Source organism: Flavobacterium artemisiae (assembly GCF_042678225.1).
GTDB classification, from domain to species: Bacteria; Bacteroidota; Bacteroidia; order Flavobacteriales; family Flavobacteriaceae; genus Flavobacterium; species Flavobacterium artemisiae.
Map to the genome: position 1 here is coordinate 1 of NZ_JBHUDZ010000016.1, position 115,343 is coordinate 115,343.

A 115,343-nucleotide genomic window follows, 5' to 3' on the forward strand; every position below is an offset into this window, starting at 1 on the left:
CTGCGGGTGCAAAAGTAGAACCTTTATTTACATTTTCAAGCCTTTTTTTTATATTTTTCTCATCTTTTTTCCATCTTTTTCTTAACTCGCTGGTAACAGCTCCTTTACAAAGCAATGTTTTTTCTTGTTTTGTAGGTTTTTTCTTGTTCCGTGTGTTGTTTTGACATTTTATACTTGTGTTCCATCGCAATTTTTATGGAGTTTTTAGTTTTCTATCCCTCTTTTTGCTCTTTTTATCCTTAAAACTCTTTTGAAAACTGCCTGCCATAGCCCTGATGGGAGGGAAAATCCTTTGGGGCCGGGGTTCGGCCCCAAAGATTGGAAGGAACAGCAGGAAACAGCTCCTTATTATTATTGAAATTTCACTTTTTTAAATTCCAATTTAGTATTGGGCAATACTTAGCGCTGCTTTATTTGGATGTTGATCTACACCTAACAGGTTTTGGAAACCTGTTAGGTGACTAAACAACTATACTTATATATTATGTACAAAAAAACAAACCCGACAGGTTTTGAAACTTGTTAAACTATACTTATATATATGTATAACATTTAAGTCTTCCCGACGAAATATCGTTGCTTCTCAAATTTGAATATTTTTAAACTAATTTAATCTTATTATCAATACCTTCGTGTAGTCATTTAATGATGGAAGAATGTATTTAATCCAAAAACAGATTCTTTTATCGCTTTTACTTTTGTCAAATCTTAGCCCTTCAATCTAGTGATGAAAGTGAAACAAGCGGTATGATTAAAAAAATCTTAATCAGAGTAAAAGCCATTTTAGATTTAAGTACACGTTATCTTATACATTATAATAGATACTGATTTATCATACTCAAAATTTATAAATGAAACCATCTTTACTCATAAGGTATTTTATCCTTGTACTGCTTATTATTGGCGATTCTGCTATAATGACTGGTAATGAACAAGTTTATACGGAGTTACAGGTAAAAAAGGCTGAAAAATCGTTAAATGGTTTACATGCAGACATCAATAAAATCAATACATTACTTAATCTAAGTGATTGGTATCAAAAATCTTATGAAAATCCAACAACATTAGAGAAAGCTTTTATTTATGCTAAAGATGCTCTTCTTTTAAGTGAATCTTTGCATTCTGATATTTATGCTGGTAAGTGCTATCTGCAATTGTCAATGCTTCATCAATTGAGGAATAACAATTCTATGATAGAAGTCTGCGCCAGAAAAGCAATCGATTTTTTAAACAAAACAAATCAAATAGATGATTTGGGAGAGGCATGGGTAATGGTCTGGTCTGCCAAAATGCGTACAAATGCACCAATATCTGAGCGAATGACACCAATTTACAAAGCGGCTTCGATATTCAAACGTTCAAAAAACAATAAAAGAATTGGTGATTGTTATAAAGAAATTAGTGAGTTATATTTTGCACGTTCCGACTTTTTCAATTCTATGAATGCACTAAAAAGAGCGGTATATTATTATAGAGCTGCACATCTTAATGAAAAAGATATCTACCCCATTTCTTTAAGATTAAGTATTCTTCTTGAAGCAGATAGGAAAAACAAGGATATTATTAAACTTAAAAATGAGACATTTGCTCAACAGAACAAGCTTAAAAGTGAAGCTTTTTTGCGTAATTCAATGATAATTTCTCTAGTTCTTTTACTCATAATCTTAGGATTACTCTACAAAAGTTTTGTGTTTAAGAAGAAAACAAATTTGGTACTGGAAACACAGCAAAATGAAATTCATCAAAAAAACAATACTTTACAAAATCTGGTAATTGAAAAAGAATGGCTACTTCGGGAAATTCATCATCGGGTAAAAAATAACTTGCATATGGTTGTTGGCCTTCTTGCAAGCCAAGCCGAGTTTTTAAAGAATGAAGAAGCTATCAAAGCCATAAACGAAAGTCAGAATAGAATACAGAGTATGTCTTTGATTCATCAAAAATTATATCAGTCAGAAAATCTTTCGATGCTGCATATGCCTTCTTATATTTTTGAGCTGACTGAATATTTAAAGGATTCTTTTGATACAGGCCAATCTATACGTTTTATACTTGATATTGATAACTTTGATCTTCCTCTTTCGCATTCCATTCCAATTGGCTTAATCTTTAACGAAGCCATTACTAATTCTATAAAATATGCTTTTCCGAATGGTAAAACGAAAGAAATTAAAATTTCTTTGAAAAGTGATAGTGATAAAAGAATTGTTCTAACGATTCATGATAACGGAATTGGTCTTCCGAAGGATTTTGATCCTTATAACAATCCTTCGCTTGGAATACAACTAATGCACGGACTTTCTGAAGATATAAAAGGCTTATTTACAATCGAAAACGACAACGGTACCAAAATGATATTGGTATTTTCTATGAACGAACAATTGATTAATACATAAATTACGCTGTTATGGCAAAGTCACTAAAAATTCTAATTGTCGAAGATCAATTTATTGAGGCGAATCATTTGCGGATTATGCTTAAAAAAGCAGGACATTCTATTATCGGGATGGCTAGATCTGTAGCCGATGCTAAATATTATATTGCGCAGGAAAGACCTGAATTGGTTTTGCTTGATATTTTTCTATCAGGAAAAGAAACCGGTATTGATCTTGCCGAAATACTTAAGGAAGACAACATTCCTTTTATTTATTTGTCTGCTAATTCTAATGAAGAGGTTCTTAATAAAGCAAAACTAACACATCCGTACGGTTTTTTGGTCAAACCTTTTAGAGAGAAAGATCTTTTGGTAACCATAGAAATTGCAAAATATCATCAGGAACATGGAATTGAGTCTTCGATTAGAAAGGAACTTTTATTTCAGAAGAAATTAAAAACGATAATCACAAAAAGTGGTTCTTGGGATGAAAGGGTCCTTAATATTATAACTTCTTTACAATCATTAATTTCTTTTGATCTTGTTATGGCCGTTTTTTATTTGGATAATAAATTGTCAAATAAGGTTTTAGGTTATGCCAGAACGGGTTTGCATGAATATCAAAAGATTGGAATTGAGGAATTACAAAACATTACGGCTTTAAAAGAGTCTGAGATAAATGAACTTCGAAGCAAAAGCAAAGTCGAGACAAAAGCTACTTTCTATAACGATCAGGATTTTATAAAAATATGTGAAAAAACACCAATTAAAAAAATGATTGCCGACGCAATGAATATGCGGTCTAATCTCATGCTCCCTGTTCCGTTGACTTTTAATGAAAATGGCGGATTATATCTCTCTTTTTTCAGCAGACAGGACAACAATTACAATAAAAATATCTTAAATCTTTGCGAGAGACTTCAGGAGCCTTTAATTTTTGCGATTGAAAACTTAGTTGGTCATGATAAAAAGCTCAATAAAAAGAATAATTCAGCTGCACATCAAAGCAATAATAAAAATTTAAAAATATCTGGTTTTGAATCGATTGTAGGGAAAAGTGCTATTTTACTTAAATTATTCGACCATATAATACAAGTTGCGCCAGCAGAAACAACTGTTTTAATTACAGGCGAAAGCGGTACAGGTAAAGAAAGTATTGCACAAAGTATCCAACAATTGTCGAATCGTAATAATCAGCCTTTTATAAAAATAAATTGTTCGGCCTTACCTCCAAGTTTAATTGAATCCGAATTATTTGGTCATGAAAAAGGTTCTTTTACAGGAGCCACAGAAAAACGAATTGGTAAATTTGAACAAGCTCACAACGGCACTTTATTTTTGGATGAAATTGGCGAAATGCCTCTCGAAATGCAGGCAAAACTACTTCGCGCTTTACAGGAGAAAGAAATCGAACGCGTTGGCGGCAATGCTCCTATAAAAGTGAATGTTCGAATAATCGCGGCCACAAACTGTAATTTAGAGAAAGAGGTAGCCGAAGGACGTTTTAGATTAGATTTATATTATAGACTCAATGTTTTCCCGATTCAACTTCCTCCTTTACGTGAACGAAAAGAAGATATCGGACTTCTAGCACGCCATTTTATCGCAGTTTACAGTGCCAAAAATGGCAAAAATGTAAGCGAAATATCCGAAACGGCTTTAAAAAGTTTACTCTCTTATCATTGGCCAGGTAATATCAGAGAACTAGAAAATCTGATTGAAAGAAGTATTCTTTTGGCTAAAACTGATATAATAGAACATATTCCGCTTCCTGCTCATGAGGAAATTAAAGTTCATAACAGCTCAAATGAATGGTATTTTAAAACCATCCAAGAAAATGAAAGAGAGCATATTATAAATGTTCTCGAAAAATGTAACGGAAGAATAAGGGGCACTGGCGGTGCTTCCGAAATATTAGGCCTTCCTCCTACTACACTGGCTTCGCGAATGCAAAAACTTGGAATTAAGCGAAGTCATTTTTAGAATTATGATTTTTTATTTAATACAATTCATTTGTAATTTCATTCATTGATAATCATTTATCATTCTCGATGCGTTTACAATGCGTCCCCATGGTTGAAACCATGGGATATTTTTGATAAAGATTATACAAAAAACAATTTTCTATACGAAAAAATTCCACAATGAATAAATATAGCCCACGGTTTCAACCTCGGGAACGCAATCCATACGTTACACATTCAAACTATAATTCCTAATTAAATCTCAATTCACATAAATACACAACATTAAACATAAACCTCCCTATTCAAAATCATAAATTATAAATGATTAAAATAAAAAGAAACGATATAAAGTCGTTTCTTTTTCGTTTTACAACGAAATATAGTTGGCTGTAAATCAGTAAAAACAACATAAACCACTGTTTTTCAATTAACTAAACAAAAAGGTCTGGTTTTAGCATACAGTTTGGCATAACACTAAAATAGGTTATTATGCTAAGCGAAACCCCGAACACAATTCTTTTTATTACAGGTGCATTTGTGAGCAATAAATGCTGGGACGAATGGAAGACCTTTTTCGAAAATAAAGGATTTAAAACACTTGCACCACCGTGGCCATACAAAGATGCGCCTGTAGAAGTACTTCGTGAGCGACACCCCGATCCGCAAATTGCTGGTTTACGATTATCAGAATTGATTTTATATTTTGAAAACATCGTTAAAAAATTACCTCAAAAACCAATTGTTATTGGTCATTCAATAGGCGGACTTATTGCTCAAATTCTTTTGCAGCGAAATCTTGTAACATCAGCAGTTGCAATACATTCTGTTCCGCCACAAGGAATTATGACTTTTAAATTTTCATTCTTAAAAGCTGGCTGGGGTCCGTTAGGATTTTTTACTTCGACTAAAAAAACATTTATGATGAGCTTTAGTCAATGGCAATATGCTTTTACGAACGGAATGCCCGAAGAATGGCAGGAAACGTCTTATTGTACTTATGCAATTCCAGAATCTAAATTGATTGTTCGAGATACTATAACCTCTGCAGCAAAAGTAGATTTTAATGCGCCTCATAATCCGTTATTGATGATCGCGGGTTCAATAGATCATACTATTCCTGAATCGCTTAACTTATCTAATTACAAAAAATATACAGACAAAAATTCCATTACCGATTACAAAGTTTTTATTGGACGAAATCATTTTGTTTTGGGACAGCCGGGCTGGCAGGAAATTGCTGTTTATATACAAGAATGGCTGGCACAATTGCCTTCAAAGAGTATTTAATAACCAATTATATTTTTTTAATCATTAACTAAAATTTTAAATTATGAAAACTATTTTATTTCAATTAAACCCCAATTTCACTATTAGAATAAAGCACTTTTTTGCCTTTGCTCTTTTGTTACTAACTATGATTTCCTGCAATAAAAAAACAGAAGAAACTCCTGTTACTGAAACAAAAACGGCTGAAACAGAAGCTGCTCAAACTAAACCAGCTGATCCGCCAGCCAATTTTAAACACGAAACGGCAACCGTAAACGGAATCAAAATTCATTACGTAATTGGCGGTAAAGGCGATCCTTTGGTGTTAGTTCACGGTTTTGGTCAGAACTGGTATATGTGGAACCGACTTTTGCCAGAACTTTCTAAACACTTTACTGTAATTGCTCCTGATTTAAGAGGTGTTGGCGAGTCTGATAAACCAGAAAGCGGTTACGATAAAAAAACAATGGCGTCAGACATTCACGAATTAGTGAATCAGCTTGGGTATAAAAAAATCAATTTGGCAGGACACGATATTGGTCTGATGGTAGCTTATGCTTATGCGGCGCAATATGGAGACAGCGTAAATAAAATAGCTCTTATGGATGCGCTTTTACCTGGAATTGAGCCAGTTTGGTCTAATGTAAAAGGATCTGCTTGGTGGTTTGGTTTCTTTGCATGGCCGGCTTCTGGAGATATTGTAAAAGGAAAAGAAAAAGAGTTCTTAACTAATTTCTGGCCTGTGGTTGGACACGCAAAAGATCCGTTTACTGCCGAAGAACAAGCTGAATTTATTAGAGCTTATGCAACTGAAGGGGGAACAACAGCGGCATTTAAATGGTTTGGCGCATTTGATCAGGACGGAAAAGACAATGTTATTTTTATGAAGAAAAAACTAAAAATGCCATTATTAGCAATGGGCGGCGAATATTTTGCGGCAGCTTTCCTAAAAGATCACTCCAAATTAGTGGCTGAGAATGTGACTGAATCTAAAATCGCAGGTGCAGGACACTGGCTGGTTCAGGAAAATACGGCTCAGGTTCAAAAAGACTTACTGGCATTTTTCTTAGCTAAATAATCTGAAATAAGTAAACTGTTGAATTTTATTTAAACACATAGAAATATAGATTTTTTTACTGTTGAGAAAGAGCATGGAAAGAAACTAGTTTCTAACACATAGTTACAGAAGTCAAAGCTATGTGTATTGATGCAAGTGAAACGCCTTTCAACATAAAGTAAACTATGTTTCTATGTGTTTAAATAAAATTCAACAGATTACTTTAAAATATTTTTATCATGAAAAATATACTCATACTATTTTTTATTTTGACTGGCTTTTTTGCAAAAGCACAGCAAAAAGCGGATCTGATTATTTATAATGGAAAAGTGGCAACGATGCAAAAACAAGGCGAATTTGCAGAAGCTATTGCCATGAAAGACGGGATTATTCTAGATACTGGAACAGCAAAAAATATTCTGGCTTCTTATAAATCATCAACAACAAAAACAATTGATGCAAAAGGAAAAACAGTTATTCCAGGACTGAATGACAGTCATATGCATGTTATTCGTGAAGGACTAAATTATAATACTGAACTCCGTTGGGATGGTGTAAAAACCTTAAAGCGTGCAATGGAAATGCTGAAAGAACAAGCGGCAAGAACTCCAGAAGGTGTTTGGATTAAAGTTATTGGCGGCTGGAACGAATTTCAGTTTGAAGAAAAAAGACAGCCAACTATTGACGAAATCAATGCTGCGGTTCCTGACAAACCTGTTTTTATTACCTATTTGTACGGAAAAGCTTTTCTAAACAAAAAAGGAATTGAAGTTTTGGGTTATACAAAAGACACTAAATACGAAGGAAGTGTTTTAGAGCAAGATTCAAAAGGCAATTTAACGGGGTTAATGTACGCAAAGGAAACTCCAAAAGCGATTTATATGACGATGGGATTAACCACAAAACTAACTCCCGAGGAACGTATAAACAGCTCGATACAGTTTAATCGAGAACTAAATCGTTTCGGATTAACAAGTGTAATTGACGCTGCGGGAGGAAGTCAAAACTTTCCTGCGGATTATGTTACTTCGCTGGATTTGGCTAAACAAAATAAACTAAGTCTTCGTATTTCGTATTATTTGTTTGCACAGCAAAAAGGAAGAGAATTACAGGATTATGAAAAATGGGTTGCCGAAACGCAGATCAATAAAAATGATAATTTGATAGTTGCAAATGGTTATGTAGAAGAAGGCGCTGGAGAAAATATCGTGGCTTCGGCAGCTGATTTTGAAAATTTTCTCGAACCGAGAATTGTTTTGTCTGATGAAATGGAAAAAGATCTGGAACCAATTATTCGATTATTAGCCAAAAACAAATGGCCGTTTCGTCTGCACGCAACTTATGGCGAATCTATTGACAGAATGTTGAATGTTTTTGAGAAAGTCAATACAGAAATTCCGTTTAACGGTTTACGTTGGTTTTTTGACCACGCTGAAACCATTACACCTTCTGAGTTGGAAAGAGTTAAGAAATTAGGCGGCGGAATTGCTGTTCAATTCAGAATGTATTATCAAGGCGAATTGTACAACAAATTGTATGGCGCTCCAAAAACACAGCTTCCTCCTATCAAGAAAATGCTTGAATTAGGAATTCCGGTTGGAGCGGGAACTGATGCAACACGTATTTCAACTTTTAATCCTTGGATGTCTTTACATTGGCTGATTACCGGAAAAACAATTGGCGGCATGCAGTTTTGGCCGAAAGATCAAATCTTAGATAAATATACTGCACTGCAATTGTATACCAACGGAAGCGCTTGGTTTTCTGGAGAGGAAAAAGAAAAAGGAAAACTTATAAAAGGAATGTATGCCGATATGGCGATTTTATCTGACGATTATTTTTCGGTTAAAGCGGACGATATTCGAAAAATAGAATCGGTAATGACGATTGTAAACGGAAAAATTGTTTACGCTTCCGCGGAATATAAAGCGTTGAGTCCAGAAATTCCAGCGGTAATTCCGGATTGGTCGCCAGTGAAATATTTTGGCGGTTATCAGAAACAATGACAATGGAAAAATTCAATGGCAATGACAAATTCGATATCAGTATCAAATTTATAGCGTGGTAATTAACACAGAATTATTTGTCATTCGCATCCCATTGCCATTGAATTTGCCATTGTCATTGAAATTTGTCATTGCTATTGATATTGAAAGAATGAAACCAAGAGAGCAAAATGTTTCTCTTTAGCCCTGATCGCAGTGATATCCTTTGCTTTTTTTCTTTAAAAAAGGAAAGATATAACGGAGAGCAGGAACCATGTTTCCTGAAAAAGCCAAATCTTCTGCTTCTAAAAATATAAAAATATAAAAAATCAATTATGAAAAATTATAAAAATATACTAGCTGTATTGCTGTTTGTAATTTCATTATTTACAGCACAAAATACGTACGCACAGATGCCAATGCCACCCGAAGTTCCGATTTGGGATGCTAATAAAGTTACGCTTCAATTACATAAAATCTCGAACAATGTTTATGCGGTTTCGCCTTCGACAACTGAAACGGAAACCACAAAAGGGATTCCGCAGGCGACTTCGGCGGGATTTATTGTGGGTGATAAAGGTGTTTTGCTGATCGAAACGATGTTAAGTAAAAGACTTTACGACCAATTGTATAAACTGATTCGTTCGGTAACGCCAAAACCAATTGTTTACGCTGTGAACACCAGTGATCACGGCGATCATTGCTTCGGAAATTATTTGCTTCCAAAAGAAACAATTATCATTCAGAACGAATTCTGCAAAGAGAATCTGGCGAAAAATTACGATAATATCAAAAACTTTATGATTATGCTTTTTGGTAAAGATCGCGGCATCGAACAAAGTGTTTATCGTCCTGCTGACATTACGATTGCTGTAAACCAAAGCATGAAATTAGATTTGGGAGGCGGAAAAATTGTTCAGATCATCAATACAGGAACGGCGCAGTCTCCGGCAGATTTATTTGTTTATTTGAAAGATACAGACAAAAATGTTTTGTGGGCTGGAAATCCGTTTATTGCTGAAAGTCCCGCTATTCCTTGGCTTTTTGATGGTTATTTTTTGGAACCAGTTAAAAATCTTCAGAAAATTTATGACATGATTGGTGATAACGATGTTGTGGTTCCTGGACACGGAAGAATTACTGATAAAAAAGGCATCAAATATACGATTGATTATGTCAATGCTTTAAAACAAAATGTTGAAACAGCTGTAAAAAAAGGAGAAACTCTGGAACAGGTTAAAACTTCGGTTACTATGAAAGAGTTTGATAAAGGTTATGTACTTTTTAATTGGCTGCATTACAACTTTAACATTCCGAACGCTTACAACGATATTAAGAAAAACAATTTAGGCAAATAGCCATGAAAAAATTTATTCTATTATTTTTCAGTTGTTTTGGATTATATTCTCAATCTTATCCAGAATTTAAACCGATGCGTTTTGACGAAAGCTATGCTGTTTTACAAAATGATACGGTGAAAAAAAACTGGTACAAAACAATGAAATATATACCGATTTCTGCTTCAGGAGAAACGTATTTAAGTTTTGGCGGCGAAGTTCGCTATCAATATTTTTATGCTAAAAACGAAAAATGGGGAGACGATCCTGTAGATAATGACGGCTACATCTTAAACCGTTTTTTGCTTCATGCTGATTTTCATGCGGGAAAACATTTTAGGGCTTTTGTTCAATTGCAAAGTAGTAATGCGAGCGGACAAATTGATCCGAGTCCAGTTGATAGTGATCCGCTAGAAGTGCATCAGGGATTTATTGATATTTCTTTACTATCAGAAAAAGACAAACAACTGCTTTTTAGAGCGGGAAGACAGGAATTGAGTTACGGTTCACAGCGTTTGGTTGCAGTGCGGGACGGCCCGAATAATCGTCAGTCTTTTGACGCTGTAAAAGCGATTGCGGGTTTTGGAAATTATCGTGGTGATTTCTTTTATAGTCATTATGTGGTAGCACAAGACGGAATTTTTGATGATTATTCGAATAAAAAAAGACAGTTTTGGGGAAGTTATTTTGTCATCAATAAAATTCCGGCTTTAAAGAATATCGATCTCTATTATTTAGGTTACAAAAGAGCCAATGCCAATTTTGATGACGCAAGCGGATTGGAGCAAAGACACTCGGTTGGAACTAGAATTTGGGGAAAATATGAAAACTGGCGTTACGATGCTGAAGCTGTTTACCAGTTTGGAAGTATTGATTTAAAAGATATTGAAGCCTGGACGGTTTCTCTGAATACGGGTTATCGATTTTCTTCTGTAGTTCTGAAACCTGAACTTGGCTTTAAAGTCGAATTAATCAGCGGTGATAAAACTTCGGGCGATGATAAAATAGGAACTTTTAATCCGTTGTTTCCACGAGGTGCTTATTTCGGACTTGCTTCGGTAATTGGACCTTCGAATTTGGTTGATTTTCATCCGTCGTTAAGTTTTGAATTGTATAAAAATCTTGAATGGGTTTTGGATTATGATATGTTTTGGCGTTACAGCGCAACTGACGGAATTTACGGCCCAAACACCATGATGATTTATCCCGGAAATACCACAGATGCGAAAAAAATTGGTAATCAATTGGAAAGCGAAATCATTTATCAGCCAAATCAGTATTTATATTTTCGTTTGGAAGCGACTTGGTTTAGAGCCGGTGACTATTTAAAGGCTTCGGGAGCGGGTAAAAATATGGTTTTTACTGGAGTAACTATGCAGCTTAAGTTTTAATGTGTAACCTCAGTTTGTCATCTCGACGAAGGAGAGATCTTCGCAAGCAGCTCCACAAAGATTGGCGAATTACTGTGCGGAGCTGCTTGCGAAGATTCTTCGTTCCTCAGAATGACAAAACTAGAAGAAGAATATGGTAATTTCTAAATATCAAAAAAATGACAACACGAAGAGATTTTATACAAATGGCTGGTTTAACAGGCGCTGCATTATTAGCAAATCCTGTTGATGCCTTTTCAAATCATAAAAAAGAAGAAAAAATGGAGGCATCTATAAAAAATAAATGGCTGGACGGTTCACGATTAGTAGTTTCGATCTCTATGCAGTTTGAAGCCGGCGGACAGCCAGAAAATGCAGAAAGTCCTTTTCCACAAAATATGCAGAAAGGATTTATAGATCTTCCGGCTTTGACTTGGTACCAATATGGTTATAAAGAAGGGATTCCGCGAATGTTGGACAATTGGGACAAACATGGCATAAAAGTTACGTCGCATATGGTGGGTTCTGCAGTTTTGCAAAATCCTGCTTTGGCGAAAGAAATTGTACAGCGCGGTCATGAGGCTGCGGCACACGGAATGAATTGGAGTTCACAATACGCAATGTCTTATGAAGAAGAAAAGAAATTTATAAAAGCCGGCGTTGACGCTGTAAAAAATGTTACCGGATTTACTTCTGTAGGATATAATGCCAATTGGCTTAGACGTGGCGCAAACACCATTAAAATTCTTCAGGAATTGGGTTTTACTTATCATATTGATGACTTAAGTCGAGATGAACCTTTCATAATTCAAGCCAATCAAAAGGATTTTGTTGTGGTTCCGTACACGATTCGCTGTAATGATATAGTTCTTGTTGAAGGAAAAAACTTTTCTGCCGATCAATTTTTTAATCAGGTAAAAGCAGAATTTGATCAGCTTTATGCGGAGAGCGAATTCAAACGCAGACAAATGTCTATAAGTTTTCACGACAGAATTGGAGGCACGCCGCAAATGGTAAAAGTTACTTCTGATTTAATTGATTATATGAAAAAACATAAAGGAGTCAGTTTTAAACGAAAAGATGAAATTGCAAAAATGACGCTTGAGGACAAAACGTCAATTCGAGAATAATAAAAAATGGAGAACATCGTAATTCTCCATTTTTTGTTTTATTTATTTGAAAATCCTACCAATGATTTTTCCAATTTCAGCAAAATCATCCAGATTACTTACAGCTCTTTTTTCAGAAGCATTTTTGTATGTTTTAGAGAAAGGATAAATCAACAGATAATTGTTATCTAGTTTTTTATTCAGTAATTCAGGTACTTCGCGCATTTGTGGAAAATAAGAATACATTCCTCTATCGGCCATCATAACAATAAGTCCTTCGTCTTCTTTTAGACTATAGGCTTTTTGTACCGCCTCAGACCATGAAGAAATAGTATTAAATTCGGCTTCAAGATTGGCATTTTTTGCAATTCTCCTCAAAATTTCGAGTGTTTTATCATTTCCAAAAAAACTCATTTTCGCTCCAGAATTACGTCCGATATTCCAAATTCGAAGCATGGAATGAAAAAATCCAGCATCTTTTTCTGCATTTGAAGGAATTAAAACCACATATCTTTTGATTGTTGATAATGGCTGTACACCGTGATAAACCAAAACATTGATATTTTTATTGTGCAGATAACCATTATACAAATTGTATATAAAACTAGGCGAAAAACCTTTTTGCCCTTCTAGTCCAATAATAAGATCGGTTATTCCCTGTTCTTTTATCACATTGCTGATACCGTTTACAACATCATTATCGTGTCTTGTTATTGCTTTTAATTTTACATCTGCCCCAGCTGCCATTTGATTTGCAGCGCCTAATATTTTTTCTGCATTTTTTTCAGACGATTCATTCGCTTCATCATTGATTATATTAATAGCAAAGAGATTTGGGTTTGTATTCGTTTTTACCACTAAACCCAGATTAACCATTTTTTCTACAGTTGCTTCATGATTTACGGCAAGCAGGATTTTTTCATCGTCTTCGTTTTTTCCAGAAACGGTGTCGTCTTTATCAGCTTCGGCAATGCGCTGTGCACTTGCCATAGAGACAAAAGATGATATTGTACACGAAATCAAGATCAAAAGAATACTTCCATTTAGAACATGTTCATTTAAAAGCCTTATTGGTTCGCCTGTTTCAGTTTCAGAAATAATGATATTATATCCTACCATAACCGAAGCTAAAGTTGCGGCTGCAGATGCTGAACTCAAACCAAAAATAAGCTGTCCTTCATCATTCGTTAGACGAAAAGTTTTTTTGGTCATCATCGCTGCAATGTATTTACCACCAATGGAAGCAATTAACATTATCGAAGCAACACCCAAAGTTTCCCAGCTTTTGAAAAAGGCTTTAAAATCAATCAGCATACCGACACTAATTAGGAAGAAAGGAATAAAAATGGCGTTACCCACAAACTCTACTCGATTCATAAGTGAGGAAGTATGCGGAATCAATCTGTTGAGTGCTAATCCGGCAAAAAAGGCACCGATAATGGCTTCTATTCCTGCTAGTTCTGCCAGCAGCGCCGCAAGATAAATCATTACAATTACAAAAATATATTGCGATATTTTGTCTTCGACATTTTTAAAAAACCATCTTGCGATTATCGGAAACAGTAATAAAACGATCGCAGTAAACAAAACCATTGAAACCGATAATTTGATCCAAAAAGCGGCCCCGACTTCTCCTTGCGACATTCCCACGACAACTGCCAATACCAAAAGCGAAAGTACATCTGTAATCATAGTACCGCCGACTGTAATATTAACCGAGAGATTTTTAGCAATTCCCATTCCGCTTATCATTGGATAAACAATTAAGGTATGTGACGAAAAAAGACTTGCGAAAAGAATAGATGTGAGAACCGAAAAATGTAATATATAATAACCTCCTAGAAATCCTAATACAAAGGGAACTGCAAAAGTGTAAATAGAAAATGTGATGCTTTTCCATTTATTCTTTTTAAAATCTCCCATATCAATTTCTAGTCCCGCCAGAAACATGATGTATAAAAGGCCAGTTGTTCCAGTAACCACGACACTGCTGTCTCTAGAAAGGACATTAAATCCGTTTGGACCAATTACGGCACCTGCAATAATAAGACCTAATAAATGCGGTACTTTTATTTTGTTGAGCAAAAGCGGAATACATAAAATAATGATCAGTTCTATTAGGAATTTTAAAAGCGGATCGTCTATAGGAAGTGTAATATGTTGTATACTTAAAAACATGTGTTATTTTTTTGAAGAAGGTGTAAGTTCGACAGAGAATTTTGCGGTACAATTATCCTGTCCGATAATGGTTTGTGTGCCCTTTATAACACTTTCTTTAACATCATCAAGTACTATATTTATTTTTAATTTGTTTTTGGCGGTATTGTCTTCTGTAAAATCAAGCGTAATTTTTTCTGCATCATACAATCCTGAATAAACACGGATCAGTTTATTGTTATTAATGACATTTGTATAATTTCCTGTAGAATCTGATACAAACTGCCAGACTTCATTTCGCTGGTCTCCAATAACATAATTACTGCAATTAGATTCTCTACATACAATTTTACTGTTCCAGGACATTGCAATATTTTTTGGCCAGTTTTTAATTTTAGGAACAGAATCTTCTACGGTTTTAAGATCATTCAAACTGTCTCTCATATCCAGCAGTTTTTGGTATTCAGCTTCCTTGTCGGCAAACTGTTGTTCTCGTTTTAAAAGTTCATTTTCTCTCGTTGTCAATTCCTGTTCTTTTTTGTGACTGCAGGAAAGTAAAATAGAGAAAAAAAATAGTAAAAGTAGTTTCTTAAAAAGCATAAATAGTGTGTTTGGTCTTTACAATTTAAGGATTTTATTTTTTAAAATCGTTTAAAAAACAAATAAACAGTCTTGCATCCATCAGAAATAATAGGATTCATTCATTCAAAAACAAAATGACAGTCTTCTTTCAAAACAATAAAAATAACTTCAACAGCTATTTTCAGACGTTTTTTTACCTAAGACAAAGTGCACTAAAAAACATTTACAACTCACTATAAATCAATATTTTAATTAATCAAAAAAAGGGGAAAATTCCCCTTTTTTGGTACCTATACGTTTTTCTATCTTCGACAACTCTATAAGCCTCAGTCTTTTACAAGCTCAAAGCACCGCTAAAAATCTTTTTTATTTAAAATTGATTAGCGCTTTTCTGCTGTATTCTTCCACACGCTTTTAAAAACTCGAATTGTAAAATTAAAATAGTATTCAAAATGGTTTTTGAAGTTATTCAAATAATTACAGAACAAGTAAACAACTATCTCGACGAAATCGGGCTTGAAAAAACTGTTGTGGCAGAAAATATTGCTTTTTTAGAATCTCAAAACGATACCGTAGCAGACAATTTGGAAGATAAAGTAGCACTGACATTAATAAATTTGGATGAAGAATCAACTTTAAAAAATTTTCCAAATCATAAAATTGAAAATACGAAAACCATTTACAGAAACAGTGTTATCAATTTAAATCTGTATTTGCTTTTCAGCGCCAACCGATCGGCTTATGTCAATTCCTTAAATGATATTTCAAAAATTATAGCCTTTTTTCAGGGTAAAAGACTTTTTACACAAGCCAATACCATTTATAACAGAAATAATGTGGCAATGGCGAATATCGATAACTTCAAATTTTCGGTCGAACTCTACACTCCCACTTTTGAAGAACTTAATTATATCTGGGGCACTTTAGGAGGAAAACAGCTTCCGTCTGCTTTATATAAAGTGAGCATGATACAAATCGAACGCAATTTACCGCAAGGTTCTGGACAATTAATCAGCAAAATCAGAGGTACAGCCAAAACAAAAGAACAGTCATGAGTTTTAATCTTACATACAGCCTTTTGTTTGAAGTAACTATTTTTCATAATTACTTTCTTGATAATGGAGAAGAAACTTTTGCCAGTATGTCTGCTTCCGCAAAAGAAAAAATGCTCCAAAGTTTTACAATCGATTCGTTTACAGTCATTAAACCAACATACGAAACCAATTTGCTGCTTAAAAATTATAAAATGGTTTTTAAAATCACCAAAACAGGTTTTAGAGTCTATGTCAAAGTAAAAGAAACAGATGAAGCAGATCCGTTTATAAAAATTCCATCCGATTTAAACTTAAAATTTATTGTTTCACTTACTGATTATCAGTTTGAAAATTACACCAATTTGGATTTTCCTTTAAATCGAGTTTTTCTGTTCAGCAATGTAAAGCCAGCAACAGAGCCGGTTTCTTTTCAATACATTCCAAAAACAAATGAAAATAAATTAATTTCTAATGATTTTTTGGTGTCCGAAGAAACTACAGTTGCTCTTACTTCAACTTTACAATCAATAGAAAAACAAGCTGTTTTTGGAATAATTTCTCTAAATCTTAAAGGTGATAATGTTTCTGGAAATATCATCACTAATGCAGGCAAAATTGTTAGTCCTCATTTTAAAATTCATTTCGACAACCGAAAAACATTTTGGAAATTCATCAATAGCAAAACTGCGACAACTATTGAAACCAACGATGCTAAACCGCTTACTCATTCCGGTTTTGTAGAACTTGATCCTCTCATAGACTTTACGCCGCCACAAGCTGCAGATAGTCATTATCCTAATCCATCTGTAAAATCAATATTAAAAATCGACGACGATTTTTATTCAGAAATATTTATTTAATAATTAAAACAATTTAATCATGGCAACAACTTACAAAACACCTGGGGTATATGTTGAGGAAATCGTAAAGTTCCCTCCTTCTGTTGCTCAGGTAGAAACAGCGATTCCTGCTTTTATCGGCTATACTGAAAAAGCTGCTAAAAAAGTCGAGAACGACTTAGACAGGGTTCCTACCCGAATTACCTCTCTACTGGATTATGAAACTTATTTTGGATTTGCTTATCCAGAAAATACCATCTCAGTAGATGTAACAGATGTGGTAACAGACAACGTGGTAATCGAAAGGAATATTGTGGTAAATCAGCCAAGTTCTCCAAAACCATTTTTAATGTATTATTCGCTTCAAATGTATTTTGCAAATGGCGGCGGACCATGTTATATTGTTTCGGTTAGAAATTATGAAGATGTCAATAATAACGAAAATCCTGTTCTATTTGCTGATTTAACTGCCGGATTAAATTTATTAAAAGCAGAAGACGAACCAACTTTAATTCTTTTTCCAGATGCAAAAGCGCTGAGCGAAGATGATTTTTATTCTTTATATTCTAATGCGTTAATCCAATCTCACGATTTACAAGATCGATTTACGATTATCGATACTTATACTTCAACCGATATCGGAATTGATTCTAAAGCGCTTCGAGATAAAATTTCTCTTGAAAAAGATTATTTAAAATACGCTGCGGCATATTACCCGTATCTGGAAACTATTTTAGATTACAGATATAATGAAGAAGATATTTTAATTAACCATGTTACCAATGTTCCCGACGCGATAGCAACTGCTTTTGGAGAAGTCGTTAATGCATTAGCCACTTTGTCACTTACCAGAGCAAGCTTAGTTTCTGTAACCGATGACAGCGGGAATGCTGTAAACGATTTAATATCGGGAACTGTTGCCGATGCACTTACTTATATTGATAGTCCTGCAGGGTATAATAATGCCGCAGCTGGATCTGAAGATTTTAGTGTTGCCAAAACAACTGCTTTTATTCCAATTTTAAAAACTTTAACCGATGATCTGAATACTTTGATTTCGGATAAAGATAAAATACAAAATGCGGCAGAATCTGCTATAGCTTCTGTAGAAGAAGTGGCTGGCGCTGCAGATGCGCTTCAGGCGGCACTTGATGTTTTTACTGGTTTATTTGAAGGAAATAATAAAATCGAAAAAGTAAGAGACAATCTTATCGATTTGACCGCCAAATTAAAAGCGGCCAACACGAATTTAAAAGTAGCTCAAAATGTTAAAACCAATACCACTAACGTAATTGGAGAAATTGGAAAACTATTAAGTTTTACTGTGCCAACAGCGCCAAACAATTCTATCACGCAGTTACCAAATGATAATTTAACGATTTCTGTAGATGTTTTCAACCAATCTACTTTAACAGAAAATTTGACTTCGCTTGTTGAAACTATTCGAGACGAAATCAATAATGTCACCACTACCGATGTAAATAATGGAGCCATGAACGGACGCTATTTAGGTGATATCGAAGGTTTGGACAACAAATCGTACAACGCTATAAAAGCTGAAATCGCTGCTTTACCGCTTACACTGCCTCCAAGCAGTGCCGTGGCCGGAATTTATGCTCGTGTAGATTCTAATAGAGGTGTTTGGAAAGCGCCTGCCAATGTGGGAATTAATTATGTAATAAGACCAGCTATAAAAATTACAAATGTCGATCAGGACAATTTAAACGTCGATACAGTTGCTGGTAAATCCATTAATGCAATTAGAAGTTTTACTGGAAAAGGAACCTTGATTTGGGGGTCAAGAACTCTGGCTGGTAATGATAATGAATGGCGCTATGTTCCTGTTCGACGTTTTTTTAATATGGCTGAAGAATCCATCAAAAAAGCTACAGAACAATTTGTATTTGAACCAAACGATGCCAACACATGGATAAGAGTCCGCGCGATGATCGAGAATTTCTTAATTCTGCAATGGAGAGCTGGAGCATTGGCTGGAGCAAAACCAGAACAAGCTTTTTATGTTAGAATTGGTCTCGGACAAACCATGTCTGCATTGGATATTCTCGAAGGAAGAATGGTTGTCGAAATCGGAATGGCTGTAGTGCGTCCGGCAGAATTTATTATTCTGCGTTTCTCTCACAAAATGCAGGAATCTTAATTTAATACTAACATTTAAAAATATAAATCATGAGTTATCCGCTACCAAAGTTCCATTTCTCAGTTGACTGGGGTGGAACAAAAATAGGGTTTACAGAAGTTTCTGGTTTAGACCTAGAAACTGAGGTTATCGAATACCGTCACGGAGCAAGTCCAGAATACAGCAAAACCAAAATGCCAGGCATGCAGAAATTCTCTAACATTACCTTAAAAAGAGGAACTTTTGCAAGCGATAATGAGTATTACAATTGGTGGAATACCGTAAAACTCAACACGATTGAAAGAAGAGATATTACCATTAAACTTCTAAATGAAGAACACGAACCTGTGATTACTTGGAAAGTAAAAAATGCGTGGCCTACCAAAGTACAGTCTACAGATTTGAAAGCAGATGGTAACGAAGTAGCGATAGAATCTATGGAATTGGTTCATGAAGGATTGTCTATTCAAAATGATTAATCATGGCGAACTATTATCCACCTGTCGGTTTTCACTTTTTAGTTGAATTTGAAGGTCTTGGTTCGCAAGAAAAAGACCATCAGTTTCAATCGGTTTCTGGATTGTCTGTAGATATCGAAACCGAAGAAATTGCCGAAGGTGGAGAAAATAGATTCAAACACAAACTTCCAGTAAAGACAAAATATCCGAACCTGACTCTAAAAAGAGGAATTCTGATTGATTCTAAAGTAATCGACTGGTGCAGAGATGCTATTGAAAATTTTTCTTTTAAACCTGTAAATCTAACAGTCAAACTGCTTAACGAAGAGCATCAGCCTTTGGTTTCTTGGAATATAGTTCACGCGTATCCTGTAAAATGGACGGTTGAAGATTTTAATGCTGAGGAAAGTAAGCTTGTAGTAGAAAACGTTGAGCTGACTTACAATTATTTCACCTTAATAAAAAGTTAGCTATGCCGATAGAAATAAAAGAGCTTCACATTAAAATAAACGTGAACGAAGGATCAAAAAAAAGTACTCCAAGTGCTCCAAAAAGCAAAGATCAGGATGCTGTAGCCGAATGTGTAGAACAGGTAATGAAAATCATTGAACGTAAAAAAGAACGTTAGTCATGGCTGGAGAATTAGAAAAACTAAAGGTTGTAGCTTATAGTGACCCCGAATTTAACAACAAAATTTCGGATGGTGAATTTTCTACGTTAATGAATCCCGAAAAATACACCTATCATTATAAGATTGAGACAGACGATACACAGGCTTCAGGGACAAGCACCGTTTCGCCCAGATTCAATAAAAAGTTACCCGAAAACCTCGAACTCGATTTTGTTTTTGACAGATCTGGTGTAATCAATGGTTATGCCAGTACTCCAGACGGTATAATAGATGATATCGAGAAATTCAAAAAAGTGATTTTGGATTATAATGGTGACGAACACAAACCTAATTATCTCATTATTTCTTGGGGAACATTACTTTTTAAAGGTGCTTTGACCGAAATGGATGTAGAGTTTAAACTCTTTAAACCCGACGGAACTCCGATAAGAGCAATTGCAAAAGCGAAATTTCAAGGTTTTGTAGAAGACAATTTAAGAGTAGCCAAAGAGAATAATAAGTCGCCAGACTTAACCCATTACAGAATTGTAAAAGAAGGCGACACACTGCCTTTAATGTCTTACTATATCTACGGCGATTCTAAGTATTATCTGGAAGTTGCCAAGGTTAATAATATTGTGAATTTCAGAAAATTAAAAACCGGACAAAAGTTATTTTTTCCACCATTGCAAAAACAATCCTGATGAACAACAGCGGAGTCATACAAACCAGTAAAAGTGCCGATTTGGTAACACATAAAATTTTAGTTGAAGGCGAAGAATTATCCAAAACCTATCAAGTAAAAAGCATTGTGGTACAAAATGAAATCAATCGGATTCCGATGGCGCAAATTGTTTTGGTTGACGGAGAAGCTTCAGAAAGGGATTTTAAGGTGAGTAATGAAGATTTATTAATTCCAGGAAAAAAAATTGAAATCAACGCTGGTTATCACAATGACGAAGAAACCATTTACAAAGGCATTATCATTAAACATGCAATAAAAATAAAAGACAGCACTTCTTTATTAATTATTGAATGCAAAGACGAAGCTGTAAAACTGACTATTGGCAGAAAGAGCAAATACTTTTATGATGTAAAAGACAGTGATGTTTTTGGAGAAATTATAGACGCGTATGGTTTGGATAAAGATGTTGAAGGGACCAATTTTAGTCATAAAGAATTGGTGCAGTACAATACCTCAGACTGGGATTTTATAGTTTCGAGAGCACAGGCAAACGGAAAACTTTGTTTTGTTGAAAATGGAAAAATCACCATTAGCAAACCAGATGTCAGTTCATCCCCTGTCGAAACGGTTACGTTTGGCTCTTCTTTATTGGATTTTGATGCTGAGATGGATGCCCGAAATCAGTTTGCAAAAGTGTCTTCGTACAGCTGGGATTATACCAATCAGGAATTAGTAGAAATTGAGGCTAATGATCCTGCTGTAAGTCTCAACGGAAATCTCTCTGCTTCTGATTTGTCTGGAATTATCGATCACGAAAATCTCGAATTACGTCACGGCGGTACTATAACCGAAACCGAACTTCAGGATTGGGCCGATGCTAAACTGCTGTTTCAACAATTATCAAAAATTAGAGGAAGAGCCAAATTTCAAGGAATTCCGTCAGTAAAGCCAAATACCATCATTACACTCGAAGGTGTTGGCGACCGATTTAACGGAAATGCCTATATCACGGGCGTTTTTCACGAATTAACCGAAGGAAATTGGACAATTGACGCACAATTTGGCCTCAACCCGGAATGGTTTTCTGAAACTTTTGACATTCATACACCAACTGGTTCTGGAATTATTCCAGCAATAAAAGGACTTCATGTGGGAATTGTAACGCAACTAGAAAGTGACCCAAATGGTGAAGACCGCATTTTGGTTAAAATTCCAATTATTAATAATGATGAACAGGGAATTTGGTGCCGTGTTGCTTCTGCCGATGCCGGAGACAAAAGAGGTATTTTTTTTAGACCCGAAATTGAAGATGAAGTGATCGTGGGCTTTATCAACGAAGATCCGAATAATGCAATTGTTTTGGGAATGCTTCACAGTAGTGGAAAACCAGCTCCCATTACGGCTTCTGACGATAATCATGAAAAAGGAATTGTAACCCGAAGCGAAATGAAAGTCTTGTTTAATGATGAGAAAAAATCAATTGCAATTGAAACGCCAGCTGGTAAAAAAATAACGCTCGATGAAGACAAAGGCGTCATTAAAATTGAAGATGAAAATTCGAATGTAATTACTGTAGACAGCGCCGGAATAAAGATGGAAAGTCTTGGGAATATCGAATTAAAAGCTACCGGAGATGTAAAAATTGAAGGAATGAATGTCACCGTAAGTGCTACAGCACAATTTAAAGGTGCAGGAAATGCAGGAGCAGAATTATCTTCTGCCGGAGTAGCAATTGTAAAAGGAAGTCAAGTAATGATAAACTAAACAAATTATGGGATTACCAGCTGCAAGAATAACAGATATGCATGTTTGTCCAATGGTTACCGGAACAGTGCCACACGTTGGCGGTCCAGTGCTGCCTCCAGGTACGCCAACAGTATTAATCGGCGGTATGCCTGCCGCTTGTCTAGGTGATATGATGGTTTGTACAGGTCCGCCCGACACCATTCTCGGCGGTTCTGCAACAGTCTTAATTGGCGGTAAACCTGCTGCCAGAATGGGAGATTCTACTGCACATGGCGGTACAATTGTCGCCGGATGTCCAACTGTTTTAATTGGTTAGTGATGGAAACTGAACAAGATTTTTTAGGTATTGGATGGAGTTTTCCGCCTGAATTTAAAGAAAATACCAAAGCGGTGCATATGCTGGCTGGTGAAACTGATATTAAAAGCAGTCTAGAAATTCTGCTTTCGACCAAAATTGGCGAGCGTATTATGCAGCCCAAATACGGCTGTAATATGGATGAATTAATATTCAATCCGTTAAACCGGACTTTAAAAACGTTTGTTTCAGAACTGATTCGAACAGCCATTTTATATCACGAACCCAGAATTGATGTTGAAAAAATTGACATTACAAAAGGAGATGATCTAAGCGGCGAATTGTTGGTTTTGATTGACTTTAAAATTCGTGCGACCAATTCTAGAATAAATATGGTTTATCCATTATACAAACAAGAAGGAACCGATTTATAAATTGTTGAAAAATGAGTAATTGTAATACAATAGTGAGCGTTTTGACTTCTAATGGCAGCGACCAAAAGCAGCGCTATATCAACGCATTGCATCCCGAAAATATTCAGCTTAATAATTTTGAATTAACAGACTGGATCTTATTTGCTTACAATTTCTCAGAATTTGTAAATTATTTTGACACTTCTAATCCCGAATCTTCCTCTAAAAATTGGAAAGCTTTTTTTGATTTCTTCCAACTAAATGATAAAAAACCATCTGTAGAAAATCAATTAAAACTGGATCGCATAAAAAAAGAACTTCTTGATTTAATCGAAACCTCTAAACAAGAATTTTCAGTTACGCCTCATCTTACTTTATTTCTAACTTTTTTGATGCTGTTAGAAAACAGTAAAAAAAGATATAATAACCTGACCAAAAGACATCTTGATTTTTATTACAACCAAATTTTAAAAATCGAAAAACTTCCTGCCGATCCCGATAAAGTGTATTTAATTTTTGAATTGGCTAAAAATGCCATTCAGGAAAAAATTGAAAACAAAACTGCCTTTGACGGCGGTAAAGATGCTACAGGAAAAACGAGAACTTATTTTTCTACTAATGAATTAATCGCCAGTAAAACGATAGTTTCCTCTTTAAAAAATGTTTACAATGACGTAAATTCAAAAAAAATAATTGCGTGGCCAATCGCCAATTCTTATGACGGTTTTGGAAAAGCATTTCCAGATAAAAACAATACACAATGGTGGCCTTTTGGTTCTGTTGATGACGATACCATCTCAAACGCTGTGCTGGGTTTTGCCGTGGCTTCTCCTATTCTTTTACTAGCAGAAGGCAAACGAACTGTACAATTTTCTTTTACTTTTCAAAATAATATTAATATAACTCCAGCATCTATAATAGAATGTTTGAGACTGCAGTTAACAACAGCAAAAAAATGGTTTGATGTTCCTGCAATCTCTTCATCATTACCTATCAAATCAGGTGCTGCATACACCACTTCTGTCAGCGGAAAAATCATGAAAATTGCTTTTCTGTTAGACGAAAATGTAGATGCAATCACAGGATATGATGCCAAAGTATACGGCGAAGAATTTGCAACACATCTTCCTGTCGCAAAATTTTATTTGGATTTAACCAAAGCCAACGGTTATGACCTGTACAAATCACTGGCTCAAAACAGATTAGATAGTTTCACTATCAATATCGATGTTCAAAATATTCACAATACAGTTTTAGAAAATGATAATGGTCTTATCAATTCTTCAAAACCATTTTATCCTTTTTCTACACAGCCGGTTATTGGTTCTAATTTTCATATTAAGTACGACGAAACTTTATCTAAAAACTGGAATAGTCTAAGTGTTGATCTGCTTTGGAAAAATACGCCTGCGAATTTTGTCGAACATTACAAAGCGTATAAAAGCACCGCGGTAAATACCATCAGCATCAATAATTTTAGAAGTTATTTATTAAACGGAATTAATTTTCAGCCTGCAAATGCTATTGTGACTTCTAATGATTATTTTAAATATAATCTGGCCATTTTATCCAACAATATATGGCAGAATTATAACGCTGGAATTTCTCTTTTTACAACAACAAGTCCGTTTAAGACCACTTTTAATATCAACAACAATAGTTACAACACCAAAAAAAATGGTGAGTTAAAACTAACATTAGCAACTTCATTTTTACATCATTTATATGCCAAATCGTATGCATTGGCGCTTTCTACGGAAGATAAAAATGTTGCTGTTCCAAACGAACCTTACACGCCTTTAGCAGAAAATCTAGTTTTAAATTACACTGCATCTGAAACAACTGATTTTATAAAAACGGGCTCGCAGACTTTTGAAACAGTTTATACAAAAAATGCGGCAAAGTTATTCCACCTTCATCCTTTCGGCTATTCTGAAGAACACAGTTATTTAAAATCACTTTTAAGCTTTGTAGAAAATCAGAATTCTTATTTGATGCCAACTTATTGCAAAGGCGGCGAATTGTTTATTGGTTTAGAAAATGTACAGGAATTAGAACAGATTACGCTGTTATTTCAGGTTTTGGAAGGAAGTGAAAATCCGTTGACGCCTTCTTTTACAGGAAAACAAAAAATAGAATGGTCCGTTTTAGGAAATAATGAATGGCGCATTCTTAATTATTCCGATATCCTGCTGAATGAAACCGACAATTTATTACAATCTGGAATTTTGAAATTCAGTCTTCCAAAAGAGGCAACTCAAAACAATACGAAGCTTCCAAAAAATTATATCTGGCTTAAAGCCAAAATGCACAAAAAATTTGATGTAGTCTGCAAAGTAATCGGAATACATTCTCAAGCTGTTTTAGCCGTTTTTGAAGACAATCAAAATGATCTATCGCATCTTAAAACAGGTTTGCAAGCCGAAACTATTTCAAAATTAGTCCAGCGTTTAAGCAACGTAAAAGCGGTTACACAGCCTTACAATAGTTTTGATTATAAACCCGAAGAATCGGATCCGGAATACTACAGAAGAATCAGCGAGCGTCTTCGTCATAAAAACCGAGCGGTTACAATGTGGGATTACGAACATATTGTATTGCAGAAATTTCCCGAATTATATAAGGTAAAATGCCTTAACCATACCAGCGAAAAATCGTATCAGTCGCCCGGAAATATTACGTTGGTTGTGATTCCTGATACGGTAAACAAAAATGTATTTGATATTTATCAGCCTCGTGTAAGTACCGCTTTGCTTAATAAAGTCAAAAATTATATCGATCAGTTGAACTCACTTCATGTAACTACTTACGTCATCAATCCAAATTACGAAGAAGTTAAAGTGGATTTGAAAGTCAAATTTAAACCAGGTTACGATGAAAATTTCTATCTGCAGGAGCTAAACTCTGATATTATCAAATTTTTATCGCCTTGGGCGCTCGACAAAAATATTCCGATCACATTTGGAGTCAGTATTCACTCTAGTTCGCTGATCAATTATTTAGAAAAATTAGGATACGTCGATTATCTACAAGATGTAAAACTGCTAAAAAACGGAGCTTTATCCGATAAAATGGTTGTTCCGTCCAATCCGAAATCAATTTTGGTTGCAGCAAAAAACCATTTATTAAGTACCGATGTCAAACAATGTAGTGTCAAAATCATAGAACCAAAAGAAGAATGTCAACTGTAAACCAACATATCAGCATCCCGAAAAACGTCAACTCTAATGACGATATGAGTTTTGAATTTCTTCGAAAAAAAGGAATCGAATACATTGAATCATTAGGAAGCAAATTCTGGACAGATTACAACACGCACGATCCTGGAATCACGATCTTAGAAGTACTGTGTTATGCGATCACCGATTTGGGCATGAGAATTAATCTGCCTATCGAAAATTTATTAAGCAATAATTCTAAACCAATTGAAGAACAGTTTTTTACTGCTTCTGAGATTTTGCCAACAAAAGCTGTAACAGCTTTAGATTATCGAAAAATAGTGATCGACATTGATCCAGAAAAAATCAAAAACTGCTGGCTTCAAAGAGCAACTAAAAAATTATATATCAATTGTAAAGAAGGAAAAATTTCGCTTAAAAAAGAAGATTTTGCGGGTACATTAGAGACATTTATCAAAGAGTCAGAAATTAGGGGTTATTATACTATTTTAGTTGATTTTGCCTCAATTGAGCCTTCAGAAAAAAAATCGCTCAAAAATAAAATAATCGAAAAATTTCATGAAAACAGAAACCTTTGCGAAGATATTCTTGAAGTAAAAGAAATTGAAATTCACCCGATTGCCGTTTGTGCTTTAATAGAACTGGAGCCAGAAGCCAACGAAGAATACATTCATGCTTTAATTACTTTAGAATTAGAAAAATACCTTTCTCCTTCTATCAAACGCTATTCTTTGGCTGAAATGTTTGAAAAAGGGTATGCAAGCGATGAAATTTACGAAGGTCCTTTTCTGGATAACGGTTTCATTGATACTGCTGAACTCGAAAATTCGGCGCTAAAAACCGAAGTACGTCTTTCTGATATCATGCAGATTATTATGGGAATTGAAGGTGTGAAAGTCATTAAAGATATTTCGCTGAACAATTGCGAAGCCATAGACTCAGAAGGAAGTGTCTGGAATATCTGCATTCCCGCCAATAAAAAGCCAAGTCTTTGTTACAAAAGTACTTTGAATTTCAGCAAAGGATATCTTCCCGTTACAGTTAATAAAGTTAAAGCCAAAAATTATCTGGAAGAACTAAGAGAAGATCTTGCGTATTCACAGCAATATGCGTCTGAAAACAGAGAAATAAAAATTCCAAGAGGTCAAATTGTAGAATCTGATTTTTATACAAGTGTTGCCAATAACTTTCCTGAAAACTATGGTATTGGCGAAATCGGACTTTCTGAATCGGCAAGCCCGGAACGAAAAGCTAAAGCCAAACAACTCAAAGGTTATCTTTTGTTTTTTGATCAAATTCTGGCGAGTTATTTCAAACATTTGAGCAACATCAAAGAATTGCTTTCTATTAATAACAATCTAACGAATACCTATTTTACTCAGGCAATTTCTGACATGACGGGTTTTAGTGAAATTGTAAGTGAAGCTTATCTTTCTTCTACAGAAAAAAAACTAGACGAATCTTTGTTTGGTCATTTAGACGATGCTGTAAAAAGACAAAATCAGATAAAAGATCATCTTATTGCGCGATTCGCTGAACGTTTTGCCGAATATGCTTTTTTGATGAAATCGCTTTACGGCGCTGCATCTGATGAAATTGTACTTCAAAATAAATCTGATTTTTTAATTAATTACGATACCATAAGTTCACAACGCGGCAGTGCTTTCAATTATTTTAAACAACCTGCTTCCAATCTCTGGAATACGTTTAACGTAACAGGTTTAGAAAATCGTATTGCTGGTTTATTAGGAATCAAAGGCGACAGAAGTCCAGTTACAGGAAAAAGAGGAATCAAGAGAAAAAATATATCCAATTTATTTGTACAGTTTTACGATCCAAATCCAGGATCACTGCCAAAGACTTTTAAATGGAGAATTAAAAACAGCGCCAATAAAATCATTCTATCAGCAACAGAAGATTATGATAATCAATCGAGTGCAATTAAGGAAATGTATTTTGCAATCTTGAAGATTTATGAAACCACCGAAAAAGAAATCGAACATGAATTTGAAAAATTAATTCGAAACAGAAACAACGGAATCGCTTTTAAAAATACCATAATCAACACTTTTGAAGTAATAGAATCCGATACTGATAAGTTTTCGTTTCATATCATCAATCCAGAATTAGCTGACAATGAAAGTAATCCAGACAGGATAATCGCGCGTCAGTACAAATTGCATAATACTTTAGAAGAAGTAAAAACGGCGATGCTCGATCTGCTTACTTTTTTTAAAGAAGAATTCAGTGACGAAGGAATCTTTCTCGTTGAACATATTCTCTTGGTTCCAGACCAAAATCAAGTTATCGACGAAAGCTACTATATGCCAATATGTGTAGAAGATTGTGCAGAAGACTGTTGTATCCCGAATCCTTATTCGTTTAAAATCAGTGTGGTTTTACCGGGATATACTTTTCGATTTGCCGATGTCGATTTTAGAAATTTTGCCGAAAATGTAATTCGGCAGGAAATTCCATCTCATATTTTGGGCAAAATCTGCTGGATTGGTTACAGAAAAGATCACATTACCGCGAAAGACAATGATTTAATGGATTTTGAAAAAGGTTTTAAAAATTTTCTACTAGATAAAACCAAAGGCAAACAAGATGCTTTACCTCCATTCATCAAATCATTATCAAAATTAAACTCTATTTATCCAACCGGCACATTGTACAATTGTGTTGATGAAGAAGAAACAATTTCAGGAAAAATAGTATTAGGAAGAACAAATTTAGGAACATTATAAAAATACAAGGTCATGGCAGCAAAACTTTCCACCATTACAGGGCATTATCATAGTTATGTAGAGGATCAAGTGTTAACGCACTATCAGCTCAACGAGACTATTGATTATTTTGATGACCAAAACAGATTAAACAGATTATATCTTACCGGTACAGGGATTTTCTGTGGGTTTCAGGTTTCGACCAATGCGGGCTACAATACCGTAACGATAACACAAGGAACCGGAATCACGACAGATGGCGATTTAATCAAATTAAAAAAAGAAACCGATAAAGCTCAAGCCGAAAAAATCAAACAAAAGTTGTTTGAAGTAAATTTTCCGTCGATTAATTATAAATCCTATCGCTTGTTTGATAATGATAAAGGAAAATATACGCCATTTATAAAAACAGGCAATGAAATGTTGCCAATGTGGGAATTACTGCCTGAAAAAATTCCTGCTGCGCCATTAGACAGCGGCGAATTACCTTTAACTAGTTTTCCAAATTTAAAAGATCATGTTGTAGTCTTATATCTTGAAAATTATACTAAAGATGCATCGCTGTGCGACGATATTGACTGTTCTAATAAAGGCGGCGAAGAAATCTTTACTATCAGGGTTTTACTTGTTACCAAAGCAAGTGCAGACAGTATTATTGGTAAAAATGGTTTTCCAGAAAAAGACAGTTTATTTAATAAATATGATCTTTTCGAAAAATACAGCACACTCGAGGAAATGGGTGTAAAAAAAGTAATTCCGACTTTTAACAGTACGTCAACAACCAATCAGATCAAACAGCTTTTCAGCACAGTAGTAAACGATGCGGTTTTTCGAGTAGAATTAATTACCAATTTGGCGACTATTCTTTCGCAATTCGGGTATGCATCTCAAATAACAGCCATTACAAATCGTATCAATGCGTTGTTTATTGTTGACACGAATAATATTCCAACAGATATTCATTACAGATATGATTTGCTTAAAGATGTTGTGGCAACTTATAAAGAATTAAAAGATCTTTTTATACAGCTCAAAACAGAGTGCAATCCTCCAATTGGCTCTTTTTCTAAACATTTGCTTTTGGGAATTGTAGAAGATAATAATCGTTACAAAAACTATAGACATCAATTTTATAAATCTTCTGTTTTAGACCAAAACAAAACAGTGAACAATTTTGATTCTTTGGTCAGAAGACTTAAAAGTATGCTGGATAATTATCAGGTAACGGCAAATACTATCAAAATTACGCCTTCTAGAACAACTGGTAAATTAGGAACAAAATCGGTTCCGTATTACTATAATGTTGATGATAATTTACTGCACGCGTGGGATTTCGAAAAAAGCAGTCTTTATAATCATCAAGCCAATTTTAGCTATCATACCAACAATTTAGTTAACAACGATTACATCAGAACGCCTTTGAGCTTTTGCAGCAGCGATTTTGATTTTTATCGTATCGAAGGTTATTTAAATGACAGTGTTGAAGATGTTCTAACATTTTTAACTTCAAAGAGAATAGAATTCGGATTGGACTTTGATTTTTATATCCTGGATATTTCCGAAAACGCAGCCGATTTAAAAGTGCTTTTCAACACCAATTATTCTTTTGAACATAAAGGCGGCGTAAAAAAAGGCGGCACTTTATTATTACTAAAATCGGGACCAACGTTTATAACCGATTTTGCTATTGACGGAAAAATAAATCCAGACAGCGGACTCGGATGCTGTACCATTGTACAATGCATGTATCCTTGGATCAGTTCATTAAAATATATTAATAATCTATCAAGAAGTATTAAAGGCACACAAAGCCGAGTAAAAGGAATGCCGACACATTATGCGTTGAGTATTCGAAAATACAGTATTAATGGTGTAAATCTTATTACAAAACCAGTAATAATCAGGATTCCATTAACTGATATATTAACACGCCGACTTCATGTTGTAATGGAAACGCTTAATAAACAATTTCCAACAGGACTTTTGTTTGATTTTATTGAAGAAGAAAAGAAACTCAAAATCATGAAACTTGATAAAGATAAATTTGAGTTTGAGGTTCAGGATATTTCACAGAAAACAGTAAATCCGGTTTATTTGTTTACCGAAAACGGCATTTTAAGAGGCGGCAAAGTTTATCGTACAACAGGAATTACTTGTTCGATTATCAATGCACACAATCAAAATATTTACAAAAAAATTCATAGTCTTTACGATCCAATTGATAAAGATGATGATTACGGTAAATTTAATGAAGACTGGAGAAAATGGGAAAGATTGAGAAGACGTCTGATAAAACATGAAGTTACTTCTAAATTCCAAAGATTTATAGAAACTTTTCAGCAGTTTGAAAACATTCCAAGCGCTACACAAGATAAAACTGTGGCGCAGGAATTACGAGATATTGTGGGTCATATTCGTCAAATTAATCCAAAACTTACGGATATCTATATTGGCGGCGATTGGACAAACGGCAATTGGGTAAACAGCACCATGTACAATTATTATACAGCCAATTCAAAAAACACTAATGATGATTTGGTTTTGTTTATCAATCTGAGAAGAAAATTACACAATGAAGATCGCGTAAGTAAATACATGATTCATATCAATCCTACTGTTGCTGTAAGCGTAAGTCAATTTGCTAGTGTGATGAGTATGTATGCTGGAAAAGCGGAGTTTTATTTACAGAAACCAACAGAAGGAATCTTTGTTAAGATTAGCTGATAAAAACAGAAAAGCTTCAGACCAAATAAAGCTAGCGGGTCTGAAGCTTATAAGGGGTGCTTAAAACTATCGAGAACAAATGAACAGAAACGAGAAAAGAAGTATTGACTACCACTACACGAACTAAACACCAGCAAACAACAGAACCATGACCCAGTATTCCCTAATGGAAGTACCAAAGATAGAAATATTTTTTTTAATACCAAATAAAATGAAAGAAAATTTGCATAGTATTCAAAAAGTTTTTTTAGAAATAGATACAACCTCAATAAAGACGGCTGATTCTATCAAAAATAATCTTGCTGTGTTTCTTCAAAATGAAGTATTTCCTATACTGGAAAAGCATTTTAGTTCTGTTAAAAATATTGATAACCAAATAGTTCAAATAGAAAAATTAAATTTTACTATCGATTCTCAAAACCCAAAAAATGACTTTTCGCTCTTTAATATTGAAACGAAAAATGATATAAAAACCCAAATCGAAAAAGAAGTTCGAAAAACATTTTCAGAATTTGAAAATAAGATCCAAAATAAAACTGCCAATGTAAATTCTGAAATGCTTGTGGTTTCTCCAAAAGATAAACAAATCAAAACGCTGCTTCATTTTATAGAAAACGGAAACATGCCTTGGTGGATTACACAAATGGAAGAGATTTCATTTTTTGAAAATATTTCTTTTGATGAAATTCAAAATCAAAATTTTAAAAATTCATATCAACAACTCATAATGAAGAAAAAAGTTCAGGATAGAATCGTAAATCAGTTTTCTAATTATCAGATTGCTCTTTTGGGCAGTGTTTTTTCTAGTGCAGCTTCAAATACAAATCAGGAAAAACTTGCTGCAAATAAGATCTTAAAAATAATAGAAAACCAATCACATCATTTTAAAGCTTCTTTCTGGAAGATGATTTTTGAAGTTTGGAATAAGCAGCAAAAGTCTGCTCCTATCTCCTATTATTATGAAAACAAATCTTTTTTTTCTGCAAAGAAAATTTCTTTTGAGCTGTTTATTAAAAGCATAAAAGAATTCTCCAATCCAGAATTAAAAGAAGAAGATTTAAAGAAAATCAAAATCAAATATAATGATGTTTCAATCGAAAAAAGCACGGAAACGTCAACAAAACAAGAACAAATTACTTCAAAAGAAAATCCAAAAGTAGGAATTAAAAGTGATCTGAAATCAGAAAATATATTAAATAATGAACTGAAAATTAACGCAGATTTTGATGTTGATGAAGGTTTTAATTCAAAATCCTGCTATGTCCAAAATGCTGGTTTAATTATACTGCATCCTTTTATAAAAGATTTGTTTAAAAACTGTGATTTAATTGATGATAACAATTCGATCGTAAACAAAGAACTCGCTGCACATTTATTGCATTATGCCGCCACAAAAAAAGAAAATGATTATGAACATACAATGCTTTTTGAAAAATTTTTATGCGGAATTCCGCTAAGCGAATCCATCAAAAGAGAAATAAAAATTGATGATGAACACAAAAAGCACATAGAAGAAATGCTGAACGCTGTCGTTGAACACTGGTCCGCCTTAAAAAATACTTCTACGGCAGTTTTGAGAAGCGAATTTCTACAAAGAGAAGGAAAATTAGATTGGAGCGAATCGAGTCCGAAACTAACAATTGAACGAAAAACGCAGGATCTTTTATTAGAAAAAATTCCGTGGAATATCAGCATTGTCAAAATTCCGTGGATCGACAAATTAATTTATACCCAATGGTAATAAATATAAAATTATGAGAGCTTTTGAAAATAGAAAAACAGAAAAACATTCCTCTTCTACTTTTTTCGGACCAAAAATTCAGAAAAAAATAAAAACAGGAACGGCAGGCGATCAATTTGAAGTTGAAGCAGACCGCGTTGCAGATAAAGTTGTAAACAACAATTCGTCTCGTGGCGGGCTTTTGCAGAGTAAAGAAGAAGTCCAGCAAAAACCGATTTCGGAAACTATTACTTCTGTTCAGAATAAAGACATTAAAGAAGAAAAAGGGCCTGTACAAAAGAAATCTGATAAAAAAGAAGAGGAAAAACCAGTTCAGAAAAAAGGTAAGGAAGACGAGAAAGAACCTGTACAAAAGAAATCCGATAAAAAAGAAGAAGAAAAGCCGGTTCAGAAAAAAGGCAAGGAAGAAGAGAAAGAACCTGTGCAGAAAAAAGAGAACGAAGAAGAAAAACCGGTTCAGAAGAAAGAGGAAAAAGAAGAACAGGTTCAAAAATGTGCTGAATGCGAAAAAGAAGAACAGGTACAGAAAAAAGAACAAAATGGCGAAAGTGAAATCCAAGACAATGAACTAGAAGGAAAATTAAACAATTCTAAAGGCGGCGGAAGCGGTTTGGACAAAAAGACAAAACAAGAAATGGAAACTGGTTTTGGAAACGATTTTAGTAATGTAAAAATCCATACCGATTCTAATGCAGTACAAATGAGCGAAGAATTGGGAGCTCAAGCTTTTACCAACGGAAATGACGTTTATTTTAATAAAAACAAATACAATCCTGATTCTAAAGAAGGTAAACATTTACTGGCGCATGAACTTACGCATACGATTCAGCAGACTGGTGCCGTTCAAAAATCTGTTGATCCAAACGGAGCTGTCACTTCCGAGGATTTAGAATCTCCTCGCTTCAAAGGTGATTTTAAATTAGAACAGGCTCATGACGACTTAGGTTACCTTACTACAGGATCAAAAGGAGAATCTGTAAAAAAAGTTCAGTCTGGTTTAATGGATTTGGGCTATAAACTCCCAAAATTTGGCGCTGATGGCGATTTTGGAAGTGAAACAAGAGCCGCTGTTATAAATTTTCAATCCGATAATGACTTGGCCAATGATGGCGTAGTTGGTGTGCAAACCATTGGACGATTAGATGATATTTATGTTGGCAGAGGAAAAGGGAAAGGAAAAGGAAAAGACAAGGATAAAAAGAAAAAACCACCAAAGAAAAAAAATTGCGGTCCTCTGGAAACTTTCACTTTTTCATCTGAACCGGTTGCTATCCAAACATTAGAAGCAGACGCTGATTGCAAAACTTTTTCAATTGTACTGGCAACCACCAAAAATGGAACCGAAAATTACTGTCCGACTTATAATGTTGAAATTACTGATTCTTCTGGAAAAAGTTTTCAAAAAGGAGCGCTTTCGGTTGGCAAAAGTGTCACTTTGGTATTTATAGCGCCAAAGCCGGGTATTTACCATTTAATAATTTCAACATCACCAAAATGTGGAGCGGATGCTTTTTCAGGAATTGGAACAAAACAAAGAAAAAAGTAATATTTCAAATAACAATTTATGTCAGCCTTCAACCAAAAATCAAAATCAAATCCTTCTAGTCCGTCTGCTTTTAATTCCAGACAGGGAGAGGATTTTTTTGGCGTTCAAGCAAAACTAAACGTTGGCAAACCGAATGATAAATATGAAGTTGAAGCTGATAGAACGGCTGATAAAATAGTATCGAATACTAAAAACAATTCGAACGAATCGTTTTTTAGTCCGTCTCCGACAGTTCAAAAAAAATCAAATAAACCTGAAAAAAAGGAAGAAAAAGAAAATGCCATTCAAGAAAAACCTTTGTCTGAATCTATTACTCCTGTTATCAGATTAAAAACAGAAAAGGATGAAACCGTTCAAAACAAAACCGAAAACGCCGTTCCAGAAAATACTAAAACTGCCGAAAAAACTGTTGCTGCAAAACCTGTAGTACAATTAAAAAAAGTCGACGAGGAAATTCAGGCAAAAGAAGAAGAGGAAATTCAATCTAAAGAAGACGAGAAAGAACTGCAAATGAGCGCGGCTACTGATGCTAACCCCGTTAACAATTCTAATTTTGAGAGTAATTTGAACCGAAGCAAAGGCAGCGGATCTGCAGTTGCAGAACCCGTAAAAAACGAAATGGAATCGGGTTTTGGTGCTGATTTTAGCAGCGTAAAAATTCACAACGATTCGAATGCTGTTCAAATGAACAAAGAATTAGGCTCTCAGGCATTTGCGAGCGGTAATGATATTTATTTTAATGAAGGAAAATACAATCCTAATTCTACAGATGGAAAACATCTTTTGGCGCATGAATTGACACATACCGTTCAACAAGGTGCTAGTGCAGTACAAACCAAAATGATTCAGAAAACAGAAACTGCAACTCCAACAGTTTCAGCGCCCGCTCCTACCAGCGAATATGTAGATCCAAACGGAAAAGGAACGATAAATACGACGGCAAAAACATTTACTGTACCCAATCTAAAAGTTCCCGGTTTTAAAGCTACATTTGGTCCCTCTGCCCGATTCACAATTCCAAAAGGAGGATTTCCTAGAAATGACAATCATATTCCTGAATGGGAAAATGCTGCAATGTCTGGCACAGGTTTTACTACGCAATTTAACACTTATGCCGCCTCACAAAATGCACCAAATCTGCAATTTAATGGTGAACAAATTTTCTACCTTACCTTAAAAGGAGGCGGCACCAGAAGAGCTGCAAGCGGCGGAGCTTCGGGAGTTATTTTTGGAAGTATAGACACCATTAAGAGAAGAGCTTCAAGACCTTTCTGGAAAGCAAATGGTGAATTTAAACCTCATGATGTAGATCATAAACGAGAAATACAGCTTGGAGGAGGCGAAACCGACACTAATAATATGTGGATGCTCGAATCTTCTGCCAATAGGTCTTCTGGATCAAATATTAATGTCAAAAAAAATCAAACCATTGAGCAGCTTTTAACTCTTGGGCGAAGCAGTTTGATTGATCCTCCGGCAGATGTAGACGCCGTAAAAGACAATTACGATATTGTAGTAGAAAATGGTGTTGTGGCCGATAGTTCTATCGATATAAATGGAGAACCTAACGTAAACTGGGACTTACCGCAAATACAAGCTGGAGCACATTTGGCAGGCTTAAAATTTTTAACTGAAGCTGAAGTAGATGCAGCTGGGCTAAGAGGAAGTCCTGATGAATTGATCTTTTATACTGGTTTGACAGGAGGTCTTCCTATAAAAATTCCATGGGATGAGCAGTCTAAAACTGCAGGCCGTAAAGATGGTTTAAACCTTCGTTTAGGTAAAAGAGGCGGTGCTGGTTTATTTGTTAATACCATTATTTACAACTCAACATCTGGAGAAGGAAATTTTGGAGGAACGGGATCTGTTATCTGTACCGCTTTTCCAGGATCTACGGGAATGATTAGAGAAAAAACCAATCTTGCCTTTACTATACGACCTATGGCAGGAGTTTCATATGGCGGTTATATTGAGCCAAGTTCCGTTTTGCAAGCCTGTCTGCACGCACTCGAATTCAAGCACATGAGTCCAATTACGCTTAATCAGGCTACGCTTGATGATGATATTGGATTAAGCGCTACGGGTTCGATTGCGCCTTCAGTTCCATTAATCAGGAATGCCAATATCGAAGTTGTAATTGATGAAACTGGCGCCAGAATTCGTAAACTATTCAAAAAAAGTGACTTCAGCTTCCCTGCTCCTTTTGAAGTTACCAATACTTCATTGGAAGTTTTTGCTGGTACAGCCGGATTTGGATTAACAGGAGAAATGAACTTTAAAATCCAAAATGTCGGCGACGGTTTTTTACGCGGAAGCGTTACCACAGAAAGCGGTTTTGCATTAGCAGGCGGTTTTAATTTTGATTCTTCATTATTTGATCCAGCCTCAATTGAAGTAACGTATGCCAATGATATTTTTACGATTGGCGGTACAATAGGTATTCCGGAAGGAAAAGTAAGAGGTGTAAAAAGAGCCACTATTAACGCTACTTACAGCGAAAACACCTTTACAGCCACAGGAGATGCAGAACTTGATATTCCGGGAATTCAACGCGGGAATATGCAGGCGACATACAACAATGACGGTTTTTCAATTGGCGGTGAATTTCAATTGCGAAATGATATTCCAGGTATCAGAGGCGGAAGTGTTTCAGCAACCATTTCAAAACAAAATGGAGACGAAGGCTATAATGTTCGTGTTTCTGGTACTGCACAACCCAATATTCCGGGAATAAATTCATCATTGACTGTAACTTACGATAATGGCGCATTAACATTAGCAGGATCGGCAGATTATTCAAGAGGAATGTTAAGCGGTTCGGTTACCGTAGGTGCTACAAACAGAACGATCGGAGAAGACGGTCAGCCTTCGGGAGAACCAGACGATACAATGAGGGTTTATGGCGGCGGTACACTTACGTTGCAGCTTACTCCTTGGCTGGCAGCAACGGCAGGCGTTAAATTTTTACCAAATGGTGAAATGGAGGTTACTGCCCGACTTGCTACAGATACTTACGATGTTTTCCCTAGAAAACAGATTGACCGCAATTTATTTACGGTGCCGACAATTGAAATTCCACTGTTTGCCATTCCACTTGGGCCAAGAAGTTTAGGATTAGTGGCTCAGATAGGCGGCGGTTTGGATTTTACGGCAGGATTTGGACCTGGACAATTAAGAAACTTGTCTGCCGAAATCACCTATAACCCAGAACACGAAGAAGAAACGACAATAAACGGTCACGGAGAATTTGCTATTCCTGCCGATGCTGGATTAACATTACACGGCGATTTAGGTTTGGGCTTAAGTGTAGGTATTGCAAGTCTTTCCGGCGGCATCGAACTGGCGGGAACTTTAGGACTTGAAGGAGAAGCAGGCGCTTCTGTAGACGTGAACTGGAGTCCGCAAACTGGATTGGCGTTAGATGCTGAAGGTCATATCACAGTAAATCCAAAATTTGTTTTTGATATTAATGCCTTCGCCCGCGCCAGTCTAGGAATTGGATGGTTCTCAATATCCGAAACCTGGAGATACAATCTGGCTTCTTTCAGCTGGGGACCAGATATTCAATTCGGTCTTGTCTTCCCTATTCATTATCAAGAAGGCGAACCATTTGATATTTCATTTGATGATTTAGAGGTGATCTATCCAGAAATCGATGTGATAGATACCGCCAAAAGTTTAGCCTCAGATATTAAAGACGATCTTTTTGATTAATTAAAAAAATAAAATTATGACTGCAGATACTAAAGAAATCAATAACAAAGGAGTAAAACATTTTTTAAATAATGATTTTGAAAAAGCAAAAAACAGTTATTTTGAAGTACTTACAATAGACTCCAACAATGCGGTAACGCTTAATAATTTAGGACTTTTATATCTTCAGGAAGAAAAATTCAAGGAAGCTGAAAATTCTTTTTTACAAGCGTACAACCAATCTCAAAATCCAACTTATGCCTTAAATCTTGGCCACAGCTTAGTGTATCAAAATAGATATGACGAGGCCGAGAACTATTATAAAATCAGTCTCAGAAAAGACGACATCATGGCGTGGAAAAGTCTGATTGCTTTGTATGAATTTACTAATCAGATTGATAAAGCAATAGAAACCCTTTCTAAAGTAATTGTGCAGATTAGTATTGATGTATCGTTCAAAATTCAGCTGGCAAAAAATTACATCCGAAAAGAGTTTTATCAGGAAGCTCTGGATATACTACAATTGGCAAGCCTTCAGGAAGACTTAGAACACGAAGTTTGGTATTATACCGCTTACATTCATTTTAAAAACAAAAATTTTAATCTGGCTCAAAAAGCAATAGAAACCAGTTTAGAGTTCCACAATAGTTGGGAAAACGCATTGGAACTTGCCGGAACAATAAGCATGACCTTGAACAATCTGGAACAAGCAATAGCATATTGGAATGAAGCATTACAGCAAAATCCAAAAAATAATGCTGTGAGAGTCAACAAAGCGGTTGTTTTATTAGGAAGTAAAAGAGAAAAAGAGGCAGTTTCTGACTTTAAGTTTGTTTTAAAAAATGACAGCAGCAATCTAAAAGCAATTTATTACTTGGGCGGTATTTATATTTCTAAATACGAAACCAAGCAAAAAGGAATTGAACTTTTAGAACGATTAATCAAAACAGAAAATCCTTATACCGCTAAGGCGAAAGAACTATTAATTCAAATCTAAAAAAAATGGCTGACAACGAATTATTCAATGAAATTATCAAAACTAATGATATTTTCTTTAGAGGAATTAAAATTGGAGATACTATAAATGATGTTCGCCAAAAAGAAGGCACACCGACTGAGGAAAATTTATATAATAATCCTTTTTTGAGTTATTTCTATGAAGTTGGTGAAATGGAAGAAATTACTGTTTATTACAACTTTATCGAAAGTACCAGTAAAGTAACACAGATAAGTCTTTATTTTATAAGCTATCCCGATTTTTATTGGAAAAAAGAAGGAAGCGAAAATTATCAGGAATTCAGCGATATGCTGGTAAATAATAAAATTCAAAAATACTCCAAAGTTTTTCTCCATACACTAGATAAAATTGTGGCTCATTTTACAGCTTTGTTTAATGAAGCACCGTCTTTAGAAAAAAACAGCGATCCTTTTAATCAGCCTTATCAAAATTATAAATCCTATTCTTGGACTTATAAAAATGAATATCGGCTTTCTGTAATTTCTTATATCGATGATAGTATCGATATGAATGTCAAAAATACACTCATAATATATTTAAAAACGCTTTAGAAATAGAAACCTCCTTACCTCTCTTCTACGCCTGTCAAATTTTAAGTTCTAAAAAATATTCCAAGCTAATTTTTATAACATTTAAAAACTTTAGTCATGCAAAAAACATTTTACCAAAAAGAATTGATTATTAAAAATACACAGCAACGAAATGGAGCAAATAACAAAAAGGATGTCGAAAAAATTCAGTCCTGGTTAAATTTATTCGCGATGCAAAATCCGAATACAGGAACGGCAACGGGCATCGACGGTGATTTTGGTCCTGCAACTGAAAAAGCGGTCATTAATTTTCAAAAATTTCATAATATTTCTCAAAACGGAATTGTCGATCAAAAGCTGTTTAGTACACTTTCTTCTCCGCTTAAAAAAGCATTTGAAAGTCCCGTTTCTGGAAATAATTTAAGAGAATTAATTGTAAATACGGCTCAAAACCATCTTAAAAATCATCCCTACGAACTAGTCATTCACAATCAAAGCAACACCGGCCCTTGGGTTCGCAGTTATATGGACGGACACGAGGGAACCGATTGGTTTTGGTGCATGGGATTTGTACAGGCAATTATAGATCAGGCCGCTTCTATACAGGGAAAAAATTTTAAAACTTTAATGCCTCTCACCTACAGTTGTGATACTGTTGGCGTGACTGGACTTCAGAAAAAATTATTAACTCGTTATCAGACAGCAAGAACCAATCCTTCAATAATCAAACCTGGCGATATCTTTCTGATTCAAAAAACGACCAACGATTGGTTTCATACGGGAATTGTAACGGCGGTTAACGGCGACATTATCGAAACAATAGAAGGAAATACAAATGCCGATGGTTCTCATAACGGAAATGCCGTAATGAACAGAATGAGAAACTATAAGCAATCTAAAATCGACTTCTTTTCAATAGCACCTTTACTTTAAATAAAATGGAAAATGTCTTCACTTATCTTAAAAACCAATTCGTGTATCAGCTTGATATTCTTTTTCAAGCTGATAATCCGATAGAAAAACCTGTTTTGGATCAAGTTGATGCAAATGGTTTTATGAACGAATTTATTATAGAAAATAATCTAAGCGAAATTGATCTTTTACTTTTAGCACTAGCTTTTGCACCACATATAAAGCCTGATTTTTTGAGTTCGATTATTGCTGAATATCTTCCGAATGGCGGTGAATTACCAGAATTTGGAGGCATCAAAACCAAAAATCATCGTGGCATTTTGCCCACTGGCGAAACGGCTCAGTTTTTAATTGGAGGCAGTGATCTTGATAAAAGAGTTTTATTTTATAATTTTCTTCATAATGATTCTTTTTTATATCAAAAGGGAATTATTAAAATAGAATCTGTTCCAAACGGCGAACCAAAACTAAGCGGTCTCCTGATTCTGGAAGACGAATACATCGAAAAATTCATTACAGGAAAAATTTTAAAACCACAACTCAGCAGTATTTTCCCAGCTCAATTAATTGAAACGCAATTAGATTGGGAAGATTTGGTTCTCAATACTTCCACTTTAAATCAGATAAAAGAAATAGAAACGTGGCTCAAGTTTAATGATATTCTGCTTCATGAATGGAATATGAAATCTAAGATAAAACCCGGTTTTAGAGTGATGTTTTATGGAGCACCGGGAACGGGGAAAACACTTACAGCTTCTTTATTAGGAAAGTATACTAAAAGAGATGTTTATAGAATTGATTTGTCCATGGTGATTTCGAAATACATTGGAGAAACCGAAAAGAATCTCTCTTCCTTATTTGACAAAGCCACGGACAAAGACTGGATTTTGTTTTTTGATGAAGCCGATGCCGTTTTCGGAAAAAGAACCAACGTAAGAGATGCGCACGACAAATATGCCAATCAAGAAGTTTCGTATTTACTGCAGCGTATTGAAAATCATCCTGGATTGGTTATTTTGGCTTCCAATTTTAAAACTAATATCGATACGGCTTTTACCAGAAGATTTCAATCGATTATTGAATTTGAAGTTCCCTCATACGGCGAACGCCTGCAATTGTGGAAAAATAATCTTCCAAAAGGAATCCAAATTGCAGAAGATGTCAACTTAAATGAACTCTCAAAAAAATACGATATAACAGGCGCCAATATTGTAAATATTATACAATACGCTTGTTTGCGAACTCTTGAAGACGAAAACGAAAGTATAAAACTGGATCATCTTATTCAAGGCATTAAAAAAGAATATGCCAAAGAAGGAAAAATGATGTAATGCTTTAAAATCAAAATAATATAAACCAAAAAGCGTCTCTACTTAGAGACGCTTTTAATTTATTTTTTTTCTTCGTTATTCAATTTATCATCAAAGTCGGGTTCTTTTCCTTTAAACTTTTTAGTATCAACATCATAGTTTTCATCATTTGTTAAGACTTCATCATGATCTTGATATTGATGTTTTCTGGTATCTGTACGATGGTCCGCACCCTTATTTGTATTTCTCGGAGTTTGATTATTTGTGTTCATAATAGTAAGTTTTAAATGTTTATTTAAAATTAGCAAACTAAGAACGATTAGAATTATATGATCAATCTTTAAAAATTATAAAAATATCACTATTAAGAAATATAACGAACTGGCAATTAAACAACTATTGATTATAATTATATAAATGTTTTAATGTAGTGTCTTTCTAATTTTGGATTCAATGAAAGAGAGAATTGTGCGGCAATGCTCAAAAATAAAAAAGATATAAAACTTTAAAACATTATAGCCATGAGAATTTACAACGAAAACCACACAGGGCAAGTACGCATTTCTGAAGATTCACCATTGTACATGGAAAATTACGAGCGCAAACATGTTGAACGTTATTATCAATCAACAAGCGAAGAACTGCTTTGCTGGGGCGAAGAGCCTAAATATATTGACAGTGAATTTTCTAACACTTTTGAAAGAAAAGATCAAGGTAACAGATTGAGTTTATAGTTAACTGTAAATCTACTCCAAAAAAAATGCGCAAGTTCGAACAGACCTTTGCGCATTTTTTTGTTTGGATTGAATTCGTATTTTAATAATACACGTACATCATAATTTTAGAATTCGAACTCTCTATAATTTTTTCAAGTCTTTTAAAGAATATTTCATTAACCATAGGACATCCGTGGCTGTTTGCAATGTAATAATCTTGTTCATCATAAGGAACAGCCGAATAGTGATGTAGTACAATTGCTCTTGAAAGCGCATTGCTATTCGTTTCATCTAGACCGCTTAATCGAAATGCTTTTCCAAATATTCCTTTGTATGGTTTTTCTATAGAATATTTACCTAATGAAGTACAGTTTGAATTTGGAGTATTGCTAAATTTTAAATCTCCCCTAACACCAGTTTCAGAACCACTGCCATTTGCAACAAGACCTTGGTCAAGAATTTTATCATTTTGCAGGTCGTAGACAAAAAAACGATTCTTTCCTGATTTGATTTTCATATCTACAAAAAAGGCAATTTTATTACTGTATTTACCTGTACGGCAAACAGATTTGACCTCGTTAACGTGATCAGTAAGTCTTAGTAAATCAGATTCATTTAAAATTTCATCTCTGTCTGTTGTACGGAAGTTTGTAAACGAACTTAATGAAATTAGCAAGGCAACTAAAAGTATTCTCATTCGCAAATAAAAATTAAAGTTTAATAAAAGTAGATTGGGACATCATTATTTATTATGTTATAATTATATAACTTTTATGCTGCAAAAATATATAGAAATTTTACATAATTCCCATGTTGGAGTGTTAAAGTTTGCATAAAGACCTAAAAATAAATGTTTTACAACAACACTACAGAGATAAAAAATAAAATTTTAAATAGTATTATGACATAATAAGCCATTATAAAAAAAACATATTTAAAGTAGAAACGTTTGCAAAACTCTACAATCTCTATTTGAAGTTAATTCTTCTGTATCAGCTTTAAAACCATATGCTTTTGAAATAAATTCAAAATCAATTGCGATTACTTCTCTTGCAGCTGTTTCTATTTCACTACCGTTTCGATAGAACTCATCTTGCAGATTATTAATTTTTCCAGTAGCGTCATGAGACAATTCATATAATTGCTCAAGACTTTTAGGTTTGCTTTTTTCAATATTAAAACAAAACTCTAATAACACGGCTTTTACCTTATCAACTGATTGTCTGGGAAAATAAGAATCTTTATACATTCCTTCCAAAATTCTATAATTTCTAATCGTTTTATTTTTCAGATCTTGTTGTTTAATGGCTGCAACTGTTTGATCAGAAGAGTGATTTTTTGTCACACAACTTGTAAAAATCAAAGTCGCTAATATAAATATGAGGTGTTTCATTTCTCGCATATATGGATTGTTTTGTTCTTGTTCACTACCAGCAATCATTAAAAAACGAATATGTATTTCTTAAATTTTCAGCAATTTTCCCTTCTTCATCGTAATAGTAATATTCTTTTTTATTCTTTTTATAAATCCAACTTTTCAGTGTATTATCGCTGTACAAAGTATCAACAGATTTTTTGTTTCTTACAATAAAAGCATAATTTAATTCATTGAATTTATCAAAACTATTATTTTTTAAATCTTTTACGTCATTAATAAAACCGTTATTTCTAATTTTTAGATATACATGCTCATCGGTAAAAGCCCAAAAAGACTTTTCTATCACGGCATATGGCTGAGTTGTAATTGTTCCCATAAATTTAATGGCCAGAACTTCTTTATAATAAATTTTTCCATTATCGTTAAATGTTTTATTGTTTGTGCTGCACGAGCATATAATCAACATTAAAAAAATCAATGTTTTTATTCTCATAATAAAGTCTTTTGTTTAAACAAATGTTGAGATCAAATCTAACCTTTTACAAAATTTAAATATATATAATCTAATTTAATCACCATAAATTTGTTCACACAGATACTTCTATCATTTCTAAAGTACCAAAACTCAAAGATTCTTTTAAAATTCATCAACACACAAGATAATAAGTGTATTTTTTATACTTAAAAAAGTATCACAAAATACCCCAAAAGTGGACGATTTTACCCTTAATTTTTCATCATTTTTCTCTAACTTAGCGGAGTCAATCTTAAAAAGTAAGATTAAAACAAACTTGTTTTCCTGCAAAGAACTGAATGAAAAAGAATTACTGATTTTTTTCTTACTTTTTTCTGGAAAACATTCTTCTAATAATTTAGTTAATTGAAAACTATGAGCAAATTTGATTTTGGAATTGTAGGACTTGGCGTAATGGGCCGAAACTTACTTTTAAATATTGCAAGCCATAACTTCGCGGCTGCAGGTTTAGACTTAGATACCGAAAAAGTTAACTCTCTACAGCAGGAAGCTGATTCTGAACATACTATTGAAGCTACGACAGATGTAAAACATTTTGCATCTCTTTTACAAACTCCGAGAGCAATTATGCTGCTGGTTCCTGCGGGAAAACCTGTAGACAGCGCAATAGCAAGTTTACTTCCTCATTTAGAAAAAGGAGATATTATAATCGACGGTGGTAATACATTTTTTACCGATACAGACAGAAGATTTTTGGAACTTTCTGAGAAAGGAATTCACTTTTTCGGAATGGGAATTTCTGGCGGCGAAAAAGGCGCTAGACGCGGTCCAGCCATGATGCCTGGAGGTGATCAAAAAGCATACGAAAGACTTCGCCCTATTTTTGAAGCTATTGCTGCAAAAGTTGACGGAGAACCTTGTGTGGAATATCTTGGAAATGGTTCTGCTGGTAACTATGTAAAAATGGTGCACAACGGAATTGAGTACGGAATTATGCAGTTGATTTCTGAGGTTTACGATCTTATGAAAAGAGGTTACAATCTGGATGACACGACAATTCAGAAAACTTTTGAAGAATGGAACCAAACCGATGATTTGAGATCTTATTTGATTGAAATTACAGGAAATATTCTAAAACAAAAAGACGAAGACGGAAGTTTATTAATTAATAAAATTTCGGATTGGGCAAAATCTAAAGGAACAGGAAAATGGACTTCGCAAAATGCTATGGACTTACAAGTTCCGATTCCAACTATCGATGCAGCCGTTTTTATGCGCGATATGTCTAAGACAAAACCGGAAAGAATTGAAGCTGCCAAAGAGCTTGTTTGGGAAGCTTCTACAACAGATACAAATACGACCGAAGCAATTGCAGCAATAAAATCGGCTTTATACTTCTCTATTGTTGTAACTTATGCTCAAGGATTAGCACAGCTTTACACGGCTTCTAAAGAATACAATTACGGATTAAATCTAGAAACTGTTGCTAAAATTTGGCGAGGCGGCTGTATTATTCGTGCTACAATATTAGAAGATTTCAGAAAAGCATTTGTAAACAGAGCAGATTTACCAAACTTACTTTTGGATGCTGGAATCGCTTCAAAACTTACAGATAACCAAAACGGAATGAGAAATGTAGTTCAATTTGCTGTTCAAAAAGGATTGCCTGCTGCAGGACTTATGAACTCATTAGCGTATTTTGATGCTTACCGATCTGCAAGCCTTCCAACAAATTTAATTCAGGCACAGCGCGATTATTTTGGTGCACACACTTACGAGCGTACTGACAAAGAAGGTGTTTTCCACACGCAATGGTCTGAATAACTTAAAGCAACACAACTACATACAATGACTAAAAATAAACTTAAAAACCCAACAATCATTGTTATTTTTGGAGGAACAGGAGATTTGGCAAAGAGAAAACTCTTTCCCGCATTTCAAAATCTTTACCTTGACGGACGTATGTCTGAAAAGTTTCAGATTATTGCCCTTGGAAGAGCAGAAAAAAGTGATGAAGATTTTCGCAGTTATGTTTTAGAAAATCTAAACGAATTTTCAAGAAAAAAAGGACTTTCGGATGCTGAAACTGAAAAATTTCTAACACATATTAGTTATCACAGCCTTGATATCGATAAGGAAGAATCGTATTTGAGTTTAAATGAAAAGATTGACAGCCTTGACCAAAGTTATGGCGAACGTGCTAATCGTCTTTTCTACCTTTCTATTACGCCTTCTTTTATTTCAACTATTTCAAGTAATATAAAAAAAATAGGTCTTGCGGCCAATCCAAAACAAGACCGAATTATAATCGAAAAACCTTTTGGATACGATAAAACTTCAGCAATTGAATTGAATGCAATGCTTTCGCAGACTTTCAAAGAAGAGCAGATTTACAGAATCGATCATTATTTAGGTAAAGAAACCGTTCAGAACATTTTAGCTTTCCGTTTTGGAAACTCTATGTTTGAACCTTTATGGAGCCGTAATTTTATTGATTTCGTTCAAATTACAGTTGCCGAAGAAGTAGGTGTTGAAGAACGCGGCGGTTTTTACGAAGGTGTTGGCGCTTTAAAAGATATGATTCAGAATCACCTGCTTCAAATCTTGTGTATGACAGCAATGGAGGCTCCAGCATCATTACAAGCAGACGATATTAGAAACCGAAAAGCAGATGTTTTAAAATCGATTCGTCGTATTAAACCAGAGGAAGTAGATCATTATATTGTAAGAGGTCAATACGATGTCGGAACCATCAAAGGAAAACCAGTTCCTGGATATCGCCAAGATAAAGGCATTGCACCAGATTCTAATACGGAAACTTACGTTGCAATGAAGATTTATTTGGATAACTGGAGATGGCAGGGAATTCCATTTTACCTTCGTACAGGAAAAAGAATGGAAGAAAAACAATCTTCAATTATTATTCAGTTTAAACCAGTACCGCATTCTTCATTTTCGTATGGAAAAGAAGGAATGACACCAAACAGATTGATTATTAATATTCAGCCTGCTATGGATATTAAGCTTCAGTTTATGACCAAAAAGCCAGGACTCTCGCTTTCATTAAGACCTGCGGAAATGATCTTTGATTATTTTGCCTGCTCTACAATGTCGCCAGAAGCTTATGAAACCCTTATAGCAGACGCTCTTTTAGGAGATCCTACCCTATTTATGCGTTGGGATCAGGTAGAAGAAGCTTGGGATGCAATTGATACCATTCAACAAGTATGGAAAACTACTGCTCCAACTAATTTCCCTAATTACAAAGCAGGAAGCTGGGGACCAGAAGAAGCCGATGAATTATTGGCGCGACAAGGACACAAATGGATTCCGAATACACAAACAAAAGAAGAACTTTTAGATGATACAGATTCACAATAATACAGAAGAAATTAATACTGTTGCAGCTGATCTTTTTATAAATGAAGCACAAAAAGCAATTACTGCAAAAGGTAAATTTACAGCTGTTCTTACTGGAGGTTCTTCTCCGGCAGGAATTTATAAATTGCTGGCTTCAGACGATTATAAAAACAAAATAGATTGGAGCAAAGTTTATATCTTTTGGGGAGACGAACGCTGGGTGCCGCTAAACGACGATCTTAGTAATGCAAAAATGTCTTATTCGACTTTATTAAGCCATGTTGCGATTCCTAAAGAAAATATATTCGAAATGTATAAAGACGGCGTTACACCAGAAGATTATGCTGTAACATACGAAGCGTCAATAAAAAAAGTATTAGGTGAAGAAGGTAAATTTGACCTTATCTTATTAGGAATGGGCGACGACGGACACACCGCTTCTCTATTTCCTGGACAAGCCGTATTACACGAACAAACCAAGTGGGTTGACGCTTATTACCTTGAACCACAAAAAATGCACCGCATTACACTTACTGCACCGCTTATAAACAAAGCAGAAAAAATTGTGGTTATTGCATTTGGCGAGAAAAAAGCGCATGCACTAAACGAAGTTTTAAATGGAGAATACAATCCAGAAATTTATCCGATGCAATTAATTAAGCCTGTTTCTGGTGAATTATTGTTTTTGGTTGATAAAAATGCAGCAGGTACAAATTAGAACTTGTTTTCAAACTTATAAATGAAAAGAGTTTATACTTACGGGTATAAACTCTTTTTTTTCAAATTATCATATTTAAAACTAACTTAAGCTTTCAAAAATTTAAGACTTATTGACTTTAGAATGAATTTCTATGACGGAAGAAAAGTTACAACCATATTTGTAACAAAAATCAAAGCACTAGAATCTCTTTCACATCAATAAAAATTGATTTATGTGTTTACAGTTTGTATTTTTGCCGTTATGAATGATAACTTTATAAACGAATATTTTGGAATAGGCATACAAAATGGTAAAACGCCCGAAAACTTAGGTGTTTTATGGCGTTCAGCTCAAAATTTAGGTGCCACTTTTATCTTTACGATTGGCAATCGATACGCCAAACAAGCCTGTGATACCCATGATGCGGTAAAAGCAATTCCTTATTTTCACTACGACACTTTTGAAGCTTTTTTTGAAAATCTTCCTAAAGGAGCAAGATTAGTTGGTGTTGAACTAAATGATAAAGCTGCTGACTTAGAAACCTTCGAACATCCAAGACGATGTGTTTATATTCTTGGTGCAGAAGATCATGGATTATCTAAAAAAGTGATGGAAAAGTGTCATCATTTAGTAAAATTCAAATCCGAAAAAAGTTTAAATGTTGCCGTAGCAGGAACTATTATTATGTACGATCGAAATTTGTCTAAGCCGCGATCATAAAAGATTTCTTTTAAAACACAAGATTACATCAAATATTTCCTATAAAAAAAATCTACAGAAACTTTCTAATTATTAACGCATCCTTTGCTATAGAATAGTATTCTGAGATACTCAGAAGCAAAGATTCGATTAGAATTGAAGCTCTATAATTCAACATTGGTATAAAATTTTCTTTATACAAATGTTAAATATGAGTAAATACCATACAAACTATAACCTTTTTATCTATTTTTGTAAAAAGCACTTAGGAAAACTGACTTGATATTTTTTTTAACTTTTGTTATAATAAATTCCCACAGTCTTTCGTTATGATCAAAAACAGCTGTTTTGAATAACGTTTACTTTCGAAAATGCATAATGTATAATACCAAATAGCCCCAAGTCTATGAAAAAAATTACTCTAATGATCTGCTTATTGCTGACAGCTGCCGGCGTAAATGCACAACAAGAAAAAGGAATTATCGGCTACACTAACTGGCTGGATAACTGGACTGAATTCAAACCTCACAAAGCTGAGGCGAGAGATGCTAATCAAATTTTAGCTGGTAACATTACTGAAAACACTAAACTGCTAAAAAGGAATGTATATATCCTGCAGGGAAATGTGTATGTAACTAATAATGCTGTTCTGACTATTGAACCTGGTACAGTAATTATTGGAGATGCCGAAACAAAAGGAACACTTGTAATTACAAAAGGCGCACAAATCATGGCGCAAGGACAAGAAACAGACCCTATTGTATTTACTTCAAACCGAAGCTTGAAAAAAGCTGGCGACTGGGGTGGTCTAGTAATTCTTGGAAATGCTCCTATCAACAGATTTGGAAGTGTTGGTTCTTACAACATGGATCTTGATCCTGCTCTTACTGTATACGGCGGTGATAATGCAGCTGGAAACTCAGGAATATTAAAGTTTGTGAGAATTGAATTTGCTGGTAAAAAAGTAAAAGGAGCTGAAACTTTTAACGGTTTAACTGTTGCAGGTGTAGGTAACAAAACCATTTTAGAAAACATCATGGTAAGTTATTCTGGAGGTGATTCATTTGCTTTTTATGGCGGAGATGTTAATGCTTCTCAATTGGTTTCATACAAATCAATTAATGATGATTTTAAATTTACTCAAGGTATTCAATGTCGTTTATATAACTCTTTAGCAGTAAGATCTTCTTATTTATCAAGTAATAAAGATGGCTCTAGATGTATTGAGGTAAAAGCATATGAAAAGAAAAGCGAAACTGATTTTACTAAAAAATCAACTTTGGTTTCAGCTACAAACATTACTATGCTTAACGACAGCGAAAACATTAAAGCTGATATTGAAAAAGGCTTGATTAAAGAAGCTGTTTATGTTGCAGATAATACTTCATTAGAATTAAAAAGAAGCGTAGTTTCTGGATTTAATCCTGCTGTGTTGTTAGACAGTCAAACTGAAATCAACGGCGCAAATCTTAAAAAGATTAAATTCGAAGAAATGTTCTTTAACCAATGCAGCGGTAACATATTTACAGAAAACAAAAGTGATAATTCTGACTTAGAAAACTGGTACGGCAATAATATTTTTGCTAATGTTTATTCGCATGGAGAAAATAAAGAAACTTTTGTAGACATTTTCAATGCTAGAAGACCTGATTTCAGACTTCAAATAGGAAAAATAACTGCTTCAAGCGGAAGATAAAATAGATAGAGAACATCTCTCTTTCTCTTATAAAAAAACTACTCTGTTACTTACAGAGTAGTTTTTTTTTATGCTTATAATATAGAATCTTCTTCTTGATACACAAATAAGCTCTTCTTATTTTATAATGTTTTAATCAAAATATATTTATTTATATAAATAAGAGCCTTACTGCTTTTTCTTTTTCTTTCTACCCAGCCATATAATCAATCCGGTTATTGGGAGCGTTAAAGCAAAAAGCGTGACAAGAAAAGCAATTATTTTAGTTGGATATCCAAAAACACTTCCTGTGTGAATAGGATAAACAAGACGTTTTACTTTATCCCCTCTGCTAAAAGATGCATAAGGTCTTATTTCAATATTCTCACCCGTATACTTGTCAAAATATACTGCACTGGACTGATCTGGAATTCTGATGTCTAAATGTTCTTTTAAAACCTGTATACTGTTAATAGTATCAGATGGAATCCTGATTTGAATATTTCCTTTATAAGAAAAGATACTGTCTGTTTTATTGTAGATAGTCTGATAAAAATTATTGTGATCCAGCTCTGGATCAATCTTGGTGGGATTTTCTACCTTTAATGACACCTTTTTTACAGCTCCATCCGCCATAAAATACAATGTTTTTTCAAACCAGTCAAAAGACCATACTAAACCAGTCAGTGAAATAATTAATAAGAATGTAAGACTGTAGAAACCAAAAGTGGAATGAAAATCCCAATTGATTCTTCGAAAAGAAGCGCTCCATTTAACGCTCAATCGCTGCTTAAGATTTTTTATTTTTTTAGGCCACCATAAAATAAGACCTGAAAACAATAAGAAAACGAAAATTAAACAGGAAACTCCTGTAATTATTTTCCCTATGTCCCCCAATAATAATTCTCTGTGCAGCGACAATACAATTGAAAAAAATCTATCCCTATATAAAATGGTGCCCAGAACTTTTCCTGTATACGGATCCATCGAGAAAATTTGAGATTCTTTATCTTTATTTTTTCCAGTTATAACAATCGTACGGCTTGGATCATTCCAGGTGCTTATCCTGCTTATTTTCTTTATTGAATATTCTTTTTCCAGAACATTTATACAATAATCTAAACTTTTTTTGGAAGTTCCAATTGATGTTACGTTGTAGAATTCGGGATTTATAAATTGGTCAATTTCTTTTTCAAAAACCATCAGACTTCCCGTTAAAGCCACTATAAAAACAACAAGACCAGAACTTAGACCCAGCCAAAGATGGAGCCATCCAATTTTTTCTTTTAATTTTTTATTCATTTTTTCTAAAGAGCACTTAATTTTAATGATTAAAACAGGTATTTAAGAAGTTTGAATTTAATTACTTCCATAACTATATTATTCAAATTTATCCTTTTATTTAGATTAATTATAAAAAGAAATAAAAAAAAACTTTTTCAACCTAATCACAAAGCCCGCTTTTAAAAAAATGAAGTATTCTAAAAAGAAAATAAGTTTACATAAATAAAAAAGAGACATCAAATACAGTTTGACATCTCTCTTTAATATATTGCTCATGAATTAATCCTGATCGAAAACTTTTCCCAAATGTTCTTCCATAACAAAATACGGATCATCGGTGTGCGTCATTGATCTTATATGAATTAAACTCGTTTTACTCATCATTCTCAGCATCTGACGTCTTTCGCATGGAACAATCTTTCCATTTTCCTCCCTCTGCCCTGCTGTAAAAGCACTTCTTCCGTGTGCACATAAATGATTGTTGACAAATATAACATCTCCTGAATCCGGGATATAATCACTGTTTATTAACTCTTTTGCCTCGTTCCAGAATTCCGTTAAATTGTAAAGAGCTTCTGGAGTCTGTCCGGCATTTTCATTAAATATCTGCTCTGCGGCATCAAATCTAATAAAAGGCAGTTTTTTATTTCCATATAAAACCGAAGCCAGCGGACCTTCATTAATTTCTTCCTGATAATTGGCATCCTTAGGACATTGATAAATAGGATCAAAAAGTTTTTCCATTATCTTATTAACCTTGCCGTGTGAACGTACAGAGTAAAGCGTAGAAGGCACTCGCTCTTCATTTCGCAGATAAAGAAAACTTAAAAAATCAGCCTGATGCAGCAAAAACGCATCTTCAGTATGAACATATAAATTTGTCTTTGACCCTGATCCCGTCTGCGTTACGGCCATTTTTTCATCCGGAATAACCGCATGAAGAATGCCGCCACCTTTTCGCTGCGCATAATACTGGACAGGTTTAGAAGGAACTGCACCATGCAGCAACGAACAAATAAAGCCGTATTTATTGAGTTTTGAATAATCAGCACTCTGCCAATTAGCTGGAGTCGGTCCAAGATGATCCTGATCTACTTCCAGAAGACCTCTGAAAATAATAGCTCCGTACTGTTCTGCCGAAAAATCTGTTCCAAAACGGCTTAAGATTCTCGCAATTCTTTCGGGAAGAAGCTGAAAAGAATGGAGATGCAGAGCTGCTATATAATCTGGGTTTTCATAACTTTTGAATGCCTGCTCCAACAGCGTGCCTACGTGCGACAAAATGTTTCTTTCCTGAGGCGTAATGTCCACTATCAGCGGGCTTGTAGGAATTTTTGAGGCATAGTTTTCTTTTACCAGTGTTTCATCTTCAATTAACGATTCTGATTTCATTTTTTTTAGTTTATTTAATAGTTAACAAAAATTGGGACAAACAAAAAACACAAACTACTAAGAATAACCTATATACAAATAAAACATCATTCCATAACATTTTAATAATGTAGAGAATTTCGTATAATTTTTTTTCTGTTTTATTTTTTTTATAAAGATTAATCTCTACATTTGCTCCTACTGTTTTTATTCATTCTAAATAAAATCTACTTACAAATGTATCGATTTTTAAAGTTTAAAAAAGAATTTTCTTAAAAAATTTATTAAAAAAATATGAATATTAGCACTAAACCCAGTAAAATCAAGGCATCCGATTTTACAGATAGACAAAATATTTCAAAAATCATTCGGACGAGGCGGAGTGTTTATGCTGATGAATTTATAAAGCTAAACATATCGGATGATTTATTAAATGAAATTTTGATCAACGCGATTTATGCACCTACGCATAAAATGACTGAGCCATGGCGGTTTATTGTTTTTAAAGATCATTATTTAGAGAAGCTGGGATCTTATCTGGCGGATTATTACAAAGACTTTTATTTTGAAAAGTTTTCTCCCGAAGAAGCTTTTGAAAAGTACAATCTGCTAAAAGAATATCCACTTAATTCGGCCTGTGTTATTGGCGTTGTAATGGTTCGCAATACCAAAATTAACCTGCCCGAATGGGAAGAAGTTGCTGCCGTTTCATCTGCCGTTCAAAACATGGCACTCACCTGCACTGCTCATAATATTGGCAGTTATTGGAGTACATCTGCTGGTGCCGTTGATTACGTAAAGCAATTTGGTCTGGCCGAAAACGAACAATCTCTCGGTTTAATTTATGTTGGCTATTATCCTGAAGATCTTGAGCCGTCAAGAAAAAAGAGAACCCCGATTTCTAACAAAGTAACTTATTTTAAATAACCTCAATTCTAAAACTAATCAATATGCAAAACCTATTAGACAATGAGCAGGAAGTCCTTGTGAAAAGCGTTACCGACGATTTTTATCAGGATATTTTTCATGAAAACTCCGAAGCGGAATATACAAACGCAATAGCCTTGGTACAAAAACGTGTATCTGGTTTTCTTGAAAACACTAAAATCCCGTTCAGCGGTATTAAACCTGAGGAAATTAAAAGTAAAGTAGAAGCTGTTAACCTAGATCAGCCACTTACGGATTATGAAAGTCTTTGGGATGAGATAGATGAAATTTATGTAAATCATGCCACTGCCTATCATTTACCAGAATATATAGCCCATTTAAACTGCCCTGTTGTAATTCCCGCTTTGGCAGCCGATGTCTTGATAAGTGCAATTAATTCGTCTCAGGATACGTATGATCAAAGTGCCGGAGGAACATTTATAGAAAGAAAACTGATTGCCTGGACAGGTGAACAGATTGGATATAACGTCGATTGCGATGGTATTTTTACTGGCGGCGGTTCACAGAGTAACTTAATGGGATTGCTATTAGCAAGAGATTATTTTGCGTTGACATACCTGAACTGGAATATCAAATTAAATGGCTGTCCTCCAGAAGCAAGCAAGTTCCGAATTTTTGTTTCAGAGAAATCACATTTCAGTAATCAAAAAAATGCTTCTATTTTGGGGCTTGGCGAGCAGTCTATTATTCAGGTTGTTACAGACAGCCGTTACCGAATGGATGCTGAAAAACTGAAACAGGCTATTATTGAAGAAAAGGAAAAAGGAAACATTCCGATTGCTATTGTGGCTACAGCTGGTACAACCGATTTCGGTAATATCGATCCATTATCTGAAATTGCAGTTCTGGCAAAAGAACATGAATTATGGATGCATGTTGACGCTGCTTACGGCTGTGGATTATTGTTGACAGATAAATACAAACATCTGCTAAACGGCATCGAACAAGCTGATTCTGTCACAATTGATTATCATAAATCATTTTTTCAGCCTATTTGCAGCAGTGCCTTTATGGTGAGAAACAAACAACATCTTCACATTATAAAACACCATGCCGATTATTTAAATCCTAAAGAACAGGATTATGATGAATTACCGGCGCAGATTAACAAATCTCTGGTACAAAGTACACGCCGTTTTGACGCTTTAAAGCTATGGTGTACACTACGTTATATGGGCAGAACTAAATTAGGTCAGTACACCGATACCATTATTGAAACTACCCAACAAACCGCTGCAATATTAGAAAACGACAAAGATTTTGAACTCTTAACTGATTCTGATTTAAGTGTTTTGGTTTTTAGATATAAACTTGACGGCTGGCCGGGAGATACTTGCAAAATGAACTTACACATCAAAAAGAAAATGTTTTTTAATGGTGAAGTCCTAGTGGCAAGCACAAAAGTAAATGGCATTTTTTACCTAAAGTTCACCATTTTGAACCCATTGACCACTATCGCGCACATTAATAACATGCTTTCAATTATAAAAAAACACGGAAATGAATACATCTTCTCCTAAAGAGATTGCTCAGGAAGCAGTCGATATTACGTTTACAATTTTACTTAACTGCTGTGTGCGTGAACTAGGCATCAGCAGTTTTTATGAAGGGGTTCCAAAATATGATCCTGTGTTAAAATCTTATATGTCAAAGTACAATCATAAACTTCATTTAAAACTGGATTTTCCAGTTGATAAAGTGGAAGTCTATGCGCCGATTCGCTACAGATCTGAAACCTTTAGACATCTGTATGATTTTCCGGTAATGGAACGTGATCTAACAACTGAAACTATCAAAGAAATTGATGCAGAACGTCTTTTAGAATTGATTACCAATCAGGTAAGACAACAGTATCCGCTGGCAGATTCTAAAAACGTAAAAAAGAGAATGCAGCTGAGTACCGAAAAAATAGCGCAGTTTTTAGAGCATTTTCAAACTTCGGGTCAGCAATTTAATAAACCGGAAATGACGTTTATTGAAGCGGAACAATTATTTCCTGCAGGACATTTACTTCATCCGCTTACCAAAGGACGTGAAGGTTTTACAGAAGCAGAAGTTTTAAAATATGCTCCTGAAACCGGCGGACAATTTCAATTGTATTATTTTTTAGTACATCCTGATTTGGTTACCGAAAAATCTGTAGACGATATACTGCCTTCTGATTTTGCAAAAAAAACAATATTAGAAGCGAGTCACGGAGATAAAAAAACAGCTGATTTACTGGAAAAATATTCGGAATGGAAAGTAATTCCGGTTCATCCGTGGGAAGCTTCTCATTTTAAATCTCAAACCACATTTGATACGCTGGTAAAAGAAAATCTGCTTATCGATTTAGGTGAATTTGGAAAAGAATTTACTGCAACTTCATCGGTAAGAACAGTATATAATAAAGAAAGTGATTATATGTATAAGTTTTCACTTCATGTAAAAATTACCGGAGCAGAACGCATTAATCATTATCATGAACTTTATAGAGGTTATGAAGTATCGCGCTTAATGCAGACTGCCTGGGGAGATAAGGTAAGGAAATCGTATCCAGAAATTAAATTGATCGTTGATCCGGGTTTTATATCTGTATCTTATAATGGAAATGTACTGGATAGTTTTTCTACCAGTGTACGTTACAATCCGTTTAAAGTTGCTGCAGACGAAAAACAAAATAATGTTTGTTTATTGGCTTCTTTATGTCAGGACAGTATTTTGGGAGATCCTTCGAGAATGCACAACATCATTCAAAAAGCTGCTGAACAAACGGGATTATCTCTGGAAAAAACCAGTGAGATTTGGTTCAAAAAATACATCAATATTATTGTTGACGGCGTAGTAAAAATGTTTAATGAGCAGGGAATGTTCTGCGAGTGGCATCAGCAAAATACGCTAGTACAATTGGGCGCTGCATTCCTGCCTGAAAAACTGTTTTTCCGCGATAATCAAAGTTTTTTATTTAGAAAATCTTTTGAAGAGCAGCTAAATGAGATTGTACCAGGTTTAGCTGAAAATGGAAAAATGTTTATTCCAGACGATCGTTTGTATAATTTATTACTTCACTATTTCTGGGTAGGAAATATTTTGGCAGTAGTAAATACTTTTGGTACCAGCGGACTTGCAGAGGAAAAAAATCTCTTAAATATTCTGTATGACAAACTAGAGGATTTACAAAAAGAAGACGAAAGCGGTCTGGTAACATTTATTCTCGAAAGCAGACATTGGAAAGTGAAAGGCAATTTACTTACGGCACTTAATGATATTGACTGTGGCGGTAATCCGGCCGGCGTTACACGTATCAATTTTCCGAATGTTTTACACAAACGCTTTTTTTCAGAACAATTAATAAATCCAAAAGGAAAAGAACTGGTTTACAACCGTTATTTCCCTAAAGAAAACGTAACGATTAGTCTGCGTCCGCTTGATTTGGAAAATGACTTAGAAATGCTGCATGAATGGTTTCATCGCGATCACGCCAAAGCCAACTGGAAAATGGACTGGCCGCTTCGTGAACTAGAAACGTATTACAGAACGCTGCTTCCAAGTGACGGTTTGTACAGCTACATTGGAATGGCCAACGGAGAACCGACTTTTAATATTGAAGTTTATTGGCCAACTCGTGATGTACTGGGAGACTATTATGATGTTTTGCCAACGGATTATGGAACGCATCAATTTATTGCGCCGACAGACCCTAAACAGAAATTTGTCTCACCATCAACACAATGTATGATTGATTATGTATTTGCTCAATCTGAAGTGGGCAGAATGGTTGGCGAAGGTTCTGTTGATTCCAGAGCTTCGATGATGAACAAGGCTTTTCATGGTTTTAAAATCGATAAGGTCATCGAAATGCCACACAAAACATCCAATCTTAATTTCTGCTACCGCGAATGGTATTGGGAGAAATTCCCTCAGAATAAAGACATTAACATAAACTCAGAAGCAGAACATAATCTTATAAACCAATAATATGGAAGATCGTAAAGTATATTCATTAATAGGCATTGGTATCGGACCTTTCAATTTAGGTTTGGCCGCTTTGTTAGAACCAGTCGATGACGTTTCATCACTTTTCTTTGATCAAAGAGAGCAATTCAACTGGCATCCGGGTCTGCTTTTTGACCATGTTACGCTGCAGACTCCATTTTTATGTGATTGTGTTTCTATGGCTGATCCTACAAGCAAATTTAGTTTTTTAAATTTCCTTAAAAAGACAGATCGTTTGTATAAATTCTTTATCCGCGAAAATTTCTTTGTACTGCGTAAAGAGTACAATTTATACTGTCAATGGGTTATTAAACAGCTTCAAAACTGCCGTTTTTCATCCAGCGTAAGAGAAATTTATTATAAAGACGGACTTTATGAATTGCATGTTTTTCATAAAGATCAGGATCTGACTAAAATTTACTATTGCGAAAAATTAGTATTAGGAACGGGTACTGTGCCTATTCTTCCTGATTTTGTCGATTTAAAAGAGATGGAAAAAGTTTGTCATACGTCAAGCTATCTTTTTAGAAAAGAAGAAATATTAGAGCAGGATACCGTAACTGTAATTGGTTCTGGACAAAGTGCTGCCGAAGTCTTTTTCGATCTGCTTCAAAACAGACCTAAAAACTTAAAACTGAATTGGTATTCACGTCCCGATCGCTTTTTTGCGATGGAATATTCAAAACTAATTTTAGAACATACATCACCAGATTACATCGATTATTTTCATCAAATGTCGTCTTCAGATCGAAAAGTTATGCTGGATCGTCAGAAATCACAATTCAAAGGAGTCAACTTTGATTTACTGAATGAAATTTATGATCATCTGTATGCACTCAGCGTAGACAATGACAACATTGGTGTAAAAATCAGACCCAATATTCAATTGGATGATATAACTTCTGGAATTCACAACAATTACGAATTGCATCTGGAACAGGTCGAACAGCACAAAAAGTTTACTGAGAAAGCCGACTATGTGATTTTAGGGACCGGATATCACTATCAGGAACCTCAATTTCTTAAAGATATTCAGCATCGCATCAGCAGAACTTCTACAGGCAGTTATGATGTAAAAAGAAACTACACAATCGATAATAATGGCAGTGAAATTTTTGTGCAAAACGCAGAAATTCATACACACAGCTACATTTCATCTGATTTGGGAATGGGTGCTTACCGCAATTCTTATATCATTAATGAAGTAGCGAAACGTGAAGTATATAAATTAGAAAAGAGAATTGCTTTTCAGGATTTTGACCTTTCGGGCATTACTGCGGAAAAAGCGGAGGAAATTAGTATTTAATACACATTTAAAATGAATATAGAAACAATACCACACTTACAAGTTTTTACCGCTCCCGTTTGGGAAAAGGTAAATCTTAATTTGCTGGCCAAAAGTTTAGCCGAATTAATGCATGAAGATGTGGCCAAACCTACGATTATAAGCAGCACAAAAGACGGTCTTACGCATTTTAAACTGACAACCGATCTGGCAGACGTTTATTATACTTTTTCGGCTTACCCAAGACTTTTGGAATATTGGCATATCGAAAAAGAAAGTATTCAGAGATGGGAAAACGGTGCAGCAGCTTCCGCTAAAGATGTTCTTTGTTTTTTTATGGAATTACAAAAAACCTTTGGCATAGATTCTTTTACATTGGCAAAATATACCGAAGAACTTCTCAATACATTATATGCTGATGCCCATTTGCACAACCGTGAAAAGTTGAGTGCTGCTGCTTTAACACAAGCCGATTATCAGACTATCGAACATCAAATGGAAGGTCATCCGTGGGTAATTGCGAATAAAGGACGTGTTGGTTTCAACAACAGCGAGTATCACAATTATGCTCCCGAAGCCAATAAGAATACGGATTTGTACTGGCTTGCTGCACATAAAAAAAGAGCCTCATTTAACGCTTTGGAAACTATTAATTTTAGTGATTTTTATGCGGAAGAATTAGGTCTTGAAGTCTATAAAAGGTTTCAGGAAAAGCTTCGTAATATGAAACTTGTCGTTGAAGATTACGTTTTTATTCCCGTACATCCGTGGCAGTTGAACAATAAAATTTTATTGCAGTTTCATCAGGATTTGGCGAATCAATATTTAGTGATTTTAGGCAAAAGCGACGATGTATATTCGCCTCAGCAAAGCATTAGAACTTTCTTCAATCTAAGTCATCCTTCCAAACATTATGTAAAAACGGCAATCTCTATTTTGAGTACAGGAAACATCCGCGGACTCTCTCCAAAACAAATGGATATTGCGCCAAGAGTTACAAAATGGGTAAAAGAGATGCTTGATAAAGATCCTTATTTTGAGGAAAAAGAAGTGGTTCTATTAGGTGAAGTTGCTACGGTTTCTTATCGTCATCCGCAGTACAATGCAATAGCTGACAGTCCGTATCATTATCGCGAAATGCTGGGTGCACTATGGAGAGAAAGTGCAGAGAAATATCGCAAACCTGAAGAAAACCTAATGACGATGGCCTCTTTATTATATATCGATGACAACGACCGTCCGTTTCTGCAGGAACTTATAAATGTCTCTGGGCTAAGCATCCAAAACTGGCTTGAGCAATATTTAGAAACTTATTTAAAACCTTTGCTTCATATTTATTATCAGCATTCCTTGTGTGTAACTCCTCATGGCGAGAACATTATTTTGGTCATGAAAAATGGAATACCGCAGCGTATTATCATAAAAGATTTCGTTGATGATATTGTTTTGACAGAAGAAGCCAAATCAAAATTACCAGCTGATCTTAAAGACGGTCTTATTCAGTCATCCAATAAAGAGAATACTCCTTTATTTATTTTGATAGGTGTTTTTGATGCTTTTTTCAGGTATCTATCTGATATTCTGCACTCACATATGGATTATGACGAACATCTTTTTTGGAAAACCGTAATAAGTTCGATTGAGGAATATCAGCAGGCAAATCCGCACTTAACAGATCGATTTGAAAAATACAATCTTTTTGAGCCAGAGTTTAAGCGTTTTTATATCAATAGTTTGAAACTGCTAAATAATGGATATGCTGAGCAAACTGGTTTTGCTGTGCCTAAAAAAGGAAGCAAACTTCCTAATCCGCTTTATGTAATCAGGCAGTACGAGATGGGAGAATTTACAGAAATTAGTAACGAAACAATACAACACCAATCATGAAAGTAGTTGTATTACGACTCCAATCCTATACTGATTTGTTTGTTACCGCGGTATTAGGACGAGAGAAAAAATTTACTTCAGGCAGTATCAATCGGGCAATTGTATTGCTTGCGGTTCCAATGGTTTTAGAGCTGGTAATGGAATCTGTTTTTGTTTGTGCCAGTTTGTTTTTTGTGAGTAAACTTGGCGCGGCAGCCGTTTCGATTGTGGGTGCTACAGAATCTGTTATCAGCTTTTCGTATTCGGTTTCAATTGGTTTAAGCATTGCGGCTTCGACTTTAATTGCAAGACGCGTTGGCGAGCAGAATTTTAAGGACGCAAGTACCACAGCGGGACAGGTAATAAACATAAGCGTTGTCTGCGGTATTTTAATAAGTCTGATATGTTTTATATGGAGTAATGAAATACTAGGACTAGTAGGACTTTCTTCAGCTATTATACAACAAGGCAGTTTGTATGCAAAAGTAATGTTTGCCAGCTGTGGGTTTATTATTATCCGTATTGCGTTAAACGGAATTCTTCGAGGTTCTGGTAACGCTTCTATGGCCATGCGTACCTTATGGCTGTCGAATGCGTTAAACATAATCTTGTGTCCCATACTTATTTTTGGATGGGGACCAATACCCGCATGCGGGCTGTTAGGAGTTGGTATTGCCACAGCTGTCGCCCGTTTTATTGGAGTCTGCTATCAGGCTTTTCATTTGATTAAAGGAACAACCATTATTCAAATTGGAAAAGAACAATTGGGATTTCATCGCGAAACTTTCCAAAAAGTATTGAGACTTACTTTTGGAGGCATGCTGCAGTATTTAATTCCTGCATCGAGCTGGCTGTTTATGATCAAAATTGTTTCTCATTTTGGAGGCAATGCTCTCGCAGGCTATATCATAGCACAGCGCGTTGCATCGATAGTGACGACGCCTGCCTGGGGAATCGGAAACGCCGCAGGAATTTTAACCGGACAAAATCTAGGTGCCCAACAGCCAGAAAGAGCCGAAAAATCAGTTTGGAGAGCAGGTATGATTAATATGTGCTTTTTGATTTCGGTTTCAATTGGTTGGATATTTATGGCAGATCCCGTAGTCAGGATTTTTTCTGATGTACCCGAAGTGATCGATAACAGCACCACTTACATTCACATTATTTCTATTGCCTATGTATTGTTAGGCTACACAATGGTTATTTCCAGAGCGCTTAATGCCGCCGGAAAAGTTATGATTGTAACCCTGCTTTACATCCTAATGTTTTACGTGATACAAATACCGCTTTCGTATGTCTTTGGAGTAGTATTGAGTTTTGGCCCAAAAGGCATTTTTGCCGCGATATTACTTTCAGAGCTTGTACTGGCTTTTGGCTGTATCACCATATTCAGAACGGGAAAATGGAAGTTAGCTAAGGTTTAAAAATAGATAGTATAGATTTTTAACACATAGAAACATAGTTTTTTTGACTTGAGAAAAGGCGTTTCACTTTTACTTAATTCATCCCGATAGCTATCGGGACTATGTGTGAGAAACTGTTTCTTTTAATTATCCTTTTTATAAAACAAAAATCAATATTTCTATGTGTTTAAATAATTAAACCCAATACGTTAAAAATAAATAACATAAACAAATTAAAATAAGATTATCATGAGCACAACACAAGAATTACATCAAGTATTTGCAACTGCATTTGAAATACCAGTAGAATCAATTACACCTGATTTAGAATATCAGGGTATTGTAGAATGGGATTCAATGAGCCATTTGCTTTTAGTTGAGGAACTGGAACGTTTTTATAATGTTTCAATTTCTATGGAAGATATTCTGGAAATGGGAAACATCGATAAAATAAAAGCAATACTGAAGAAAAACGGTGTAGAAATCCAATAATTCAAAAGAAAAAAGTATGGGACTTTATGATTTAATTCAAAAAAATAAAAAATTAAATTTTATAGATGCAAACACCAAGGTTGTTAAAACGTTTAACGATATACATGAATCTTTAGATATTGAAGATCTGCGTGCCATTGTTTTCATTTATAATGACAATCAGCTGCCGGCAATTGAAACGTTTTTGAATTTTTATCAAAAAAAATACACAGTGGCGCTGCTGAATGCGGGTTTACATCCTGACTTTAAACAAAACTTGGAAAACGAATACAGACCTGCTTATATCTTTGATCCGTCTAGAACGACTGTGGAAGATTATGATTTAAAGCAGACATCTAAAGACATTTCCCTTTTCAAAAGAAAGGAAATCCGCCTCTATCCTATTCATGGCGATGTTAAGCTCTTAATGAGCACATCAGGAACCACCGGGTCACCAAAATTTGTTAAGATTTCAGATGAAAATCTGGTACAAAATGCTTTATCTATTATGGAGTACATGCCAATAACGGAACACGATGTTGTTCCGTTAAATGTACCTATTAATTTTGTGTACGGGTTTTCGATTTTTACAACAAACTGTATCAAAGCAAAAACAATTGTGTGTACCGAAAGAGATGTACTTCAAAAAGAATTCTGGTCTGATCTTGCCGAATATGGCTACTCTACGCTGAGTGGTGTTCCTTATTTTTATGAGTTGCTGCATCGTTTTGGTTTCTTCAAAAAAGATACTCCTTCTGTACGTTATTTCACCCATACGGGAGGAATGCTGAATCAGGAACTGGCAAACGTGATTTCAAATTATACGCAGCTTTACGATAAAAAGTTTTTTGCTCAATACGGACAAACTGAAGCCAGCGGCAGAATGGCGTATTTACCGCCAAACGATTTTGAGTCGAAAGGAACATCAATAGGATTTCCTGTAAAAAATGGAAGGTTTGAAATTGATGAAAATACAGGAGAACTTATTTACTACGGTCCAAATGTTTCCGGAGGTTATGCCAATAACATTTTTGATTTGCAGGATTATGATTATACCGATAAACTTTATACCGGCGATCTAGCAGAAAAAGATGAATTGGGCTATTACCATATTAAAGGACGCATTAAACGCATCATGAAATTATTTGGTGTCCGCTTAAACTTAGATGAAGTTGAAGTTTTACTAAAAAATGAATTAGGCGGACAAACTTTTATCTGCATAAGCGTTCAGGATAAATATATAGGTGTTATACATCAGGATCCTTCTTTACAACGCGAAGCAATAACTCAGGTAATAAAACAAAAATTGGGATTACATGCCAGTTCTATAAAAAACTATTATTTCGATCAAGTGCCTCTGACTGTTAACGGTAAAGTCGATTATCCTGCTATAAACAGGGATATCAACGAAAACGAAAAATCATTTGCGGCTGCGAAAACAGTTGTCGGGTAAATTTAAATATCTAACTAACCTGTTGAGTGAATTAAAGCACACAAATTTTAACACATAGAGACATAGTTTTGATAGCTATTGGTATTGCGTCGAAAAAGAGTATGGAAGAAACATGTTTCCACACATAGATAAAACTATGTGCTTTTAAACTAGTGAAACGCCTTTTTTAAGTTTAACTAAACTATGTTTCTATGTGTTAAAATAATTTCACACAACGCGTATCTAACTAACAAACAGGTTATATATAAACCTAAAAATAAAACAAAACCATGGAACAGCAAAGTAAAAGAATTGCAGCACTGGATCTTATAAAAGGAATGAGTGTTATAGGAATGATAATCATACATACACTGCTGACGTTTGCAGATGTCAAATCGCAGTCGGAAAGTGCTATTGGAGTTTTTATTGTCTTTTTAGGCAGAGGAACTTCTATTTTTCTAATCTGCATGGGATTAACCTTTATGACCTCTCGTCATCAAAGCCTTAAAAGTTCCATAACACGCGGTTTTCTGCTTTTAGGCGCTGCATTATTAATGAATTTTTTAAAGTTCATTTTTCCGGTAATTTTTGGCTTTGCACCCGATAATTTTATACAACGATACGGCTGGCACGGACCAATTGAGCAGCAATATTTGTATTTAATGTTATTGGGCGATATACTTCAGTTAGCAGGAATGTCTTTGCTGTTCATTGGTTTTATTAGAAAATATGTTACCAATAAATATGGAATCTTAGCCATAGGACTATTAGTTGCATTAGTTTCCAGAGAAGTAAGCGGTTTCCATATTGATTATCCTGTAATTAATTATGTTATGGATCTTCTTTTCAGTACAGATTTTCCAGCTTACGTTTATTTTCCTGTTTTTCCATGGATGTCTTTTATTATCATCGGAATGTTTTTTGGCAAATGGTATCAGGAACTAAATTTCAACAGACCGCAATTGTTTAAAAATATGCTGTACTGCGGTATCGTGTCTGTTGTGCTTGGCGCGCCTCTTGTTTTTATTTACGGAGATTATAATTACAATGGTTTTTACCATATGGGACCGGGCGGTGTTATTTATTTCGCAGGATGGACTTTAATCTTCCTTTGGCTTATTTATAAAATATCGGTAAATGTCAAAGAAAATAAATTCATTAAACTTTTAAAATATTGCAGCAAGAACCTGACTACCATGTATATGACACAATGGATATTGATTTCTTGGGGCAAAGGTATCTTCGGTTTTAGAGAAAATGGAATAACTACTGTACTGGCGCTTATTGGAATGTATATTATTTTGACATTTTCGGTTCAGATTCTAATAGATTTCCTAAGAAAAAAGAAGCAGAAATCAAAAGTTATCGAAGCTTTAAATTAAAAAGTAAATATTTTTAGTTATTATTTAGATATTATTAATAGATAATTTCATACTTTTGAATCTTTATTCATTCTAAATAAGAATAATATATAATTCCAAGTATATTTCATGAAGCTCAAAATAGTATTGCTCTTTATTTTCTCGTCGACATTTTTAATGGCACAAAACACAATCACCGGTAAAATAAATGATGAACACGGAAACCCGCTAGGCGGCGTTAACATTCAGCTTTTAGGTACATCAATCAATGTGCAGACAAACGCTGGCGGCTTATATCAAATAGAGAATCTGGCAAAAGGAAGTTATACAATAGAAGCGAGTTTAGACAGACATATTTCTAAGAAACAAACAATTGTTTTAGAAAATTCTCAAAATACTTCGGTTACTATAACTTTAGAAAAAGTGGATAAAACATCAAAAGATGCCGAGAAATTAAATGATGTTGTAGTAAAAGGCATCTCTGAAAAAAGAAAAAAAGAGGAAACAGCAGAAGCCGTTTCTGTAATAGAAATGAAGGAAGCCAAGTTTAAGACCGCAGATTTAGGTGAAGTCCTTGCTCAAACGCAGGGTATTAATGTTAGACGTAACGGTGGTTTAGGCTCCCGAACCAATTTTTCGATGAATGGATTGGCAGGAAATCAAATCCGATTTTTCTTAGAGGGAATTCCTTTAGAATATCATGGTTATACTTTCGGAATTGCAACGGTGCCGGTAAATTTGGTTGATCGTGTTGAAGTGTATAAAGGAGTCGTTCCTATCGAGTTTGGAGCAGATGCACTTGGAGGTGCTGTCAATTTAATTACTCCAAAAATAAAATCTGGTTTCAGTGGCTCTTTTTCTGCTCAGGCAGGATCTTTTGGAACTTATAGAACGTCATTAATACTTAGTGAATACAATAAAAAAACTGGATTTTTTATAAAAGGAAACGGATTTTACGATACTTCACAAAACAACTATAAAGTAAATGTTGATGTTCCAGATAATGAGGGCAAGATCAAAAAAGTAACGGTGCCTCGATTTCACGATGCGTACAAAGGCTATGGATTGCAGTTAATTACTGGAGTAAAAGACAGAATCTGGGCAAAAGAGTTGAGCATTGAAGGATTTTATACCGATTACACAAAAGAAATTCAGCACAATCAATTAATGGTTGGAGTTCCATACGGAGAAGTTATGACGTATCGAAAAGCAGCTGGAACTGTTCTTACCTATCGTAATAACTTCGGAGAAAATTTCAATTTAGATTTTATTTCGGGATATAATTACAGAGAACGTCAATTTAAAGATGTATCTGATTACGTTTACAATTGGTATGGTGAGCGTATCGAAGACTCTGCAGAAAATTCGAGCGGGGAGATTTCAGATTCTAATGGTCCAAGTGATACTTACACTTGGAATAATGATGTTTTTTCACGCTTAAAAGCTTCTTGGAAAATCAATGAACGATATGCGTTAAGTTTTACTTCTGCACCCACCTATTCAAAACAAACTGGAGATGACAGACTTATTACAGGTTACGATTCCGCGGCTGCTGTAAGAGATTTGTTTACATGGGTAAATGGCGCAGACTTTAAAATAAATGCATTTAATCAAAAATTAGAAAATCTTTTTTTTGTTAAAAATTATTTGCAGAAAATCAATTCGGAAGAAAAAATTCCTTCTAATAATTCAGTGATAAAAGAAAACAGAAGCGTTAATTATTTTGGTTTTGGAGATGGATTCCGCTTTAAATTTAATGAACAATTTGCGACGAGATTAACGTATGAGTATGCTACACGTCTTCCGCAGACAGACGAGTTATTCGGTGACGGTCAATTTGTACAAGGTTATTTAAACTTAAAACCAGAACGCAGTCATAACCTCAATTTTGAACTTTTCTTTAAGTCAAAAGAAAATAATGAAAAGAGCACTTGGCAGGTTCAGACGAATCTCTTTTTAAGAAAAATAGACAATCAAATCTTATTCGTTCCAGCACTGGATCGGACTAATAGCTATCAGAACGTATTTGCTGCCACGTCTAAAGGAATTGAAGTAGCGGGAAGCTGGACTTCTAAAAATGACCGACTTTCATTTCACGCAAACAGTACATACCAGCACTTTTATAATGACTCAAACGAAGGAATATTTGCTGCTTATAGAGGAGACAGAGTTCCTAACCTGCCTTACTTTTTTGCTAACGGAGGCGCTAGTTATTCATTCTTCAACTTAATTGGCAAATCAGATAAATTATCTCTTTTTCTTGACGCAAGATATGTATATGAGTTTTTTACAAGCTGGGAAAGTGCTTCTGTCAATCAATTTGTTATTCCAAGCCAGCAGACTTTTGACTTCGGAACCACCTATCATAACAGCCTAAAAGGTGTTAAATACGCCATCACAGGAGAAATACAAAATTTAAGCAATGAAAAAAACTATGACTTTTTTGGTGTGCAAAAACCAGGAAGATCATTTAATATCAAATTAGTAACTCAATTTTAATTAATTATAAACCATAGTATGAAAACAAATCGATTTTTTATAAAAAATGCGGCATTAGCTATAATGTGTTCTGTATTTGCATTAACATCATGTAGTTCAGATGATAACAAAACAGATAACGAAGGTCAGGGAGATAATCCTGCAGTTATTGCTGCAGTTCGTGTAAATACACCATCAGGAAGAATATTTTATTTAGGAGCATATGATAAATTTCCTTCCACTCTTGATTATAAAACAATGACACAGATTGGTCCTGGAGCTACAATATATTCTTATGGAGAACATCCTTATGTATGGAATGGAACCGCTTCAACTTTAACGAAATACAATGTAAGCAACGACATGAAAATTTCTGCTTCAGACGCTGTAAGTCTTGCAGGAACTGGTGTAAGCGGTACTTTCGGGCCTCCTGCTTTCGTATCTGAGACAGAAGCTTATTTTTTCGCTTTAAATGATGGAAAAATTATCAAATTTAATCCAACAACAATGTCTATAACAGAAACTATTGCTGTGACTCCGCTTCCATTAAGCAACGATGCTGCTGTTAAAACAGCAACATATTCTAGTTATGTTACTTCTGCAAAAAAAATTATTCTGCCAGTAGGAGCTACTCCAACAGATTTTAATAAATTCCCTCAGTATGCTCAGATTGCTGTTTTTGATATCGCATCAAAAGTGGTTTCTTACGTAAATGATACTCGTATGTCAATGGGATACTATACGCTTGCTAAAGGTAATGACGGAAGTTTGTATTACCGACCTGCACGTGAAACAGCACTTTCAATAGATTACAGCACTGTAACGGGTAATCCACCACCAGGTGTATTGTTAAAAGTAAATCCTAACGGGACATTTGATTCTAATTTTTCTGTAGATTTAAAAGCAGCTCTAAATGCGCATTCAGTAAATGTGGTAGCTTATGTTCACGGAGATAAAGCTCTAGCTCAATATTTGGATAATACTTTTACACCGCCGGCAAAACCAGCTGACTGGTACAATGCTCCAACAAAATTTGCACTTGTGGATTTAAAAACCTTAAAAGTAGAACCTTTTACTTCTTTTGAAAAATACGGTACTGTTTACAGTGTAGGAACAATTGATGGTGCAGAGTATTACGGAAACATTACTGCTCCTGATGGTAAATTCAGTCTTTTAAAGCAAAAAGGAGCTGCTGAATTTGAAGCCGTTTCTGAAGCCCTTGGAGGAAGTTTAATCTTTGTTGGAAGATTAAGATAGTTATAATATCAATTTTAAATAAGAGTCTAACCTATTTCTAAATACAATTCGAACTCAGGTTAGCATCACACAAAAAGAAGAAACAGTCCAAATATGGATCGTTTCTTCTTTTTTATTTAGAGATACATCGTTTCGATATGAATTGAAGCTGATACCTCTATTTTTTTTTTGTGTTGTTTAACTACGTAAGGATGTTATAATACATCTTAACAAATTTATACGGCAGACAAAAACAATTCTTTCGTGTTGCGTTTGAATTCGTATATTCGGCCTTTATTTTGAAAAAAGAGAATGATTGCAAAATTGAATGAAAAAAAATCCTATCCTTGGATTGTTGTTGGCTTGTTGTGGTTCGTAGCTTTATTGAATTATTTAGATAGGCAAATGCTTTCAACCATGAAATCAGCGATGATGGATGACATTCCTGAATTGGCTAAAGCTGAAAATTTTGGTCTTCTAATGGCTATTTTCCTTTGGATATATGCACTAATGAGCCCTGTTTCCGGAATTATAGCAGATCGATTTAACCGAAAAAGGATAATCATAGGAAGTCTTTTTATTTGGTCCGGGGTTACTATGGCGATGGGCTATGCCTCTACTTTCAATCAGATTTATATTTTGCGTGGCATTATGGGTTTTAGTGAAGCTTTTTATATTCCGGCGGCATTATCCTTAATTGCAGATTACCATCAGGAAAAAACACGCTCCTTTGCAATTGCGATTCATACTACCGGAATTTATTTAGGACAGGCACTTGGGGGTTTTGGAGCCACTATTTCTAAGCATTTTTCCTGGCATTTCAGCTTTCACTCTGTAGGTTTACTGGGTGTAGTTTATAGTATAGTACTCCTATTTTTTTTACAAGAAAAGAAAGCCTACTTTTTTGATCCTTCAAAAAAGTCATCTGTCAGCTATAAATTCAAACAGATGTTAAAAGGATTGGGCATCTTATTCGGTAATATTTCGTTTTGGGTTTTACTCTTTTATTTCGCTTCACCAAGTTTACCAGGCTGGGCGGCCAAAAACTGGTTACCTACCTTATTTACCGAAACTTTACATTTAGATATGTCTCTGGCGGGACCAATTGCAACGGTAACCATTTCAATGTCATCTTTTTTTGGCGTTTTAATTGGCGGTGCTATTTCAGACAGATGGGTGATGAAACATCTTAAAGGAAGAATTTACACCAGCGCTCTTGGGTTGTTTCTTACCATTCCGGCATTATTTTTATTTGGCTACTGTTGTGACATAGCAGCCATTGTTTTTGGAGCAATCCTTTTTGGCCTTGGATTCGGAATATACGACACGAACAATATGCCGATTCTTTGCCAGTTTGTTGCGCCTCGCTACAGAGCTACCGGATACGGAATTATGAATTTTGTAGGCATTTCGGCCGGAGCTGTGATCACCGAGTTTTTAGGAAAGGCAGCAGATAATGGCGGAATGAGACATGTTTTTGTGCTACTGGTAGTTGTAGTGGTCTCTGCCATTGTTTTACAACTAGTGAGCCTGCACCCAAAAACTATAGATATGATTGAGGAAAATTAGGTTGAGGGTAAACAGATAAAATTCTTAAATATTCGTTTGGTTAAATTCATGAGTGTGTTAAAAAAATAACTTCATAAACTTTACAAGATTTTCGTAACACTCTCTAAATCATAGCAATCCTGTAAAAATCACTTCGTATAATATAACAGTTCTGCAGGTCATGATTGTAATTTTGGATAAACACTAAAATTAAAAATCATGGAAGACAGCATGAACATTTCAGACGCAGAGAATCAGTATATCGATATCTCTGAGCCGCAGGAAATCCAGTACTGGTCCGAGAAGCTCAATGTACCGGAGGAAGTACTAAAAAATGCCGTTCGGGCGGCCGGCACCAGCGTGGAAGACTTTATGGAACATCTTGAAAACAACGGATAAAGTTTAAAGTTTGACAAAAGCGGGTAAGAAATTAAAACAGTATCTTAAAAACATTTTAAGATCTATAAAACATTAAAATTTCAGTATTATGGCAAGAGAAAATTATGATAATTACGGCTTCGATGGGCGTACTTATCACGTAGCAGATGATTCTATCAATTCCGAACTGATGGAAAAAAAAGATCCTGCTGTTAACCAGCATGAAAATGATATAACGGGTATTCACAGTGATGAGTCAGAACATCATAACCCTAGACCTGACGAGCGTGATCCCGATGCAGACAGAAGAACCCTTGATGAGGAAAAAGCTGTTGAGGACGACGATGATGACTATTAACAGTTGTCAAATTATTTACTACATACACGGCTGAAAAAAAGCCATATGAGGAAAATCCTGAAAAGAGTTTTTTTAATTGAACAATTAATAAATTCTTTTCAGGATTTTTTTTTGAATCCGTCCTTTAACTTTCCTTTTCAATTAATTGCATAAATTTGCACCACAGGCTCTTTGGCCTGTCTGTATAAAGTAAAACAAACACAGGCCCGAAATATCTCCGTTTCAAAATGAACGATCCCATCCTAGAAAATCTTAATCCCAGCCAGCTTCAGGCTGTCAAAACCACTGAAGGCTACGTGCGCGTTATCGCAGGTGCAGGTTCGGGAAAAACAAAAGCCCTTACCTCCCGTTTTGCTTACATCGTGGATCGTCTAGGGGTCAGCTCCTCTAATATCCTATGCGTGACCTTTACCAATAAGGCGGCGCAGGAAATGAAAAAAAGGGTCAAGGCGCTGATCGGCGACCTTTATGATGTGAGTTTCATCACGACCTACCACGGGTTCTGCGTACGCTTTCTACGTGAGGAAATAAACAAAATCCACTATCCAAAGAATTTTATCATACTGGATGCCGAAGATCAGAAAACCATTTTAAGGGACGTATTCACTGAACTGGACATCAATTCCAAAAATCTGACCTTCAAACAGGTGCTTCGTTTTATATCCAAACAAAAAAGCACTTCGGACTATCTGGGTTACATGATTGAAAATAAAAGTTTCACTCCTGATGAAAAGGACTCGCTTTCAAGCCAGGTCTATCAGAAATACCTCGACAAACAGAAACGCAACTACGCCCTTGATTTCGATGACCTGATCCATTTCACGGCATTTATTCTCGACAGCAGTCCCGATGTGCTTGCTAAGTGGCAGGAATTGTTGCATTACATACAGGTAGATGAGGCGCAGGACAGCTCCGACAGCCAGTTCCATCTGGTGGAAATGCTCGCTCGCGTGCACCAGAACCTCTTTCTTGTGGGCGATCCCGACCAAACCATCTATGAATGGCGAGGGGCAAAACCCGAGTATCTAGTAGAATTTGACCAGATGTTTCCAGATGCGCAGACCATTTTCATGAACCAGAATTACCGTTCTACTCCCAACATTCTGAAAGTCGGCAATCATATTATTAAAAACAATAAGATAAGGGTTGACAAGGATATGGTGACCGATAATCCTGAAGGTGTCGAAGTGGTGCATTTCCACGGAAAAAATGATTTTGAGGAAACACTCTGGGTAGCTTCTGAGATTAAAGAAATCTTGAAAACAGAGAACGCATCTTATTCTGACATCACCATATTATACCGCTCTAATCATCTTTCCAGAAATATTGAGCAGGCGCTTATTAAGGAAAACATTCCTTATGCTGTCTTTGGCGGAATCCGTTTCTTTGAACGCAGGGAAATCAAAGACGTGCTTTCTTTTTTAAGACTTATTGTGCAAGGTGATAATTTCTCCTTTCTGCGGATGTTCAACCATCCTTCAAGGGGATTGGGCAAAAAGTTTTTGGAAAGGCTCAGCTTTCTAGCAGGAGAACAGAACCTTTCGTTGCTACAGGCGTTAGAGAACAATATCGAAGATAAGGAGTTAAATAAAAAAGGAGCTTCTGATTTTCTAAATCTGATTTCAGAACTCAGAATAGACTCAGAAAACAACTCGATTTCGGACCTAGTCAAAATCATACTGGACAAAAGCGGTCTTTCGGAGCTTTACCGTAAAGACGGTGACGAGGACAGATTGGAAAATATCAAAGAGCTTGTAAGCTCCATGATGCTGCTGGAAAAAGAAAACAACGGTCCGATCAATATCGTAGAATATCTTCAGGAAATAGCACTTTATACCGATCTTGATAAAGACAATGAAAACCAGAACAAGGTGCGCCTGATGACTATCCACATTTCGAAAGGCCTTGAGTTCCCTTATGTATTTCTCTGCGGTTTTACCGAAGGGGTGCTGCCTAGTGCGCTTTCAATAAAGGAAAGAAGAAAACGCGCCATCGAGGAAGAAAGAAGGCTGATGTACGTTGCAGTTACCCGCGCTGAGAAAAGATTTTACATGACAGACTCAGAAGGCTTTAATTTCACCACCGGACTAAACAAATACCCGTCAAGGTTTCTCTTTGAAATCAAGGAGGAATTTTATGTACGTAAAGGAAAACTGTCCCCTGAAATCCTTCAGGCAGCACAGTCCACTGTGGCTGCTTCACAAAACAGTGAAGATACAGCATTCCAAGAAGGGGATTTGGTCAACCATCCCGTGTGGAATAAGGGAAAAATAGTTCAAGTAGATAAAGAGAAAAATCGCTATATCGTACATTTTTTTGAAATGGGAAAAGAAAAACCCATTGATTTTTCCTTCCGTTTTCTATCCGCTGCTACCCCCGAAGAGCAAAGCGTTTCTCCCGCTGAGCTTTTAAATCTTCACGAAGAACTAAAAAATGCTCCAGATCCTTTTGCCGATGAACAGCAGACCGACCTAAAGACCGACCGAGAAAACCAAAAGTTCTCTGAGAACCAAAAGACGGACGGATGGCAGGAAGTATAACATATATTCTCAACTTGGGAAAAAAATCTTTCTGAAAGCATGACTGAAATGAAAATTAAATAATAATCGACTGTCTGGCTGTAAATAAATACCGTGCTACCAGCGTACATTTAGGATTATTAATTTAAAGAAAAAAAGTCATGGAAAATACAGATCACACCTATAATGATGATATACAGAAATGCCCTTACCACGCTGCAATGAAAGCACTGCATCAGAATCCGCCTGAAAAAAGCGAGAATAAAGATGCAGACTCCAACACCGGAAAATGGGATGAGCAGCGTAACAGCGCAGGAAGAGATGATTCTGGAAGTACGGAAAGCGTATCTTCAAACAGCAAGAATACTTTCGAAGTATAAAAAGAGCCTAAGGCTCTTTTTTATTTTAAATTCCTTATCCTTTTTAAAGCTGCTGGTTTTCCATTCCGTCAATAATTCTGCCGACTTCTGTCTCAGTAGCTCTAAGCCTTCCCTGACAGAAGGCAATCAGCTCAGATGCCCTTTTGACTTTCTCGGCAAGATCATCCACTGAAATCGTTTCGTTTTCTATTTCCTTTGAAATGGCTGTCAATTCAGTCCATGCGGCTTCATAAGTCAGTTTCTCTTCCATCATATTGTATTTTTTCTCTAACGGTGCTTTTTAGGACGGCATCATGAAGGATCACTTCTATATCTTCTCCTACTTTTATATTTTCGGTACTGCTGGTAATCTTACCATTAGATTTTATAATGGCATATCCCTTCTTAAGAATGTTCTGAGGGGACATGATTTGTACACTTTTGTTCATATGTTCCAATTGCAAGGCTCTGCTTCGAAGATATCCCGCCGTAAACTGCTTTAGACTTCCCTGCAAATATTCGATATCCTTTCTCTTTCGGCGCAGCAAATGCTGTGATATCTGGGCTGTCATCTGGGATTTCAGAAAAAGTTTCTTTTGGTGTTCATGCAAGATGTCTTTTGCCTCTGAGGTAAGTCTCTGATTAATAAAGAGAAGTCTGTCTTTGCGTTGAGCCAGAAACTCCGCTGTATTTCGACTAATGTTTCTCTTCAGCTCTTCCAGCACTTTGAAATGGCCTAAGAAAAGCTGCTGTGACCTAATCACAATATGCTGCTGCAACGAGAGCAGTCCCATCTCAAAACTGCGGTTATGAGCGATGATAAATTCTGCCGCTTTGGTTGGTGTTTTTGTATTGGTATGAGCCATCAGGTCTGTTATGCTGACATTTTTCTGGTGTCCGATGCCTGTTATTATCGGAATGGGAAATTTAGCTACGGCGCGTCCGATATTGTAATTGTCAAAAATCAGAAAATCAGACTGCGCTCCGCCCCCTCTTGTAATCACTACAGCATCATAAGGGATTCCTGTATTAAAAACTTCTATGAGTTTGTTTAAAAACAGCTTGGCATTATTGTCTCCCTGCACTATGGTGTAATAATCATCAATCTGAAAATCATAGCCAAAATCATTGTGCTGGAGCGTATGGCGGAAATCCTCATTACCTGCTGAATTGCTCGCAGACAAAACCGCTACTTTTTGGATGACAAGCGGAAGTTTGAGACGGCTGTTTAATGTTGAATAGCCATCGGCTGTTTTAGAGATAAAATCATTTTCTGACTCCAGTCTTTTAAGGGTCGCATTGCGCTGCTGTTCGAGTATCCCAAGCGTAAAATTAACATCTATATCTAACACGTTTACAGAAAGTCCGTACAGTGCATGGTAGTCGATGCTGACCTGGACCAGAACATGCAGATTATTGGTAAAGGTCTGACCGGTTTTCTTTTCAAAATCCGAAAGATGCACCGCTCCCTCTCCCCACGCCTTGCCCATAATTTTGGCTGTAATGGCGCTGTTTTTTTCTCCTTTCTCTACCAGCTCAAAGTAATGGATTTTTTTATCTGCCTTGTAGGTGTGACTGGTCACGTCTGCAACTACCCAGTATGTGCGTCCCTTAAAACGTTCGCTCAGAGCCGCATGGATCTGATAATTAAGTTGCGAAAGCGTGATAAAGTTTTCCGGTCCCATGGTATTTGCAGTGCGTTCTGTTTTTGTGTGGTTCTTCCTGAAACGCTAAGGTAGCAATAATACCCAGAAACTAAAAACGCATGAAATTCCCGTATTAAATTTGTACGCGGGCAGGCCTCAAACCTATTGCATTACAAAAGATCGGTTAATTAAAAATCCGCTATTTGCAGTTCAAATTTAAAATTTTGTTTATTTAGCCGGAAAATGACCGTGTTAAAATTACAGTGCCAACCCGATCTGACTTATTTACAGTCCTATGGTTGTTACTACCTGTTCATTATTTAGCAGCATAAACCGTAAAGCAGCCCTTAAGCCAGCAGAAATTTTTTCTCATCCTTTTTAAAGTTGATCCAATCTATTTCAAAAATTTTTCGAAGCAGATTTTTCAGGTCTTCAAAACTGCCTGGCTTTATGGCATAAAAATCGGCACCGAGCTGATAGGAAAGATCTATATTGAGCGGACTGCTGCTCGTGGAGAGCATTACTACTCTTACATCATGAAAGTTTTTTTGGGCTGTACGTATTTCTTTCAGACAGTCAAAACCGTTTTTTCCCGGCATATTGATGTCAAGGAATATAATTTCTGGAAGCTGTATCAGGGCGGTATTAAGTTCATCGAGCAGCTGTTGCCCGTCTTCAGCGAGTTTTACCGCAATGGGCATATCCAAGTCGGTTACTGCATCGAGAAACAGGAGTCTGTCATCTTCATCATCATCTGCTACAAATACAAACTTTTGATGGCTGTTGATTCTACTCATGGCTTATTCTTTTAGTGCATTAACAGAAGACAAAAATCTAAGGATTGCAGACGTCTATAAAAAATAAACCCATGTAAATCGATAAACAATCGAATTATATCCGTGGAGGCGGTTACTAGTTTATAAAAGTACGTAATTTATTTAAAATAAATACTACAACTACTGGAATAAGCAGAAAAGTCCAAATTAAAAATTCAGTTTTATTAAAAAAAATTAAAAAATCACCATCGCGGTTTATCTATTAATCCTTGGGCATGCATCAAAATTTTATAAATTTCATCAAGGTCTTATGTAACAATCACTTAACAATTTAAAGTACTTTTAAGCATACTTTCTGTCTAATGCCTAATATTAAAAGCAAAAATAATGCAGTCATATTTTTTAACCGGATCCTGCCGAGACCAGGATAATGATTTTGAACTGATAATCCGAACGGACAATGTTCAGGATGAGCCCAAATACATCCTTAGTATTGAAGACATCTCATCGCCCGAGCGTATCTGCTGGGAGTCAGCACTTACAGATTTTACAGATGCGCTGAAGCGGCTCAGTGATTTTATGATGGAAAACAGGATCAGATTTTACGGCAAAAATGCCACATCTTCACCTGTTGACCCCATAATTGACAAGCTGCTTCAGGATTTCATTTACAGCAAAACGCCAGAGCTTTTATAATCTTTATAAGCTATTGAATATAGAAAGTTTCTTTCCAAAACAGACAACTGATTTTATAACATTAAAATTAATTTACAAATGAACGATCTACAAGATTTTAAATCGGAACTCAGAGCTTTTATTGAATTTACCTATAATGCTTCGGACAAGCAGAATACTGCAGCTAGAATTAACGAAACTGAAAAAGCCGCTTTTGACTTTACCGATAAATATGTCCTGAACTCACCTGATCTCATTGCAGGTGATCTCGAACGACCAACCCAAGATATTTTAAATGAATTTATAACTGAAAAAATGCAATAACTTATTCTGGAAGTTCATCAATGCTCTGAGGCTCTCCCCTTTCCTGCGCATTCATGTGGTGCCTGTAACTGCTGGATCTTTCATACGCAAGCCTGCGCACTCTCATAATGTTTCCCAAAGGGCGGTGTTCTGGAAGGCAGTGAAAAGGATTGAAACTCAGCACATCATCAGCATACACTCTTCTTGCAGCACTGAATGTTTCCTGTGGATGAAATACAAGTTTGGCCACCGGCTGATAGGGACTTTTTTCCTCTGGCCACTGAACCGATCCGTCCTCAATAGGCATGCTGTCTAAATCTGTGCACAGTTGTGCCCCCATTTCATATTCTGCTGTACCCGACTGAAAAAACGAAGCTATGATTTCCGTTAGAAATGCATGCTCATCATTATCAATGATCTGGTCATCAATTTTCTGTCCGGCTAGAGCTTTAACATTTTCTGAAAGAGGCTTTACATTAATTTTGGCTACATAATCGCCATAACGGAGTGCTGCCATACTGAAATAGGTATCTCCCAAGATATGCGGACCCGGAGCACTGAGTTGATTGGTATCGTCGGCAAGACCCACCGCGGCAAGTACTTTCTGGACACCAACAGCTGCCTTCTGGCCTATCTGTTGCAATAATTCGCCGCTATCGGCCATTTTCTCAATATTCTCCTGCGCAGCCAAATATTCTTTAATGGTTCCCGTCGGAATGATAGGATAATTTACCAGTAGAAAATCCTGCGTAACCGCATCGGACAATTCTGGCAGTAATTTTTCTCCTTCAACACCAATTACTTTAATCGCCATTCCTCGGAATACAGACATTTTATCAGGCATTATCGATCCTTGTGCTGTAGAAAACCGCACTATGACAGGATAGGATCTCGGTGATTTAAAAAGCCCTTGGGCAATATGCTCCGGCAGGTTATCATAAATCTGAAGCTCTCCTTTTAAAATGCCGTGACTCTTTGCATGCGCATCGCGGATTGCATGACGGTGCTTTTCGTACATAAGACGGTTTACCCGTGCCATAGATTCTACGATCTTATTATTGATCTGCTGCTCATCAGACTGCTGCACTTCGATATTATCGCTGTAGGGAATGTAATTGGTCATAAAATTGATTTTTAATTTGATTAAATAATTCGTGGTTTACATTTGATTCCGCTGTAAAAACTTAAAAAAAACTCCTTAATAAAAACTAAGGAGTTCTTCGGCAGCCGGCCGGTGCCTGGAGGTAAGTAATTAACTAAATATTTGGATCAACTGTCCAAACTCTCCCGCCGGTTCCCTATCTTTTTACAGGATTAAATACTGCCTGCTGCAGCGAGAATTTTTTGGAAGGCACATTATTGCCCTCCGTAAGTTCGCTGAAATTGGCATTCATAATCCAAGTCTCGCTTCCTGATACAGCTGCTGTTGAAGGAAAGGCAAAGCGGTCTTCGATGGAAGTGGTTTCAGCAACGGTCGCTGTGTTCCAGTTATCAGTTGATTTTAGCCTGAATATTTTATTTACGCCTCCATTCTGAACAAGTGTAACAGTTGCATTGTCATTTAACAGCATTCCGTCTGCTCCGGGAAAAAACTGGTCAATTTTTACTTTTGCTCCCTTTTCTGGCGCATTCATATCGATTTTAATAAGTGCCCCCGATCCGTTGTTGGCGATCAGCAAAAAGCCCTGTGGATGATACACGATGCCGTTTGGTCCCACGCCTGCTGAGTGCAACAACTGGCTTTTGCTGAAAACAGACGCTTTTCCAGAAGTATCTACTTTATAAATTACATCGGCGTAGCTGTCTGTAACATAAGCGTTTCCTTTGTCATCAAAAGCAATGTCGTTGGGAAAGTGATCGCCAGGAACCAGCAGTGCAAGATCGATATCGGCAGTTTTCTTTCCGGTCTTAATATCAATAATAAGAAGCCTAGCCATTTTCTTTTTAGTATCCGAAGTACTGTACTTACTGTAATTGGCATCCCCTGCACATATATACAGTTTTTTTCCGTCTGGATGCACTTTAAGTCCGTAAGTAGATTTTAATGACGAATCACTGTAAAGTGCGGTATATTTCCCATCCTTAGTTACTTTTCCCACTGTTCCCAGACGTGCTGAAGAAACATAAAATACGTTTGCAGCCTTATCAAAGGCAACACCTTCAGGATACGATTCAGGTGCTTCAAATTCTATGCGTTTTGTCGGTTGCTGCGCCCAAATAGCCTGAACCAGCAGCATTGCTATAAGTATATTTTTCATAATTATTTTTGTTTAAGGATGTAAATAACGCCGCTGGCATCATCTGAAATGTAAACAGCATCATTTCCAACTGCCACTCCTGCAGGTCTTCCAAATCGTTCATTTCCAATTAGAAAACCGCTTAAAAAGTCCTCTGATCCTGTTGGATTTCCCTTTTTGTCAAACTTGATTTTTTCAACTTTATATCCTGACGGGTTCTGTCTGTTCCAGGATCCGTGCCAGCATACCAGCGCATCCCCTTTATTGGGACCGTTTTCAAAAAACGCAAAAGCGATGGGTGCACTATGGGCAGGAAATTCCATTACAGAAGCCATAGTTTTTTGTGTCCATCCTTCTTTAGTATTACCAACAGGGTCTTCCCTGCTTTTATCTACTTCTTTTTTACCGTATGCAAACGGAAAACCATAGTTGCCATTCATTACAATATGGTTAAGTTCTTCCGGCGGCCAATCATCGCCTTTGGTATCTCCACCATTATCGACACCCCACATCTCTTTGGTTACCGGATGCCAATCAAAACCTATAGTATTTCGCAGTCCAGACGCATACAGGGTTCTTTTCCAGGTCTGCGAATCTACCTGCAGCATAGCGGCAGTTTCCTTGTCGCTTTCTTTGCAGTCATTGCATACACTGCCCACAGAAATGTAGAGCTTTCCATCAGGTCCAAAATCCATTGTTCTATTGGCATGCTGTCCACCGCTAGGCAGATCTTTAATAAGTGTATCAGCAATTTTTCCCAAAGTGCCGTCTTCATTTAAAGGATAGCGCAGTACTTTATTATTATTGCATAAATACATGAAATTATCTTTTGCCGTAATGCCGTGCACGCCCGGGAAATCAGCCACCCTAATCATATTTTGGAATTTTCCGTCCTTATCTGGATCAGTCAGCATCAATACATCACCTGCGTCACGACGGGTTACATAAAGCTGGCCTTTTTTTCCTAGATACAACATTCTAGGTTTTCCGAGTCCGGTTGCAGCCGGCGTTACAGTCCAGCCTGCCAGAGGTTTCAGGCTCGAAGCTAATTTGCTCGAATATTCCAGATGTCCCGGAAAATTTGTTATGGTTGTTTTAATAGTGTTTTCTTTGGGTGGGATTCCTTTTTGAGAGTGTGCGGCGAAACTGAGAAGCCCCAGAAGCATCGTGCAGAATATTTTTTTCATCGTATTGATTTAAAGTTGATTGCTGTAATCTAGTTATCTCAAATGTAAAAAGCTGCTTTGTGATTTGTTTATAGAATAAAACGATAAGATTATAGTATTCAAACGTTTATACTTAAAAAGATTGATCTGGAAACAAATCGATATGTGAATTCTATAAAACAATAAGTGTATTATATAACTTCTGCGTTAAATATGCTTTTATTTTAGCCAATAAAACAAAAAGAAATTTCTTTCAAATTAATAAGTTACCTAAACGATCTTCAAATGAAAACCCTGCTTTTATTTATCTTTTGTTTTCTCGCAGTGCATTGTTTTGCTCAAATTGGGGAGTATTCCCAAAAAACAGCACTTGCAGTTGAAACCTATGCTTATTTAAAAGGGCAGCAGTCAGCTTTAAAAAAAATTTCTTCTGAGTTTCCCGGCCTTCATGATGATGTTTTGTCCGTTCAAAAAAATATAGACTTATACCATGGCCGATCTCAGCGAAATATAGAACTTTTTCTCAAAGAAGAATTTAGCGAACAATATTTTCTCCAGCTGACAAAGCATCTTGATTCGATGATAACGCAGCAACTGAAAAATCCAATTGAAAGGGAAAAATATGCAGAAGATCTGCTGGACAAAATCCATAAAAAAATTCGATCAGGTACTATCGGGACAACAGACAAAGGTATTTTGTCTTTTGCTTATCATGATCGCCCGCATCAGGAATTAACCGACGGTCATACTATTAATTACTCTACAAAAGGACATCCCAAGGCGGAGGAGTCAGTAGTTAAAATTCCCGTTCCAAAAAGCTGGACCGCAGAAGAAGCTGAGCATCCTGATACAATTCAGCAGTTTACCAGTTACGCAGGAAAAGGCGATGAAAAAATACTGCTGATGATTTATCAATTGGCAGAATCAGAACGAAACATGCTTCTTACCAAAGAATCAGTCTATGATTTTATAGCACCGCAAAGTGTGCTCATTCGTTCTGAAAAAGTAACTATTGACGGAATTCCTGGTGTAATGGCCGAAATAGAAGAAGTTATAGACTTTGCCGTTAATCAAAAGAAAGTACGTATGCTTCAGTTCATGTTTATCCACCAGCAGAAATTATATTGTCTTCAGGGAAGTGTTGGTCCGGCACCGATACATCACGACCTTGGCCTGCAGTTACGAAAATACGAACCGTTATTTCGTCTTGTTGCCCAAGGAACGGATATTATGAATTGATATACTGGCTAAACCATTCTTAAATTTAAAAGTAAACTACTTAATTTAAAGATTGGGACAGCGGCAGATAAATATTAAATTGAGCTCCATTCTCCGAACTGCCATATGCATTTATAATTCCATGATGATTTTTTACAATCTGTGAACAGATGGAAAGTCCGATTCCGGTTCCTTCAAATTCTGATTTACTGTGAAGCCTCTGAAAAAGACCGAAGATTTTATCGGCAGATTCTTCTTTAAAGCCAACACCATTATCGGAAACCTTTATTTTAATGAAATTTCTATTTTCATCAAGTCCAAGCTGTTTTTTCTCAGAATCCTCAGTATTGAAAGCTTCTATAGCTATACTAGGTTCAGTGCCTTCACGCTGAAATTTGAGTGAATTACCGATCAGGTTGCTAAAAAGCTGTGATAACTGAAGCGGCTGACCGGGAACAGAAGGAAGATCATTAATCTTTATAACTGCGTTTTTCTGCTCAATAAGCATTTCCACATCCGAAAGAATCCCCTGCACAATCACATTAAGATCAGTCTGCACAAATTTCCCTCCCTCTTTATTTAACTGCGAATAAGCCAATACATCGCTTATAAGTGCCTGCATTCTGCCTGATGACTGGTTTATTTTCTTTAGCTGCGACTGCGATTTCTCGTCAAGCGACGATCCTATCTTTGCATCCAGCATCTGCGAAAAAATACTGATTTTACGAAGAGGTTCCTGCAAATCATGGGAAGCTATGTAGGCAAACTGAGCCAGTTCATTATTAGATCTTACTAAATTTTCATTGGCAGCCTCGAGCTGTTCGGTTCTTTCTTTTACAATTTCCTCTATCTTCCTCATTGCCAAAACTTGCTGTGTCACATTATTAGAAATGGCGATCACCCCTAAAACATTACCGTTTACATCTCGGTACGGTTCATAAATAAAATTCTGGTAGGTGGTTTCCGCATTGCCGAAACGTATTAAGTGCACTGGCATTTCACTCGCAGTAAAGGTCTCCCCTGTTGCATATACATGATCTAAAAGCTCTTCCAGACCCTGAGCTTTGGCATCGGGAAGCGCCTCGAAAATTGGTTTGTTCATGACTTCCTCCTCCTCTTTGCCCCAGAGGTTAATCATGGATTCATTGGCTACTTCTACTCTGTGTTCAGGTCCGAGCAAAAGGCACATTGACACAGGTGCCTGCAGTATCAGATTCCTAAAATTTTTCTGTGTCTGCTCCACTTTTATTTTAGCCAGATTCAGATCTGTAACGTCTGCAGCGGTATTCATAACACCATATACATCGCCAGTTTCATTGAACAATGGAGTAAAACTATAATTAAAATAAAAGGGTTTCAGAACTCCCTGAACATGTAAATCAACTCGCTGGTTTCTTGCATGATACGGCTTTCCTTCGTTGAAAACTGCAAGAAGCTTTGGATAAATTTCCTGTTCCTCAAGCTCCGGAAGCACATCAAAATAGGTCTTTCCGACAATATCGCTTCCTTTATCCCAAACATCAATAATAGCTTGGTTAGCAAGTGTTATGCGCATTTCTGATCCTTCATATACTCCAATTGGAAAAGGGGCACTCTGCACCAGTGAACGCACCTGCTGTTCGCTGTGTTTTAATTTACCCTGAGAAAGCACCAATTCAGTAACGTCGCTGCAAAGCACCATCACACCGTCAGCATTCGCTTCTCCTCCCTTATGCGGCTGATAAACCAGATTTAAAAAACCGGCTGTCGTCTCGCCATTCGGATTAAACGTATAATAAGGATATTCATTCAGATACTGCGGTTGTCTGCTGGTACGTACCTGATCAATAATGGATTTAAAATAAGGGTCGGTTTCAGGAATTACCTCAAAAAGCGGTTTGTTTATAAGTTCGTCGAAATTCCTGTTTATGAGTCTGAGATAGGCATCATTTACAATCACAATTTTATTTTCTTCACCTTCCATTACAATTATACCCACCTCTGCTTCCTTCACAAGTCCCTCAAATCTTTTTTCTGAAGCGGAAAGTTTTTGTCTTGAAAGTACTTTCTCAGTGGTTTCCGAAAATACCGCCAGCACTCCCTGCACTTCGCCGCTGTCGCCAAAGACAGGACTGTACGAAGATGTGCAGTAAAGCTCTTCTGAAATGTTACGTCCGCTGATGAGTTGATCTTCAAAGTAAACAGCTTCTTGAGATTCCATTACTTTTTTTACAATTGGTGCACTTAAATGCGATGTAGAACTCCATACATCATCGGCGCTTTGTCCCACTGTCGGAACTTGTTCAATGCGGCCAAATAAAGAAGCGCAGGAATCATTACAGAACTGAATGTGTTCATTTCCCCACCATAACATCATAGGCAATCTTGCAGCTAAAACCAACCGCACTGTATTTCGCAGGCTGGTCTCCCATTCTTCCACAGGTCCCAAGGCGGTATTCTTCCAGTCAACCGTACGGGTCATGTGGCTCACTTCTCCTTCACCTGGAAAAAAATTTAAATCATTCTTCATTAATGTCATAGTGTTTAATTTTCTGTAAGCCGCATTTTTTTCGGAGTTCTTCTATCCAAATATAGCTTATTTACCCACAAGTGTTCAGATTATTTCAATTTCGAAAGATTAATTTCTTTTGCTTAAAGAGACACGGACGATAAGCCCCTGTTTCTTTCTTCTTTCATTTCTTTATTTTTGATCAAATGCTGCAATGGCGGTTTTTATAACAGTCTGTCAAAATGAATCGGCAGTTCATTGATTCTTTTTCCCGTTGCATTGTATACGGCATTTGTAATAGCAGGAGGCATTCCGACAATACCTATTTCACCGACACCTTTTATCCCGAGATCATTAACCATTTTATCTTTTTCATCCACAAAAATGACATTCAAGTCATGAATGTCGGCATGAACCGGAATATGATATTCAGCCAGATTGGGATTCATATATTTTCCAAAACGATGGTCGGTAATAGTTTCTTCATGGAGCGCTTTGCTGATTCCCCAGATCATGCCTCCCAAAATCTGGCTTTCGGCTGTTTTGGGATTAATAATTTTTCCTGCCGCCACACTAGTAACAGCCCTTGTAACTTCTATGATTCCCAGTTCTTCATCCACTTCAACTTCAACAAAAACGGCACTATGTACTGCTTTGGTCTTTTTCCCATCGGTAAGCGGATTGGGCATTGCCATATTGGTCGTTTTTAATTCCTTTATTGACGATTTTTCTAAAATTTCAATAATGCTGATTCTATTGTCAGGACTGCCTTTTAAAAACAGAAATCCATTGCTGAAAATAATATCTTCGAATGCTGCCTTGCTTACAAATGAATCCTTAAGTGCAGCAGCTTTTTTAAATATTTTCTTATTTAATGCCCTGCATGCCGTTTTAACAGCTGCTCCAACTGTAGCTGTTGTAAAAGAACCACCCTGAATCGGTGCAAAAGGCATACTGCTGTCAGCGTAGGAAAATATAATATTGTCTAAGTCCATTCCCAATTCATCGGCGGCAATCTGGCTCATAACAGTCAATGTTCCTGTACCAATATCGGTAACTGCACTTTTTAATTCTACCCTGCCGTCAATTGTGACTTTGGCTTCAACACGCGCTAGAAGCCGGTTTGCATCCCAAATTCCCGTTGCCATTCCATAACCGACAAGTTTATTGCCGCGTTTCATGGTTCTTGGCTGTGGATTTCGGTTTGACCATCCAAATTTTTCCGCTCCCTGACGGTAGCATTCTTTTAATTCTTTACTTGAAAATTCTTTATCAGAACTTTTATCAATATCAGAATAATTGATTAGCCTAAATTCAAGCGGATCTATGTTTAATTTACAGGCCAGTTCATCCATTGTAACTTCAATGGCATGAATACCGGTGCTGCCACCCGGAGCACGCATATCCAAGGGAGAATACACATCCAGCGGAACGAGCTTGCTTTCCAGTAAGGTATTTTCTGCAGGATAAAGCATATTAGACCAATTGACCACCATTTCTACATAGTCTTCAAACTGAGAGGTCTCTGCTGATGCTTTATGATATATTGCATTTACTTTTCCAGTCTCATCGGCACCAAACTTAGTGTATTGAATAGTTGGCGGTCTGTGCCCGAAAGTAAACATCTGAGCACGATCTAAAGTTACCCTTACGTTTCGTTTTAAAGCAAGCGAAGCCATGACAGCCATAAATAACTGATATTGAGGTCTCAGACCAGAACCAAATGCACCACCTACAAAAGGCGAAATGACCTGAACATTTTTCATTTTCAGCCCAAAAACATTGGCAACGTAAAACTGCGAATTAATGGTTCCCTGCGTTTTATCGTAAATTTTCAATTTGTTTTTCCCTTCATAAATTACTGTTGAAGCAAACATTTCCATCGGATTATGATGTTCTGTTCCGTGCTTAAATTCACCCGAACTCTGTACATACGAATTACGATACGCTTGCTCAAAATCTCCTTTAGGTTTTGGCGGGGGCGGTTTCAGCATCGAGGCGATACCTTTTTTGGGATCACGCTCTTTATCAAGGTTTGATTCTAGATCGGTTTCAAATTGCTCTTCTTTGTATGCCAGCTTAATTTTCATGGCCGCATATCTTGCCATTTCAAATGTCTCAGCCACAACTAAGGCAATCGGCTGTCCGTTGTATTTTATTTCATTATCTTTCAAGGGCTTAAAAACTGTTCCGGGCGGTGCATCCATGTCGGCATACTGAATATCAAACCAGGCAGTTGAAGGTCTGTTTTCATGCGTAAATATTTCGACGACACCAGCCATCTTTTTCGCATCAGCAGTATCAATAACTGCAATTTTTCCTTTCGTAATCGTGCTGTTTACCACATAACCGTATAGCAGATCCGGCGCCTGATATTCTCCTGCATATTTCGCCTGTCCTGTCACTTTCAAAGCACCTTCCAAACGGCTGATTGGTTTTCCTATTGCTGGTGTTTTTGTCATTTCCTTCAATTTTAAATTTGCTACAATGATGGTTTCGCGCCAGGTCTCTGTGACTTGGGATTTAGCGCCATCATACAATTTCTGACGATTGCTCTTTTTGCCAGTTCGATCTTAAAAGAGTTATGTTCATAGCCCTTTGCACCTTCTAAAATAAGCTCGGCGGAAGCTGCAAAATTTTCACGGCTTGGTTCTTTTCCTTTCAAAAAATCTTCTGCTTCGGGAACACGCCATGGTTTATGTGCGACTCCGCCTAAAGCAATTCGTGCTTCTTTTATAACACCTTCAATTATATCGAGCCCTGTTGCAACTGAGACCAGTGCAAAAGAGTACGAACTCCTATCTCTTAATTTTAAGTACGAATAGTATTTTTCAAATCCTTTAACGGGAAGATCGATACTGGTAATGACTTCTCCATGTACCAGATTATTATCTCTATTAGGTGTATCACCCGGAAGCCTGTGAAAATCGGCAAATGGAAGTACTCTTTCCCCATCAGGACCGCTGATATTCACGATGGCTTCTAAAGCCGTAAGTGCCACACACATATCCGAAGGAAATACTGCAATACAGTTATCGCTCTGCCCTAAAATGGCATGGATTCGGTTGTATCCATTAATTGCAGCACATCCCGAACCAGGATCGCGTTTGTTGCAGGGCGTGTTGATATCATAAAAATAATAACAGCGGGTTCGCTGCATGAGATTGCCACCATTGGTTGCCATATTTCTGATCTGCGGTGAAGCACCCGCTAAAATTGCTTTTGAAAGCAAAGGGTATCGCTCTTCAATAATCGGGTCGTAAGCTGTATCGGCATTGGTGTGAAGTGCCCCTAGACGGATTCCTCCATTGTCAAGACGGATAATTGAATTACAATCTTTTACAGGATTGATATCAACCAATTTATCTGCCTTAGTAATAAAATATTTTAGCAGGTCATTTAGATTTGTTCCTCCTGCTACAATTTTATTTCTGATGTCACCATTAAGCTCATTTACGGCATCAGAAATATCATTAACCTTTATATAAGAGAAATTATTCATGATAACCTCCTTCCTTCACCGCCATAACAGCATCTATAATACCTCTGTTTGCACCGCATCGGCAGAGGTTGCCAGACATTAGTTCTTGTACTTCTTCCCTGCTCTGAGCTTTGTTTTCCTGCAGCAATCCCACAGCGCTGCAGATCTGTCCGGGCGTACAATAACCGCACTGAAAAGCATCATGTTCGATAAAGGCTTTTTGAAGGGGATGCAGATTTTGACCATCCGAAAGTCCTTCGATGGTTGTGATTTGTGCACCGTCTTTCATAACGCCCAAAGTCAGGCAGCTTAAGATTCTTTTTCCGTCGGCCAAAACGGTACAGGCACCGCACTGTCCGTGGTCACAGCCTTTTTTGGTACCTGTTAAAGCTAAATGCTCTCTTAGAACATCCAGCAGTGAAACCCAAGGCTCCAAACTCAGCGAATAGGATGTGCCATTAATATTAAGGGTGACGGGTTGCGTATTACTTGTTTTCATTAGCAGGAAATTAAAATGTGATCTCTTATGGAAAGAAGATTGAAAGTAAAACCTTTAAAAATCATTAAGTTATATGATTTCATTAAGGATTTGTCAAATTCCAACCGCGAACAATTGGTTATCTGAAGAAATAGACAGAAAAGACTGTTATACAAACTTTCATTTTTGTTTTCATAACTCTAAAAAAAAGAAATGAGAAACTTAGCTTGTTTATAAGTAAAATTACAGGCCGATCATAAGAACTTGTAATTTAAATGCTGCAATCATTAACCATAATTATATAAAAATCAGCACGATGACTTTTTTAAATTGACTACTTAATTTAAATTTAAATGGGTTATGGAAAATCATCATCAATATGCACTTATTACGGGTGCTACAGAAGGAATTGGATTCGAGCTTGCAAAGCTGTTTGCCAAGGACGGATATAATCTGATCATCGTTGCCAGAAGTCAGGCTGAGCTGGATGCAACAGCTTATGAACTCAAACAATATGGGATTAAGGTAATTACGTTTGCAAGAGATCTTTTTATAAAAGATGAAGTTTTTGCTTTATGTCAAGAGTTAGAAGAAAGCAGAATTGAAGTAAATGTATTAGTCAATAATGCTGGACAAGGTCTCTATGGACTTTTTAAAGATACTGACCTTAATCGGGAATTAGACATAGTGCATCTCAATATTAATGCTGCCATTATACTTACTAAACATTTCCTTCGTAAAATGCTGCTTCGCAATGAAGGCAAAATTCTCAACCTTGCTTCAATAGCGAGTAAAACTCCAGGACCTTGGCAGTCGGTATATCACGGAACAAAAGCCTTTATTCTTTCTTTTTCTGAAGCTCTTCGTTCTGAATTGGAAGACACAAACATCACAGTAACGGCACTACTGCCTGGTCCAACTAATACAGACTTTTTCAACAAAGCTGATATGAATGAAAGTAAAGCTATTCAGGACAAGGATTCATTGGCCGATCCAGCAGATGTGGCTAAAGACGGATACAATGCTTTAATGGACAATAAGGATAAAGTAGTATCAGGCTTTAGCAATAAATTAAAAGTCGGCATGAGCAATCTTCTTTCTGACAGCTTAAATGCAGAGATGATGAAAGAACAGCAAAAACCAGTAAGTAAGGATGATTAAAATAGTTTTTCTAAGCATTCGTAAAAACTTTCAATCATTCGCAAAGTGATTTGGAAATTGCTCTTTGGAGGTCATTAAAAAATCCCATTTCAAACGAAGTGGGATTTTTTAATGTCATTTTCTATCTATCCGATCGCGCGGATTTGCAATCCGTGCCCGCAAAGTTGCGTACACGCAAAAGTTTAGCATTTCAAAATAAATTCAATAACACCTAATCATTCTTTCTTAGACTGAAGAGAGTATAATTGACGAAATCACTTTGCGGGCACGGATTACAAATCCGCGCTATCGTTACGGAGATAACTTATCATAGAGCTCGTGATTAATTCGACCACTAAACACTTCAATAGGTTTGATTTCATTAACTTTGCATTATGAAAGAAAAAACAGTTCGAAGTGTTTCTGAGTTTAATAATGAACTTAAACTAAAAGGTTTCAAAGCCTTTCAGATAGAAGATGACAGCCATGCCACCCGCATTTACAGCAGAAAGGATTTCTTTAAAATATGTCTGACTACCGGACATAGTAAAATTCATTATGCAGACAAAAGTTTTGATCAGCACGGGACCATATTATTTTTCGGGAATCCGCATATACCCTACTCTTGGGAAACCATTTCGACGCAATATACCGGTTACACTATTTTGTTTTCTGAGGAATTCTTAAAGCAGTCTGATCGATCTGAAAGCCTTCATCAATCACCTTTTTTTAAAATTGGAGGAACACCTGTTCTCCATATTTCTGAAGAACAAAGATTGTTTCTCAACACTCTTTTTCAAAAAATGATCGAGGAACAAAAAAGTGATTATGCTTATAAAGATGAACTTATTCGCAGTTATATTCAGCTTATTATTCACGAATCGCTCAAACTGCAGCCTTCTGAAAATCACAATGAACCCAAAAATGGAACAGCCAGAATTGCTTCGGTATTTCTGGAACTTTTAGAAAGACAATTTCCTATAGAAAGCGCTGACAATCCTTTAACGATGTCAACCGCAAAAGATTATGCCGAAAACTTAAACATTCACGTTAATTATTTAAACCGTGCAGTTAAAGAAATTACCGGCAGATCGACTACATCGCATATAACGGAAAGAATAACCACAGAAGCAAAAGCATTATTACAGCATACCGACTGGAATATTGCCGAAATTGCGTATGCTCTCGGTTTTGAATATCCGACTTACTTTAACAACTTCTTTAAAAAACATACCAATACCAATCCGAAATCGTTCAGGGAAACTGAGGTTTGAAATTCTTAATTTTTGGTTTGATATTCTTTAACGACACCCAATGGTGTCGTTTTAATTTTGTAGCTGTAATTAAAACGTATCAATTAGATGAAAATAACAGCATTAGTGGTCTTGTCCTTTTTCGTTATCGGACAAGCAGTGGCACAAAACAAAGAATCAATTCAAAATAAAAAGAAAATGAATACAACAGAAGAACATTATACTTTTCAGTTAAGTAATAAAGTAACACGCCAAAAAGTACATTTTAAGAACCGTTATGGTATTGTACTTTCGGGAGATCTTTATCTTCCAAAAAATACAGACCAAAAATTACTTGCTGCACTAGCGATCAGCGGTCCTTTTGGAGCCGTAAAAGAACAATCTTCTGGTTTATATGCCAATCAAATGGCGGAACGCGGCTTTGCAGCATTGGCTTTTGATCCTTCTTATACAGGCGAAAGCAGCGGCGAACCTCGTAATGTAGCTTCACCAGATATCAATACCGAAGATTTTAGCGCTGCGGTCGATTTTTTAGGTTTACAAAAAAATATAGATCGAGAAAAAATCGGAATTATCGGCATCTGTGGATTTGCAGGTTTTGCTCTGAATGCAGCCGCAGTCGACAAACGTATCAAAGCCATTGCAACAACAAGTATGTACGACATGACCCGAGTAATGTCTAAAGGTTATAATGATGTCGTTACTTCAGAACAGCGTACAAAAAATCTGGAACAACTGGGATTACAGCGCTGGAAAGATGCAGAGAGCGGTAATTTTGCATCTTCTGCAAACAACCTGCCTGAAAAAATTACTGGTAGCGAACAACAATTCGTAAAGGAATATTTTGATTATTACAAAACACCGCGAGGATTCCATGTTCGTTCCATCAATTCTAATGCATCGTGGACAGCTACTATGCCCATTTCATTCATGAATATGCCAATTCTTTCTTATATCAAAGAAATCAGCCCAAGACCTATACTGATGATTGCGGGTGAAAATGCACATTCAAGATATTTTAGTGAAGACGCTTTCAAAGCAGCAGCAGAACCAAAAGAATTAATGATTGTACCAAATTCAGTCCATGTGGATTTGTACGATAGACTGGATAAAATTCCGTTTGAAAAGTTGACTGCGTTTTTTCAAAATAACTTAAAATAAACTCCTGATAGATGGATTCAGACAAAAATACTGAAGACGTTTTTAGCAGACTTTTAAAAGGTGAAATCATAACGCCACAAGATCCTGAGGCGCATCGTCTTCGAGAAGCGGCTTATGTAACCAAAGAGCTGCTTCTTAAAATGAATAATTCAAGCGATCCTCTTGAAATCAGATCAATTCTAAGTCAGATTACGGGCGCTCCTATTCACGAAAGTACAACGATATTTACGCCTATTGCTATTAACTATGGCAAAAACATAAAATTTGGAAAAAATGTTTTTATTAATTTCAACTGCACGATTTTGGATCTAGGAGGAATTATTATTGACGATAATGTTTTGATTGCACCAAATGTAAATCTGATTTCTGAGGCTCATCCTTTAGAGCCAGAAAACAGACAATCACTTGTGCCTGGTCTTGTACACATTAAAAAAAATGCATGGATTGGAGCAAATGCCACAATTCTCTCAGGTGTTACCATTGGAGAAAATGCTATTGTCGCTGCAGGCGCTGCTGTTGTAAAAGATGTTCCTGATAATGCTATTGTTGGAGGCATTCCGGCAAAAACTATAAAAATGGTCTAAACTGATGCAATAGCAAAAACTGAAATAAAATGAAAAAAATAATCATAATACTCTTTTCCGCAGTAATTTTAACTGCATGCAATTCTAACATAAATACTATGAATACAACCGAAATATTTCCAAAGGGAGACGCACTTCCAAATGATTGGTTTACAGGCAATGCCTTTTTAAAACCATTAGTTGGTAAAGATAAAAATAACGAATTTTCAGCAGGCAGCGTTACATTTGAAGCTGGTGCTAGGACAAATTGGCACACGCATCCAAAAGGTCAGGTTTTAATTGTGATTGAAGGTCAGGGACTTTATCAAGAAAAAGGTAAACCTGCCGTAATAATAAAAAAAGGGGATGTTGTAAATATTCCTGAAAACACAGAACATTGGCATGGAGCTGGTGCAGCGACCAAAATGGTTCATATTGCCATCACTAATTTTAAAGATGATGTCCAGGTAACTTGGCTTGAGCCTGTTAGTGATGAACAATATAATGATGCAAATAAAAAATAATTGAAACAGCCATTGATATTAAAGCCAAAAACTACCTTCTGGCTTTTTTACTGTTGGAAAAAAGAAATTTATTTATACTACAAAACCTCTTATTATTATATGATTACCATTAATTAAATGTTTAAATCATATAAACTCTCCATAATATGATATAAGCTAAGTTTAAACATTTTCATGAATTTTATGATATAAAATCATAATTAATATGAAGACGAAATTTAAAAAAGGGCAAGAAGTTAGACAGGAGTTTGGCGGACCAGTTATGAAAGTGATTGGCCTTGAACCTGAACTTATAGAGAATGTTATTACCCAATGGGAAGATGAAGAGGGCACTATAATTACGGGAAAATTTATGGATTCTGTTTTAGTAGATGCACAGGAAATTCCAAAAGCCTGAAATAAAAAAAGAGCGGAATATAATTTCCGCTCTTTTCTTAACTATTTGTAGAGGCACTTCCTGTGCTCCCTGCTCCTCCGCTGTTGTCATTACCGCCGTTTTCCTCGCTGTCGGTTTCATCCCATTCTCTTTCGTCTCCCCAATCACCCGTATTAGGCTTTTGCGACTGATCTCTTTCTGTTTCTCCATGATCATTTTCATCATTGTTAGAATGCATTTCGAAACCTAATATTGTCGACAACTCTTGTTCTTGTATCTTTTTCATTTTTTAAAGTTTAGAAAGAGCCCGTAATCTAAAATTATTTGGACTACAGGCTCTTGAAGTTTTACTTATAAAAATTATTTTTCTGAATCTTCTTCCGAAGCATCAAAATTAATAGTATTGTAAGCCGCCTCTGTTAAAAGGGTATCTGCTTCTTTCTCTTCTTCTAAAGTTTGCTGTAATAAAGCTGCAGCATCATCTTCTTCTAAAGTTAAAGCGAATGCGGCAAGCGTACCGTAAGAGGCAATCTCATAATGTTCAATTTTTTGAGAAGCAGCGATAATTCCAGCATCACGTACAGGGCCTTGCTGCGTTTCTTCCATAATACTTTCTCCTTCTTTGATCAAACCTTCCATTGCATCACATTTTTTTGCAGCTGCTTTTTCTCCCAAGATTTCAAAGACTCTTTCTAATCTTTCAACTTGACTTTCTGTTACTGTCAAATGATCGTTGATTGCTGTAATAAGATTTTCTGAAGTGGCATTTTTAGCCATTTTTGGAAGTGCTTTAGTTAAGGCTTTCTCAGCCCAATAAATATCTTTTAAAGAGTCAATAAATAAATCTCTTAAACCTTCCGCAGCATCAGATTTAGCTTTTACTGTTCTTCCTTTTGATTGTGTTGCAGTAGATGTTTTTGAAGCAGCTGTTTTAGATGCTGATTGTTTTGCAGGAGTTTTTGTGCTTGATTTTTTAGTTTCTGTAGTTTTCATAATAATGTCTTTTAATAATTAACTATTTCAAAATTATTTTTTAGCGCTCATTAATTCTTACAAAATTTCAAAGGCGTTTTACAAAATAAGCACTATAACTATCTCGTTATCAATAGCTATTTTGTAAAAATTGAGTTTTATTTTATAAAAATTGCTTCTAATGTATTTTTAATTATATAATTCAAAAAAGATAAAATTATGATTGCAGCAGATAACATGATTGATTTTTGAGCTTTGGAAAGTCAGTACCAAAAAATCACATTCGTGATATTGAAGCTTATATAAATCGGAGAGAGAAAATAAAGTGAATTAAACAAAAAAAACAGCCTCTAATAGAGACTGTTTTTGTCAAATTATATTCATTTAAAAATCTTAATTCAGCTCCAAACAGCTAATTAAAATATTATTTTACATCAAAACGGTCAAGATTCATCACTTTATTCCATGCAGCAACAAAATCAGCTGTAAATTTCTCAAGTGAATCGCTGACAGCATACACTTCAGCCACAGCTCTAAGTTCAGAATTTGAACCAAAAACTAAATCAGCACGAGAAGCTGTCCATTTTTTCTCGCCTGAACTGCGGTCTAAACCGTGATAAAGTTCTTTATCTGGTGAAGCAGCTTTCCATTGGGTACGCATATCTAATAGATTTACAAAAAAATCATTAGTAAAAACACCAGGACGATCTGTAAAAACTCCTGTGTCTGAACCATCAAAATTACTGCCTAAAACTCTCAAACCTCCTATAAGCACTGTTAACTCTGGAGCGGTAAGTGTTAGCAGCTGTGCCTTGTCTATAAGTAGAGCCTCAGTCGAAACCGAATAATTGCCTTTTTTATAATTACGGAAGCCGTCTGCAATAGGTTCAAGATATCCGAATGATTCAATATCTGTCATCTCTTGCTGTGCATCAGTTCTGCCGGGAATGAAAGGAACTTCCACTGAAATGCCGGCTTGTCTAGTGGCCTTTTCAATTCCTACTGCACCTCCTAAAACGATTAAATCAGCAAGTGAAACTTTTTTATTATCAGACTGTGAAGCATTAAACTCATTTTGAATATTTTCCAGCACAGCCAGCACTTTATTCAGTTCTGCAGGATTATTAACCTCCCAGTCTTTCTGCGGCGCCAGTCTTATTCTGGCTCCGTTAGCTCCTCCACGTTTATCAGACCCTCTAAAAGTTGATGCTGAAGCCCACGCAGTTCTTACAAGCTCCGAAATACTTAAACCAGATAATTCTATTTTTGATTTCAGCAATGCAACATCGCTATCTCCTATCGGTGTATGTTCTACAGCTGGTAATGGATCCTGCCATAATAAAACCTCATCTGGGACTTCCTCGCCAAGGTACAAGACTCTCGGTCCCATATCACGATGGGTAAGTTTAAACCATGCTCTTGCAAATGCATCGGCAAACTCATCTGGGTTTTCAAAAAAACGACGTGATATCTTCTCAAACTCAGGATCCAGTCTAAGGGACAAATCTGTGGTAAGCATCGTCGGCAGATGTTTTTTTTCATTGTCAAAAGCGTCTGGAATGATGGCCTCGGCGTTTTTTGCCACCCACTGATGTGCTCCACCAGGACTTTTTGTAAGCTCCCATTCAAATCCAAAAAGGTTTTCAAAGAAATTATTGCTCCATTGAGTAGGTGTTTTAGTCCAAGTAACTTCTAATCCGCTGGTGATCGTATCAGCACCTTTACCAGAACCAAAATTATTTTTCCACCCAAAACCCTGCATTTCAAGATCTGCTGCTTCCGGCTCGTTTTCAACATGGTCAGATGTAGAGGCTCCGTGAGTTTTCCCAAAAGTATGTCCTCCGGCTATAAGAGCAACTGTTTCTTCATCATTCATTGCCATACGTCCAAACGTATCACGAATATCTTTAGCTGCAGCAATCGGATCAGGATTACCATCGGGTCCTTCCGGATTAACGTATATTAATCCCATCTGCACTGCTGCGAGAGGTTTCTCAAGATTACGGCTGTGAATTCCACCATCTGGATCATCATCAGATACCAGTACACTGTGTTTCGCTACACCTTCCGAGCCATGTGCGTAACGATCATCTCCTCCAAGCCACACTTTTTCTGATCCCCAGTAAACATCTTGTTCAGGTTCCCAAACATCTTCACGCCCTCCGGCAAAACCGAATGTTTTAAAACCCATGGACTCTAAAGCAACGTTACCTGTTAGTATAATAAGATCGGCCCAAGAAATCTTATTTCCATATTTTTGTTTTATAGGCCAAAGCAGTCTTCTTGCTTTGTCTAGACTCACATTATCAGGCCAGCTGTTTAAAGGTGCGAAACGCTGCTGTCCAGCACCTGCACCTCCTCGGCCGTCTCCTACACGATAAGTTCCTGCGCTGTGCCAGGCCATACGTATAAAAAGCCCGCCGTAATGTCCAAAATCTGCCGGCCACCAGTCTTGTGAATCTGTCATTAATTCATGGAGATCCTTTTTTACTTCCTTTAAATCAAGGCTTTTAAAAGCTTCAGCATAATTAAACCCTTTGTTCATCGGATTCGACAACGAAGAATGCTGTCTGAGTATATTAATTCTTAATTGATTGGGCCACCAATCTTGATTTTTTGTCCCCTCGCCTGCAGCTGCCGACTGCTCTTTAACACCATTGTGAAATGGGCACTTACTAATGTCATTTTTTTCGTTTTCCATTTTTAAGTTTTTTGATAATTTATAATTTAACAACAATCTAAAGCTTCCAAAATATTAAAGTGACTCAAACATTTAAGTTTTTATAAATCACTGATCAGAAGCATTCCTGACAAATGTACAGTGCTCTATGTTATCGAAGCAAACTGATATTTTCTAACATCATATAGATAAAATCTAACAGTATTTAAAAAATAAATTAAATGCAGCTGACGCAAAAAACTTAATCGCATCCAATAACCAATTATTGTTTGTTAGGTAAAACACAGACATTTTTCTTTCTGAGAATACTTTCAGGCAAAGAAGCGGTTATCGATTCTTTTAATGCTTCAATAATATTACTTTTAATAAAATGACTAGAACGTACAAGACCGATTTCCCTTACCGGAGAAGGAGCTGCAAAACTGCTGAGCTTATCTGCTTGCTTTTCATTAAGATTCAAAAGTGACAGTTCTGGCAGTATTGTGGAACCTAAATTTAAGTCAGCCATCTGACGTAAGGTCTCTATACTTCCAGACTGGTATTCAATTCTTAGATCAGTAGGACTTTTAATCCGCAGCTCGCACAGATTTAAAACCTGATCCCTCAGGCAATGTCCTTCTTCCAAGAGCAGAAGCCTGTTAATATCAATATCTTTGGGCATAATGAATTTCTTTTTTTTTCCAGAATTTCCGTTTAACGCTCCGTAATGAAAAAATTCTTCATAGAAGAGTGTCTCTGCAACAAGGTCTTTATCCTCCACAGGGAGTGCCAGAATACCGACATCGATATCTCTATTTTTTAGTTTCTCTGTGATTTTTTCGGTTGTCATCTCATTTATAACCAGTTTTACATCTTGATAAGTATCGGTAAATCTGTGTATAAAAAGAGGCAGCAGATACGGCGCAAGTGATGGTATAATGCCAATTTTTATTTCACCTTTAATCTGTCCGCTTTCCTGTTCTATAATTTCTTTAATCCTGTTAAGTTCTCGAAGTGCTATTTTTGCCTGATCAATTATTTTAACGCCTGTTTCTGTAGGAACTACGGGCTGGCGGCTTCTGTCAAATAAAACTGCTCCTAGTTCCTCTTCCAGCTTTTTAATCATTCCGCTCAAAGTTGCCTGTGTCACACAGCATGCGTCTGCAGCTTTTAAAAAGTGACGGTATTTATCAACTGCGATGATATAGTCCAACTGTTGTATATTCATGAATTTTGAATAAATTTTAATAAAAAAATAGTACCTGATGCAGCATGTTGTAACATCTAATAAAGCCTCTATAAAACATCAGTACTTCTGCCCATGCATGAAATCTGCTGAACACATTTACTGTTTTAAGTGCTCAAGAATCATTCAAAAATTATTATTATAAATCAAAAGAAACTCTTCTTTTGATTTATTAAAGCGTTTTTAAACTGTCTTCAAAATTTAGTAAATTCTAATAAAGCTAAAACTTTTCCAAATAAAAACCTAAACTAAATATCGCATTTTTAACACATTAACTTTTTACATTATAATGAACATTGCAAATACTAAAGCCCCGATCTGAAATCGGGGCAGTTTTATTGGATGTCTAGATTATCCAAAGAGGATTGGTTTATTACAATTTAATGCGATAGATAAAAAAAGGAGGTCTGCCAGTGTCTGAGCTGCCTGTAAAAGCAGGAGTAGTATAGAGCTGGTTAACCGAAATATACAAATAGCCGTCTTTTGAAAGGGCTAGATTATCCGGCCAGTTTAATTTTGGGTCGCTAATAAAATCCTGCAGACTGCCCGAGGCATCCAGTTTACTGATGCCAAAACCTGTGAGATTTGTAATATAGTGACTGCCATTCTGATCTGTTGCCACGCCGTCGCTGAGAGGCTTGTCTCCAAATTTTACAATTGCTTTGCCGATAGTTTTATCATCTGCACCTTCTCTGAATAATTTCGCTGGAACCTGATACCATTTTGTACCATTCATGGCACCAAAGAAAATAGTTTCCCTATCATTGGATAATGTAATGGGATTAATCCCTACCCTAGCTGGTTTTCCGCCAAAGTTGATCACTTTTCCATTGATAACCATATCCACATCTTCTAACTGCAAGGCATGATCACCGCTGAAACGCCTTGCTTTTTTGGTTGTAAGATCAAGTGCAATTATTCCGGGATTGGAGATGTCGGCTAGATATACCCATCCTCGTGATTCATCAACAGCCAGGTCTTGAATAAAGCTTCCTTTGGGTGCTATTTTTTGGTCAAACTCTATTGTCGTTGTTATCTTATTCTTCTTCAGATCAAAATCGTACAGCCTTGTTCTGCCTAACTGCAACCCCATATCAATCATCCAAAGTTTGTTTTTCTTGTCTACAACTATGCCAAGCGGTGTATCGAAAGTTTTCGAGCTCGCTGGCTTTCCATTTTTCTGCAAGTCTGCAGAAGGATAAGGAACAGCTCTTCCCTTTATAATTTCCACCAGCTGTTCCTTAGGATCTCCAAGCGGATGAATCGTCGCAAATACTCTTCCCTCTTGGCTCACTGCCACATTCCCGGGGCGTATATCATCAAATTGGGCTACCACTTCCAGAGGATTATGGACCTTTTCTGTACTCTGCTCTTTTGTGATTCCTAAATCACTTTTTAAAATAGCCGAAGTGCCTTGGGCATAACTGCCGAAAAAAAACAAACTGGCTGTTACAGCTATAATACTGCTTTTACGTGTTTTCATAATGTCTAATTTGTTATATTTTTAAATCCATTATTTCCTGATACCGGAAACTTGAATGACAAAATTATACCAGAAAAAGCTGTATTTATAGTATTAATTTGCTTTCTTATAGTATAAATTTGCTGAGAAAGTGATTAGAATTATGATACGAACCAATCTTCTGTATGAGCCCTACAGTATTCATTTTGAAACTATGGATGTTTTTCCCGATACAAAGGGAAAAAAGAACTTCTTTGAGCTGGTCTTTGTCTTGTCTGGAAGCGGTCAACATTGTCTGAACCAGCATAGCTTCAGTTATAAAGAAAATCACATGTTTTTACTCACACCGCAAGACTGCAGTAAATTCTCTATTGAAGAAACTTCTACTTTTTTCTTTTTACGCTTCAGTAACATTTACCTCAGCAAAAACGGATTTTCAGGAGATATAATCCGCCGGCTTGAATATATCCTGCACAATGCAAACCATAAACCAGGATGCATCTTAAAAAACCAAAGCGACAAAACAATCATTCGTCCTGTAGTGGAAGCTCTCATACGCGAAGCAGTGAACAATGATATACATCAGCAGGAAATAACATTACAGCTCATCAATACCCTTATTGTTATTGTAGCACGTAATATTGCCAAATATCTTCCTCATAAAATAGAAAGCATAACAGAGGAGCGAATCATAGAAATCCTGAATTACATCCATCGTAATATTTATGAACCTGCCGCAATACGCACCGAGAAGATCTGCCGTGTATTTGGAATTTCTGAAAATTATCTAGGTAAATATTTTAAACAGCATAATGGCGAAACCCTGCAATCCTACATTAACAATTACAAGGCATCTCTTGTAGAACACCGTTTAAAATACAGCGACCTCCGTATGAACGAAATTGCCGGCGAATTGGGTTTTACAGATGAAAGCCATCTAAACAAATTCTTTAAGCTGAAAAGGGGAATAAGTCCGCGAAATTATAGAATCGATTTCCAGAAAGAACAACATGTTTTTAATAAATAATGGCACATAAGTGTGGAAAGTAAATTCAGTAAAAAATTGGATTTCTAAGGTTCGACTATATCAAAAAAAAATACTAGTATTACTTCGCTTTATTTTTCCTTATTTTAAAGGCTAATAATTATATCATCTTCCTGTAGGGATTTTAAAAAATCACCAGCTGTAAATGCTTCTGCTAATGTCGCGACGCCTTTTCTTTTAGATTTCCTAGACAAGATTCTATTTACTGCTTCCACTACTAAGGGTGCGGTCACTGCATAAATATCCTGACCTTGAGCTGCAATTTTTCTTTCTATATCATCTTTGCGCGCCACTACTTCAACACAAAATCGCTGAGATGATCTGTTCTTTTCATCAACAGGTTTTGGTTCTGGGGTACTGTCGTTTCTAAGATCGTCCAAAGAGTTGCGGCTCAAATAGGTATTGATTGTATTTACATTCAAATGGCGCGAAATAGTAATTATTTCTGAGAGCGGAAGACTCACAACTTCCTTACGTCCAATCGGGATTTTAAAATCCCATTCTTTTGAAAGAGTCTGTTCAAGTTCCTGTAGACGGTTATCTTTAAAAGTCAGTCTTTTGTAATGATTTCGATCTCCTGTTAATCTTGTTCCTTTTGTGGGATGCCATGAATCCAAGCCTATGTAAACATCGATTTCGTCTGTATAATCCCAATCATCTGTTATTACAGCTGCCAGCAAATCGGCTAATCCTCCATAAAAAGCGGCTGCCGGAATTACTAAAATATTTTTATCTTCTGCTTGTTCTGAAAATTCCTCAAAAATATCCAGTACTGCTTTTTGTTCTGCTGCTAAATCTATATAATGGCTTCCTGTTCGTAACGCAGATTTAACTATTGGCGCAGCGGTATCCAAATAAGGTCCGGCACAATTTATAATAATTGCAGCCCCGCTAAAAGCATTGTCTAATGATGCAGGTTCATGAATGTCTGCAGCTTTAACCTCTAAATCAGGGAAAACGTTATTTAAAACCAGTAGTTTCTCTAAATCTCTTCCAGAAAGAAGCAGATTTTTATATCCCTGTCTGTAAAGTTCGGCCACAATAAATTTTCCCGTATGTCCGTAAGCACCGTAAATTGCAATCCTATTTTTCATAAATTATAATTGTTTAAGATACTCTTTATCTAATGTTGTTTTTAATAGTTCAAAACTTCTAATTTTTATTTAATAAGCAATAAATTACTATGCACAGTGATCAGCTCTTGCATGGATCGCTTTAAATGAATGCTTCATTTCATTCATCCAATATTATAGATTGAAGCGCTTCAATTCGGTTAGAAAATATTTAAGTAATTCTCAAACAAAGGAAACAATATAATATCTTTACTACAAGTACGTACAATAAAGTATCCTATATACCAAAAGCATACTAATATTGATTAGCAATGTTTTAAAAATAATAAAAATGGCAAAAAAAATTAATGTAAAGGCATATTGTCCAGTAGATTACGCATTTCAGAGAATCGGTGGCAAATATAAAGGCCGAATTTTATGGTCGTTGAAGGATGATATTTTGCGCTATGGAGAACTAAAAAGAACAATTGAAGGAATTACGCCGAAAATGCTGACCCAAACCTTGAAAGAATTGGAAGCTGATGGACTAATTTTTAGAAAAGTATATCTAGAAGTTCCGCCTCGAGTTGAATATTCTTTATCTGAAACTGGTATCGAATTAATTCCTTTCATCAACCAAATGAGTCAATGGGCAGAAAAACAAATGGCTTTGATGCTATGAGCATAAATCGCGATGCTGTGTGTGTACTCACTTTTAGCAATTATATCTATTTCTTATAAAGTTTAAAACAGGGAGTTAAGAAAATATATTTGATCAAAACACCAAGAACTAGTAAATTCAAACTGCTTGAAGATTTATGAAATAAAAAAAACTATTTTTGAGAAGAAAAAACATCGGTACTCGTCAAACCTGCCAGCCTAATTTAGGATAAATAATTTGGACATCTTTAACCTTAAACCCAAGCCAAAAATAATTTTATGAAAAAAACATTCTTCTCTGTTTTTATATTAATTCTAACTATCTCTTGTTCAGAGAAAAAAACGAACAAAGAAAATAGCATAATTAAAAAAAGTAAATCCGATACGGTTGCTAAAACAGCTAATACTGAAATAGAAAATAATCCTGATTGTGTATTTGATAACAATTACAAAAAAGTAACGGAAGAATGGCTGGATGAACTTGAAATCAAAAACTATGTTTGGGATGCAGAAATTAACAAAGCAAAATTAATATATGATGGTGATACTCTTACTGTATTTAAAGGCGGATGCAACCATTTTATCAGTTCAGTAGAAATTAAAACTGACATTTACCCAAATAAGGAATTAGACACTTCTTTAATACGAAAAATCAATGAGATAGCATGTAAATTTAAATTTGATAATTATTGTAAAAAACTTATTGACGGCCAATTTAAAAGAAATAATACTAGTAATTCATCATTCTTTTTGGAGTTTGAAGATGATGATCCAGAAGATAATTTAATCTCTGAAGGCATAGAAATTTTAGAAAAGAAAAAAAGCACAATTATTAAAATATCAGAGTATTATAATTGAAACCTGTACTGTAATGTTAATTTAAAAATGGAATCAAAAAGTTACGATTTTAAAGTACTGGCAGTTCAATTGTCGTGATAATGCATTTTAAAGAGCAGGTCTTATAAAAATGTAATAAAACTGCCGAAATATCTTTTTTTAACCTTTTTCCATCTGCCGTCTGTAAATGCAGTATCTTTATGAAAATAGAAAAAATCTAAACTTCAGCAAGTTATTCCAGATTGCTGCTCCTTTAACTAGTAAAACCTTTACTCTATGAAACGATCCATCTATAAAATCATCTGTATATTGTTGCTGCTGGCTGTTGGCTCAGTACAGGCCCAGAAGAAAGACTCTGATAAATGCCGCTATACCAAAACACCTCAGGGATACCTGATGGTGCTTCGGGAAGGTGACAATGTACTGAATCTTCTTGAAGGTCTTGCCAAAGAAGAAAAGATTTCGGCTGCTTATTTTACTGGCATCGGTTTTGCGCAGGAGGCTGTGTTTGGCTTTTATGACTTCGAAAAAAAGAAATTTAACCCAAAATCGTTTTATAAGGTTGAAATGGGGAGCCTTACCGGCTCTCTGGCTTGGAAAGAAGGCAGTCCTTCACTTCACATACATGGTGTGGCTACTGATAAAGATTTCAATGCCTTCGGCGGGCATATATTAGCCCTTACAGTAGGCACTGGTTCGATGGAAATCTACATTACTACTTATAATGAGAAACTTGAAAGAAAAACAGAACAGCCCCTGAACGCTAATGTACTGCAGCTTCCCTGCATTCAATAAACAGCTTATTGTAAGGTATCGTCGCCTAACATTAAATCTGTACAAAAGCCGATGAAATACATGGCTGATTGATTAACAGCCCTTACTATATCCAAATTTATAAAGAATCAGAATTGAGCCACCACAATACCAGCTTATTTTATGAGTACACTCTTGTATTTAGTTATGTTTTTTAAAACTGTACCAGTACCCTTTACCACAGCTCTTAGGGGATCTTCGGCAATATAGACTGGCAGATCTGTCTTTTGAGAAATTCTTTTATCAAGACCGCGAAGCATCGCTCCTCCGCCGGCAAGATATAATCCTGTGTTATAAATATCGGCGGCCAATTCTGGAGGAGTTACCGAGAGAGTAACCATAATGGCATCTTCGATTCGAAGGACTGATTTGTCTATAGCCCTGGCAATCTCTCTAGATGTTACCTGTACTTCTTTAGGTTTACCTGTAAGCAGGTCTCTTCCCCTCACCATCATATCATCAGGAGTATCTTCAAGTACTTCAATTGCTGCCCCTATATTTATTTTTATCTGTTCTGCGGTAGTTTCACCGATATAGAGATTATGATGTGTTCGCATGTAATATAATATGTCCCCAGTAAAGACATCTCCTGCAATTTTTATAGATTTATCGCATATGATTCCACCAAGGGCAATTACAGCAATCTCGGTTGTCCCCCCGCCGATATCGACAACTAAATTTCCCTTAGGCTGCATTACATCTAAACCCATGCCGATGGCGGCTGCCATTGGTTCATGAATTAGAAACACTTCTTTCCCGTTTACTCTCTCGCAAGACTCCTTTACAGCTCTCATTTCAACTTCTGTTATACCGCTTGGAATACATACTACCATTCTAAGTGCCGGAGTAAAGAGGCTTTTCTTTATTTCAGGAATGTTTTTGATAAACCAGCTGATCATTTTTTCTGAAGCATCAAAATCAGCAATAACACCATCTTTAAGGGGACGTATTGTCTTGATATTTTCATGTGTTTTACCCTGCATCAAGCCAGCTTCTTTACCAACAGCAATAATTTTTCCGTTTCTGATATCCCTCGCTACAATCGAAGGGCTGTCCACAGCTATTTTTCCATCATAAATTATCAGCGTATTTGCTGTTCCCAAATCCATAGCGATTTCCACTATCATAAAATCAAATAATCCCATACCATATCGTTTTTTATAAGAACGACATTGTTATTGTTTTATTCTTTGAAAACTGGCAAAATATTAAAACGGTACAGGATATAAGCCTAATTGTAATTAATTGTAATTCAAAATGGAATATTCGAAACTTAATGAAATGTATTCAAGAAACCGACCACGTTGCATTACATAATTTAAGCAATTCAATTGCAATATTCAATAAAGCATTGGATCATATCGAAAGTAATATTATTGAGGGCCAATAAATTATAATAAATCAGAAAGATCATAATTCAATTGATTTAAGCATCGCAAAAAAAACTTTAAATTATCTCCAAAGAACAGCGAATTGCTTGTGTATAAATGCTGGTAGTAAGCCATAAAAATGTTTTAAATAAATTTACAGAATAGCCTAAACGCAGGTCTAACTCCTTAGAAAACAACTTACAGCAAAAGAAACAAACAATAATAATTAACTAATTATCAAATAATATTCTTTTAAAATAAACCATACTTCTCCGGCATCTCCTGTCTTGTTGGTTTTGAATGACTGTTATTCCAATTATTTATTTCCTCTAAAGATACTTTTATCAAAACTTTCTACCGAATCTGCCCAAGAATAAGGAATGTTTAAGCCATCTGAAGACATTATAGACATGCCACCTACCATTGCACAAATGGTATCTCTGTCACCTAAAATAGATACCGCTTTCCAAAGTCCTTCTTCAAAGTTTTGTAAATTATATGAAGTACACCAAAGTGCAAAAGGCACAGTATCCTGCGCAGTCATATTTATACCGTTACCTAAAATACTTTTTACAGTTTCTATATTATAATTGTAAGGTACACTTTTAGATTTTGATATTTTTGCCTTTGTATCACTGTCTGGTAATTCGTTTAAAATTTTATCTATAAAATCAGCTGGTGTTAACATCTTCTTGTCAAATTTCATCTGAGCTGTCAATGCAGTACCAATTGCAACGGCAACAGCACCTGTAATTGCTTCAATATTTGAATGCGTAATTTCAGCTGATTTTATGGCTAATTCTTTCACTTTTTGAAAATTGTCAAAATGGAAAGCACCAATTGGACAAACTCTCATTGCTGCTCCATTCCCCATTGAACCCTGCCCTTCAAATGCTCTTTTTGATACTTCATGCCAATTCTCACCGTTTTGAACTTCTCTTAATAGCCGTCTTAAAGTTGCACCATAACCTCTATTTGCATCTAAATCGTGATTTATGCAAAACTGTTTTATTAAGTTTTCCTGATCTATATCGCCATTCCTTTCTAATTCCTCAAAAACTGCAATAGACATCACTGTATCATCAGTAAATTCCCATTTAGTTTCAGGAATCTGTCTTAAATGAATACATTCTGAAATCTGGTCTAAGTCACCAAAAAAACTATCACCAAACGCATCTCCTATTGACACACCTAATAGTGATTTCTTAGCATTTTCAATTCTGTATGTATTATCAATATGATCCATTAATTGTCTTGTTGTTATACTATCAGGCAGCGTTTCCTCGCTTAGTGACAGTTTATTTAAGGAAGTATAAATTTCGGTTAATAAATCTTAAACAGGAAGTATTCTTTCCTTTGGTATTAACAGCTTATCCAAATCACCATTAATGATATGCACGTTCTGCTCCAGGACAAAGTCTGTAACATCCATTATACATTCTATTTTATCATTTATAAGTTTCTCAAAAGCATCGTTATCTAAATGAAACACCGCGGTTTTGCTCTGCGTCTCACTACCCGCAGCATCACGGTCTGGACGCCATTCAAGCTTTACTTTTTGATTCAGGATTTCTTTCTGGTATTCCCCTGCAGCGACTTCCGTAGCAGTATTTAAAATCTCCACAAAAGCTTCTTTCTCAATCCAGATGGCAAGCATTCTCTGCCCCTCTTTTTCTGCTGTCCAACTGCCACCATACATCATCGAAAGAAAGCTGAGTTTAAGCGGATTTACTACTGAACTTTCATTAGCAGGATAGTTAAATTTCTGGTTTTTAACTGCCTCGTCTGCCGTCTCTCTTTCGTGTGACTGATACAATAAAACATACTGCTCAATTACTTCGACAAGTTCAAAAGTCTGTCTGCTGTGTTCGAGTCTTCTATTATCCAGTAAATTCCCAATCAATTTCTGCTCGCCGTCCGGTAAAGCTTTCAAACGGTCGGAATATTTTTCAAGTGTTATGTTAAAACCATACCGCTCATCGGAACTTAACATCTGTCCTTTTCTTCTGAATTCAGCATCCCACTCTCTTAATCTTTTTGCAGCAAATTCAGCTATTGTTTCATTAGCTGTTTCTTTTATTTGTTCCAAAAAATCTTTAGCCTCCGGTGTGCCGATGTCAGCAAGCGCCCAAGTGCATTTTCTTTGAAGAGGATAGTTATCGTTCCAATTCATATATTCAAATTCTGTCAATGCCACCCTAAAAAGGGATTCTGCTGTCACTGGATTAGAAGCATCCTGAAAACTTCTGGCCATATCCTCATGTCTTGTATGCCAGTCAGACTCAAAAATCTCACATAACAGCAGTAAAATCTCTTCATCTCTGCAATAAGTTCCAGCAAAGCCGTATACCTTACCGAAAACTCCATCGCTGTCCTTCTCATTTAAAATTCTCTTTATTTCTCTTAGATCAGTTTCTCTTTGAAGCATTATCGTTGTATAATGATATTTATTTAAAATTTATTTATTTCTATCAGTTTTCATGCAGTCATATTTGATTGATCATACTTTTAAGATCTTTATTTCTTTCAGCTGCTTTTCTGATTTTTTACAGCTAATATATAATATTTTCCAGCATCTTACCGAATCATTTGAAATTCAACATTACTCAATATATTAATTCAAATAAACCCCTCCCCTCGAACCTGCCTTTCAATCGCCAGTCAAAATCATATTAAAAAAAACTAACAACAATAAAAACAATCTAAAAAATTAGGAGAAAAAACGCTAACTAACTTTTTTAATAATCTATCCATTTAATATATGCCCTACCCTACTTAACGTTGACACCACAGGCTAAAATAAATTTTAAAGACAGTCCAAAAAAGAAAGAAAGAAAGAAAGAAAGAAAGACTCCAAATATCCATCAAATCAGGTATTGCCATGCATAGATCACAATGGTAACTTTGCTATTAATTTTATCATAAATATCTGCATCCAGCATCATTAACCAGAATGAAAAAGTTTAAAATTAGAAGAACAGAACAGGACCAATGGATGGTCTCGCATCATGAACACCCCAAATTCACCTGCCTGTTTGAACCGAATCGATTCAATTACGAAAGGACTATAAACGGTCTGTCCGATCCATCGGGCAGTTTCAGTGAAATCGAGCTGCTCCATAAAATGGAAAAATGGCTCACACAGCACCACAAGGAAAAAATAATAGGATAATAGTTCAATCGGGATCATACGGGCCAGAGTGCCGTTATTTACAGGCTTCTGCTGAAGAACAGCTGCAGAAATTACTGCGGATGCTGTTGCTGCAGGGCTTTTTTTATATGCTGTTTATTTTTCTGCTGGCGATCACAAATTGATTTTTATCTTTTGGTTCTGTGCTCCAGTCTATTGTCATTATCTCTCTGAGCAATTCTCTGAGCTCTTGGAAAGAGCCAGGCTTCACAGCATAATGGTCAGCCCCCAATCTGCGGGACAGCTCGATATGAAGGCTGCTGCTGCTGGTGGAAAACATAATTATTTTTATGCCACTAAAATACCTTTCCCTTTTGATTTCCTTCAGGCATTCAAAACCATTTTTACAAGGCATATTGATGTCCATGAAGATGATATCGGGATTGCCGCTTTGAGTTTTACGAAGATTATTTAAAAGTTCCTGTCCGTCTTTGGAGACTTCCACGGCAATTTCAGGATGGAGTTCCTTTAGAGCTTCCAGAAATAAAATTTTGTCATCTTCATCATCCTCTGCCAGATAAATAATTTTACGTGAATTATGCTGCTGTAACATCGCTTAAAAATTATGCAGTTAGATAAAAAATTTAAAAATCCGCAAAAAATTATACCGGGGGGTAATATAAGCTTTTGTGCTGTATACATGGAATACCGCTCCTGACGTATCCAGCACTATAAATGTAAGAAAATTTTCTTAATAAAAAACCATAAAGACAGCCTGAAAATTTCGAGACGAAAGAAAACGGCACCATTTATTGCAAGGCTGCATTATTTTTATATCGAATGATATTTCTTGAAAGGAATTAAACTGCACTGGTAAAAAATACCCTCTGCGCAAATTTTTAATAAAGCAGAAATTCTTAAAAAAGCTGTTTTAATGAGATAAGTTATTTTTGCAGAATAGTTTAACTCTATTTTTCTATTAATACCTAAGTTTTTAATATTCAATTATTTAATTTAGCAGTCGATAAATCATAAAGAATCGTAATTTCTATTTAAAATGATACAACCAACAACTAACATCAAGCCTTTTCTTACGGTAAACCATGGAATAAAAGCAGTTGAGTTTTATACGAATGCTTTTGGAGCTGTAGAATCAAAAAGATTTTCACTTGCAGACAACAAAATTTCTTCAGTATTGACAATTGAGGGCGCTGTATTTTATCTCAGTGATGAAGAAAATTGTGATGGAACTTCTAGCCATGAATTCGGTGCACCCATTAGAATAATTTTAGAAACAAAAAATGCTGACAAAATCTTTAAAAATGCATTAAAATTTGGTGCTGCAGAAATTTGTCCCATGACAACTGAAGAAGATTGGAGAATCGGTAAATTAAAAGATCCGTTTGGTCATATTTGGGAGATCGGATATCCATTTTAAAAAAATATTTAAAGTACAATTTCCCTAATTTTCAATTACTATTTATCCTATTATTTGGAGTATTTACTCTAATTTAATGGATATTACTAAACGTTAACTTTCCTAAAATGAAGATTCTAATATTTGGCGCTTCGGCAAGCGGTGTTACCACTACCGGCAAGGAAATAGCGAAAAGATTAAACGTTGACTATTTTGACAGCGACGATTATTTTTGGAAGCTGACCGAAATTCCTTTTATCGAAAGAAATGATCCCCAGCAAAGGAATTCAAAAATTAAAGCAGATCTTGATAATTCAAAAAGCTGGATATTAGGCGGCTCTATTTTTCAATGGGGTGAAGATGTTTTTCCTTCCTTTGACTTGGTAATTTTTTTATGGATACCCGCAGATATTAGAATAGAAAGGCTGAAAAAAAAGAGAATTTGAGCGATTTGGAGATATAATCTATAACAATCCTGAACGAATAAAACAATTTGAAGACTTCATCAAATGGTCTGCCGATTATGATCAAAATACAGGTATTGCAAATAGAACCCTTCAGTCTCATGAAAACTGGTTATCGTCGTTAAACTTTCCCATTTTAAGAATACCAGGCGATCTTACGCTTGAGCAGCGTGCAGACATTATCCTTGAAAAAATAAAAGCCTTGAATTTAACCTGAAAAAAAAGATCTAAATTAATAGGTAATCAATGCAAAAGGAAAAATATGAAAAATCAACAAAACTAAAATAAATTCAACAAAACTGCCAGTCCTAAAAGCGTTTTAGGACTATCAATCCCATCTTCGTCTTCGAGCATATAATTAACTTTATTTCGAATGGCTGTAAGAGCTACAAAAGTTCGATTATAGACTCCTTTTTCGTCCAAATTCAATTTTTTGGATGTTTCTTGAATTGAATATTGTTTCCTCCATCTGTATTCAAATACCTGTCGGGTCAGCTCGGGTAAATCAATTAGTACCTCATCAATAAGAGCATATATTTCCTGCTCCTGTATATCCTCTAAAATATGAGTATAAGACAATGAATTTTCGAGGGCATTCAACTGTTCTTCTCCTGCAACTGTTTTCTCTTTTTGCTTTTTGTTCGCTCTTAGATAATCTAATATCCTAAAAGTATAAAAATGAAGCATGAAATTTTTAGCAGATCCCTCATTATTTGTTTTAATCTTTTGTGGGTTGAGCCATAAAGTCGACCAGAAATCCTGAGCAATATCGTTAGTAATGTCTGCATTACCAATACGGTTAAGAGCCCATTTATACAATAATGACGAATACCTTTTGTAAAACTCGTTAAAAGATTTTTCATCCTTTTCTGCAATCAATTCCAAGAGTTGTCTGTCTGATAGTTTCATAATATGGTAAAAAATCGCTGTAAAGGTCACGACATTATAACTCAAATGTAAGAATCAAAATCAACAAAAAACATCCGTTGTTTGTCAAAAAAATGTTCTTAACCTTTTCTTCTCATACAAATTACCTAAAAACTGAACAATTACAAAATAACAGATACTTATGTAAGGCCTTTGCCTTTGCGCAATTAACACTTGCGTAACGCATCCTTAATGAATTAGTAATAAAATTCCGAAAGAAAAAGGGGCTTTCAAATACGATTATCTTATAGAGGCAAAATTAGCAGTGCTTAAAAAATTTCAATATGGATAAAAGTAATAGGAAGTTCTTCAATGACAAACAAAATACAATAAACTGGCTGGCCCAATTATTCGAGCGCTATGTAAATGGACAGGCAACTGAAAAAGAAAAAGAAATAATAGAAAATTGGAATGCCGATTCAGAAGCCACAACATATAATGCCACCGAAACGGAAGTTAAAGAAGGCTGTAACGTTATTTGGCAACGATTGACCGCCGAGTTTGGTTTTGAACAGGAAACACCAAAACCAATTGCAAAACAAAAAGTAATCCGTTTAAGCTCGTTTATCAAATATGCAGTTGCGGCAGCGGTAATTCTGTTTGCAGGTATCGGAACTTACTTTTATACTTCCAAAGAAACTACTGAGAATATAAGTTCACAACAGTATGCTGACAACAAAATCTATTTTGAATCCAAAAAAGGCGAGCATCTGGAAATAACATTAATTGATGGTTCTACCATACGTCTAAACAGCAATACTAAGGTAGCTATAATAAAAACAGAATTTAATACCAAAATACGCGAATTCTGGCTGGAAGAAGGAGAAGCTTTTTTTGAAATTGCTAAAAACCCTGAAAAACCATTCATCATTCATAGTACAGGTTTACAAACGACCGTATTAGGAACTTCATTCAACATCAAAGCCTATAAAGAATTAGACGAAACGTCGGTATCGGTACGAGATGGAAAAGTGCAGGTGAAACATCAGGGCAATTTGTTAGGCGTATTTACTAAAAATAAACAAATAACGGTTAACAAGACAACGGGAAGTACTGTAAAAAGTCAAGTCAGCTGGGAAGATGCGGCATCTTGGATGGAAAACCGATTAGTTATGAATGGAGCAAATGCTAAAGAACTCAAATTACGACTAAAACAGTATTTCAATGTAACGGTTGAAATTAAAAACAATAAACTCGACGGAAAATTACTCAGCTGCTCTTTCCCCAGCGATGTTAGTCTGAAAGAAGTTATGCAAGGCATTAGCGTATTGTATAACATTAAGTATGACCTCAGCCAATCAGGCAAATTAATTATCTATTAAAATTTCGAAAACAAAAAACATAAAACTAGCAAAAATCAACAAAAACCAATGTACAAACGTCACCTAATAGTGGTCATACTACTACTACAATTTTTTACAATCAGCACTTTACAGTCACAAACCCTAAATAAAGAGTTTCCTGCTGAAACATTAGACAAGCGACTTACAAAAATGACACAAGAAAGCAAAATAAATATCCTTTTTGATTTGAATGTGGTAAAAGAAGTAAATATCCCTGCGTACAAAGCAAAAAATCAAACCTGGGAACAAATTTTACAAGCCACTTTATCATCAACAAACTTCACTTTAAAAAAAAGCGGGAGTTCTTATATTATTATCAAAAAGGCTGTCCCTGTAAAAAAGCTCCAGCCGGGAAGCATTAAAGGAACTGTTACAGACGTTCAAGG

At 35.8% G+C, this 115,343-nt stretch carries 96 protein-coding genes and 1 pseudogene (1 of these 97 running past the window's edge); 68 read left to right on the top strand and 29 right to left on the bottom strand.

Going from position 1 to position 115,343, the window contains the following annotated elements; translation table 11 throughout:
• The first annotated feature begins 851 nt into the window (after positions 1-851).
• The 8 genes from ACFSC2_RS16605 to ACFSC2_RS16640 all read left to right on the top strand — a co-directional run bounded on the left by ACFSC2_RS16605 (position 852) and on the right by ACFSC2_RS16640 (position 12,486).
• Entirely contained in the window at positions 852-2,396 is a 1,545-nt protein-coding gene (locus ACFSC2_RS16605; protein ID WP_379815454.1) for a sensor histidine kinase, read from the top strand.
• An 11-nt stretch (positions 2,397-2,407) separates the two neighbouring features.
• On the top strand, positions 2,408-4,357 hold the full coding sequence (locus ACFSC2_RS16610; protein WP_379815455.1) for a sigma 54-interacting transcriptional regulator: 1,950 nt from the start codon (positions 2,408-2,410) through the stop codon (positions 4,355-4,357).
• 473 nt (positions 4,358-4,830) lie between these two features.
• Entirely contained in the window at positions 4,831-5,628 is a 798-nt protein-coding gene (locus tag ACFSC2_RS16615) for an alpha/beta hydrolase (protein ID WP_379815456.1), read from the top strand.
• A 43-nt stretch (positions 5,629-5,671) separates the two neighbouring features.
• Positions 5,672-6,685 carry an alpha/beta fold hydrolase gene (locus ACFSC2_RS16620; protein ID WP_379815457.1) on the top strand — a complete coding sequence of 338 codons (1,014 nt, stop codon included), beginning with the start codon at positions 5,672-5,674 and terminating at the stop codon, positions 6,683-6,685.
• 218 nt (positions 6,686-6,903) lie between these two features.
• The gene (locus ACFSC2_RS16625; RefSeq protein ID WP_379815458.1) at positions 6,904-8,670 is read left to right on the top strand and encodes an amidohydrolase; all 1,767 of its coding nucleotides are present in this window, start codon (positions 6,904-6,906) and stop codon (positions 8,668-8,670) included.
• 314 nt (positions 8,671-8,984) lie between these two features.
• A complete protein-coding gene (locus ACFSC2_RS16630) occupies positions 8,985-10,007 on the top strand; it encodes an MBL fold metallo-hydrolase (RefSeq protein WP_379815459.1) in 1,023 nt (340 codons plus the stop codon).
• Positions 10,008-10,009: 2 nt separating this feature from the next.
• The gene (locus ACFSC2_RS16635) at positions 10,010-11,377 is read left to right on the top strand and encodes an alginate export family protein (protein WP_379815460.1); all 1,368 of its coding nucleotides are present in this window, start codon (positions 10,010-10,012) and stop codon (positions 11,375-11,377) included.
• Positions 11,378-11,535: 158 nt separating this feature from the next.
• Entirely contained in the window at positions 11,536-12,486 is a 951-nt protein-coding gene (locus ACFSC2_RS16640) for a polysaccharide deacetylase family protein (protein WP_379815461.1), read from the top strand.
• Between the two features lie 42 nt (positions 12,487-12,528).
• Here ACFSC2_RS16640 and ACFSC2_RS16645 read toward each other — a convergent pair whose 3' ends face one another.
• On the bottom strand, positions 12,529-14,643 hold the full coding sequence (locus ACFSC2_RS16645) for a cation:proton antiporter domain-containing protein (RefSeq protein WP_379815462.1): 2,115 nt from the start codon (positions 14,641-14,643) through the stop codon (positions 12,529-12,531).
• A 3-nt stretch (positions 14,644-14,646) separates the two neighbouring features.
• Positions 14,647-15,222, bottom strand: coding sequence for a hypothetical protein (locus ACFSC2_RS16650; protein WP_379815463.1), 576 nt, complete (start codon positions 15,220-15,222; stop codon positions 14,647-14,649).
• A gap of 434 nt (positions 15,223-15,656) precedes the next feature.
• Here ACFSC2_RS16650 and ACFSC2_RS16655 point away from each other — a divergent pair, with 434 nt between their 5' ends.
• The 20 genes from ACFSC2_RS16655 (at position 15,657) to ACFSC2_RS16750 (ending at position 42,821) form a co-directional block, all read left to right on the top strand.
• On the top strand, positions 15,657-16,259 hold the full coding sequence (locus ACFSC2_RS16655; protein ID WP_379815464.1) for a Pvc16 family protein: 603 nt from the start codon (positions 15,657-15,659) through the stop codon (positions 16,257-16,259).
• Positions 16,256-17,098: a hypothetical protein gene (locus ACFSC2_RS16660; RefSeq protein ID WP_379815465.1), complete on the top strand. Its 843-nt coding sequence runs from the start codon at positions 16,256-16,258 to the stop codon at positions 17,096-17,098. Before ACFSC2_RS16655 ends, ACFSC2_RS16660 begins: the two co-directional genes overlap by 4 nt.
• A 19-nt stretch (positions 17,099-17,117) precedes the next feature.
• Complete coding sequence (locus tag ACFSC2_RS16665; RefSeq protein ID WP_379815466.1) at positions 17,118-19,235, top strand: phage tail sheath C-terminal domain-containing protein; 2,118 nt, start codon at positions 17,118-17,120, stop codon at positions 19,233-19,235.
• A gap of 29 nt (positions 19,236-19,264) precedes the next feature.
• A complete protein-coding gene (locus ACFSC2_RS16670; protein ID WP_379815467.1) occupies positions 19,265-19,693 on the top strand; it encodes a phage tail protein in 429 nt (142 codons plus the stop codon).
• A 2-nt stretch (positions 19,694-19,695) separates the two neighbouring features.
• The gene (locus tag ACFSC2_RS16675) at positions 19,696-20,142 is read left to right on the top strand and encodes a phage tail protein (protein ID WP_379815468.1); all 447 of its coding nucleotides are present in this window, start codon (positions 19,696-19,698) and stop codon (positions 20,140-20,142) included.
• 2 nt (positions 20,143-20,144) lie between these two features.
• A complete protein-coding gene (locus tag ACFSC2_RS16680) occupies positions 20,145-20,300 on the top strand; it encodes a DUF5908 family protein (protein WP_379815469.1) in 156 nt (51 codons plus the stop codon).
• 2 nt (positions 20,301-20,302) lie between these two features.
• Positions 20,303-20,986 carry a CIS tube protein gene (locus tag ACFSC2_RS16685; protein ID WP_379815470.1) on the top strand — a complete coding sequence of 228 codons (684 nt, stop codon included), beginning with the start codon at positions 20,303-20,305 and terminating at the stop codon, positions 20,984-20,986.
• A complete protein-coding gene (vgrG, locus tag ACFSC2_RS16690; protein WP_379815471.1) occupies positions 20,986-22,731 on the top strand; it encodes a type VI secretion system tip protein VgrG in 1,746 nt (581 codons plus the stop codon). Before ACFSC2_RS16685 ends, vgrG begins: the two co-directional genes overlap by 1 nt.
• Before the next feature lie 7 nt (positions 22,732-22,738).
• Positions 22,739-23,029: a PAAR domain-containing protein gene (locus tag ACFSC2_RS16695; RefSeq protein WP_379815472.1), complete on the top strand. Its 291-nt coding sequence runs from the start codon at positions 22,739-22,741 to the stop codon at positions 23,027-23,029.
• A 2-nt stretch (positions 23,030-23,031) separates the two neighbouring features.
• Complete coding sequence (locus ACFSC2_RS16700; RefSeq protein WP_379815473.1) at positions 23,032-23,442, top strand: GPW/gp25 family protein; 411 nt, start codon at positions 23,032-23,034, stop codon at positions 23,440-23,442.
• An 11-nt stretch (positions 23,443-23,453) separates the two neighbouring features.
• Positions 23,454-26,612, top strand: a complete 3,159-nt coding sequence (locus ACFSC2_RS16705) for a baseplate J/gp47 family protein (protein ID WP_379815474.1) — start codon at positions 23,454-23,456, stop codon at positions 26,610-26,612.
• Complete coding sequence (locus tag ACFSC2_RS16710; RefSeq protein ID WP_379815475.1) at positions 26,600-29,347, top strand: hypothetical protein; 2,748 nt, start codon at positions 26,600-26,602, stop codon at positions 29,345-29,347. Before ACFSC2_RS16705 ends, ACFSC2_RS16710 begins: the two co-directional genes overlap by 13 nt.
• Positions 29,348-29,359: 12 nt before the next feature.
• Positions 29,360-32,050, top strand: a complete 2,691-nt coding sequence (locus ACFSC2_RS16715) for a hypothetical protein (RefSeq protein WP_379815476.1) — start codon at positions 29,360-29,362, stop codon at positions 32,048-32,050.
• A 211-nt stretch (positions 32,051-32,261) separates the two neighbouring features.
• Positions 32,262-33,791, top strand: coding sequence for a contractile injection system tape measure protein (locus tag ACFSC2_RS16720; protein WP_379815477.1), 1,530 nt, complete (start codon positions 32,262-32,264; stop codon positions 33,789-33,791).
• 13 nt (positions 33,792-33,804) lie between these two features.
• Positions 33,805-35,337: an eCIS core domain-containing protein gene (locus ACFSC2_RS16725; RefSeq protein ID WP_379815478.1), complete on the top strand. Its 1,533-nt coding sequence runs from the start codon at positions 33,805-33,807 to the stop codon at positions 35,335-35,337.
• Positions 35,338-35,355: 18 nt separating this feature from the next.
• A complete protein-coding gene (locus ACFSC2_RS16730; protein ID WP_379815479.1) occupies positions 35,356-39,051 on the top strand; it encodes an eCIS core domain-containing protein in 3,696 nt (1,231 codons plus the stop codon).
• Between the two features lie 16 nt (positions 39,052-39,067).
• Positions 39,068-40,027: a tetratricopeptide repeat protein gene (locus tag ACFSC2_RS16735; RefSeq protein ID WP_379815480.1), complete on the top strand. Its 960-nt coding sequence runs from the start codon at positions 39,068-39,070 to the stop codon at positions 40,025-40,027.
• Positions 40,028-40,032: 5 nt separating this feature from the next.
• The gene (locus tag ACFSC2_RS16740) at positions 40,033-40,599 is read left to right on the top strand and encodes a hypothetical protein (protein ID WP_379815481.1); all 567 of its coding nucleotides are present in this window, start codon (positions 40,033-40,035) and stop codon (positions 40,597-40,599) included.
• A gap of 96 nt (positions 40,600-40,695) precedes the next feature.
• On the top strand, positions 40,696-41,511 hold the full coding sequence (locus tag ACFSC2_RS16745) for a peptidoglycan-binding protein (RefSeq protein ID WP_379815482.1): 816 nt from the start codon (positions 40,696-40,698) through the stop codon (positions 41,509-41,511).
• Between the two features lie 5 nt (positions 41,512-41,516).
• Positions 41,517-42,821, top strand: coding sequence for an ATP-binding protein (locus tag ACFSC2_RS16750; RefSeq protein ID WP_379815483.1), 1,305 nt, complete (start codon positions 41,517-41,519; stop codon positions 42,819-42,821).
• 59 nt (positions 42,822-42,880) lie between these two features.
• Here ACFSC2_RS16750 and ACFSC2_RS16755 read toward each other — a convergent pair whose 3' ends face one another.
• Positions 42,881-43,072: a hypothetical protein gene (locus ACFSC2_RS16755; RefSeq protein WP_379815484.1), complete on the bottom strand. Its 192-nt coding sequence runs from the start codon at positions 43,070-43,072 to the stop codon at positions 42,881-42,883.
• Between the two features lie 249 nt (positions 43,073-43,321).
• On the opposite strand from ACFSC2_RS16755, the gene ACFSC2_RS16760 reads away from it, so the two are divergent.
• Positions 43,322-43,534, top strand: a complete 213-nt coding sequence (locus tag ACFSC2_RS16760) for a hypothetical protein (protein WP_379815485.1) — start codon at positions 43,322-43,324, stop codon at positions 43,532-43,534.
• Between the two features lie 82 nt (positions 43,535-43,616).
• Here the strand turns inward: ACFSC2_RS16760 and ACFSC2_RS16765 are convergent, their stop codons facing one another.
• From ACFSC2_RS16765 to ACFSC2_RS16775, 3 genes are all read right to left on the bottom strand, one after another.
• Complete coding sequence (locus ACFSC2_RS16765; protein WP_379815486.1) at positions 43,617-44,213, bottom strand: murein L,D-transpeptidase catalytic domain-containing protein; 597 nt, start codon at positions 44,211-44,213, stop codon at positions 43,617-43,619.
• A 237-nt stretch (positions 44,214-44,450) separates the two neighbouring features.
• The gene (locus ACFSC2_RS16770) at positions 44,451-44,957 is read right to left on the bottom strand and encodes a DUF5713 family protein (protein ID WP_379815487.1); all 507 of its coding nucleotides are present in this window, start codon (positions 44,955-44,957) and stop codon (positions 44,451-44,453) included.
• Positions 44,944-45,387 (bottom strand): hypothetical protein, encoded by a 444-nt coding sequence (locus tag ACFSC2_RS16775; RefSeq protein ID WP_379815488.1) that lies wholly within the window; start codon positions 45,385-45,387, stop codon positions 44,944-44,946. Before ACFSC2_RS16775 ends, ACFSC2_RS16770 begins: the two co-directional genes overlap by 14 nt.
• A 396-nt stretch (positions 45,388-45,783) precedes the next feature.
• Between ACFSC2_RS16775 and gndA the strand changes: the two genes are divergently transcribed.
• The 5 genes from gndA to ACFSC2_RS16800 all read left to right on the top strand — a co-directional run bounded on the left by gndA (position 45,784) and on the right by ACFSC2_RS16800 (position 51,824).
• The gene (gene gndA / locus ACFSC2_RS16780) at positions 45,784-47,193 is read left to right on the top strand and encodes an NADP-dependent phosphogluconate dehydrogenase (protein ID WP_379815489.1); all 1,410 of its coding nucleotides are present in this window, start codon (positions 45,784-45,786) and stop codon (positions 47,191-47,193) included.
• Positions 47,194-47,217: 24 nt separating this feature from the next.
• Complete coding sequence (gene zwf, locus ACFSC2_RS16785) at positions 47,218-48,750, top strand: glucose-6-phosphate dehydrogenase (protein ID WP_379815490.1); 1,533 nt, start codon at positions 47,218-47,220, stop codon at positions 48,748-48,750.
• Positions 48,731-49,447 carry a 6-phosphogluconolactonase gene (gene pgl, locus ACFSC2_RS16790; RefSeq protein WP_379815491.1) on the top strand — a complete coding sequence of 239 codons (717 nt, stop codon included), beginning with the start codon at positions 48,731-48,733 and terminating at the stop codon, positions 49,445-49,447. Before zwf ends, pgl begins: the two co-directional genes overlap by 20 nt.
• 243 nt (positions 49,448-49,690) lie before the next feature.
• Complete coding sequence (locus ACFSC2_RS16795; protein WP_379815906.1) at positions 49,691-50,149, top strand: RNA methyltransferase; 459 nt, start codon at positions 49,691-49,693, stop codon at positions 50,147-50,149.
• Positions 50,150-50,534: 385 nt separating this feature from the next.
• Positions 50,535-51,824, top strand: coding sequence for a hypothetical protein (locus ACFSC2_RS16800; RefSeq protein ID WP_379815492.1), 1,290 nt, complete (start codon positions 50,535-50,537; stop codon positions 51,822-51,824).
• A 168-nt stretch (positions 51,825-51,992) separates the two neighbouring features.
• On the opposite strand, the gene ACFSC2_RS16805 is transcribed toward ACFSC2_RS16800, so the two are convergent.
• Positions 51,993-53,105 carry a PepSY-associated TM helix domain-containing protein gene (locus ACFSC2_RS16805; protein WP_379815493.1) on the bottom strand — a complete coding sequence of 371 codons (1,113 nt, stop codon included), beginning with the start codon at positions 53,103-53,105 and terminating at the stop codon, positions 51,993-51,995.
• Positions 53,106-53,366: 261 nt separating this feature from the next.
• A complete protein-coding gene (locus ACFSC2_RS16810; RefSeq protein ID WP_379815494.1) occupies positions 53,367-54,479 on the bottom strand; it encodes a Fe(II)-2OG oxygenase family protein in 1,113 nt (370 codons plus the stop codon).
• Positions 54,480-54,752: 273 nt separating this feature from the next.
• On the opposite strand from ACFSC2_RS16810, the gene ACFSC2_RS16815 reads away from it, so the two are divergent.
• The 16 genes from ACFSC2_RS16815 to ACFSC2_RS16890 all read left to right on the top strand — a co-directional run bounded on the left by ACFSC2_RS16815 (position 54,753) and on the right by ACFSC2_RS16890 (position 76,096).
• Positions 54,753-55,385, top strand: a complete 633-nt coding sequence (locus tag ACFSC2_RS16815) for a nitroreductase family protein (RefSeq protein ID WP_379815495.1) — start codon at positions 54,753-54,755, stop codon at positions 55,383-55,385.
• Between the two features lie 23 nt (positions 55,386-55,408).
• Entirely contained in the window at positions 55,409-56,926 is a 1,518-nt protein-coding gene (locus ACFSC2_RS16820; RefSeq protein WP_379815496.1) for a pyridoxal phosphate-dependent decarboxylase family protein, read from the top strand.
• A complete protein-coding gene (locus ACFSC2_RS16825) occupies positions 56,907-59,363 on the top strand; it encodes a GNAT family N-acetyltransferase (RefSeq protein ID WP_379815497.1) in 2,457 nt (818 codons plus the stop codon). Before ACFSC2_RS16820 ends, ACFSC2_RS16825 begins: the two co-directional genes overlap by 20 nt.
• Position 59,364: 1 nt before the next feature.
• Complete coding sequence (locus ACFSC2_RS16830) at positions 59,365-60,687, top strand: lysine N(6)-hydroxylase/L-ornithine N(5)-oxygenase family protein (RefSeq protein ID WP_379815498.1); 1,323 nt, start codon at positions 59,365-59,367, stop codon at positions 60,685-60,687.
• A 12-nt stretch (positions 60,688-60,699) separates the two neighbouring features.
• Positions 60,700-62,553, top strand: a complete 1,854-nt coding sequence (locus ACFSC2_RS16835; protein WP_379815499.1) for an IucA/IucC family protein — start codon at positions 60,700-60,702, stop codon at positions 62,551-62,553.
• Positions 62,550-63,956, top strand: coding sequence for an MATE family efflux transporter (locus ACFSC2_RS16840; protein WP_379815500.1), 1,407 nt, complete (start codon positions 62,550-62,552; stop codon positions 63,954-63,956). The genes ACFSC2_RS16835 and ACFSC2_RS16840 overlap by 4 nt, the downstream gene beginning before the upstream one ends.
• Before the next feature lie 228 nt (positions 63,957-64,184).
• Complete coding sequence (locus tag ACFSC2_RS16845) at positions 64,185-64,427, top strand: acyl carrier protein (protein ID WP_012025162.1); 243 nt, start codon at positions 64,185-64,187, stop codon at positions 64,425-64,427.
• A 16-nt stretch (positions 64,428-64,443) separates the two neighbouring features.
• Positions 64,444-65,859, top strand: a complete 1,416-nt coding sequence (locus tag ACFSC2_RS16850; protein ID WP_379815501.1) for an AMP-binding protein — start codon at positions 64,444-64,446, stop codon at positions 65,857-65,859.
• A gap of 269 nt (positions 65,860-66,128) precedes the next feature.
• Positions 66,129-67,220: a heparan-alpha-glucosaminide N-acetyltransferase domain-containing protein gene (locus ACFSC2_RS16855; RefSeq protein ID WP_379815502.1), complete on the top strand. Its 1,092-nt coding sequence runs from the start codon at positions 66,129-66,131 to the stop codon at positions 67,218-67,220.
• Positions 67,221-67,328: 108 nt separating this feature from the next.
• Positions 67,329-69,698: a TonB-dependent receptor gene (locus ACFSC2_RS16860; protein WP_379815503.1), complete on the top strand. Its 2,370-nt coding sequence runs from the start codon at positions 67,329-67,331 to the stop codon at positions 69,696-69,698.
• An 18-nt stretch (positions 69,699-69,716) separates the two neighbouring features.
• Positions 69,717-70,934, top strand: coding sequence for a hypothetical protein (locus tag ACFSC2_RS16865; RefSeq protein ID WP_379815504.1), 1,218 nt, complete (start codon positions 69,717-69,719; stop codon positions 70,932-70,934).
• 291 nt (positions 70,935-71,225) lie between these two features.
• Positions 71,226-72,482 (top strand): MFS transporter, encoded by a 1,257-nt coding sequence (locus ACFSC2_RS16870; RefSeq protein ID WP_379815505.1) that lies wholly within the window; start codon positions 71,226-71,228, stop codon positions 72,480-72,482.
• 198 nt (positions 72,483-72,680) lie between these two features.
• Positions 72,681-72,860 (top strand): DUF3606 domain-containing protein, encoded by a 180-nt coding sequence (locus tag ACFSC2_RS16875; protein WP_379815506.1) that lies wholly within the window; start codon positions 72,681-72,683, stop codon positions 72,858-72,860.
• Between the two features lie 88 nt (positions 72,861-72,948).
• Complete coding sequence (locus tag ACFSC2_RS16880) at positions 72,949-73,197, top strand: hypothetical protein (RefSeq protein ID WP_379815508.1); 249 nt, start codon at positions 72,949-72,951, stop codon at positions 73,195-73,197.
• Between the two features lie 227 nt (positions 73,198-73,424).
• On the top strand, positions 73,425-75,737 hold the full coding sequence (locus tag ACFSC2_RS16885) for an ATP-dependent helicase (protein ID WP_379815509.1): 2,313 nt from the start codon (positions 73,425-73,427) through the stop codon (positions 75,735-75,737).
• A gap of 140 nt (positions 75,738-75,877) precedes the next feature.
• Complete coding sequence (locus tag ACFSC2_RS16890; protein ID WP_379815510.1) at positions 75,878-76,096, top strand: hypothetical protein; 219 nt, start codon at positions 75,878-75,880, stop codon at positions 76,094-76,096.
• Positions 76,097-76,139: 43 nt separating this feature from the next.
• Here ACFSC2_RS16890 and xseB read toward each other — a convergent pair whose 3' ends face one another.
• The 3 genes from xseB to ACFSC2_RS16905 all read right to left on the bottom strand — a co-directional run bounded on the left by xseB (position 76,140) and on the right by ACFSC2_RS16905 (position 78,518).
• On the bottom strand, positions 76,140-76,349 hold the full coding sequence (gene xseB / locus ACFSC2_RS16895; protein WP_379818676.1) for an exodeoxyribonuclease VII small subunit: 210 nt from the start codon (positions 76,347-76,349) through the stop codon (positions 76,140-76,142).
• Positions 76,324-77,760, bottom strand: a complete 1,437-nt coding sequence (xseA, locus tag ACFSC2_RS16900; RefSeq protein WP_379815512.1) for an exodeoxyribonuclease VII large subunit — start codon at positions 77,758-77,760, stop codon at positions 76,324-76,326. The genes xseB and xseA overlap by 26 nt, the downstream gene beginning before the upstream one ends.
• A 308-nt stretch (positions 77,761-78,068) precedes the next feature.
• The gene (locus ACFSC2_RS16905; protein ID WP_379815513.1) at positions 78,069-78,518 is read right to left on the bottom strand and encodes a response regulator; all 450 of its coding nucleotides are present in this window, start codon (positions 78,516-78,518) and stop codon (positions 78,069-78,071) included.
• A 366-nt stretch (positions 78,519-78,884) separates the two neighbouring features.
• Between ACFSC2_RS16905 and ACFSC2_RS16910 the strand changes: the two genes are divergently transcribed.
• Together ACFSC2_RS16910 and ACFSC2_RS16915 are read left to right on the top strand one after the other, a co-directional pair.
• Positions 78,885-79,193, top strand: a complete 309-nt coding sequence (locus tag ACFSC2_RS16910; protein WP_379815514.1) for a hypothetical protein — start codon at positions 78,885-78,887, stop codon at positions 79,191-79,193.
• 78 nt (positions 79,194-79,271) lie between these two features.
• Positions 79,272-79,496 (top strand): hypothetical protein, encoded by a 225-nt coding sequence (locus ACFSC2_RS16915; RefSeq protein WP_379815515.1) that lies wholly within the window; start codon positions 79,272-79,274, stop codon positions 79,494-79,496.
• Position 79,497: 1 nt separating this feature from the next.
• Here the strand turns inward: ACFSC2_RS16915 and ACFSC2_RS16920 are convergent, their stop codons facing one another.
• From ACFSC2_RS16920 to ACFSC2_RS16930, 3 genes are all read right to left on the bottom strand, one after another.
• Positions 79,498-80,598 carry a catalase family protein gene (locus ACFSC2_RS16920; RefSeq protein ID WP_379815516.1) on the bottom strand — a complete coding sequence of 367 codons (1,101 nt, stop codon included), beginning with the start codon at positions 80,596-80,598 and terminating at the stop codon, positions 79,498-79,500.
• A gap of 175 nt (positions 80,599-80,773) precedes the next feature.
• Positions 80,774-81,733 (bottom strand): beta-propeller domain-containing protein, encoded by a 960-nt coding sequence (locus ACFSC2_RS16925; protein WP_379815517.1) that lies wholly within the window; start codon positions 81,731-81,733, stop codon positions 80,774-80,776.
• A 2-nt stretch (positions 81,734-81,735) separates the two neighbouring features.
• Entirely contained in the window at positions 81,736-82,899 is a 1,164-nt protein-coding gene (locus ACFSC2_RS16930) for a PQQ-dependent sugar dehydrogenase (RefSeq protein ID WP_379815518.1), read from the bottom strand.
• 264 nt (positions 82,900-83,163) lie between these two features.
• Here ACFSC2_RS16930 and ACFSC2_RS16935 point away from each other — a divergent pair, with 264 nt between their 5' ends.
• Complete coding sequence (locus ACFSC2_RS16935; protein WP_379815519.1) at positions 83,164-84,117, top strand: hypothetical protein; 954 nt, start codon at positions 83,164-83,166, stop codon at positions 84,115-84,117.
• 40 nt (positions 84,118-84,157) lie between these two features.
• On the opposite strand, the gene ACFSC2_RS16940 is transcribed toward ACFSC2_RS16935, so the two are convergent.
• The 4 genes from ACFSC2_RS16940 to ACFSC2_RS16955 form a co-directional block, all read right to left on the bottom strand.
• Positions 84,158-86,605, bottom strand: coding sequence for a PAS domain-containing protein (locus ACFSC2_RS16940; RefSeq protein ID WP_379815520.1), 2,448 nt, complete (start codon positions 86,603-86,605; stop codon positions 84,158-84,160).
• A gap of 203 nt (positions 86,606-86,808) precedes the next feature.
• Positions 86,809-89,046 carry a xanthine dehydrogenase family protein molybdopterin-binding subunit gene (locus ACFSC2_RS16945; protein WP_379815521.1) on the bottom strand — a complete coding sequence of 746 codons (2,238 nt, stop codon included), beginning with the start codon at positions 89,044-89,046 and terminating at the stop codon, positions 86,809-86,811.
• 20 nt (positions 89,047-89,066) lie between these two features.
• Positions 89,067-90,086, bottom strand: a complete 1,020-nt coding sequence (locus ACFSC2_RS16950; protein WP_379815522.1) for an FAD binding domain-containing protein — start codon at positions 90,084-90,086, stop codon at positions 89,067-89,069.
• Positions 90,079-90,564 (bottom strand): (2Fe-2S)-binding protein, encoded by a 486-nt coding sequence (locus ACFSC2_RS16955; protein WP_379815523.1) that lies wholly within the window; start codon positions 90,562-90,564, stop codon positions 90,079-90,081. The genes ACFSC2_RS16950 and ACFSC2_RS16955 overlap by 8 nt, the downstream gene beginning before the upstream one ends.
• A 339-nt stretch (positions 90,565-90,903) precedes the next feature.
• Here ACFSC2_RS16955 and ACFSC2_RS16960 point away from each other — a divergent pair, with 339 nt between their 5' ends.
• From ACFSC2_RS16960 to ACFSC2_RS16990, 7 genes and pseudogenes are all read left to right on the top strand, one after another.
• Positions 90,904-91,704, top strand: coding sequence for an SDR family NAD(P)-dependent oxidoreductase (locus ACFSC2_RS16960; RefSeq protein WP_379815524.1), 801 nt, complete (start codon positions 90,904-90,906; stop codon positions 91,702-91,704).
• 374 nt (positions 91,705-92,078) lie between these two features.
• Positions 92,079-92,957 (top strand): helix-turn-helix domain-containing protein, encoded by an 879-nt coding sequence (locus ACFSC2_RS16965; protein WP_379815525.1) that lies wholly within the window; start codon positions 92,079-92,081, stop codon positions 92,955-92,957.
• A gap of 87 nt (positions 92,958-93,044) precedes the next feature.
• On the top strand, positions 93,045-94,097 hold the full coding sequence (locus ACFSC2_RS16970) for an alpha/beta hydrolase (RefSeq protein WP_379815526.1): 1,053 nt from the start codon (positions 93,045-93,047) through the stop codon (positions 94,095-94,097).
• Positions 94,098-94,108: 11 nt separating this feature from the next.
• Positions 94,109-94,681: a DapH/DapD/GlmU-related protein gene (locus tag ACFSC2_RS16975; RefSeq protein ID WP_379815527.1), complete on the top strand. Its 573-nt coding sequence runs from the start codon at positions 94,109-94,111 to the stop codon at positions 94,679-94,681.
• 29 nt (positions 94,682-94,710) lie between these two features.
• Positions 94,711-94,764: pseudogene (locus tag ACFSC2_RS16980) on the top strand (lipoprotein); the annotation flags it as partial.
• Positions 94,765-94,779: 15 nt separating this feature from the next.
• A complete protein-coding gene (locus ACFSC2_RS16985) occupies positions 94,780-95,184 on the top strand; it encodes a (R)-mandelonitrile lyase (RefSeq protein WP_379815907.1) in 405 nt (134 codons plus the stop codon).
• Positions 95,185-95,389: 205 nt separating this feature from the next.
• The gene (locus tag ACFSC2_RS16990) at positions 95,390-95,581 is read left to right on the top strand and encodes a hypothetical protein (protein ID WP_379815528.1); all 192 of its coding nucleotides are present in this window, start codon (positions 95,390-95,392) and stop codon (positions 95,579-95,581) included.
• 37 nt (positions 95,582-95,618) lie between these two features.
• Here the strand turns inward: ACFSC2_RS16990 and ACFSC2_RS16995 are convergent, their stop codons facing one another.
• From ACFSC2_RS16995 to ACFSC2_RS17015, 5 genes are all read right to left on the bottom strand, one after another.
• A complete protein-coding gene (locus ACFSC2_RS16995) occupies positions 95,619-95,846 on the bottom strand; it encodes a hypothetical protein (protein WP_379815529.1) in 228 nt (75 codons plus the stop codon).
• Positions 95,847-95,920: 74 nt separating this feature from the next.
• A complete protein-coding gene (locus ACFSC2_RS17000) occupies positions 95,921-96,553 on the bottom strand; it encodes a YciE/YciF ferroxidase family protein (RefSeq protein ID WP_379815530.1) in 633 nt (210 codons plus the stop codon).
• Positions 96,554-96,956: 403 nt separating this feature from the next.
• Entirely contained in the window at positions 96,957-99,233 is a 2,277-nt protein-coding gene (katG, locus tag ACFSC2_RS17005; RefSeq protein ID WP_379815531.1) for a catalase/peroxidase HPI, read from the bottom strand.
• A gap of 241 nt (positions 99,234-99,474) precedes the next feature.
• A complete protein-coding gene (locus ACFSC2_RS17010; RefSeq protein ID WP_379815532.1) occupies positions 99,475-100,419 on the bottom strand; it encodes a hydrogen peroxide-inducible genes activator in 945 nt (314 codons plus the stop codon).
• A gap of 391 nt (positions 100,420-100,810) precedes the next feature.
• Positions 100,811-101,920, bottom strand: a complete 1,110-nt coding sequence (locus ACFSC2_RS17015; RefSeq protein ID WP_379815533.1) for an L-dopachrome tautomerase-related protein — start codon at positions 101,918-101,920, stop codon at positions 100,811-100,813.
• A gap of 142 nt (positions 101,921-102,062) precedes the next feature.
• Between ACFSC2_RS17015 and ACFSC2_RS17020 the strand changes: the two genes are divergently transcribed.
• Positions 102,063-102,926 (top strand): helix-turn-helix domain-containing protein, encoded by an 864-nt coding sequence (locus ACFSC2_RS17020; RefSeq protein WP_379815534.1) that lies wholly within the window; start codon positions 102,063-102,065, stop codon positions 102,924-102,926.
• A 104-nt stretch (positions 102,927-103,030) separates the two neighbouring features.
• Here ACFSC2_RS17020 and ACFSC2_RS17025 read toward each other — a convergent pair whose 3' ends face one another.
• A complete protein-coding gene (locus ACFSC2_RS17025) occupies positions 103,031-104,038 on the bottom strand; it encodes a saccharopine dehydrogenase family protein (protein WP_379815535.1) in 1,008 nt (335 codons plus the stop codon).
• A 304-nt stretch (positions 104,039-104,342) separates the two neighbouring features.
• On the opposite strand from ACFSC2_RS17025, the gene ACFSC2_RS17030 reads away from it, so the two are divergent.
• The 3 genes from ACFSC2_RS17030 (at position 104,343) to ACFSC2_RS17040 (ending at position 106,288) form a co-directional block, all read left to right on the top strand.
• Complete coding sequence (locus ACFSC2_RS17030; protein WP_379815908.1) at positions 104,343-104,678, top strand: winged helix-turn-helix transcriptional regulator; 336 nt, start codon at positions 104,343-104,345, stop codon at positions 104,676-104,678.
• A gap of 257 nt (positions 104,679-104,935) precedes the next feature.
• Positions 104,936-105,514, top strand: coding sequence for a hypothetical protein (locus tag ACFSC2_RS17035; protein ID WP_379815536.1), 579 nt, complete (start codon positions 104,936-104,938; stop codon positions 105,512-105,514).
• Positions 105,515-105,769: 255 nt separating this feature from the next.
• Positions 105,770-106,288 (top strand): PPC domain-containing DNA-binding protein, encoded by a 519-nt coding sequence (locus ACFSC2_RS17040; RefSeq protein ID WP_379815537.1) that lies wholly within the window; start codon positions 105,770-105,772, stop codon positions 106,286-106,288.
• 134 nt (positions 106,289-106,422) lie between these two features.
• On the opposite strand, the gene ACFSC2_RS17045 is transcribed toward ACFSC2_RS17040, so the two are convergent.
• The 4 genes from ACFSC2_RS17045 to ACFSC2_RS17060 form a co-directional block, all read right to left on the bottom strand.
• Positions 106,423-107,451, bottom strand: a complete 1,029-nt coding sequence (locus ACFSC2_RS17045) for a rod shape-determining protein (RefSeq protein ID WP_379815538.1) — start codon at positions 107,449-107,451, stop codon at positions 106,423-106,425.
• Positions 107,452-107,992: 541 nt separating this feature from the next.
• The gene (locus ACFSC2_RS17050; RefSeq protein WP_379815539.1) at positions 107,993-108,922 is read right to left on the bottom strand and encodes an ADP-ribosylglycohydrolase family protein; all 930 of its coding nucleotides are present in this window, start codon (positions 108,920-108,922) and stop codon (positions 107,993-107,995) included.
• Between the two features lie 87 nt (positions 108,923-109,009).
• A complete protein-coding gene (locus ACFSC2_RS17055) occupies positions 109,010-110,104 on the bottom strand; it encodes a DUF4291 family protein (RefSeq protein ID WP_379815540.1) in 1,095 nt (364 codons plus the stop codon).
• An 847-nt stretch (positions 110,105-110,951) separates the two neighbouring features.
• Complete coding sequence (locus ACFSC2_RS17060) at positions 110,952-111,419, bottom strand: response regulator (RefSeq protein ID WP_379815541.1); 468 nt, start codon at positions 111,417-111,419, stop codon at positions 110,952-110,954.
• Positions 111,420-111,863: 444 nt separating this feature from the next.
• Between ACFSC2_RS17060 and ACFSC2_RS17065 the strand changes: the two genes are divergently transcribed.
• The gene (locus tag ACFSC2_RS17065; RefSeq protein ID WP_379815543.1) at positions 111,864-112,244 is read left to right on the top strand and encodes a VOC family protein; all 381 of its coding nucleotides are present in this window, start codon (positions 111,864-111,866) and stop codon (positions 112,242-112,244) included.
• A 107-nt stretch (positions 112,245-112,351) separates the two neighbouring features.
• Positions 112,352-112,669, top strand: a complete 318-nt coding sequence (locus tag ACFSC2_RS17070) for a P-loop NTPase family protein (protein WP_379815544.1) — start codon at positions 112,352-112,354, stop codon at positions 112,667-112,669.
• Between the two features lie 297 nt (positions 112,670-112,966).
• Here ACFSC2_RS17070 and ACFSC2_RS17075 read toward each other — a convergent pair whose 3' ends face one another.
• Complete coding sequence (locus tag ACFSC2_RS17075) at positions 112,967-113,596, bottom strand: RNA polymerase sigma factor (RefSeq protein WP_379815545.1); 630 nt, start codon at positions 113,594-113,596, stop codon at positions 112,967-112,969.
• Between the two features lie 302 nt (positions 113,597-113,898).
• On the opposite strand from ACFSC2_RS17075, the gene ACFSC2_RS17080 reads away from it, so the two are divergent.
• Positions 113,899-114,936 carry a FecR family protein gene (locus ACFSC2_RS17080; RefSeq protein ID WP_379815546.1) on the top strand — a complete coding sequence of 346 codons (1,038 nt, stop codon included), beginning with the start codon at positions 113,899-113,901 and terminating at the stop codon, positions 114,934-114,936.
• A gap of 48 nt (positions 114,937-114,984) precedes the next feature.
• Positions 114,985-115,343, top strand: the start of a protein-coding gene (locus tag ACFSC2_RS17085) for a TonB-dependent receptor domain-containing protein (protein ID WP_379815547.1). The gene runs 2,926 nt beyond the window's last position; 359 of the gene's 3,285 nt are visible here — the first part of the coding sequence; the start codon lies at positions 114,985-114,987; its stop codon lies beyond the right edge, outside the window.

What these genes read in the sequence shown, in the direction of transcription:
- ACFSC2_RS16605 (WP_379815454.1), top strand. Translation starts at nt 852, where the DNA reads ATGAAACCATCTTTACTCATAAGGTATTTTATCCTTGTACTGCTTATT.
- ACFSC2_RS16610 (WP_379815455.1), top strand. Translation starts at nt 2,408, where the DNA reads ATGGCAAAGTCACTAAAAATTCTAATTGTCGAAGATCAATTTATTGAG.
- ACFSC2_RS16615 (WP_379815456.1), top strand. Translation starts at nt 4,831, where the DNA reads ATGCTAAGCGAAACCCCGAACACAATTCTTTTTATTACAGGTGCATTT.
- ACFSC2_RS16620 (WP_379815457.1), top strand. Translation starts at nt 5,672, where the DNA reads ATGAAAACTATTTTATTTCAATTAAACCCCAATTTCACTATTAGAATA.
- ACFSC2_RS16625 (WP_379815458.1), top strand. Translation starts at nt 6,904, where the DNA reads ATGAAAAATATACTCATACTATTTTTTATTTTGACTGGCTTTTTTGCA.
- ACFSC2_RS16630 (WP_379815459.1), top strand. Translation starts at nt 8,985, where the DNA reads ATGAAAAATTATAAAAATATACTAGCTGTATTGCTGTTTGTAATTTCA.
- ACFSC2_RS16635 (WP_379815460.1), top strand. Translation starts at nt 10,010, where the DNA reads ATGAAAAAATTTATTCTATTATTTTTCAGTTGTTTTGGATTATATTCT.
- ACFSC2_RS16640 (WP_379815461.1), top strand. Translation starts at nt 11,536, where the DNA reads ATGACAACACGAAGAGATTTTATACAAATGGCTGGTTTAACAGGCGCT.
- ACFSC2_RS16645 (WP_379815462.1), bottom strand. Translation starts at nt 14,643, where the DNA reads ATGTTTTTAAGTATACAACATATTACACTTCCTATAGACGATCCGCTT.
- ACFSC2_RS16650 (WP_379815463.1), bottom strand. Translation starts at nt 15,222, where the DNA reads ATGCTTTTTAAGAAACTACTTTTACTATTTTTTTTCTCTATTTTACTT.
- ACFSC2_RS16655 (WP_379815464.1), top strand. Translation starts at nt 15,657, where the DNA reads ATGGTTTTTGAAGTTATTCAAATAATTACAGAACAAGTAAACAACTAT.
- ACFSC2_RS16660 (WP_379815465.1), top strand. Translation starts at nt 16,256, where the DNA reads ATGAGTTTTAATCTTACATACAGCCTTTTGTTTGAAGTAACTATTTTT.
- ACFSC2_RS16665 (WP_379815466.1), top strand. Translation starts at nt 17,118, where the DNA reads ATGGCAACAACTTACAAAACACCTGGGGTATATGTTGAGGAAATCGTA.
- ACFSC2_RS16670 (WP_379815467.1), top strand. Translation starts at nt 19,265, where the DNA reads ATGAGTTATCCGCTACCAAAGTTCCATTTCTCAGTTGACTGGGGTGGA.
- ACFSC2_RS16675 (WP_379815468.1), top strand. Translation starts at nt 19,696, where the DNA reads ATGGCGAACTATTATCCACCTGTCGGTTTTCACTTTTTAGTTGAATTT.
- ACFSC2_RS16680 (WP_379815469.1), top strand. Translation starts at nt 20,145, where the DNA reads ATGCCGATAGAAATAAAAGAGCTTCACATTAAAATAAACGTGAACGAA.
- ACFSC2_RS16685 (WP_379815470.1), top strand. Translation starts at nt 20,303, where the DNA reads ATGGCTGGAGAATTAGAAAAACTAAAGGTTGTAGCTTATAGTGACCCC.
- vgrG (WP_379815471.1), top strand. Translation starts at nt 20,986, where the DNA reads ATGAACAACAGCGGAGTCATACAAACCAGTAAAAGTGCCGATTTGGTA.
- ACFSC2_RS16695 (WP_379815472.1), top strand. Translation starts at nt 22,739, where the DNA reads ATGGGATTACCAGCTGCAAGAATAACAGATATGCATGTTTGTCCAATG.
- ACFSC2_RS16700 (WP_379815473.1), top strand. Translation starts at nt 23,032, where the DNA reads ATGGAAACTGAACAAGATTTTTTAGGTATTGGATGGAGTTTTCCGCCT.
- ACFSC2_RS16705 (WP_379815474.1), top strand. Translation starts at nt 23,454, where the DNA reads ATGAGTAATTGTAATACAATAGTGAGCGTTTTGACTTCTAATGGCAGC.
- ACFSC2_RS16710 (WP_379815475.1), top strand. Translation starts at nt 26,600, where the DNA reads ATGTCAACTGTAAACCAACATATCAGCATCCCGAAAAACGTCAACTCT.
- ACFSC2_RS16715 (WP_379815476.1), top strand. Translation starts at nt 29,360, where the DNA reads ATGGCAGCAAAACTTTCCACCATTACAGGGCATTATCATAGTTATGTA.
- ACFSC2_RS16720 (WP_379815477.1), top strand. Translation starts at nt 32,262, where the DNA reads ATGAAAGAAAATTTGCATAGTATTCAAAAAGTTTTTTTAGAAATAGAT.
- ACFSC2_RS16725 (WP_379815478.1), top strand. Translation starts at nt 33,805, where the DNA reads ATGAGAGCTTTTGAAAATAGAAAAACAGAAAAACATTCCTCTTCTACT.
- ACFSC2_RS16730 (WP_379815479.1), top strand. Translation starts at nt 35,356, where the DNA reads ATGTCAGCCTTCAACCAAAAATCAAAATCAAATCCTTCTAGTCCGTCT.
- ACFSC2_RS16735 (WP_379815480.1), top strand. Translation starts at nt 39,068, where the DNA reads ATGACTGCAGATACTAAAGAAATCAATAACAAAGGAGTAAAACATTTT.
- ACFSC2_RS16740 (WP_379815481.1), top strand. Translation starts at nt 40,033, where the DNA reads ATGGCTGACAACGAATTATTCAATGAAATTATCAAAACTAATGATATT.
- ACFSC2_RS16745 (WP_379815482.1), top strand. Translation starts at nt 40,696, where the DNA reads ATGCAAAAAACATTTTACCAAAAAGAATTGATTATTAAAAATACACAG.
- ACFSC2_RS16750 (WP_379815483.1), top strand. Translation starts at nt 41,517, where the DNA reads ATGGAAAATGTCTTCACTTATCTTAAAAACCAATTCGTGTATCAGCTT.
- ACFSC2_RS16755 (WP_379815484.1), bottom strand. Translation starts at nt 43,072, where the DNA reads ATGAACACAAATAATCAAACTCCGAGAAATACAAATAAGGGTGCGGAC.
- ACFSC2_RS16760 (WP_379815485.1), top strand. Translation starts at nt 43,322, where the DNA reads ATGAGAATTTACAACGAAAACCACACAGGGCAAGTACGCATTTCTGAA.
- ACFSC2_RS16765 (WP_379815486.1), bottom strand. Translation starts at nt 44,213, where the DNA reads ATGAGAATACTTTTAGTTGCCTTGCTAATTTCATTAAGTTCGTTTACA.
- ACFSC2_RS16770 (WP_379815487.1), bottom strand. Translation starts at nt 44,957, where the DNA reads ATGATTGCTGGTAGTGAACAAGAACAAAACAATCCATATATGCGAGAA.
- ACFSC2_RS16775 (WP_379815488.1), bottom strand. Translation starts at nt 45,387, where the DNA reads ATGAGAATAAAAACATTGATTTTTTTAATGTTGATTATATGCTCGTGC.
- gndA (WP_379815489.1), top strand. Translation starts at nt 45,784, where the DNA reads ATGAGCAAATTTGATTTTGGAATTGTAGGACTTGGCGTAATGGGCCGA.
- zwf (WP_379815490.1), top strand. Translation starts at nt 47,218, where the DNA reads ATGACTAAAAATAAACTTAAAAACCCAACAATCATTGTTATTTTTGGA.
- pgl (WP_379815491.1), top strand. Translation starts at nt 48,731, where the DNA reads ATGATACAGATTCACAATAATACAGAAGAAATTAATACTGTTGCAGCT.
- ACFSC2_RS16795 (WP_379815906.1), top strand. Translation starts at nt 49,691, where the DNA reads ATGAATGATAACTTTATAAACGAATATTTTGGAATAGGCATACAAAAT.
- ACFSC2_RS16800 (WP_379815492.1), top strand. Translation starts at nt 50,535, where the DNA reads ATGAAAAAAATTACTCTAATGATCTGCTTATTGCTGACAGCTGCCGGC.
- ACFSC2_RS16805 (WP_379815493.1), bottom strand. Translation starts at nt 53,105, where the DNA reads ATGAATAAAAAATTAAAAGAAAAAATTGGATGGCTCCATCTTTGGCTG.
- ACFSC2_RS16810 (WP_379815494.1), bottom strand. Translation starts at nt 54,479, where the DNA reads ATGAAATCAGAATCGTTAATTGAAGATGAAACACTGGTAAAAGAAAAC.
- ACFSC2_RS16815 (WP_379815495.1), top strand. Translation starts at nt 54,753, where the DNA reads ATGAATATTAGCACTAAACCCAGTAAAATCAAGGCATCCGATTTTACA.
- ACFSC2_RS16820 (WP_379815496.1), top strand. Translation starts at nt 55,409, where the DNA reads ATGCAAAACCTATTAGACAATGAGCAGGAAGTCCTTGTGAAAAGCGTT.
- ACFSC2_RS16825 (WP_379815497.1), top strand. Translation starts at nt 56,907, where the DNA reads ATGAATACATCTTCTCCTAAAGAGATTGCTCAGGAAGCAGTCGATATT.
- ACFSC2_RS16830 (WP_379815498.1), top strand. Translation starts at nt 59,365, where the DNA reads ATGGAAGATCGTAAAGTATATTCATTAATAGGCATTGGTATCGGACCT.
- ACFSC2_RS16835 (WP_379815499.1), top strand. Translation starts at nt 60,700, where the DNA reads ATGAATATAGAAACAATACCACACTTACAAGTTTTTACCGCTCCCGTT.
- ACFSC2_RS16840 (WP_379815500.1), top strand. Translation starts at nt 62,550, where the DNA reads ATGAAAGTAGTTGTATTACGACTCCAATCCTATACTGATTTGTTTGTT.
- ACFSC2_RS16845 (WP_012025162.1), top strand. Translation starts at nt 64,185, where the DNA reads ATGAGCACAACACAAGAATTACATCAAGTATTTGCAACTGCATTTGAA.
- ACFSC2_RS16850 (WP_379815501.1), top strand. Translation starts at nt 64,444, where the DNA reads ATGGGACTTTATGATTTAATTCAAAAAAATAAAAAATTAAATTTTATA.
- ACFSC2_RS16855 (WP_379815502.1), top strand. Translation starts at nt 66,129, where the DNA reads ATGGAACAGCAAAGTAAAAGAATTGCAGCACTGGATCTTATAAAAGGA.
- ACFSC2_RS16860 (WP_379815503.1), top strand. Translation starts at nt 67,329, where the DNA reads ATGAAGCTCAAAATAGTATTGCTCTTTATTTTCTCGTCGACATTTTTA.
- ACFSC2_RS16865 (WP_379815504.1), top strand. Translation starts at nt 69,717, where the DNA reads ATGAAAACAAATCGATTTTTTATAAAAAATGCGGCATTAGCTATAATG.
- ACFSC2_RS16870 (WP_379815505.1), top strand. Translation starts at nt 71,226, where the DNA reads ATGATTGCAAAATTGAATGAAAAAAAATCCTATCCTTGGATTGTTGTT.
- ACFSC2_RS16875 (WP_379815506.1), top strand. Translation starts at nt 72,681, where the DNA reads ATGGAAGACAGCATGAACATTTCAGACGCAGAGAATCAGTATATCGAT.
- ACFSC2_RS16880 (WP_379815508.1), top strand. Translation starts at nt 72,949, where the DNA reads ATGGCAAGAGAAAATTATGATAATTACGGCTTCGATGGGCGTACTTAT.
- ACFSC2_RS16885 (WP_379815509.1), top strand. Translation starts at nt 73,425, where the DNA reads ATGAACGATCCCATCCTAGAAAATCTTAATCCCAGCCAGCTTCAGGCT.
- ACFSC2_RS16890 (WP_379815510.1), top strand. Translation starts at nt 75,878, where the DNA reads ATGGAAAATACAGATCACACCTATAATGATGATATACAGAAATGCCCT.
- xseB (WP_379818676.1), bottom strand. Translation starts at nt 76,349, where the DNA reads ATGATGGAAGAGAAACTGACTTATGAAGCCGCATGGACTGAATTGACA.
- xseA (WP_379815512.1), bottom strand. Translation starts at nt 77,760, where the DNA reads ATGGGACCGGAAAACTTTATCACGCTTTCGCAACTTAATTATCAGATC.
- ACFSC2_RS16905 (WP_379815513.1), bottom strand. Translation starts at nt 78,518, where the DNA reads ATGAGTAGAATCAACAGCCATCAAAAGTTTGTATTTGTAGCAGATGAT.
- ACFSC2_RS16910 (WP_379815514.1), top strand. Translation starts at nt 78,885, where the DNA reads ATGCAGTCATATTTTTTAACCGGATCCTGCCGAGACCAGGATAATGAT.
- ACFSC2_RS16915 (WP_379815515.1), top strand. Translation starts at nt 79,272, where the DNA reads ATGAACGATCTACAAGATTTTAAATCGGAACTCAGAGCTTTTATTGAA.
- ACFSC2_RS16920 (WP_379815516.1), bottom strand. Translation starts at nt 80,598, where the DNA reads ATGACCAATTACATTCCCTACAGCGATAATATCGAAGTGCAGCAGTCT.
- ACFSC2_RS16925 (WP_379815517.1), bottom strand. Translation starts at nt 81,733, where the DNA reads ATGAAAAATATACTTATAGCAATGCTGCTGGTTCAGGCTATTTGGGCG.
- ACFSC2_RS16930 (WP_379815518.1), bottom strand. Translation starts at nt 82,899, where the DNA reads ATGAAAAAAATATTCTGCACGATGCTTCTGGGGCTTCTCAGTTTCGCC.
- ACFSC2_RS16935 (WP_379815519.1), top strand. Translation starts at nt 83,164, where the DNA reads ATGAAAACCCTGCTTTTATTTATCTTTTGTTTTCTCGCAGTGCATTGT.
- ACFSC2_RS16940 (WP_379815520.1), bottom strand. Translation starts at nt 86,605, where the DNA reads ATGAAGAATGATTTAAATTTTTTTCCAGGTGAAGGAGAAGTGAGCCAC.
- ACFSC2_RS16945 (WP_379815521.1), bottom strand. Translation starts at nt 89,046, where the DNA reads ATGACAAAAACACCAGCAATAGGAAAACCAATCAGCCGTTTGGAAGGT.
- ACFSC2_RS16950 (WP_379815522.1), bottom strand. Translation starts at nt 90,086, where the DNA reads ATGAATAATTTCTCTTATATAAAGGTTAATGATATTTCTGATGCCGTA.
- ACFSC2_RS16955 (WP_379815523.1), bottom strand. Translation starts at nt 90,564, where the DNA reads ATGAAAACAAGTAATACGCAACCCGTCACCCTTAATATTAATGGCACA.
- ACFSC2_RS16960 (WP_379815524.1), top strand. Translation starts at nt 90,904, where the DNA reads ATGGAAAATCATCATCAATATGCACTTATTACGGGTGCTACAGAAGGA.
- ACFSC2_RS16965 (WP_379815525.1), top strand. Translation starts at nt 92,079, where the DNA reads ATGAAAGAAAAAACAGTTCGAAGTGTTTCTGAGTTTAATAATGAACTT.
- ACFSC2_RS16970 (WP_379815526.1), top strand. Translation starts at nt 93,045, where the DNA reads ATGAAAATAACAGCATTAGTGGTCTTGTCCTTTTTCGTTATCGGACAA.
- ACFSC2_RS16975 (WP_379815527.1), top strand. Translation starts at nt 94,109, where the DNA reads ATGGATTCAGACAAAAATACTGAAGACGTTTTTAGCAGACTTTTAAAA.
- ACFSC2_RS16985 (WP_379815907.1), top strand. Translation starts at nt 94,780, where the DNA reads ATGAATACAACCGAAATATTTCCAAAGGGAGACGCACTTCCAAATGAT.
- ACFSC2_RS16990 (WP_379815528.1), top strand. Translation starts at nt 95,390, where the DNA reads ATGAAGACGAAATTTAAAAAAGGGCAAGAAGTTAGACAGGAGTTTGGC.
- ACFSC2_RS16995 (WP_379815529.1), bottom strand. Translation starts at nt 95,846, where the DNA reads ATGAAAAAGATACAAGAACAAGAGTTGTCGACAATATTAGGTTTCGAA.
- ACFSC2_RS17000 (WP_379815530.1), bottom strand. Translation starts at nt 96,553, where the DNA reads ATGAAAACTACAGAAACTAAAAAATCAAGCACAAAAACTCCTGCAAAA.
- katG (WP_379815531.1), bottom strand. Translation starts at nt 99,233, where the DNA reads ATGGAAAACGAAAAAAATGACATTAGTAAGTGCCCATTTCACAATGGT.
- ACFSC2_RS17010 (WP_379815532.1), bottom strand. Translation starts at nt 100,419, where the DNA reads ATGAATATACAACAGTTGGACTATATCATCGCAGTTGATAAATACCGT.
- ACFSC2_RS17015 (WP_379815533.1), bottom strand. Translation starts at nt 101,920, where the DNA reads ATGAAAACACGTAAAAGCAGTATTATAGCTGTAACAGCCAGTTTGTTT.
- ACFSC2_RS17020 (WP_379815534.1), top strand. Translation starts at nt 102,063, where the DNA reads ATGATACGAACCAATCTTCTGTATGAGCCCTACAGTATTCATTTTGAA.
- ACFSC2_RS17025 (WP_379815535.1), bottom strand. Translation starts at nt 104,038, where the DNA reads ATGAAAAATAGGATTGCAATTTACGGTGCTTACGGACATACGGGAAAA.
- ACFSC2_RS17035 (WP_379815536.1), top strand. Translation starts at nt 104,936, where the DNA reads ATGAAAAAAACATTCTTCTCTGTTTTTATATTAATTCTAACTATCTCT.
- ACFSC2_RS17040 (WP_379815537.1), top strand. Translation starts at nt 105,770, where the DNA reads ATGAAACGATCCATCTATAAAATCATCTGTATATTGTTGCTGCTGGCT.
- ACFSC2_RS17045 (WP_379815538.1), bottom strand. Translation starts at nt 107,451, where the DNA reads ATGGGATTATTTGATTTTATGATAGTGGAAATCGCTATGGATTTGGGA.
- ACFSC2_RS17050 (WP_379815539.1), bottom strand. Translation starts at nt 108,922, where the DNA reads ATGGATCATATTGATAATACATACAGAATTGAAAATGCTAAGAAATCA.
- ACFSC2_RS17055 (WP_379815540.1), bottom strand. Translation starts at nt 110,104, where the DNA reads ATGCTTCAAAGAGAAACTGATCTAAGAGAAATAAAGAGAATTTTAAAT.
- ACFSC2_RS17060 (WP_379815541.1), bottom strand. Translation starts at nt 111,419, where the DNA reads ATGTTACAGCAGCATAATTCACGTAAAATTATTTATCTGGCAGAGGAT.
- ACFSC2_RS17065 (WP_379815543.1), top strand. Translation starts at nt 111,864, where the DNA reads ATGATACAACCAACAACTAACATCAAGCCTTTTCTTACGGTAAACCAT.
- ACFSC2_RS17070 (WP_379815544.1), top strand. Translation starts at nt 112,352, where the DNA reads ATGAAGATTCTAATATTTGGCGCTTCGGCAAGCGGTGTTACCACTACC.
- ACFSC2_RS17075 (WP_379815545.1), bottom strand. Translation starts at nt 113,596, where the DNA reads ATGAAACTATCAGACAGACAACTCTTGGAATTGATTGCAGAAAAGGAT.
- ACFSC2_RS17080 (WP_379815546.1), top strand. Translation starts at nt 113,899, where the DNA reads ATGGATAAAAGTAATAGGAAGTTCTTCAATGACAAACAAAATACAATA.